Annotated in this window: 114 protein-coding genes, 1 pseudogene and 4 riboswitches (1 of these 119 cut by a window edge); of the genes and pseudogenes, 80 read left to right on the top strand and 35 right to left on the bottom strand. The window is 42.7% G+C overall.

Annotation, left to right across the window (positions count from 1 at the left end):
* Positions 1 to 70: 70 nt before the first annotated feature.
* On the bottom strand, positions 71 to 1420 hold the full coding sequence (locus tag N667_RS0104275; protein ID WP_027408435.1) for an IS1182 family transposase: 1350 nt from the start codon (positions 1418 to 1420) through the stop codon (positions 71 to 73).
* An 840-nt stretch (positions 1421 to 2260) separates the two neighbouring features.
* On the opposite strand from N667_RS0104275, the gene N667_RS0104265 reads away from it, so the two are divergent.
* On the top strand, positions 2261 to 2512 hold the full coding sequence (locus N667_RS0104265) for a hypothetical protein (protein WP_027408433.1): 252 nt from the start codon (positions 2261 to 2263) through the stop codon (positions 2510 to 2512).
* Positions 2513 to 2569: 57 nt separating this feature from the next.
* Complete coding sequence (locus N667_RS0104260) at positions 2570 to 3046, top strand: GNAT family N-acetyltransferase (protein ID WP_027408432.1); 477 nt, start codon at positions 2570 to 2572, stop codon at positions 3044 to 3046.
* A gap of 234 nt (positions 3047 to 3280) precedes the next feature.
* On the opposite strand, the gene N667_RS0104255 is transcribed toward N667_RS0104260, so the two are convergent.
* Complete coding sequence (locus N667_RS0104255) at positions 3281 to 3607, bottom strand: YrdB family protein (RefSeq protein WP_035097994.1); 327 nt, start codon at positions 3605 to 3607, stop codon at positions 3281 to 3283.
* A 725-nt stretch (positions 3608 to 4332) separates the two neighbouring features.
* Between N667_RS0104255 and N667_RS0104250 the strand changes: the two genes are divergently transcribed.
* The 3 genes from N667_RS0104250 (at position 4333) to N667_RS0104240 (ending at position 7249) form a co-directional block, all read left to right on the top strand.
* Positions 4333 to 5151, top strand: coding sequence for a DUF4405 domain-containing protein (locus N667_RS0104250; protein WP_027408430.1), 819 nt, complete (start codon positions 4333 to 4335; stop codon positions 5149 to 5151).
* Between the two features lie 602 nt (positions 5152 to 5753).
* Positions 5754 to 6926 carry an RNase A-like domain-containing protein gene (locus tag N667_RS19050; protein ID WP_051529945.1) on the top strand — a complete coding sequence of 391 codons (1173 nt, stop codon included), beginning with the start codon at positions 5754 to 5756 and terminating at the stop codon, positions 6924 to 6926.
* A 20-nt stretch (positions 6927 to 6946) separates the two neighbouring features.
* Positions 6947 to 7249 carry a contact-dependent growth inhibition system immunity protein gene (locus N667_RS0104240; protein ID WP_027408428.1) on the top strand — a complete coding sequence of 101 codons (303 nt, stop codon included), beginning with the start codon at positions 6947 to 6949 and terminating at the stop codon, positions 7247 to 7249.
* Between the two features lie 525 nt (positions 7250 to 7774).
* Here N667_RS0104240 and N667_RS0104235 read toward each other — a convergent pair.
* Positions 7775 to 8122 (bottom strand): helix-turn-helix domain-containing protein, encoded by a 348-nt coding sequence (locus tag N667_RS0104235; protein WP_027408427.1) that lies wholly within the window; start codon positions 8120 to 8122, stop codon positions 7775 to 7777.
* A 218-nt stretch (positions 8123 to 8340) separates the two neighbouring features.
* Here N667_RS0104235 and N667_RS0104230 point away from each other — a divergent pair, with 218 nt between their 5' ends.
* Genes N667_RS0104230 through N667_RS0104220 form a run of 3 tightly spaced genes read left to right on the top strand, consistent with a single transcriptional unit; the run spans position 8341 to position 12229 of the window.
* Entirely contained in the window at positions 8341 to 9354 is a 1014-nt protein-coding gene (locus N667_RS0104230; RefSeq protein WP_027408426.1) for an asparaginase, read from the top strand.
* A 1-nt stretch (position 9355) separates the two neighbouring features.
* The gene (gene aspA, locus N667_RS0104225; RefSeq protein WP_027408425.1) at positions 9356 to 10774 is read left to right on the top strand and encodes an aspartate ammonia-lyase; all 1419 of its coding nucleotides are present in this window, start codon (positions 9356 to 9358) and stop codon (positions 10772 to 10774) included.
* A 27-nt stretch (positions 10775 to 10801) separates the two neighbouring features.
* The gene (locus tag N667_RS0104220) at positions 10802 to 12229 is read left to right on the top strand and encodes an NAD-dependent malic enzyme (RefSeq protein ID WP_027408424.1); all 1428 of its coding nucleotides are present in this window, start codon (positions 10802 to 10804) and stop codon (positions 12227 to 12229) included.
* A gap of 64 nt (positions 12230 to 12293) precedes the next feature.
* On the opposite strand, the gene N667_RS0104215 is transcribed toward N667_RS0104220, so the two are convergent.
* Positions 12294 to 12665 carry a winged helix-turn-helix transcriptional regulator gene (locus tag N667_RS0104215; protein ID WP_027408423.1) on the bottom strand — a complete coding sequence of 124 codons (372 nt, stop codon included), beginning with the start codon at positions 12663 to 12665 and terminating at the stop codon, positions 12294 to 12296.
* A 167-nt stretch (positions 12666 to 12832) separates the two neighbouring features.
* On the opposite strand from N667_RS0104215, the gene N667_RS0104210 reads away from it, so the two are divergent.
* Both N667_RS0104210 and N667_RS20115 read left to right on the top strand, forming a co-directional pair.
* The gene (locus N667_RS0104210) at positions 12833 to 14050 is read left to right on the top strand and encodes an MFS transporter (RefSeq protein WP_027408422.1); all 1218 of its coding nucleotides are present in this window, start codon (positions 12833 to 12835) and stop codon (positions 14048 to 14050) included.
* 52 nt (positions 14051 to 14102) lie between these two features.
* Positions 14103 to 14228, top strand: a pseudogene (locus N667_RS20115) (aldo/keto reductase); the annotation flags it as partial.
* Between the two features lie 273 nt (positions 14229 to 14501).
* Here N667_RS20115 and N667_RS0104205 read toward each other — a convergent pair.
* The 5 genes from N667_RS0104205 to N667_RS0104185 all read right to left on the bottom strand — a co-directional run bounded on the left by N667_RS0104205 (position 14502) and on the right by N667_RS0104185 (position 18037).
* Positions 14502 to 15134 (bottom strand): response regulator, encoded by a 633-nt coding sequence (locus N667_RS0104205; protein WP_027408421.1) that lies wholly within the window; start codon positions 15132 to 15134, stop codon positions 14502 to 14504.
* Complete coding sequence (locus N667_RS0104200; protein ID WP_035097991.1) at positions 15127 to 16173, bottom strand: sensor histidine kinase; 1047 nt, start codon at positions 16171 to 16173, stop codon at positions 15127 to 15129. The genes N667_RS0104205 and N667_RS0104200 overlap by 8 nt, the downstream gene beginning before the upstream one ends.
* Positions 16170 to 16907 (bottom strand): cell wall-active antibiotics response protein LiaF, encoded by a 738-nt coding sequence (gene liaF / locus N667_RS0104195; RefSeq protein ID WP_027408419.1) that lies wholly within the window; start codon positions 16905 to 16907, stop codon positions 16170 to 16172. The genes N667_RS0104200 and liaF overlap by 4 nt, the downstream gene beginning before the upstream one ends.
* 117 nt (positions 16908 to 17024) lie before the next feature.
* Positions 17025 to 17666, bottom strand: coding sequence for a PspA/IM30 family protein (locus N667_RS0104190; protein WP_027408418.1), 642 nt, complete (start codon positions 17664 to 17666; stop codon positions 17025 to 17027).
* A gap of 20 nt (positions 17667 to 17686) precedes the next feature.
* Complete coding sequence (locus tag N667_RS0104185) at positions 17687 to 18037, bottom strand: flagellar basal body rod protein (protein WP_027408417.1); 351 nt, start codon at positions 18035 to 18037, stop codon at positions 17687 to 17689.
* Positions 18038 to 18449: 412 nt separating this feature from the next.
* Between N667_RS0104185 and N667_RS18240 the strand changes: the two genes are divergently transcribed.
* On the top strand, positions 18450 to 19961 hold the full coding sequence (locus N667_RS18240) for an HD-GYP domain-containing protein (protein ID WP_051529944.1): 1512 nt from the start codon (positions 18450 to 18452) through the stop codon (positions 19959 to 19961).
* A 415-nt stretch (positions 19962 to 20376) separates the two neighbouring features.
* Positions 20377 to 22116 carry a methyl-accepting chemotaxis protein gene (locus N667_RS0104175; protein WP_027408416.1) on the top strand — a complete coding sequence of 580 codons (1740 nt, stop codon included), beginning with the start codon at positions 20377 to 20379 and terminating at the stop codon, positions 22114 to 22116.
* A gap of 189 nt (positions 22117 to 22305) precedes the next feature.
* Here N667_RS0104175 and N667_RS0104170 read toward each other — a convergent pair whose 3' ends face one another.
* Entirely contained in the window at positions 22306 to 22842 is a 537-nt protein-coding gene (locus tag N667_RS0104170; RefSeq protein ID WP_332248959.1) for a DUF1259 domain-containing protein, read from the bottom strand.
* A gap of 480 nt (positions 22843 to 23322) precedes the next feature.
* Here N667_RS0104170 and N667_RS0104165 point away from each other — a divergent pair, with 480 nt between their 5' ends.
* The 5 genes from N667_RS0104165 (at position 23323) to menC (ending at position 27701) form a co-directional block, all read left to right on the top strand.
* The gene (locus tag N667_RS0104165; protein WP_027408414.1) at positions 23323 to 24066 is read left to right on the top strand and encodes a threonine/serine exporter family protein; all 744 of its coding nucleotides are present in this window, start codon (positions 23323 to 23325) and stop codon (positions 24064 to 24066) included.
* A gap of 11 nt (positions 24067 to 24077) precedes the next feature.
* Positions 24078 to 24506, top strand: coding sequence for a threonine/serine exporter family protein (locus tag N667_RS0104160; protein WP_035097987.1), 429 nt, complete (start codon positions 24078 to 24080; stop codon positions 24504 to 24506).
* A 94-nt stretch (positions 24507 to 24600) separates the two neighbouring features.
* A complete protein-coding gene (locus N667_RS0104155; RefSeq protein WP_027408412.1) occupies positions 24601 to 25770 on the top strand; it encodes a M20 peptidase aminoacylase family protein in 1170 nt (389 codons plus the stop codon).
* Complete coding sequence (locus N667_RS0104150; protein WP_027408411.1) at positions 25745 to 26575, top strand: GNAT family N-acetyltransferase; 831 nt, start codon at positions 25745 to 25747, stop codon at positions 26573 to 26575. The genes N667_RS0104155 and N667_RS0104150 overlap by 26 nt, the downstream gene beginning before the upstream one ends.
* Positions 26576 to 26591: 16 nt before the next feature.
* Positions 26592 to 27701 (top strand): o-succinylbenzoate synthase, encoded by a 1110-nt coding sequence (gene menC / locus N667_RS0104145; protein ID WP_027408410.1) that lies wholly within the window; start codon positions 26592 to 26594, stop codon positions 27699 to 27701.
* Positions 27702 to 27749: 48 nt separating this feature from the next.
* On the opposite strand, the gene N667_RS0104140 is transcribed toward menC, so the two are convergent.
* Positions 27750 to 29291 (bottom strand): cation acetate symporter, encoded by a 1542-nt coding sequence (locus N667_RS0104140; protein WP_027408409.1) that lies wholly within the window; start codon positions 29289 to 29291, stop codon positions 27750 to 27752.
* Positions 29291 to 29635, bottom strand: a complete 345-nt coding sequence (locus N667_RS0104135) for a DUF485 domain-containing protein (RefSeq protein WP_027408408.1) — start codon at positions 29633 to 29635, stop codon at positions 29291 to 29293. Before N667_RS0104135 ends, N667_RS0104140 begins: the two co-directional genes overlap by 1 nt.
* Before the next feature lie 389 nt (positions 29636 to 30024).
* Between N667_RS0104135 and N667_RS0104130 the strand changes: the two genes are divergently transcribed.
* Both N667_RS0104130 and N667_RS0104125 read left to right on the top strand, forming a co-directional pair.
* The gene (locus N667_RS0104130; protein WP_027408407.1) at positions 30025 to 31440 is read left to right on the top strand and encodes an amino acid permease; all 1416 of its coding nucleotides are present in this window, start codon (positions 30025 to 30027) and stop codon (positions 31438 to 31440) included.
* Positions 31441 to 31552: 112 nt separating this feature from the next.
* A complete protein-coding gene (locus N667_RS0104125) occupies positions 31553 to 32059 on the top strand; it encodes a ferritin (protein WP_027408406.1) in 507 nt (168 codons plus the stop codon).
* A 64-nt stretch (positions 32060 to 32123) separates the two neighbouring features.
* On the opposite strand, the gene N667_RS0104120 is transcribed toward N667_RS0104125, so the two are convergent.
* Both N667_RS0104120 and N667_RS0104115 read right to left on the bottom strand, forming a co-directional pair.
* A complete protein-coding gene (locus N667_RS0104120) occupies positions 32124 to 32330 on the bottom strand; it encodes an alpha/beta-type small acid-soluble spore protein (protein ID WP_027408405.1) in 207 nt (68 codons plus the stop codon).
* A 109-nt stretch (positions 32331 to 32439) separates the two neighbouring features.
* Positions 32440 to 34197, bottom strand: coding sequence for a methyl-accepting chemotaxis protein (locus N667_RS0104115; RefSeq protein WP_027408404.1), 1758 nt, complete (start codon positions 34195 to 34197; stop codon positions 32440 to 32442).
* Between the two features lie 185 nt (positions 34198 to 34382).
* Between N667_RS0104115 and N667_RS0104110 the strand changes: the two genes are divergently transcribed.
* The 7 genes from N667_RS0104110 to N667_RS0104075 all read left to right on the top strand — a co-directional run bounded on the left by N667_RS0104110 (position 34383) and on the right by N667_RS0104075 (position 43660).
* Positions 34383 to 35396, top strand: coding sequence for a LacI family DNA-binding transcriptional regulator (locus N667_RS0104110; protein ID WP_027408403.1), 1014 nt, complete (start codon positions 34383 to 34385; stop codon positions 35394 to 35396).
* A gap of 173 nt (positions 35397 to 35569) precedes the next feature.
* On the top strand, positions 35570 to 37669 hold the full coding sequence (locus N667_RS0104105; RefSeq protein ID WP_027408402.1) for an amylo-alpha-1,6-glucosidase: 2100 nt from the start codon (positions 35570 to 35572) through the stop codon (positions 37667 to 37669).
* Between the two features lie 63 nt (positions 37670 to 37732).
* Positions 37733 to 39007 (top strand): ABC transporter substrate-binding protein, encoded by a 1275-nt coding sequence (locus N667_RS0104100; protein WP_027408401.1) that lies wholly within the window; start codon positions 37733 to 37735, stop codon positions 39005 to 39007.
* A gap of 125 nt (positions 39008 to 39132) precedes the next feature.
* On the top strand, positions 39133 to 40020 hold the full coding sequence (locus N667_RS0104095; protein WP_027408400.1) for a carbohydrate ABC transporter permease: 888 nt from the start codon (positions 39133 to 39135) through the stop codon (positions 40018 to 40020).
* Positions 40021 to 40032: 12 nt separating this feature from the next.
* The gene (locus tag N667_RS0104090; RefSeq protein WP_027408399.1) at positions 40033 to 40860 is read left to right on the top strand and encodes a carbohydrate ABC transporter permease; all 828 of its coding nucleotides are present in this window, start codon (positions 40033 to 40035) and stop codon (positions 40858 to 40860) included.
* Between the two features lie 404 nt (positions 40861 to 41264).
* Complete coding sequence (locus N667_RS0104080; protein WP_027408397.1) at positions 41265 to 42527, top strand: MFS transporter; 1263 nt, start codon at positions 41265 to 41267, stop codon at positions 42525 to 42527.
* Positions 42524 to 43660, top strand: a complete 1137-nt coding sequence (locus tag N667_RS0104075) for a zinc-dependent alcohol dehydrogenase (RefSeq protein ID WP_027408396.1) — start codon at positions 42524 to 42526, stop codon at positions 43658 to 43660. The genes N667_RS0104080 and N667_RS0104075 overlap by 4 nt, the downstream gene beginning before the upstream one ends.
* A gap of 57 nt (positions 43661 to 43717) precedes the next feature.
* Here the strand turns inward: N667_RS0104075 and N667_RS0104070 are convergent, their stop codons facing one another.
* A complete protein-coding gene (locus tag N667_RS0104070; protein WP_027408395.1) occupies positions 43718 to 44062 on the bottom strand; it encodes a DUF3905 domain-containing protein in 345 nt (114 codons plus the stop codon).
* 100 nt (positions 44063 to 44162) lie between these two features.
* Between N667_RS0104070 and N667_RS20315 the strand changes: the two genes are divergently transcribed.
* From N667_RS20315 to N667_RS20310, 3 genes are read left to right on the top strand one after another with little or no spacing between them, the layout of a single operon-like run.
* On the top strand, positions 44163 to 44297 hold the full coding sequence (locus N667_RS20315; protein ID WP_269528344.1) for a hypothetical protein: 135 nt from the start codon (positions 44163 to 44165) through the stop codon (positions 44295 to 44297).
* 13 nt (positions 44298 to 44310) lie between these two features.
* A complete protein-coding gene (locus tag N667_RS19935) occupies positions 44311 to 44466 on the top strand; it encodes a hypothetical protein (RefSeq protein ID WP_027408394.1) in 156 nt (51 codons plus the stop codon).
* Positions 44463 to 44597, top strand: coding sequence for a hypothetical protein (locus N667_RS20310; RefSeq protein WP_269528343.1), 135 nt, complete (start codon positions 44463 to 44465; stop codon positions 44595 to 44597). Before N667_RS19935 ends, N667_RS20310 begins: the two co-directional genes overlap by 4 nt.
* An 8-nt stretch (positions 44598 to 44605) precedes the next feature.
* Here the strand turns inward: N667_RS20310 and N667_RS0104050 are convergent, their stop codons facing one another.
* A complete protein-coding gene (locus N667_RS0104050; protein WP_027408393.1) occupies positions 44606 to 46375 on the bottom strand; it encodes a B12-binding domain-containing radical SAM protein in 1770 nt (589 codons plus the stop codon).
* Between the two features lie 220 nt (positions 46376 to 46595).
* Here N667_RS0104050 and N667_RS0104045 point away from each other — a divergent pair, with 220 nt between their 5' ends.
* Together N667_RS0104045 and N667_RS0104040 are read left to right on the top strand one after the other, a co-directional pair.
* Positions 46596 to 48806: a PAS domain-containing sensor histidine kinase gene (locus N667_RS0104045; RefSeq protein WP_027408392.1), complete on the top strand. Its 2211-nt coding sequence runs from the start codon at positions 46596 to 46598 to the stop codon at positions 48804 to 48806.
* Between the two features lies 1 nt (position 48807).
* On the top strand, positions 48808 to 49302 hold the full coding sequence (locus N667_RS0104040; protein ID WP_027408391.1) for a methylated-DNA--[protein]-cysteine S-methyltransferase: 495 nt from the start codon (positions 48808 to 48810) through the stop codon (positions 49300 to 49302).
* 40 nt (positions 49303 to 49342) lie between these two features.
* On the opposite strand, the gene N667_RS0104035 is transcribed toward N667_RS0104040, so the two are convergent.
* From N667_RS0104035 to N667_RS0104005, 7 genes are all read right to left on the bottom strand, one after another.
* A complete protein-coding gene (locus N667_RS0104035) occupies positions 49343 to 49798 on the bottom strand; it encodes a chemotaxis protein CheX (RefSeq protein WP_027408390.1) in 456 nt (151 codons plus the stop codon).
* 85 nt (positions 49799 to 49883) lie between these two features.
* Positions 49884 to 50882 carry an ABC transporter permease gene (locus N667_RS0104030; RefSeq protein ID WP_027408389.1) on the bottom strand — a complete coding sequence of 333 codons (999 nt, stop codon included), beginning with the start codon at positions 50880 to 50882 and terminating at the stop codon, positions 49884 to 49886.
* Positions 50839 to 52374, bottom strand: coding sequence for a sugar ABC transporter ATP-binding protein (locus N667_RS0104025; protein ID WP_027408388.1), 1536 nt, complete (start codon positions 52372 to 52374; stop codon positions 50839 to 50841). Before N667_RS0104025 ends, N667_RS0104030 begins: the two co-directional genes overlap by 44 nt.
* Positions 52371 to 53501: a sugar ABC transporter substrate-binding protein gene (locus tag N667_RS0104020; RefSeq protein ID WP_027408387.1), complete on the bottom strand. Its 1131-nt coding sequence runs from the start codon at positions 53499 to 53501 to the stop codon at positions 52371 to 52373. Before N667_RS0104020 ends, N667_RS0104025 begins: the two co-directional genes overlap by 4 nt.
* Positions 53498 to 54559: an S-methyl-5-thioribose-1-phosphate isomerase gene (gene mtnA, locus N667_RS0104015; protein ID WP_027408386.1), complete on the bottom strand. Its 1062-nt coding sequence runs from the start codon at positions 54557 to 54559 to the stop codon at positions 53498 to 53500. The genes N667_RS0104020 and mtnA overlap by 4 nt, the downstream gene beginning before the upstream one ends.
* Positions 54560 to 54577: 18 nt before the next feature.
* The gene (gene mtnK / locus N667_RS0104010; protein WP_027408385.1) at positions 54578 to 55777 is read right to left on the bottom strand and encodes an S-methyl-5-thioribose kinase; all 1200 of its coding nucleotides are present in this window, start codon (positions 55775 to 55777) and stop codon (positions 54578 to 54580) included.
* Between the two features lie 72 nt (positions 55778 to 55849).
* Positions 55850 to 55957: riboswitch (SAM riboswitch) on the bottom strand.
* A 99-nt stretch (positions 55958 to 56056) separates the two neighbouring features.
* Complete coding sequence (locus N667_RS0104005; RefSeq protein WP_027408384.1) at positions 56057 to 56860, bottom strand: carbon-nitrogen family hydrolase; 804 nt, start codon at positions 56858 to 56860, stop codon at positions 56057 to 56059.
* Between the two features lie 96 nt (positions 56861 to 56956).
* Here N667_RS0104005 and N667_RS0104000 point away from each other — a divergent pair, with 96 nt between their 5' ends.
* From N667_RS0104000 to N667_RS0103965, 8 genes are all read left to right on the top strand, one after another.
* Positions 56957 to 58147 carry a pyridoxal phosphate-dependent aminotransferase gene (locus N667_RS0104000; protein ID WP_027408383.1) on the top strand — a complete coding sequence of 397 codons (1191 nt, stop codon included), beginning with the start codon at positions 56957 to 56959 and terminating at the stop codon, positions 58145 to 58147.
* Between the two features lie 84 nt (positions 58148 to 58231).
* Positions 58232 to 58339, top strand: a riboswitch (SAM riboswitch).
* 61 nt (positions 58340 to 58400) lie between these two features.
* Positions 58401 to 59639, top strand: coding sequence for a 2,3-diketo-5-methylthiopentyl-1-phosphate enolase (gene mtnW / locus N667_RS0103995; RefSeq protein ID WP_027408382.1), 1239 nt, complete (start codon positions 58401 to 58403; stop codon positions 59637 to 59639).
* Positions 59636 to 60295: a 2-hydroxy-3-keto-5-methylthiopentenyl-1-phosphate phosphatase gene (locus N667_RS0103990; protein WP_027408381.1), complete on the top strand. Its 660-nt coding sequence runs from the start codon at positions 59636 to 59638 to the stop codon at positions 60293 to 60295. The genes mtnW and N667_RS0103990 overlap by 4 nt, the downstream gene beginning before the upstream one ends.
* The gene (locus tag N667_RS0103985; RefSeq protein ID WP_027408380.1) at positions 60292 to 60921 is read left to right on the top strand and encodes a methylthioribulose 1-phosphate dehydratase; all 630 of its coding nucleotides are present in this window, start codon (positions 60292 to 60294) and stop codon (positions 60919 to 60921) included. Before N667_RS0103990 ends, N667_RS0103985 begins: the two co-directional genes overlap by 4 nt.
* 23 nt (positions 60922 to 60944) lie before the next feature.
* Positions 60945 to 61487: a 1,2-dihydroxy-3-keto-5-methylthiopentene dioxygenase gene (locus N667_RS0103980; RefSeq protein ID WP_027408379.1), complete on the top strand. Its 543-nt coding sequence runs from the start codon at positions 60945 to 60947 to the stop codon at positions 61485 to 61487.
* Between the two features lie 111 nt (positions 61488 to 61598).
* Positions 61599 to 62039, top strand: a complete 441-nt coding sequence (locus N667_RS0103975; RefSeq protein WP_027408378.1) for a MarR family winged helix-turn-helix transcriptional regulator — start codon at positions 61599 to 61601, stop codon at positions 62037 to 62039.
* Between the two features lie 135 nt (positions 62040 to 62174).
* Entirely contained in the window at positions 62175 to 62765 is a 591-nt protein-coding gene (locus N667_RS0103970) for a phosphate propanoyltransferase (RefSeq protein WP_027408377.1), read from the top strand.
* Between the two features lie 236 nt (positions 62766 to 63001).
* Positions 63002 to 63559: a hypothetical protein gene (locus tag N667_RS0103965; protein WP_027408376.1), complete on the top strand. Its 558-nt coding sequence runs from the start codon at positions 63002 to 63004 to the stop codon at positions 63557 to 63559.
* 393 nt (positions 63560 to 63952) lie between these two features.
* Here the strand turns inward: N667_RS0103965 and N667_RS18235 are convergent, their stop codons facing one another.
* Entirely contained in the window at positions 63953 to 64315 is a 363-nt protein-coding gene (locus tag N667_RS18235; protein WP_051529940.1) for a hypothetical protein, read from the bottom strand.
* Positions 64316 to 64496: 181 nt separating this feature from the next.
* On the opposite strand from N667_RS18235, the gene N667_RS0103955 reads away from it, so the two are divergent.
* Both N667_RS0103955 and N667_RS0103950 read left to right on the top strand, forming a co-directional pair.
* The gene (locus N667_RS0103955; RefSeq protein ID WP_027408375.1) at positions 64497 to 64793 is read left to right on the top strand and encodes a transposase; all 297 of its coding nucleotides are present in this window, start codon (positions 64497 to 64499) and stop codon (positions 64791 to 64793) included.
* 8 nt (positions 64794 to 64801) lie between these two features.
* Complete coding sequence (locus N667_RS0103950) at positions 64802 to 65683, top strand: IS3 family transposase (RefSeq protein ID WP_027408374.1); 882 nt, start codon at positions 64802 to 64804, stop codon at positions 65681 to 65683.
* A gap of 73 nt (positions 65684 to 65756) precedes the next feature.
* Here the strand turns inward: N667_RS0103950 and N667_RS0103945 are convergent, their stop codons facing one another.
* Complete coding sequence (locus N667_RS0103945) at positions 65757 to 67184, bottom strand: amino acid permease (RefSeq protein WP_027408373.1); 1428 nt, start codon at positions 67182 to 67184, stop codon at positions 65757 to 65759.
* An 86-nt stretch (positions 67185 to 67270) separates the two neighbouring features.
* A riboswitch (Lysine riboswitch) is annotated at positions 67271 to 67455 on the bottom strand.
* Positions 67456 to 67612: 157 nt separating this feature from the next.
* Between N667_RS0103945 and N667_RS0103940 the strand changes: the two genes are divergently transcribed.
* The 7 genes from N667_RS0103940 to paaI all read left to right on the top strand — a co-directional run bounded on the left by N667_RS0103940 (position 67613) and on the right by paaI (position 74605).
* Positions 67613 to 69307, top strand: coding sequence for a M3 family oligoendopeptidase (locus tag N667_RS0103940; RefSeq protein WP_027408372.1), 1695 nt, complete (start codon positions 67613 to 67615; stop codon positions 69305 to 69307).
* 195 nt (positions 69308 to 69502) lie between these two features.
* A complete protein-coding gene (locus tag N667_RS0103935; protein WP_027408371.1) occupies positions 69503 to 70021 on the top strand; it encodes a GNAT family N-acetyltransferase in 519 nt (172 codons plus the stop codon).
* A 157-nt stretch (positions 70022 to 70178) separates the two neighbouring features.
* On the top strand, positions 70179 to 70907 hold the full coding sequence (locus N667_RS0103930; protein WP_027408370.1) for an ABC transporter ATP-binding protein: 729 nt from the start codon (positions 70179 to 70181) through the stop codon (positions 70905 to 70907).
* Complete coding sequence (locus tag N667_RS0103925) at positions 70904 to 71932, top strand: ABC transporter permease (RefSeq protein ID WP_027408369.1); 1029 nt, start codon at positions 70904 to 70906, stop codon at positions 71930 to 71932. Before N667_RS0103930 ends, N667_RS0103925 begins: the two co-directional genes overlap by 4 nt.
* A gap of 11 nt (positions 71933 to 71943) precedes the next feature.
* Positions 71944 to 72603, top strand: a complete 660-nt coding sequence (locus N667_RS0103920; protein WP_027408368.1) for a TetR/AcrR family transcriptional regulator — start codon at positions 71944 to 71946, stop codon at positions 72601 to 72603.
* A 364-nt stretch (positions 72604 to 72967) separates the two neighbouring features.
* Entirely contained in the window at positions 72968 to 73873 is a 906-nt protein-coding gene (locus N667_RS19045; RefSeq protein ID WP_198020509.1) for a GGDEF domain-containing protein, read from the top strand.
* Positions 73874 to 74197: 324 nt separating this feature from the next.
* Positions 74198 to 74605, top strand: a complete 408-nt coding sequence (gene paaI / locus N667_RS0103910) for a hydroxyphenylacetyl-CoA thioesterase PaaI (RefSeq protein ID WP_027408367.1) — start codon at positions 74198 to 74200, stop codon at positions 74603 to 74605.
* 125 nt (positions 74606 to 74730) lie between these two features.
* Here the strand turns inward: paaI and N667_RS0103905 are convergent, their stop codons facing one another.
* A complete protein-coding gene (locus tag N667_RS0103905; RefSeq protein ID WP_027408366.1) occupies positions 74731 to 76869 on the bottom strand; it encodes an ATP-dependent Clp protease ATP-binding subunit in 2139 nt (712 codons plus the stop codon).
* Positions 76870 to 77128: 259 nt separating this feature from the next.
* Between N667_RS0103905 and N667_RS0103900 the strand changes: the two genes are divergently transcribed.
* The 9 genes from N667_RS0103900 to queF all read left to right on the top strand — a co-directional run bounded on the left by N667_RS0103900 (position 77129) and on the right by queF (position 85464).
* A complete protein-coding gene (locus tag N667_RS0103900; RefSeq protein WP_051529948.1) occupies positions 77129 to 77800 on the top strand; it encodes a FixH family protein in 672 nt (223 codons plus the stop codon).
* Positions 77801 to 77984: 184 nt separating this feature from the next.
* A complete protein-coding gene (locus N667_RS0103895; RefSeq protein ID WP_035098013.1) occupies positions 77985 to 78989 on the top strand; it encodes a membrane protein in 1005 nt (334 codons plus the stop codon).
* Positions 78990 to 79169: 180 nt separating this feature from the next.
* Entirely contained in the window at positions 79170 to 80687 is a 1518-nt protein-coding gene (locus tag N667_RS0103890) for a spore germination protein (protein ID WP_027408363.1), read from the top strand.
* Positions 80688 to 80700: 13 nt separating this feature from the next.
* Complete coding sequence (locus tag N667_RS0103885; protein WP_027408362.1) at positions 80701 to 81780, top strand: Ger(x)C family spore germination protein; 1080 nt, start codon at positions 80701 to 80703, stop codon at positions 81778 to 81780.
* A gap of 32 nt (positions 81781 to 81812) precedes the next feature.
* Positions 81813 to 82922 (top strand): GerAB/ArcD/ProY family transporter, encoded by a 1110-nt coding sequence (locus tag N667_RS0103880; RefSeq protein WP_027408361.1) that lies wholly within the window; start codon positions 81813 to 81815, stop codon positions 82920 to 82922.
* 64 nt (positions 82923 to 82986) lie between these two features.
* Positions 82987 to 83031, top strand: a riboswitch (PreQ1 riboswitch).
* Positions 83032 to 83111: 80 nt separating this feature from the next.
* Complete coding sequence (queC, locus tag N667_RS0103875) at positions 83112 to 83777, top strand: 7-cyano-7-deazaguanine synthase QueC (protein WP_027408360.1); 666 nt, start codon at positions 83112 to 83114, stop codon at positions 83775 to 83777.
* Positions 83774 to 84211: a 6-carboxytetrahydropterin synthase QueD gene (queD, locus tag N667_RS0103870; protein ID WP_027408359.1), complete on the top strand. Its 438-nt coding sequence runs from the start codon at positions 83774 to 83776 to the stop codon at positions 84209 to 84211. Before queC ends, queD begins: the two co-directional genes overlap by 4 nt.
* Complete coding sequence (gene queE, locus N667_RS0103865) at positions 84211 to 84942, top strand: 7-carboxy-7-deazaguanine synthase QueE (protein ID WP_027408358.1); 732 nt, start codon at positions 84211 to 84213, stop codon at positions 84940 to 84942. Before queD ends, queE begins: the two co-directional genes overlap by 1 nt.
* A gap of 24 nt (positions 84943 to 84966) precedes the next feature.
* Positions 84967 to 85464: a preQ(1) synthase gene (gene queF, locus N667_RS0103860; RefSeq protein WP_027408357.1), complete on the top strand. Its 498-nt coding sequence runs from the start codon at positions 84967 to 84969 to the stop codon at positions 85462 to 85464.
* 87 nt (positions 85465 to 85551) lie between these two features.
* Here the strand turns inward: queF and N667_RS19280 are convergent, their stop codons facing one another.
* Complete coding sequence (locus N667_RS19280; protein WP_084278857.1) at positions 85552 to 85728, bottom strand: YkvS family protein; 177 nt, start codon at positions 85726 to 85728, stop codon at positions 85552 to 85554.
* 178 nt (positions 85729 to 85906) lie between these two features.
* A complete protein-coding gene (locus tag N667_RS0103850; protein WP_027408356.1) occupies positions 85907 to 86494 on the bottom strand; it encodes a cell wall hydrolase in 588 nt (195 codons plus the stop codon).
* A 338-nt stretch (positions 86495 to 86832) separates the two neighbouring features.
* On the opposite strand from N667_RS0103850, the gene N667_RS0103845 reads away from it, so the two are divergent.
* Positions 86833 to 87315: a sigma-70 family RNA polymerase sigma factor gene (locus N667_RS0103845; RefSeq protein ID WP_027408355.1), complete on the top strand. Its 483-nt coding sequence runs from the start codon at positions 86833 to 86835 to the stop codon at positions 87313 to 87315.
* 27 nt (positions 87316 to 87342) lie between these two features.
* On the opposite strand, the gene N667_RS0103840 is transcribed toward N667_RS0103845, so the two are convergent.
* Positions 87343 to 87537 (bottom strand): hypothetical protein, encoded by a 195-nt coding sequence (locus N667_RS0103840; RefSeq protein WP_027408354.1) that lies wholly within the window; start codon positions 87535 to 87537, stop codon positions 87343 to 87345.
* Between the two features lie 162 nt (positions 87538 to 87699).
* Between N667_RS0103840 and N667_RS0103835 the strand changes: the two genes are divergently transcribed.
* Positions 87700 to 88179: a hypothetical protein gene (locus tag N667_RS0103835; protein ID WP_027408353.1), complete on the top strand. Its 480-nt coding sequence runs from the start codon at positions 87700 to 87702 to the stop codon at positions 88177 to 88179.
* A gap of 54 nt (positions 88180 to 88233) precedes the next feature.
* Here N667_RS0103835 and N667_RS19930 read toward each other — a convergent pair whose 3' ends face one another.
* A complete protein-coding gene (locus N667_RS19930; RefSeq protein ID WP_198020508.1) occupies positions 88234 to 88371 on the bottom strand; it encodes a hypothetical protein in 138 nt (45 codons plus the stop codon).
* Between the two features lie 165 nt (positions 88372 to 88536).
* On the opposite strand from N667_RS19930, the gene N667_RS0103825 reads away from it, so the two are divergent.
* Together N667_RS0103825 and N667_RS0103820 are read left to right on the top strand one after the other, a co-directional pair.
* Positions 88537 to 88782, top strand: a complete 246-nt coding sequence (locus N667_RS0103825; RefSeq protein WP_027408352.1) for a YueH family protein — start codon at positions 88537 to 88539, stop codon at positions 88780 to 88782.
* Positions 88783 to 88879: 97 nt separating this feature from the next.
* Positions 88880 to 90157, top strand: a complete 1278-nt coding sequence (locus N667_RS0103820) for an ATP-binding protein (RefSeq protein WP_027408351.1) — start codon at positions 88880 to 88882, stop codon at positions 90155 to 90157.
* Positions 90158 to 90248: 91 nt separating this feature from the next.
* Here the strand turns inward: N667_RS0103820 and N667_RS0103815 are convergent, their stop codons facing one another.
* Complete coding sequence (locus tag N667_RS0103815; protein WP_027408350.1) at positions 90249 to 90884, bottom strand: nitroreductase family protein; 636 nt, start codon at positions 90882 to 90884, stop codon at positions 90249 to 90251.
* Between the two features lie 203 nt (positions 90885 to 91087).
* Between N667_RS0103815 and N667_RS0103810 the strand changes: the two genes are divergently transcribed.
* The 6 genes from N667_RS0103810 to N667_RS0103785 all read left to right on the top strand — a co-directional run bounded on the left by N667_RS0103810 (position 91088) and on the right by N667_RS0103785 (position 95895).
* A complete protein-coding gene (locus N667_RS0103810; protein WP_027408349.1) occupies positions 91088 to 91306 on the top strand; it encodes a DUF1659 domain-containing protein in 219 nt (72 codons plus the stop codon).
* Between the two features lie 15 nt (positions 91307 to 91321).
* On the top strand, positions 91322 to 91540 hold the full coding sequence (locus N667_RS0103805) for a DUF2922 domain-containing protein (RefSeq protein WP_027408348.1): 219 nt from the start codon (positions 91322 to 91324) through the stop codon (positions 91538 to 91540).
* Positions 91541 to 91610: 70 nt separating this feature from the next.
* On the top strand, positions 91611 to 91751 hold the full coding sequence (locus N667_RS19275; protein ID WP_084278852.1) for a YvrJ family protein: 141 nt from the start codon (positions 91611 to 91613) through the stop codon (positions 91749 to 91751).
* A gap of 144 nt (positions 91752 to 91895) precedes the next feature.
* Complete coding sequence (locus tag N667_RS0103795) at positions 91896 to 94304, top strand: EAL domain-containing protein (RefSeq protein WP_027408347.1); 2409 nt, start codon at positions 91896 to 91898, stop codon at positions 94302 to 94304.
* 75 nt (positions 94305 to 94379) lie between these two features.
* Positions 94380 to 94637, top strand: coding sequence for a hypothetical protein (locus tag N667_RS0103790; protein WP_027408346.1), 258 nt, complete (start codon positions 94380 to 94382; stop codon positions 94635 to 94637).
* A 109-nt stretch (positions 94638 to 94746) separates the two neighbouring features.
* Complete coding sequence (locus N667_RS0103785; protein WP_027408345.1) at positions 94747 to 95895, top strand: cation:proton antiporter; 1149 nt, start codon at positions 94747 to 94749, stop codon at positions 95893 to 95895.
* A 96-nt stretch (positions 95896 to 95991) separates the two neighbouring features.
* On the opposite strand, the gene N667_RS20305 is transcribed toward N667_RS0103785, so the two are convergent.
* The 3 genes from N667_RS20305 to N667_RS0103770 all read right to left on the bottom strand — a co-directional run bounded on the left by N667_RS20305 (position 95992) and on the right by N667_RS0103770 (position 97453).
* Positions 95992 to 96120, bottom strand: coding sequence for a hypothetical protein (locus N667_RS20305; protein WP_269528342.1), 129 nt, complete (start codon positions 96118 to 96120; stop codon positions 95992 to 95994).
* Positions 96121 to 96149: 29 nt separating this feature from the next.
* A complete protein-coding gene (locus N667_RS0103775; RefSeq protein WP_035097974.1) occupies positions 96150 to 96914 on the bottom strand; it encodes an alpha/beta fold hydrolase in 765 nt (254 codons plus the stop codon).
* Positions 96915 to 97003: 89 nt separating this feature from the next.
* Entirely contained in the window at positions 97004 to 97453 is a 450-nt protein-coding gene (locus tag N667_RS0103770; protein WP_027408343.1) for a staygreen family protein, read from the bottom strand.
* A 152-nt stretch (positions 97454 to 97605) separates the two neighbouring features.
* Here N667_RS0103770 and glcT point away from each other — a divergent pair, with 152 nt between their 5' ends.
* The 4 genes from glcT to ptsP all read left to right on the top strand — a co-directional run bounded on the left by glcT (position 97606) and on the right by ptsP (position 102796).
* On the top strand, positions 97606 to 98451 hold the full coding sequence (glcT, locus tag N667_RS0103765) for a glucose PTS transporter transcription antiterminator GlcT (RefSeq protein WP_027408342.1): 846 nt from the start codon (positions 97606 to 97608) through the stop codon (positions 98449 to 98451).
* Positions 98452 to 98685: 234 nt separating this feature from the next.
* Complete coding sequence (ptsG, locus tag N667_RS0103760) at positions 98686 to 100707, top strand: glucose-specific PTS transporter subunit IIBC (protein WP_027408341.1); 2022 nt, start codon at positions 98686 to 98688, stop codon at positions 100705 to 100707.
* Between the two features lie 101 nt (positions 100708 to 100808).
* Positions 100809 to 101075, top strand: coding sequence for a phosphocarrier protein HPr (locus N667_RS0103755; protein ID WP_027408340.1), 267 nt, complete (start codon positions 100809 to 100811; stop codon positions 101073 to 101075).
* On the top strand, positions 101075 to 102796 hold the full coding sequence (ptsP, locus tag N667_RS0103750; RefSeq protein ID WP_027408339.1) for a phosphoenolpyruvate--protein phosphotransferase: 1722 nt from the start codon (positions 101075 to 101077) through the stop codon (positions 102794 to 102796). The genes N667_RS0103755 and ptsP overlap by 1 nt, the downstream gene beginning before the upstream one ends.
* 26 nt (positions 102797 to 102822) lie before the next feature.
* Here ptsP and N667_RS0103745 read toward each other — a convergent pair whose 3' ends face one another.
* A complete protein-coding gene (locus tag N667_RS0103745; RefSeq protein WP_027408338.1) occupies positions 102823 to 103488 on the bottom strand; it encodes a GNAT family N-acetyltransferase in 666 nt (221 codons plus the stop codon).
* 201 nt (positions 103489 to 103689) lie between these two features.
* Here N667_RS0103745 and N667_RS0103740 point away from each other — a divergent pair, with 201 nt between their 5' ends.
* From N667_RS0103740 to N667_RS0103695, 9 genes are all read left to right on the top strand, one after another.
* Complete coding sequence (locus tag N667_RS0103740; protein ID WP_027408337.1) at positions 103690 to 105663, top strand: methyl-accepting chemotaxis protein; 1974 nt, start codon at positions 103690 to 103692, stop codon at positions 105661 to 105663.
* Positions 105664 to 105862: 199 nt separating this feature from the next.
* The gene (locus N667_RS0103730; RefSeq protein ID WP_027408336.1) at positions 105863 to 106648 is read left to right on the top strand and encodes an SDR family oxidoreductase; all 786 of its coding nucleotides are present in this window, start codon (positions 105863 to 105865) and stop codon (positions 106646 to 106648) included.
* Positions 106649 to 106724: 76 nt separating this feature from the next.
* Entirely contained in the window at positions 106725 to 106940 is a 216-nt protein-coding gene (locus N667_RS0103725) for a TM2 domain-containing protein (RefSeq protein WP_409978168.1), read from the top strand.
* On the top strand, positions 106924 to 107853 hold the full coding sequence (locus N667_RS0103720; RefSeq protein ID WP_084278849.1) for an NAD(P)-dependent oxidoreductase: 930 nt from the start codon (positions 106924 to 106926) through the stop codon (positions 107851 to 107853). The genes N667_RS0103725 and N667_RS0103720 overlap by 17 nt, the downstream gene beginning before the upstream one ends.
* A 118-nt stretch (positions 107854 to 107971) precedes the next feature.
* A complete protein-coding gene (locus N667_RS0103715) occupies positions 107972 to 109180 on the top strand; it encodes an acyl-CoA dehydrogenase (protein ID WP_027408333.1) in 1209 nt (402 codons plus the stop codon).
* A gap of 16 nt (positions 109181 to 109196) precedes the next feature.
* On the top strand, positions 109197 to 109973 hold the full coding sequence (locus tag N667_RS0103710; RefSeq protein ID WP_027408332.1) for an SDR family oxidoreductase: 777 nt from the start codon (positions 109197 to 109199) through the stop codon (positions 109971 to 109973).
* A 20-nt stretch (positions 109974 to 109993) separates the two neighbouring features.
* The gene (locus N667_RS0103705; protein ID WP_027408331.1) at positions 109994 to 111607 is read left to right on the top strand and encodes a long-chain-fatty-acid--CoA ligase; all 1614 of its coding nucleotides are present in this window, start codon (positions 109994 to 109996) and stop codon (positions 111605 to 111607) included.
* Positions 111608 to 111705: 98 nt separating this feature from the next.
* A complete protein-coding gene (locus N667_RS0103700; RefSeq protein WP_027408330.1) occupies positions 111706 to 112269 on the top strand; it encodes a TetR/AcrR family transcriptional regulator in 564 nt (187 codons plus the stop codon).
* A gap of 151 nt (positions 112270 to 112420) precedes the next feature.
* Positions 112421 to 113310, top strand: partial view of a phosphotransferase family protein gene (locus N667_RS0103695; protein WP_027408329.1) — the 5' portion only. It continues 166 nt past the right edge of the window; the window shows 890 of its 1056 coding nt (coding positions 1-890); it begins with the start codon at positions 112421 to 112423; its stop codon lies beyond the right edge, outside the window.

The following is a 113310-nucleotide window of genomic DNA, read 5'->3' as shown; positions in this document are numbered from 1 at the left end:
AAAGTGTTGAAAAAGTATGATGTCAAGAAAAAGTTCACGGAAGACGTGAGTTTTTTCTTTTCTTTTTGCCTTACTTATGATAACTTAAGTCTATACCTTGTGATTGAAGGGATCGTAATTTGATCCACTTTTTTAGGTTTTGGATCATGGCGGTGATCCAGACCTGAATCTGTACGTATGGAACTCCGCGGTATCGTGCAAAACGAAGCCCGTGGAGTTCTTTACTTTCTGCAAAACTTCGTTCAATAGTAGCGGGACGAACCAATCGAAGGATTTGTCCTCTTTCTGATAGCCGCCGTTTTCTCATTTGTTCGTAGACCTCTTGATGAACCGAGATCCGGAGTACTCGATCTCCTTTTCCTTTCGCGGCAGGACATCCTGTACAACTGCCTTTCACGACAGGTTTGTATTCATGGTATCCGGCGCGAGTGGACGTCGAATAGGTAAACTCCACACCACAAGGGCCAACATAGACATCTTCTTTCACTCCACGGAAGTGACTGGAACGGCATTTCGGATGTTCTTTTCGATGAAAGCGAAGATAAGAAATATACGCTCCGATCCCTTTCTTTTCGAGCCCCCGTCCAAGCCGTGCGTTATAGTAGCCGGCATCTAGCACGATTTCTTCCGGCACATAGCCGATTCGTTGTTTCACCCGCTCGATTCGTTCCAACAGCACGCGATGCCCCGGCACATTCGCTGACGTAACATAGGCATCTAAAATAAAATGGTGCAGGGTTTCGACGATGCGATGATCATGAAAAGCAAACCGACCACGAGGATCATGCTTGACAGATAGTCCTGCATCTGGATCGGTAGTACTGAAAAGGACTTCTTTCCCCTCCTCTTTTGGCGGCTTGGGAGAAAGGGGTTTTTTCCCATGTTGTAAGCGCTTTTGATTCAGTAGCTGTAGCACGTCCTCGTCTTCCTTCTCCATCACCTTGACGCGTTTTCGCTTATTCGCATTCGCTTTTAGCTCGGTTTCATCCGCAGCCCACGTTTCTGGAGATAAAAATCCTTCTTTTTGAATCTGTAACAGGACACACTCGAATAAGGCTTCCCATACCTTTGGATCAACACGATGACGAAGGAACTTCGATACACTGGAGTGACAGGGGACCGAATCGTCCTTAGAAAGGCCTAAAAACCATCGATACGTGATGTGCTGTTCAATTTGTTTACAGGTGAAACGAACAGAACGAAATCCTTCGATATACTGAATGATTAAAATTTTAACAAGCATCAATGGGTCAAGCGATGGACGACCTTTGTCTTCTGAATACAACGGTTTTAGTAACGAATACACGTAGTTCCAATTCATCGTTTTGTCAATCTGAACGACTAAATGATTTTTGTCGTACATGTTTTCATAAGCTTGTCTGTTCTTTTTCAGTTCGAATTTTGAAAAAGAAAAATACATAGTTCTTCATCCCCTTCTTCATTGCTTTTCCCTAAAATTTTAACAAAAGAAAAACGATTTTGTCGTTGACAAAATCGTTTTTCAACAGTCTGTAGAGGTACACATACCTCTACTTCTCTGAATTTAGTTCACGAAGAATATATTCGAATTCTACTTGATAATCCAAACCAGTAAGATCATATAAGACCTCGTGAATCATTTGTCTATATTTTTCGGGCTTGAGATAAACTAAGTATTGATGTTTTATAAAGCATACGACATATAGAAGCGGTATTCCATATGCCAGAATAAAAAGAATTAGTACCGTCGTTATAATAGGTAATCGAAGAGGAAGACCAACGATACCCGAGCGTCGGAGTAGCCGCATGAGCATTGGCAGATATAGCTATAAAACTAAAAATGAATGTAAAAAGAAAAAGTATCATTTTCGTCTTTTTCATTTTTCTTCTCCCCCTTTTGAATGGTAGATAGTAGTTTTAGAGATATCATCCATTAAAATAGTTTCATAGCGCAGCCTCTCACCCCTTTCTATTATATAATACCAATTATGTATAAATTTTCAAATAGAATTATTGTTATATTTTTGAAAAAAATGATTATAGAAACTGGTGGGCGAAAGCAATGTGATTCATAGGAAAAATGAGACTATAATCTGTGCATGAAACGGTTCGGCTATTATGGCCTTTTAACATGTTGACCAAAAACGCTCGATGTGCGTGAGTGTGGAAACTTTGATGAATACGTGTGGGGTTATATCATTTGTCGTGATAAGAGATTAATAAATTTAGATTAGTTATGCTAAAGTTTAGATTAACAATCTGTGTTTAGAGGAGGCAGCTGATGACTTGGTTTGAAATAGTTTTTTTATCACTTATATTCGGATTCGCAAATTGGCTGAAGGATCGGAAACTCCTTTCTTTCCTAAAAGATTTTATAATGTCGTTTTTAACATTTGTTTTATTGAAGCTTGTATTTTCTCATATACCGCTCCCTGATCTTCCTAAACCTTGGCGGATGCTGTTTTTTATTAGCATTGTTGCGATTGTCACTATTGTCTTGTCATTTAAGTCATTCAAGCAGAATAAAAAGTAAACGTAATTGGTTACAGGGGAGTGAAGAAAAAACTCTCTAGTTGAGGGGGGATTTCAAATGAGATTACGTCCAGTACAAGCATCAGACTACTATGCAATATCTCCGGTCATCAATGAGTGGTGGGGTGGGCGGCAAATGGCTGATATGTTGCCAAAGCTATTTTTTGACCATTTTAGAAATACAAGTTTCATTATTGAACAAGACGGAACCATTGTTGGATTTTTGATCGGTTTTCTATCTCAAACGTATCCAGAAGAAGCATATATACACTTTGTCGGCGTTCACCCTGATTATCGGAAGCACGGCATTGGCAGACGGCTTTATGGAGAGTTTTTTGCTGCCGTCAAAAAGCACGGTCGAAGCATTGTTCGCTGCGTTACCTCGCCAGTAAACAAAGGCTCTATTGCTTTTCATACAAAAATGGGAGTTGAAATTGAAAAAAACGGGGATAAGGAAGTCGACGGCATTCCGGTATATGCAGACTATGACGGACCGAATCAAGATCGGGTGTTGTTTGTGAAAAAGTTGGATTAAGTTTAGCGCGTGGTTAGTAAATCATTTAATTAAATTCTATGCCATTTGAACAGAGGCGGAGATGATGGCTGTACCCTTAACATTTGGCACGAATGAGAAAAGAAATGCTAAAACGATTGCTGTTATGCTGTTAGTTTGTACCAATTAGCAAATAAAACTGTTAACAAAATCAGACAATGCTACTAAATAGACACATATGATTCATTAACGAGAAAAAGGAACATCATATTTGTTTTATTGATCCCAAATATACATTATAATGCGGTTTATCAAAACAAGAAACGCAAAAATCATTGCAAGGATAGGCTTTCCAGAAGCATATAAAGCAATTGCTGCTAAACCAAAAATAAATAATTCTAGTAGGATTCGCGCAAATCCACGCAATGGAATACGAGCCGAAGGGGAACCAAAAATCCCCCAGATCAATGCAATTAACAAAGGGGTGCCTATACCGAGTACTAGCTTTATGGGGAAACTTTTGTCACTTTGGAATCCCCAGTACGAAAAAGAAACGAGGGCACAAACTTCTAAAATGAAACGAAGTGCAAGGTTTAATGCCATATGAATTCCTCCTTGATATTTTAACTAAGCTTGCTTCTTGTTCTAATGGGGGATTATATGTAAGGATAGTAAAGATTTATGAACTTCTACCACCTCTGAATAAGATTTAGATAGAAGAACTTCATTTACCTCCCAAATGTAAACAAAGAATACCCTGTTGTTTCTAAAAAATTACTGAAAATAGGATGGAAAAATAAAATTTATGCAAATGATTTTCACTAAATCTTCACCATTTGCTAGTAAAGTAATAGTTGTATCTAAAAAAGAGGTTAAATATTAGAAGGGGGGAATGAAGTATTTTGATACGTGATGACAAACGGTTTATCGTTAGGAGTTACTTAAGAATTTATAGCGGCAAATCGCCAGTTAGCTCAATAACGAACAAACGATTCACAGATGCTAAAACAAAAGTCGACTGAATGAACCAAATTGCGGGTTGGTCATCCGCTATTTACAAGGTTGTAACATCACACTGAAGTAAAGATGACTGAATACACAAAAGAGAGAGGCAGTTTCAGCGGTTTCTTTAAAAGTATCAGCAGCTATCAAACACGATTAGAAAGGCAGTGGATTTCACCGTCGGAATCACACTGCTTTTCTAATAAAATCGTTCTCATCATGTTTTTTAGACATCATTAAATGCACATGTTGAACTTTACCTCGAATTTTATTTTTCTAATAATAAACGCTTCTGGGGGATCGATTTTAAGCTAGGAGGACATAGCTTGAAGAAAAATTATACAAAAATTGTACTCGATTTATTGATGGCCATCACTTTTGTGTTGCTAATGAATCCGAGAGTGATGAACGGGTTACCGTTCCATGAAGTGGCTGGTCTAGTCATTGGCGTAGCTATTCTTATTCATATCGGATTGAACTATCGCTGGGTCATCAATACGACTAAAAAGATTTTTGATCCCGCGCTCCCTAAAAAAACGCGCTTTAGTTTTCTGTTAAATATACTGTTATTAATTTCGATGGCGACCGTTATTATAACGGGGATATTGATTTCGAGAGTCGTTTTTCCAAGCCTTGCTGTTCAAGGAGGACATGCGATTCGAGAACTCCACAGTTTCTCTGCCGATGCAACGCTTGCGCTAGTCGGTCTTCATATTGGAGTACATTGGCAATGGATTATGAGCATTTGTAAAAGAGCGTTTACATCGAAGGAAGGAAAACTCCGAAAGAGAGTGGTTGCAGCAGTTGCCTTATCAATCGCTATTTTAGCGGGCGGAACTCAATGGTTTTCTGCAACGGCTACTCCAAGCATGGGAGAATTTCACCCGAAACTAATGCAGCAAAATGGGCAGCCATTTGAGAATGGAAATACAGGCGAATTGGCGAATAGGCATCAAGGGCCGCCTAACGGGGATTTTCGCGAAGGAGATTTTGACGGCAGAGGGCGAAAAGAAGGACATGGCGGCAGCAGAAATCCGTTTCTTGTTGTTCTGAACTACTTTGCCATTTGGGCGGCCATCATCATTCCGACTTATTATCTGGAAAAGCGAATTTTAAGGAATAAACGAAACCAAATGTTTCATTAAGCAAATCGTAATAAAAAAATTCAGGATGAGGAGGGCCAAACCTCCTCATTTTTATATATTCATGTTTCCTTTCCCGTTCTTAAGCGCGGTACAGATGAAGAAAGTTCATAATTCAGGTGATGGGTTATAAGTGTAGCGTATCCAACTAATATGTGATGATTCAAAATGATAAATTGATATAAAGTGTATAATTTGGTTCAATTTCCCTGTTAGGAAAATGAACGTTTTCTATTTATTTTTTCGATGGCACTTGCTTATTTAGACAATCATGGATCATCAGTCCTAGTGTATAAAGTGAATATTAAAACGAATTTTGTATTATATCTCCGTGTAAAAATTAAGGAAATATAACTAATAAATTAGTCGGAAAAACAGTAATAAAATCATAATTTATACTTATTTTACTTATGTTACCATTTTGGTGAAGCCTAAATTGAGGAGTGAATCAATATGCCGCGCGTGCAAAGCATGTCGCACAACGTGCTGTATAAACGGGAATCTAAGAACTTGTGGATCGTAGAGCCGCCTTTCAATCAGAAAGTCTATCAAACTAGTTGGAATATTGTTCGTATTTGTCAAAAGATAAGGGAGATGCACTGACGATGATCCGACTAAAGCCTGATGAGTTGGAAACGATCGCAAAACACGTTCCTGATGCCGAAGACGCTTGTGAGCGGGCGCGAACGACGCTGTCGTGGGAACTTTCTTCTCTTGCCATGGACCTCCCCGGCGTCAGCACGCCAGCGATCAAAGCGTTGCGGGATGAACTCGTTCATTGGTTACAGCGTTATGAGGACAAACTAAACGAAGCTGAAGAGCTGTTGTATCGAACGGCTGCGGCGATGCGCCAAGCGGATCAAACGCTTGCTGACAACATGAAAGAATTCGGCTTGGAGCTTCTCGGATGGTATGACGTGCAACGAGTGTTCGGCGAGTACGACCCGATTACTGGGGAGCGCCTTTCTTTAGGAGATCGCTTGCTGGCAGGCGGGATGCTGTTACTATCGGTTGTCCCTCCCGCTAAAGGAGTGGGCATGGCAGGAAAAACAGCGATTACAGGGGTTAGGGCGATGGATGTCGCATCAGCCCTTGCCAAAGTGAGTCGTGTCGTGCGTTATGATAAAATAAAGGGAATCTTCGACACTATTTACCGCCAAGTGGTCAATTCCCCTCTTTCGGAAACGGCACGCTTGTTTAAGAAGAAATGGGAAGATCTAGTCGCAAGCATCTCTCCGGTTTTACTGCAACCAGCATATGCTGGAGTTGGTCCAACGTCTAGAATATGGATGAATGAAGCGAAAGATGCATCTCTCCATATGATTAAGAAAGCCAAAAGTAAGGTGATTGATAAGGGGACGAGTAATGTTAAACCTAAAGATTTTAGTCCTCTAGCTCCCGGCGGAGGATTAGCAGCACATGAGGCAAGGGGAGGACATCTAATTGCCAGACATGTTGGGAAGACCGATGCCGAGTTATTACAGCGCTTAAAAGATAACCCTAAAATAACAGGAGCATCGACTTTCAAAGATAGGGCTACAGCTGAAAAAGTTGCTAGCGAAGTTTTAAACGATCCAAATAACCAAAAAATTATCCAAGCATGGTTAAGCAATCCAAAAGCTAAATCGACTTTGGTTCTGCCCTATCAAGGTACAGAAATTATTGGACGCGGAGTACAAAGAGGTTCTACGACAGTTGAATATATGACGAATGCTAAGATAGTATTAAAAAAGGATGGGGCAGGGAATTTCATTTTAACTGGTTATCCAACTAAATAACGGAATGGAGGGTAAGATGCTTGTTAGTCAAAAATAATCCGGAAGATCCAGTTTTTCAGTTCCTGGCTGGAACTTTTCATCAAGACATAGATTCGCCTGAGGAGGCATTACAAGAATTGTTGACGGAAGAAAGTAAGGAATATCTTGAATCTGCTATCGTATTTTTAATGGAATTCATTAATAGCGAGTATTCAGATGATGAGAAGAATGAATACATTCAACACTGTGCAGACGGATTGTATTTTCCTGCCCTTGGACTGACTCCAATCCAATGGCTAAAAAGTGTAGTAGAACAATTAAAAGAAGCTGTAAAAGCAAAATAGGTAGTAAATTCTTAAGGGCCTTGACTGAGTGAAAACTCTTTCAAGGTTTCTTTTTTACTAGCAATCGAAATTATCATGGAAAGTGATACAAAAAGTGAAACAATCGACGGGGGAGAAGCAATTGACAAATTAACAATGATTTTACTAGGAAAACTTGCAGTCTAGCAGTTAAAAGTGTTAAAAACCTTGAGTGGCTATATGCTTTTCAAGGTCTTTTTATTTGATTGAGATCTATATAGCGGAAAGCATCTCGTCTGTTCCATGGCAACTGTCATATGTCGGAGTTGGCCCGGCGTCCCGAATGCGGATGAATAACGAAAAGCGGAGTCAAAGCCACAACATAGAACATGATTGAAAAGACTGGGGGATGAGATGGGTTAGTAGGGCGACTGGGAGACAAACGGTTAAAAATAAAAAAATTATTTTACTCATATTGATAGCATTGATAATCAAAGTAATGACTAGAAATAAAACAAAAAAGACTGTCACAAAAGGTCATTTATTGACCTTTCGAGACAGCCTTTTTTATCCTGCTTCCATTCCGCGTTTGACGCGGATGAACGCAATCATTTGGTTGATGTCCTCTTGTGTTAGCAGTTTGCCGTCGATTGTAAGATGAAGGTTTGATAAATCTGCTTCAGTTAATTCGATCACTTTCGATTCACGTTTTTCTGGATCATCCACTGCTCCTAACAAGTAGTCGGTCGATGTCCCGAATAACTGTGCGAGTTCTCTCACTGCCTCTAGCGAAGGCTGGCGGTAGCCTGATTCGTACCCTGCGTATGTGCTTTTGGCAATGTCAAGCTGATCTGCGATATATTGCAATGACCATTTTTTCTTTTTCCTCAGTTCTGATAGCCGTTTTGATATCATCGGCCTGCTCTCCCCCTTTATTCCTCTCACCATAAAAATGTTCGCGAAATGAATAAAAACTCTTGTTATTTTCATGATAAATGAATATAATTGAAGCGTAGGTTCGCAGAACGCGAACAACTTAATTATAATGTACACTAAATGGGCCATAAAATACAACAGGTTATTCATAAATTATCTTTTCGCACCATTATCGCTTTTTCACAGGGGTGTCAACGATGAAAAACATTCTATTATTAGCGACAGGCGGCACAATTGCTTCCGTAAAGGGAGAAGAAGGGCTCACGCCGGCATTAACGGCTGAAGAGCTGACAAGCTACGTACCAAAACATAGCCGAAATTATCGCTTAGACAGCCAAATATTGATGAACATCGACAGCACAAACATGCAGCCGGAGTATTGGGTAAAAATTGCCGAAGCGATTTATGAAAACTATCATCGCTACGATGGTTTTGTGATTACGCACGGGACCGATACGATGGCCTATACGGCTTCGGCACTATCGTATATGCTGCAAAATTTAGACAAGCCTGTCGTTCTTACAGGTTCACAAGTTCCGATCGGCTTTGCAAGAACGGACGCGAAAAAAAATATGTCGGATGCAGTTCGATTTGCTTGCGAGGAAGTCGGGGGTGTCTTTATCGTATTTGATGGAAGGGTTATTCTTGGGACAAGGGCAGTCAAAATGAGGACAAAAAGCTACGACGCTTTTGAAAGCATCAACCATCCGTATGTTGCCTACATCCATCAAAACGAAATTGACTACCAATACGAGATTTGCACAGACAAAAAACAAGAGTTAAAGTTTGAACCTTCTCTTTGTCCGGATGTGTTTCTCTTAAAACTTCATCCCGGTACAAAGCCGGAAGTGTTTGATTATATTAAACATCTTTACCGCGGAGTTATTATTGAAAGCTTTGGCAATGGCGGTGTGCCGTTTCAAGAGAGAAATTTGCTTCCGAAAATTAAGGAGCTTATTGATGCCCAAATGGCCGTAGTGATTACGACTCAATGCCTAGAAGAAGGGGAAGATTTAACACTATACGAAGTAGGACGGAAAGTCGCACAAAACACCGTCATTCTATCTGGAGATATGAACACGGAGGCTATTGTGCCGAAGTTAATGTGGGTGTTAGGGAAAACGGATCATCTGCTTGAAATCAAAAAAATCATGGAAACACCGATTGCGGGAGATATTACGCCAAAATTTGATGAAAGCTGGGATTTATAAAATGACCAAAACAAAGGCAGTACGAATGGAAAAAGACTTTCTTGGGGAAAAGGAAATTCCAGAGCATGTATACTATGGTATTCAAACGATGCGCGCGGTAGAAAATTTTCCGATTACCGGGTATCGAATCCATCCATCTTTAATTGAAGCAATGGCGATGGTGAAAATGGCCGCGGCACAAGCCAATATGGAAGTTGGGCAGCTCAACCCGCGAATTGGACAAGCAATTGCCGCAGCTGCACAAGAAATTATCAACGGAAAATGGCATGATCAATTTATAGTGGACCCGATTCAGGGCGGGGCCGGAACGTCGATTAATATGAACACGAATGAAGTCATCGCCAATCGGGCGCTTGAATTACTAGGGGAGCGAAAAGGAAACTATCAAGTGATCAGCCCGAACAATCACGTCAACATGTCGCAGTCGACAAACGACGCTTTTCCAACCGCCATTCATATCGCTGTATTAAAAATGCTTGAGAAGCTGCTTGCGACGATGGAGGGCATGCATGCGGTATTTGCGGATAAAGCGCTGCAGTTTGATCACGTGATTAAAATGGGACGCACCCATTTACAAGACGCGGTCCCGATTCGTCTCGGCCAAGAATTTGAAGCCTATCGCCGCGTCTTGGCGCGGGACATAAAAAGAATAGAGCAATCGCGCCAGCATTTATACGAAGTCAATATGGGAGCAACGGCGGTAGGAACAGGGCTGAACGCGGATCCGCGTTATATTGATATTGTAATTAAGCATTTATCACAGATTAGCGGTTTTCCGCTAGCGCGTGTTGAGCATCTAGTTGATGGAACGCAAAATACGGATGCTTACACAGAAGTGTCGGCTGCATTAAAAGTATGCATGATTAACATGTCAAAAATTGCAAACGATCTTCGCCTGATGGCATCAGGACCAAGAACAGGTCTGAATGAAATTACATTGCCAGCCCGGCAACCGGGTTCGTCCATCATGCCTGGCAAAGTAAATCCGGTCATGGCAGAGGTGATCAACCAAGTGGCTTTTCAAGTCATTGGGAACGATCACACCATTTGTTTGGCATCCGAAGCCGGACAGCTCGAACTAAATGTAATGGAGCCAGTGCTCGTATTTAATTTGCTTCAATCAATCCATATTATGGATAATGCATTTCGTGTATTTACGGATTACTGTCTAGCAGGAATTGAAGCAAACGAAGCGAAATTAAAAGAGAATGTGGAAAAAAGTGTCGGAGTCATTACGGCCGTGAACCCGTACATTGGCTACGAAACAGCTTCAAGCATTGCGCGTGAAGCATACGTTACAGGCAAGTCGGTCCGTGAGCTGTGCTTGTCGCGTCGTTTACTGACGGAGCAACAGTTAAACGAAATACTTGACCCTTATGCGATGACTCGTCCTGGAATTGCAGGGCAAAGCAATTATTAAAAAATTTTAAAAGAGAGGCAGATACATATGTCAATACCAAGTGGAGCAAGTATGCATATTACCATTCGTCTTCAGTTTGCGAAAAATTTAGTGTCTTTCGGTGATATCGCTACGGCGATCGGCCAAGCTGGCGGCGATATGGTGGGAATTGACGTTATTTCATCAAGCAAAACACATACGGTGCGCGATATTACCGTGAGCGTATTTGACACGAAGCATTCCGATCTTATTATCGATACATTGAAAAAAATACACGGCGTCAAAGTGATTAACGTATCGGATCGTACGTTCCTTATGCACATTGGCGGAAAAATCGAGATGAAATCAAAAATGCCGATTAAAACGCGCGATGACCTGTCGCGCGTGTACACTCCGGGAGTGGCTCGCGTATGTACAGCGATTGCCGAAGACCCTAATAAAGCGTATTCGTTAACGATTAAACGCAATACGGTCGCGGTTGTTTCCGACGGAACAGCGGTGTTGGGCTTAGGGGATATTGGGCCATACGCCGCCATGCCGGTGATGGAAGGAAAGGCAATGCTGTTTAAACAATTAGCCGACGTCGATGCTTTTCCGATTTGTTTGGATACAAAGGATACGGAAGAAATTATTCAAATTGTTAAAGCGATTGCCCCAGCGTTTGGCGGCATTAACTTAGAGGACATTTCCGCACCGCGCTGCTTTGAAATTGAAGAGAGATTAAAGCAAGAGCTAGACATTCCGGTATTCCATGATGACCAACACGGAACAGCGGTCGTCTTGCTGGCGGGGCTTTTAAACGCGTTAAAGATCGTTGATAAAAAGATTGAAGATATTAAAGTCGTATTAACAGGGATTGGAGCAGCAGGAATCGCGTGTACGAAAATTTTGCTTGCTGCGGGTGTCAAAAATATTATTGGTGTTGACCGCCATGGTGCCATCCATCGCGGTGTCGAATATGACAACCCATATTGGAACGAATACGCCGAGTTAACAAACCCAGAAAACGTAAGCGGTACGCTTTCGGATGTCATTAAAGGGGCCGATGTCTTTATTGGGGTATCAGCACCGGGAATTTTGACAGTGGAAGATGTGAAGAAGATGGCGAATGACCCAATTGTTTTCGCGATGGCCAACCCGGTTCCAGAAATTGACCCAGAGCTGGCGGAACCGCATGTTCGCGTCATGGCGACAGGGCGTTCCGATTATCCGAACCAAATTAACAACGTGCTTTGCTTCCCAGGCATCTTCCGCGGCGCTCTTGATTGCCGTGCGATTGAGATTAACGAAGAGATGAAAATTGCAGCGGCGCAAGCGATCGCTTCTGTTGTGACGGACGAAGAATTAAGCGAATCATACATTATCCCGAGCGTGTTCAACAGCAAAGTCGCAGAACGAGTGCGCGAAGCGGTCATTAAAGCAGCATATCGAACAGGAGTGGCCCGCAAAGAGGATATTATGTTTAAGGCTGAATAAAAAACAACGTCGAAGTCCCGTTGGCTAGGGCTTCGACGTTTTTAGTTATCTTAAATAAAGAAAGTTATTTTAATTTTTCATTTAGAATGCTTTCCTCTAAAACTGAAAATTTATCCCCATATACTTTGACGATATGCTTTTCTCCCCATCCGCATAAAGAATCTAAAATTTCTTTTAAACTCCACCCGTACTCACTTAGTTCGTACTCCACTTTCGGGGGAACTTGATTATAAACAATCCGATTAATAATCCCATCTTCCTCCAGCTCTCGCAATTGCTGCGTTAGCATTTTTTGAGTGATTCCTGGCATCAAACGCTTCAATTCACTAGTGCGTTTTTTGCCGTGCGTAAGGTGGCAAAGAATAACACATTTCCATTTTCCACCTATTACTTCTAGTGTCGCTTCAATGGGAATATTATACTTCTTTTTTTGCATGTTCTTCCTCCTCTTCGATAGTTACTAAAAAGTATCTATAGCACTTTGAAGTATCTATGGCACTTTAAAGTACGTACTTTTTTTAATGACTTATATGTTCCATAATAACATTTGCCAGCTGGCTTTCACTATATTTTTTTACAACCAAGCAATGAGGAGGAAGGGCAATGAACGAAGGTAAACGAAATACATTAGCATTGATCGCATTAGCTGTGAGCGCCTTTGCGATCGGGACGACAGAATTTATTAGTGTAGGGTTACTGCCGCTCATTTCGCGCGACTTGCACGTTTCTGTTTCTATCGCCGGGCTGACGGTTTCCTTATACGCTTTAGGGGTTACTTTCGGTGCTCCTATTCTTACGTCTTTAACGTCCAGTATGTCACGCAAAGCTTTGTTGCTTTGGATTATGGTTGTCTTTATCATCGGCAACAGCATTGCAGCTAGCGCCGATAGTATAACTGTTTTGCTTGTGGCTCGTGTGCTGTCCGCATTTTCACATGGTGTATTTATGTCGATCGGGTCAACCATCGCAGCAAGTTTAGTAGCGGAACACCGGCGAGCTAGCGCGATTTCCATTATGTTTTCCGGCCTGACGGTCGCTACCATCACAGGAGTGCCGTTCGGTACATTTATCGGGCAGCAATTTGGCTGGAGGTTTGCATTTCTTTTTATTGTTGCCGTGGGAGTTATTGCGTTTATTGCCAACAGCATTCTCGTTCCAGCGAATTTGCGAGAGGGTGCCCGCACTACATTTCGCGACCAGTTTAAGTTAATCACTAATGGTCGTTTGTTACTGTTGTTCATTATTACAGCTTTAGGATACGGAGGCACTTTTGTTACTTTTACGTACTTATCTCCGCTTCTTCAGAACATCACGGGATTTAGTGAAAAAACTGTTGCAGTGATTTTGCTCGTTTATGGAGTGGCGATTGCGATCGGTAATGTAGCGGGAGGAAAATTATCTAATCAAAATCCGATTAGCGCTTTATTTTATATGTTCATTGTGCAAGCTATTGTGCTTTTTATTTTAACATTTACAGCTCCGTTGAAGGTGGCTGGGCTTATTACCATCGTTTTAATGGGACTGCTTGGCTTTATGAACGCGCCAGGATTGCAAGTATATGTAGTAATGCTTGCCGAGCGTTTTGTGCCGAGCGCGGTCGATGTTGCTTCTGCCATTAATATTGCAGCATTTAATGCAGGAATTGCGATCGGATCTTATATCGGCGGCATCGTCACCGATTCGATCGGACTGATTCATACGCCATGGGCCGGAGCATTAATGGTTCTTGGTGCCGTTATTTTAACGGGTTGGAGCCGAGCTCTTGAACTGAAAGAACAGAAAAAAAGCAATGCAGGGCATATCTCTTGCCTTAATTCCTAAAAAATATAAAAGTTGCTAAGCGAAATGCTAGTCGAAAAGGGAGGAATATGGAATAATAGTGAAAAATTTACAGGATGCAACTACTTTACGTAACGGCGTGAAAATACCATAGTTCGGTATTGGAGTATTTCAAGTAGAAGAAGGGCCTGAATTGGTGAACGCGGTAAAAACAGCGATTCAACAAACATGGTTACCGCTAAGCGAAGTGTAGGTGGGGGAGGTCCATAGAAGCCTCGTTTTGCAAATAAAGAGCAGCTCTCCCCTATATGCAGGCATAGCGATTTTTCTAAAAATCTGCATGTCAGGGGAGTTTTTCAAAAAAGTAGGCAACTCATGTGACAGCAAGTTTTTAGTTGAATTGTCTTTCCAATATTGCAAGAGGTATCGAACTATTATATTTCAAATAAAAATCCCGCACAGTCGATGGGCGGGGGGGGGAAACATGCTATTGTCATTTTACAAGCGAATGCTTAAACGCGTAAATGACCGCTTGCGTCCGGTCTTGCACTTCGAGTTTGGCGAGAATGTTGCTGACGTGAACTTTCACTGTTTTTAATGAAATGAACAGAGCATCGGCGATTTCCTGATTTGTTTTTCCTTGCGCCATCAACAGCAAAATTTCCATTTCGCGGTTCGTCAATTGTTCATGAGGAAGGGATGCTTCTTTTTGTCGCATTTTTTGCATCATTTTTCCCGTCACTTCCGGCTCAAGCACGGACTGTCCATGAAAGGTAGCGCGGATGGCATTGGCGATTTCGCTCGCTTTTGAAGTTTTTAGCATGTAACTTGCCGCCCCTGCTTCTAGTGCGGGATACACTTTGTCATCATCTAAAAAGCTTGTGACGATGATAATTTTTGCTTCCGGCCAGGAAGATATAATTTCTTTCGTCGCCTCGATGCCATCGATTTGCGGCATGACGAGATCCATTAAAATAATGTCGGGCCGAAGCTTGAGCGCGAGCTCCACTCCTTTTTTTCCATCTTCCGCTTCCCCGACCACTTCGATGTCCGGCTGTGCGGATAAATAAGCAGAAACCCCGATTCTGACCATTTCGTGGTCATCGATCAACAATACTTTAATCATTCTTGTTCTCCTCCAACGCGACCATTGGTACTTTTACTTCCAATCTCGTTCCTTTATTTTTTAAGCTGACAATTTTCAGCGTGCCACCGATTTCGGCAGCGCGTTCATACATATTTTGCAAACCGTATGATCCGCTTTTTGAATAGTTGACATCAAAACCGATTCCATCATCAATGACTCGTAAAATAATGAAATCGTCCCGCTTGATCAGCAATACTTCCAACGTGGTTGCTTTCGCGTGGCGAAGGGTGTTAGAAACCGATTCTTGCAGAATGCGGAATAAATGATCTTCCACTCCTTTATCTAGCGGAGCGTCTTCAATTTTCCATTTAATTTGTATCGGCACTTTTTGTGATAGTTCCAGTAACAGCTCTTTTATTCCTTCTTGCAGCGATTTTCCTTTTAGTGGGACAGGGCGCAAATGGAGAAGCAGCGCTCTCATTTCAAGCTGCGACTGTTGAATCATTTGTTCGACCATCTTCAGTTGTTTCGTTTCACGGTCATCGGATAAAGGCTTGTTTTCCATTACTGCCGACATCATCATCGAAGCAGCAAACAGCTGCTGGCTGACGGAGTCATGCAATTCTCGGGCGAGACGATGCCGCTCTTGTGAAATAATTTCTTCGATCAATGTTTCTTGGTGTTCCGCTTTTTCAGTCGCAAGTTTTTGCGACCGTTTCGTCTGCTCGATCCATAATTTATGAATTTTTTGGATTCGTCCCCAAATTTCCTGAAGATCTTCAGGCGGATGTCCCGCTTCTAATTCGGTGATCGTTCCTTGCTCGATTTGCTGGAGGGCGCGAGCAATTGTTTGTATCTCGCTTTTCCAAAAGATGTTCGAAATAACACCGAATATCGTTCCAACAAGGATGCTGATCGTAGGGGCAAATACGATGAATGGCACATTGAGCACTTTTCTTTCCCATAACGCCGACCAGCTTTCTAGCGGAAAAGCAGCGAAAAAAGAAATAGACAAAAGCACAAAAAGTGTAACGGACAGCAACATCGACACGATTAATTGCCTCTGCACCATGCTCATATGCGTTTCACCTCTAGGTTGCCGATGATCATCGAGGTGATAATTTTTAATTTTTGTTCGGCGTTTTCATAAGAAGGGGTTTGATAAATGAGCGTTTGATTAAAAATTTGTTCTTTTTCTCGCTCAAATACATGGGCCGCTCCCACGACTGCAGAATGTGCGAGACTGACTTCTATCTCGTATGGAACTAAAATTTGTACATTTCCAATCCAGCCGCGCACAAAAACGACCGCCTCTCCTTTTGGAAGAACAGTGTAGCTTAAATCAATAATCGCATCTCCGATTCCTGTCTGTATATTAATATCATTCCACTCATAAGCATGTTCAGGCGTTTTTTGTTTTCCGAACAACAAATTGCAAAATAACGGTTTTTGCTCTAGCACTTCCCCTTGTGCCGCCGGCGAATCGCTATCACGGACTTCAGGACGAACGATAGAAGGGTTCCGCTTCGATTGGAAAAATTGAATAATCACATAAAGTAGGATGGCTATTAAGAAAAACCTTATTGTCATCATTGAAAAAATATTGAAAAGTAAGTGGATCACGCCGATCCAAAATAGAACTTTTCCAGCTTTGCGATTCCATTTTTTTCTTCCTATATATATGAATCCAGTCGACAAAATAATGGAGAAGATGATTCCTTTGTTAAAAAAGGAGATTTCGATGGCCAAAAGAAGGATGCCAATTAAGATGGTCCAGCTTATATAGTCTGTCTTTTTACGCTGGTCAAGCATGGGCCCACCACCTTTATTTGAAAAAATTCTCTTAAAGAATATTGTGTGTAAAAAAGAGAAAAAGGCGCAGATATCTACGCCCTTTAGCATACCACGTTTTTGCCAGACTGTCCCTTATTATTTTTCTGGAAGGGATTCCTCGGATGCAAGCTGTTTTTCCAGCTGAGCGATGCGGGCATCGATTGTGTTTCGATAGTATGCTGAGACCACCTGTTGTTCTAAACGTTCTAAGTATGATTCGATTTCTTTAAAGGTTGAGTATGCAGCCGTTGTACCGGTATTTTCAAGAACATGATTGATGCGATAGTGGGCGTGTGCCATATTTTCGCGACCCATTAACTCCATTCTTCGAATGTGCATATCCTTTAATTTATGTTTCATTTCCTCATATTTTTTTTCAAGTTCCACTAAATCACGGCCTGCTTTGTCGTACGATTCTTTTAATTGCAATGCCCGCTGTTCATATTGTGCCTGTTCTTGCACAGCAAATTCATACAATTCTTGCTCTCCTGCTCTCGAAGCGATTTCCGCCTGTTTTTTGCGTTTTTCTGCTAAATGGCTTGCATGATGGTATTCACGTAAAAATTCTTCCTTTAATAAGTGCTGGCGTTCGACGAGTTTACGAACTTTTTCGGTTTCTTGTTCGCACTGGCGCAAGTATTGATTCAACATCGCAATTGGATTTTTCTTTTCTTTTTCATCGAGCAGCTCGTGAAGATCAGCCGCAATGACATTTTTAATCCGTGTAAATAAACTCATGTTTCATCCGCTCCTTGTTATTAATAATTTTTTTGTAATTCATTCCACTGTTTTTCGAAGTTCGCAAATGGGTCTTCTTGTTTTGTGATCGTTTCTGTTGGTTCGTTCCATTTCTTATACACAACATACAAAACATAGGCGGCCGCAATGGCAGCAATGGCCGGCATGTTGGCTGCGCTCACCGACAGGGCGATAAGTCCAACGATTGCCCACATAACTTTTCGGACCGCAGATGGTGCTTTCAAAAATTTCTTGAACGCATAGTACAAAATGACGAGGCTGATCGCTAAACCGACTAGTGATCCTGCATTGGCCAACAGTACGATACTTGCGATTCCTCCCGCTATGAGTAGCCCGATTTTTTTTAACATGTTTCAATTCCTCCTTTCTTGTCTTTAATGTTAGCCTTCATACGTTATTTCCATAATGATCCTCAGTTATATTTTCGTATACGACTTGAGGCGTATTATGAAACTCTCCCACCTACTCTTTGTTAAGAGGTGGGAGACTTCTCGGTGGATATGTAAAAATAAAAGATAAATGGATATTAATTATTATTTTTTAAGATATTTGGAGAAGGAATTTGCCCTGTCCATGTAACGGTGTTTCTATTTTTAGAACACCGAATTTCTTTGTAAATTAACGGGAGAGTTTGGTGGAACGGAGGGGACTATGGATATGTCCCCGCTTTTATTCACCGCCGTAAATGGTAAACAAAACTTCTTTCTAAGTTTGCCTATTAATTGATATAATATAAAAAAATAGGAAAGGGGGCTGACAGGCATGTCCATATATAAAAAAGCGTTGATTCGCCTTTTCAAAAACTATGTAGTTGGTTCGACAGTGGCGGTTGTCGGGGTCGGAAGCCCGCTTATGGCGATGTCATTAAACATCAGTTTACGAGATTTGCGTCTATTATTTTTGATTCAGTTTTTTTCCTTTATGATTATGCTCGCTGTCGAATATAAAACATTTCAACGAGATATGTCCCCGATTCGAACGCTATTTTCCTCCTTTGACCGGAATGAACAGCACTTTTATTTGGCTCTCGTTCAAGCGAAGCGTTTTCCACTGCTTGCGGTCCGGCGCATCTTTATCCCGCATTTCCTCGGCCTGTCAGTCCCAGCGGTTGTTATGACGGCATCTTTGATTTATAAAGGACTTCTGCACATTCCCTACGCCTACATATTATACGCATGGCTTGGCGCGTTTTTGGTCACAAGCCTTCATGCGGTGCTTGAGTTTTTTCTCACCATTCAGACTATGAAGCCGCTTATTCGTGAAATTATTCGCATCGGAAGACGGAAAGGGTGGTCCGATGCGGTGGAAGCGACGAATGTTGTCTATGTGCCTATTAAAGTGCAACTGCAATTAAGTGTGCTGTTCATTGGGACGTTTCCGATTATACTTTTTGTTTTAGCGAGCCAGGTAAAAACGACGCTCACCGTGACCGATTTTGGCTGGGTCTTTGTCGTCTTGTGCCTGTCCGTTGCTTTCTCTTTATTTGCGGCGCAAGTGTTATCGAAGGAAATTGAAAGCCCGATTCGAGATCTCCACCAAAGCATGAGAAAAGTGCAGAAGGAAACGTTTGAAACTATTTGCGAGAACATTTATATTGACGAATTTTCCGAATTAACGAACGGGTTTAATCATATGGTGAAATCGATTTTGCGGCGGGAAGAGAAAAATCAACAGTTGCTTGACAGCTTTATCACGGTGATGACAACTGCCTTAGATGCCAGAGATACATACACGGCTGGGCATTCGCTTCGTGTGGCTACCTATTCATTAGAAATCGGAAAACGCCTCCGTCTTCCGGAGGAACAGCTGCAAAAGCTATATAAATCGGCTATTCTGCATGATATCGGAAAAATTGGCATTCCTGATGCGATCTTATTAAAAGAAGGGCGATTAACAGATGAGGAGTTTGCCTGGATTAAAAGGCATCCTGTGCTCGGTGAAACAATTTTGCGGCAAGTGCAGCCGATCGAAGAAATTGAGGATTTGCTGCCCGGTATTCGTTCGCACCATGAGCGAATCGACGGAAACGGTTATCCTGATGGATTAAAGGGAGAAGCAATCCCGTTGTTTGGCAGAATTATCGCCGTTGCCGATGCGTTTGATGCGATGACATCCGATCGTCCGTATCGAAAAGGGATGAGTGTTGAAAAAGCGCTCGCCATTTTGCAAGAGGGAAAAGGGACGCAATGGGATACGGAAATGGTGAACCACTTTATCGATTATTTGAAAGATGAGCCGTCCTTCTCGGTTGTTTATCCAGAGCGGGTTGGTTGAATAACGGATCGCGGCCGCAAACGGGTTGCCATCGATTAAAGTCATTTTTTGTGCTAACAGGTGAAAGAATTTTAGCTAGCTGGCCATGGTCAATCGTTCCATAAAAATTTGATTTATTTAGCGGATTATATAGAGAGGTGTCCATCTGAAATCAAAGCGAACAACGTCATTCGTTGTTCGCTTTTTGTTAAAGAGGCAATTGCACAATAAAGGTAGTACCTTGTTCGGGAGTGCTCTTTACATCAATTGTGCCATTATGGGCTAATATAAATTGGGTAGTTTTTCTCGTATACCGGGACTGATAATGCAAAATTTATAGAATAGTTGAAATTACGATTGGTACTATCCAACCATCTTCTGTATTTGCTATGATGAGAAAGTCATAATGCAGTTATATATAGAAAGGGATGTAGCAATGCGACAGACAAGAAGTAGTTTAACAACTCGTCTTTCTTTGATCATTATTATCATTTTTTCTTTGCTGACAATTGCCAACATACTCGTGTCGTCCTATATTGTGGAACGTACATCGAAACGAACGATTGGCAGCTACGGGGTTGAGCAAGCAAAGAATGTGGCGAGTATGCTTGATGTATCGAAATACGAATTATTTTTACAAAACCCAATCGAGAACGATACGTATTGGGCGTTAAGAGAGCAACTCAATGACATTCGTGAAAAAATTGGCGCGTTATACGTATATACGTTAAGCGTTAAGGGAGATAAGCTTTCTATTATGATTGATGGACAGCCTCCTCATTCAGATGTGGCATCGGCAATTGGCGATGCTACATCGACTACAACGATAAATGACATTGACGGGGCATTAAAGGGGGAGGGCGATTATACTGACATCGTTCACGATAAACAGTATGGAGACTACCTATCTGCATTTGCCCCGATTGTTCATGATGGGAGAGTTATTGGGGTTCTTGGAATTGATTTGCCAGCCAAAAAGGTTAATGAAACAGCCGCGATAGTACAAGAACAAATTCGTCTGCCGTTTCTTTTGGGCTCTATCCTTTTGACTATATTGGTAAGTGGAGGAGCTTTCCTATACTTACGCCGCCGTTTCCGTCCTCTCGCGGTTTTAACCGTTGCATCGGAACAGATGGCAGAGGGGCAGCTTACAGAAGCGAAAAGTAAAATCGCTGAGCTTGTAGATAAAGGAAACGACGAACTGGCCACACTTGTTCGCTCGTTCGGCGCGATGGTCAACCAAATGGCTTTTCTTCTTGAAAAAATCAAACATAGCAACGATTTGATGCTGCAAGCGTCTAATGAATTACAGTCGCAAGCTTCTTTTACTGAACAACAAAACGAGAAAATGGTTGAAACTGCAGTTGCCGTTAATTCCTATTCGGAGCAACAGCTTAAAAGTATGGAAGAATCTAATAGGGCGATTCAGGAGATGGCGGCAGGAATTCATCGCATCGCTGAATCTTCCTCGATGCTGGCTCAATCGTCTGAAGAGATGCATCGAGATGTTCAAACAGGGTATGATCACGTCGATCGAGCGATGAAACAAACGGAAAATATGTATGCGAAGATTCAAGAGACGGCGGAATATATTCAACAGTTGGAGAAAGGGACGGAGCAAATCAGCAACATTCTCGATGTCATTCGCGGCATTTCCGAACAAACGAATCTTCTTGCGTTGAATGCAAGTATTGAGGCCGCAAGAGCGGGAGAAAGCGGCCGCGGATTTGCGGTTGTCGCTAACGAAGTAAGAAAGCTAGCAGAACATTCGAAAGCCTCTGTCGATATGATCGCAGATATTATTGCTCGCTTCCGAATAACGACTGAACAAGCGGTTCGCAAAATGAACGAAGGGGAACATGAAGCGAGTGTAGGTCGCGATATGGTTGAAAACATTCGCTCTATTTTTGAAAGCATTGTGGCCAATGTCCAGCAAAATACAGGCGAGGTGCAAGAACTGTCCGCCATTACGGAGCAGATGTCGGCAGGAACGGAACAAATTGCAGCGGCGGTAGATCATACATTGTCCGCGGCCCAAGAAGTGGGCAGCTCGATCAACGATATGGTCCAATCAGTGGAACATCAAGGACAGTTCGCGAAGCGATTAGGGGAAATGGCGCGTCGCATTTGCGAAACATCAGATGAATTGAACGAAGTTGTCAACAAGTTTCGTTGATGAATAGACACTTGGATCGGCCGGTTGTAATATTCCTACTCGAATAATAGATTAACGTGCAGTTAGATCGATGACGAAACAGCCTCAACTCAACATTTCTGTTTGGATTGGGGCTGTTTCTATTTTCTGTTAAACAAGAATACAAAAAACCATTTGTGACATTGCAAAATATCACAAATGGTTTCTTCTTTAGAAAATTCCAACTTCCTTCGCTGCTTCTATGCTGTTTCTTGCAAACTCAAACGGATCTCCGACATTCTCCCAATGCATATACATTAAACGCGGTTCATCAAAAAGCCAATGGTTGTGGATAGCCGTAACTGTAATTCCTCTTTCCCGTAGTGCAGATAGGAATGGATTGATTTCTTTTTGAAGAATAACCGTTTCACCTAGATTAAGGGTTTGCCCCCCTCTATTGTTTTCAAATGAAAGAGCAAACGGAAGCGCTAGCGGCGAATGGGTAGGGCGACCTAAAATAGTTGCATTGATATCTCTAAGCCGCTGAACAACACAGGCAGGGGACGACGTAATAACCATACCTCCGATAATATCGGCAAGCTGTTGACACGTAGACGTACTTATTCCCTCAACTGCATCATGTGTATGCTCCATATGGTGTTCCGATTTTGTTTCGTGTTCGGTGCTAATTACAAAATTTACATTACGACGATGCGAATGTCTGAACAACATTTGATTCCCGTCTTTATCGAATTCTTTTCCGCTCACTTACAACACCTCTTTATTACATTTTCATTACACAACTTATTCGTGGAACTTGGCTATGAAATAGACTAATATCCTATTAAAAACACCTATTTTGTAGCTTCACAGAGAAAATTAACGCAGTGCTCGTTAAGCAAGAAATGTGTTAATTAGTCACAAACAGATGTGATTGTCATGACAATGCAGAGGGGAAAAGTTATAAAGGGATAAGGTACGATGGAAGGCGAAACATATGTAATTATTTTTTAGTTTTTAATCAAAGCGAGGATATAACTTCAAGAGTTGAAGTTGTCTGGCAACGCTCTTTATTGTGGAACAAGGAAGACAGCAGAGGCAATAGAACGAAATTTACAAGTTCAATCAATAGCAAGAAATTTTCGAACTGCACTGCTCCAACGGGGACTGAACAGGGACGTGCGGTTGTCGAAATGGTTTTTTTTCGGTAATATCTCAGTAGAGTCTAGCTAATTGAGGAGTTGTTCTATGGAGAGAACGAATGAAGTCGCCGATGTTTGTTTGTTGGCGGGAAAAATTATGCTGCAAAGCGGTGCGGAAACGTATCGAGTCGAGGATACGATGATGCGCATCGCTGCTTCGTTTGGCATGCCGCATTCTCATAGTTATGTGACGCCGACGGGAATTATTTTTTCGATTGACGGTTTAGGGCCGACGAAGCTGATTCGCATTGCAGAACGATCGACCGATTTGCAGAAGGTAGCGCTAGTCAACGGCATTTCCCGAAAAATAAGTGAAGGGGCGCTAGAGCTCGAAGAAGCGTATGAGATGTTAAAAAAACTGGAAAAGGAGCATCTCGCTTACCCCATTTCGGTGCAAGTAGCGGCGGCTGCGGTAGCGAGCGGCTGCTTTGTCATTATGTTTCAAGGAAGATGGATTGATTTTTGGCCTGCCTTTATTTCCGGCGGAATCGGATTTTATGGGTTACACTATATGCACCGCCTTGTGAAAATTAAATTTTTTGCAGAGTTTTTCGCATCGTTTCTTGCGGGAGTTGTAGCGGTGTTGCTTGTTGCTGTCGGGCTGGGGAGGAGCCTTGACAATATTATTATCGGATCGGTAATGCCGCTTGTGCCTGGAATGTTAATTACAAATGCCGTCCGCGATTTAATGGCAGGGCATTTAGTGGCGGGATTGTCGAAAGGAGCGGAGGCGTTTTTAACCGCCTTTGCGATTGGCACAGGTATTGCTGTTATTTTGGCCATGTATTAGGGGAGAATGAAATGATTATTGAACAGCTTGTTACAAGTTGGATCGCTTCGGCGGCGTTCGGGCTAATTTTTAACGTACCAAAAAAGCTGTTAAGTCATTGCGGAATCGTTGGAATGATTGGCTGGATCATTTATGTGTTGCTTGTTAAAGGACGTGTTGATTCTGTTTTTGCCACGTTTGCTGCCGCCTTTTTTGTGGCGGTTTTAAGTCAGCTGTTAGCAAGAGTATACAAAACGCCGATGACGATTTTTAGCGTTTCCGGAATTATTCCGCTCGTTCCAGGGGGGCTTGCATATGAAGCGATGCGTCATGTTGTGATGAACGATTATAACATGGCGATTCAATTCGCAGCGAAAGCTTTTATGATTTCGGGAGCGATTGCAATCGGAATCGTTTTTGCCGAAGTGGCGAACCAGATTGTTAAAATACGAATTTCATAATTATACAAGATTTTTTGTAAATATTATTGAAACATTTTTTTGCATATTATAATATGTTTAACAATAGTTGACGAAGACAGCGGGGAGAGGAAACATGAAAAACGCAATTGCGAGTATACAGCAAGAAGTATTTGAAGTGTTTGATCATCTTCATCAACATCCAGAAATTAGTTGGGAGGAATTTAAAACAACCGAGTTTTTAAAACAGCAATTGATACAAGAGGGATATCGAGTTCAGACGTTCTCAGACTGCACAGGAGTCGTTGGTGAAATAGGAAACGGTTCTTTTACAGTAGCTTTGCGTGCGGATATGGATGCGCTTTGGCAGGAGGTAAACGGAACATGGCGAGCGAACCATGCGTGCGGGCACGATGCGCATATGACCATGGTATTAGGAGTCGTAAAGCTATTTAATCGCATGGGGTATCGTCCGCCTGGAAAGTTGAAAATTTTGTTTCAACCGGCTGAAGAAAAAGGAGCAGGAGCGCTGAAAATGCTCGAAAAGGGAGTAGTTGATGACGTCGATTTTTTATATGGCGTTCACTTACGGCCGATCCAAGAGTTAAGAAGCGGGTATGCGTCTCCTGCGATTTTGCACGGTGCCGCTCAATTGATTGAGGGAGAGATAAAAGGAATCGCAGCGCATGCGGCGCGGCCTCATTTAGGCATCAATGCGATTGAAGTAGGAAGCGCTCTTGTGCAAGAGTTAAGCAAAATCCACATTGATCCACAAGTGCCCGCTTCCATTAAAATGACCCGTTTCCACGCCGGGGAGAAAAGCGCGAATATTATCCCGGATTATGCTACGTTTACCCTCGATTTGCGCGCGCAAACGAACGAAGTGATGGGGGAATTGGTTGAACAGTTGCACAATGTAACAAAGGGAGTTTCTTTCATTTACGGAGCGGATATCCACCTCCATCAAGGGGTACGTATTGTAGCTGCGCAAGTGAATGAAGAGGCACAACAAATAATGGAACGGGCGATCGTGGCGGCCATTGGCAAAGAAAAATGCGCTCCTCCAGTCGTAACATCAGGGGGAGAAGATTTTCATTTTTATTCTGTTACGAAACCCGAACTAAAAACAACCATGCTCGGTCTTGGCTGTGATTTAACGCCGGGGCTTCACCATCCGGAGATGACGTTTCGCCGCGAGGATTTGCTGATCGGCATCGAAATATTAGCAAGAACTGTCATCGAGACGTTTAATAACGCACAGCAGCAGGGGGAGAAAAACGTTGAACATTTCGCTAAGAACAATTGATACGGTTGAAGAACTGCAAAAAATGGCACAGCTAGAACAGAACGTATGGAAATCGAATCCCACGCCGCTTCATCAAACATTGACAGCAGCCAAAAACGGCGGAATTGTCATCGGTGCATACGTCGAGGAGCGGATGATTGGGTTTGTCTATAGCTTTCCGGGTTATAAAAATGGGCAAGTATATTTATGTTCACATATGCTAGGAATCGACGAGTCGTTTCGCAATCGCGGAATCGGCTATATATTAAAAATGAAACAAGCGGAAGAGGCGAAAAAGCTCGGGTATGAAACAATTCGTTGGACATATGATCCGCTTGAAAGCAGAAACGGCTATTTGAATATTGTTAAGCTTGGTGCGATTTGTTCGGAATATATCGAGAATTGCTACGGCGAAATGAACGACGCGCTCAACCATCGTTTGCCGTCAGATCGCTTTAATGTAGAGTGGAAAATCGGAAGCGATTATTTAGAGGAAAGAAAGCAAATTTTTTCAAACATTCATCGATCGGAAGAGGCGGAAGTGCTTCATTGGAAAATAAGGGAAGATGGCGAGCCGGAAGCGTTTTTTTCTAGTGACGGTTGGCAATCACTTTTGAAGCAGCGAATGGTATTTGTTCCGGTCCCTCTTCATTTTCAACGGCTAAAAGAGAAAGATCACCAACTGGCATTAGATTGGCGGCATAAAACGCGCGAGGTGTTTGTGAAATTGTTTCGAGAAGGCTGGGCCGTCGTTCATGCGATTCGAAACGAGAGCGAACCCGTTCAATATTATGTGCTGATCAAACGCGACAAACTGCCTTTATAACAAAGGGGGATCATTTATGAACATTAAGCAGGTTGTTTTGCGCCATTTAGAGATGGAGTTAAAAGCGCCGTTTGCGACAAGTTTTGGGTCGTTCCAAACAAAGGAATTTATTTTAGTAGAAGTCATTGATGAAGACGGGGCATCAGGCTGGGGAGAATCGGTCGCTTTTCATTCTCCATGGTATAATGAGGAAACAGTGAAAACGAACTGGCACATGATGGAGGATTTTTTATTGCCGCTTCTGTTCCAAGCGCCAATTGAGCACCCGAATGAGTTGCGAAGACGCTTCTCGCACATTCGGAAAAATAACATGGCTAAATCAGCCATTGAAGGGGCCGTGTGGGATCTGTTCGCTAAGAAAAACAACATGCCGTTAAGCGAGGCGCTTGGTGGTAAAAAGAAACAAATCGAAGTTGGTATTAGCATTGGCATTCAAAAGAGTGTTGATGATTTGCTGCGAATGGTGGAGCGATATGTTAATGAGGGGTATCGGCGCATTAAAGTGAAAATCAAACCAGGATGGGATGTCGATGTTGTTCGCGAACTTCGCCGGCATTTTCCGGATGTTCCGCTCATGGCGGATGCAAATTCTGCTTATTCATTAGAAGATGCGGAGCATTTGAAGGCGCTTGACGAATTTCAGCTTATGATGATTGAGCAGCCGCTTGCCGCCGATGATATCGTAGACCATGCTACGCTGCAATCGCAGCTTCAAACACCGATCTGTTTAGATGAAAGCATTCATTCGTATGAAGATGCAAGAAAAGCGATCCAGCTGGGAAGCTGCCAAATCATTAATATTAAAATTGGCCGTGTCGGCGGATTGTCTGAAGCAAAGCTGATTCATGATTTATGTCAAAAACATAACATCCTTGTCTGGTGCGGTGGAATGTTAGAATCGGGAGTGGGACGGGCCCACAACATTGCTCTGACGACATTGGAAAACTTTGTGTTGCCAGGGGATACGGCCGCTTCTTCATATTATTGGGAGCGAGACATTATTGATCCGGAAGTAACTGTGGAGAATGGAATGATTACAGTTCCTGAAAACAGCGGAATTGGCTATGAAGTAAATCGCCGCCAAGTAGACCGCTATACTACTTTTGCCAAAGTGTATCGAGCATAGTCGAATGCAAAGGATAACCCCCGCTCGCCGAAACGAGCGGGGGTATTTTCAATGCGTGAAATCCCGAATCCCTGTATTTGCTTTGACAAGAATTTCATCAAATTTCTTATCATCCTGCTTTTTCGAAGAGAGAAGTGTGCCAAGGACGGCGGCGATAAAACCAAGCGGAATGGATACGATTCCCGGGTTGGCAAGTTTAAAAATCGGTTCGCCAACAAGAATCGCCACTCCCGGCTCTGGCGCCCATACGTTTGGACTGATTGCGACAAGTACTAGGGAGCTGATCAGGCCTACGAGCATTCCTGTAATGGCTCCTGCTGTATTAAAGCGCTTCCAAAAGATTGTTAACAAAATAATCGGTAGGTTGGCGCTAGCCGCAACGGCGAATGCTAGCGATACAAGGAACGCTACGTTCATTTTTTGAGCAAACAGTGCCAAAAGAATGGACAAGATGGCGACACCTACTGAAGCCCAACGCGCAGCCAACATTTGTTCTTTTTCGGTGGCCTGGCCTTGCCGGACAATATGATTATAAAAATCATGGGCAAATGCGGAGGCAGCCGATAGCACAAGCCCAGCTACAACGGCTAGAATCGTTGCAAAGGCAACTGCGGAAACGAAAGCGAATAAGAAATCTCCGCCTAACGCTTCAGCTAATAAAGGAGCGGCCATATTTCCAGCTGGATTGGCGGCGACGATTTTATCATAGCCTACAAAAGCAGCGGCACCGAAGCCTAAGAAGATTGTCATAACGTAGAATAAACCGATAATCCATGTAGCGTATACAACTGATTTTCGAGCGGTTGGTGCGTCTTTTACGGTAAAGAAGCGGATGAGGATGTGTGGAAGTCCTGCTGTACCTAGAATAAGTGCTAAGTTCAACGAGATTGTATCAAGTGGGTTTTTAAATTTGTTTCCGGGATTCAGAAATGACTCACCTAATGGGGTAGCTGTTTTGACTTCGTTAAACATTTTAACGATGCTGAAATCAAATTTGGCGAATACGATGAGTGAGATAATAAAGGTACCTGCCATCAATAAAACTGCTTTAACGATTTGGACCCAGCTTGTCGCTGTCATCCCGCCAAACACGACGTAAACGGTCATGAGAATGCCGACGATAAGAACGGCATAAACGTAATCGATACCTAGTAAAAGCTTAATAAGTCCGCCTGCTCCAACGAGTTGTGCAATCATGTAGAAAATAGAAATAGAAATGGTGTTAAGCGCTGCTACTCCTCGAACCTTTTTATCATCGAACCTCGCTGCAATCATATCCGCCATCGTATATTTGCCCAAGTTACGAAGAGGCTCTGCGACAATATAGAGCACCACGAGATAAGCGACGAGAAAACCAATGCTGTAGAAAAATCCATCGAATCCTGTTAAAGCGATCATTCCAGCAATTCCTAAAAACGAGGCGGCTGACATATAATCTCCGGCAATCGCCCATCCGTTTTGCCATCCTGTAAGCGCGCTGTCCGCTGTATAAAACTCGCTTGTCGTCTTTGTGCGCTTTGAAGCAAAGTAAGTAATCAAGAGCGTCAATGCAACGATCACTAAAAATAAAGAAAATGCCAAACCGTGCATTACACGTTGCCTCCTTCCTTCGCTTCTTGCCTAATCTGTTCAACCATTTCGTCAAAGCGAGCAGCGCGTTTTGAATATAGCATGCAAAGCGTCCAGGTCATAATGAATTGCGCAAAAGCGAATACCCAAGCCCAACTAACGGAACCGATCGCAGGTGTATTTAACACTTTTGAGTACGATGTTAAAATCGGCAGAGCGAAATAAAAGGCTAAAAAGAATAAAGAAAACGGCAAAATAAATCGGCGTTTTTCACGCATCAGCTGCTGAAATGAAGACGATTGAACCACTTCGCTGTAATTAATGGAAGCGCTTGGCGGTTCAGAAGAGAATTGTTTCATTTCCATAGCTTCTCCTCCTTAAAATCGATTAATTGTGTTAAAAAATGTAGCGTTAATTCCATAATCCCCCCTATTTCCTAATAGTTCATAAATTTCTCATGAATTTATTATATATTTATCAGAAAAGTTTGTAAATTACGAAATCAGTAAATTTCATTATTTTGGCAGGCTATTTATTAGAAAAATGTTAAATACTATTGAACGATAATAAAAAACCCAACTAAAACAACTGAAAATAAATTCGATTATGAATATTATGAATTTTTAGAACTTTATTCAGAAAGTAATCGACGTTTTTTTTATTTTTGAACTTTACAAAAATTATTGAATAGTATACAATGTTACACGTGTACTCATGCAAAATTCTACAAAAAACGACAAGGAGAGACACAGAAATGAGTTTATTCCGAAAAAAACCTATTGATGTCCTCCTGAAAGAAGCAGGAGAGAAAGGTGCAGGGTTGAAGAAAGATCTAGGCGCGTTCGATTTAACGATGCTTGGGATCGGGGCGATTATCGGTACAGGTATTTTCGTCTTGACTGGGGTTGCTGCTGCAGAGCATGCAGGTCCTGCGCTTGTAATTTCTTTCATTCTTTCGGGGCTCGCTTGCGTATTCGCGGCACTTTGTTATGCGGAATTCGCATCGACTGTTCCGGTATCTGGAAGTGCTTACACTTACAGTTATGCGGCGTTCGGCGAATTGATCGCATGGATTTTAGGATGGGACTTAATTCTTGAGTACGGGGTAGCATCCTCGGCCGTAGCTGCAGGATGGTCCGGCTATTTCCAAGGGCTACTGGCTGGTTTCGGGATTGAACTTCCGAAAGCGCTAACAAGCGCGTATGATCCAGCAAAAGGAACATATGTTGACTTACCAGCAATTTTCATTGTCCTTTTAATTGTGTTCTTATTAACACGTGGTGTTAAAAAGTCGGCACGCTTTAACTCAATTATGGTTATTATTAAAACCGCTGTCGTATTATTGTTCCTTGCTGTAGGGGTATGGTACGTAAAACCAGACAACTGGACTCCGTTCATGCCGTTTGGTTTTTCGGGCGTAGCAACTGGTGCAGCAACAGTATTCTTCGCTTACATCGGTTTCGACGCAGTTTCTACAGCAGCGGAGGAAGTAAAAAATCCACAGCGCAATATGCCAATCGGAATCATCGCTTCGTTGTTAATTTGTACAGTATTATACATCGCAGTATCGCTTGTATTAACGGGTATCGTTCCTTATAATCAATTAGGCGTGAAAAACCCTGTGGCATTCGCTTTAAGCTACATCCATCAAGATTGGGTTGCTGGTTTCATCTCTTTAGGAGCGATTGCAGGTATTACAACAGTATTGCTTGTTATGATGTACGGACAAACTCGTCTATTCTATGCGATTAGCCGTGACGGATTATTGCCAAAAGTATTTAAGCGTGTAAGCCCTGTAAGACAAGTTCCATATGTGAACACATGGGTAACTGGTGTATTAGTGGCGTTCTTTGCAGGGGTTGTGCCGTTAAATAAACTAGCTGAATTGACAAACATCGGAACATTGTTCGCTTTCATTACTGTTTCGATCGGTGTAATGATCCTACGCAAAACACAACCAGATTTGCAACGCGCGTTCAAAACTCCATTAGTGCCATTGGTGCCAATATTAGCAGTTGTATTCTGCGGCTACTTAGTACTTCAATTACCAGCAACAACTTGGATTGGCTTCGTTTCATGGCTATTAGTTGGTCTCGTGATTTATTTTGCATACGGACGCAGACATAGTACATTAAACGACCAATCACAAGCGAACGAAAAAGTAAGCTAATGCAAAAAGGCCTTTGTCCTAAGCGGCAAAGGCCTTTTTCATCAAAGTATGGGACATTGAGTTTTTTGTTATAATAAGCATGTCGTTAATGAGTGAGTCGAGGTGATAAAAGATGCTTAGTGACAAATTATTACAAGGATTAAATGAGCAAATGAATTTTGAATTTTTTTCCGCTCACGCTTATATGGCTATGGCGGCATATTGTTCGGCGGAGAGCTTAGATGGATTCGCTAACTTCTTCCTTGTTCAAGCGGAAGAAGAGCGTTTCCATGCGATGAAATTTTATAACTTTATGAATGCTTTAGGGGCGCGTGCCATTATTACCGGCTTTGAGTCGCCAAATAACGAGTTTACTTCCGTGCTGGATTGCTTTGAAAAAGCGCTGATTCAAGAAAAAGAAGTCACGAAACGAATTTATCGTTTGTCCGATATTGCATGGGATGAGCGGGAGCATGCGACAATCAACTTTTTGAAATGGTTTATTGACGAGCAAGTCGAGGAAGAAGCGATGTTCGATAGCATTATTCAAAAGTTAAGACGCATTCAAAATGACAATAATGCGCTCTTTATGCTTGACAGCGAATTTGCTAAACGAACTTTTACGCCGGAGGAACAGTAATAGCAGTAATCAGTAATAAAGAGGCTGTTTCGAAACGAACAGCCTCGCATCTTATGGATCCATGTTATTCAGTTGTTCTTAATGATCCGGCAAGCTGGCTTTGTGCTTGCGCCACTAAACGCTTAGTAATTTCACCGCCGACTGAACCATTCGAGCGGGAGGCGGTATCAGAACCAAGTTGTACACCAAATTCTTGAGCGATTTCGTATTTTATTTGATCAAGTGCCTGTTCGATTCCAGGTACAAGTAGTTTGTTGCTGCTTCTTGCCATGTTTTTTCCCTCCTAATGTATTTAAATGGTCTTGCAATGTTAGTATGTGGTGAGGGACATAATTTATAATGGCAATTACAGAAGAGCCGTCAAGTTTTTGGTAGGAAAACTAAACGAAAAATCGGGCAATCGATTGCTTTAAGTGATCTGCGGTGTCCGATAATTCGTACGAAGAAGCTAAAAGTTCCTGCATCGTTGCATTTTGTTCTTCGGTGGCAGCTGCCACTTGTTCGACATTTTGGGCTACTATTTTCGAAACATGGATAATGTCTTTCGCTGTCTGTGCCATTATGTCCATTTTTTGATTGACACCCAATACCGCTTGGCGGACCGTGTCGCTTTCCGCTTTCACATTCCATATAGAATTATATACATCGTTAAAAATTGTTCCGAGATGTCTGATGATGTGCCCGCCTCGTTCGACCGCTTCCGTGCTTTCAATCATTGCTTGCACTGCGCGCCTCGTTTCGTTTTGCGAGAGATGAAGCAGATCACGAATGTTTCCGGCCGCAGAAGCTGTTTGCTCGGCAAGCTTTCGGACTTCGGCCGCGACGACGCCAAATCCCTTGCCGGCTTCTCCTGCCCGCGCTGCTTCAATCGCAGCGTTTAAGGCAAGCAAATTTGTCTGTTCGGAAATTGCTGTAATAAAACCAACGATTTGCTGAATTTCGCCTGATTTTTCGTTTAATATTTGAATGATATTGGACAGATGATTGACTCTTTCATCAATAACCTTCATTTGTCTAATGGTTTCCTTCACAAACTCTGCCCCTTGCTGCGCTTGTTCAGTAGCTTTAACGATCACTTCGACCGTTTCCTCGATACGGTCAGTGACATTCGTCAACTCGGTTGAGATGAGATGAACAGCTTCATTTGTCCGTTTGGATGCGCTAACTTGTTCATCAGCGCCAGCGGATACGTGCAAAATGGCTTGAGTAATTTGCTCAGTTGTTTTCGTTGTCGCTTCTGTGTTACGCCGCAGCGTTTGCGCCATTTCGTTGACGTGCTCGGCGGATGTTTGAATTTGTTCAATAGAATGTTGCAAATCATCGGCAAGATCGTTCATTGCTTGGGTAATTTGCCCGACTTCATCTGCTCTCTTTGTGTTCATTCGTTCCACTTTTAAATTCCCATTTGCTAGCTGCCTGCATACACGAACCGCTTCGTGGAGCGACCTGCTCGTTCTTTTGCTTACCGCCGTTAACGAAATTACTGACAACGCAATAGCGGAAAGAACGGTCATGAACATCCACACCATATATTGTTTCGTTTTTTTGTTTATTTCTGTGACAAGCTTGTCCCGTTCATTCATGATAATATCTCTTAACTGTTCAAGCTTTTCAGCGCTCACGTCGCGAATCACTTCCGCCTTATTTTGAAAGCTGATCACTTGGAAAATGTCCATTTGTTCACCGCGGTTGCGATTTGTTAAAACGGATGGCTGAATGTCTTTATAAAGCATTGTATTCAATTGGCCGTCTACTGAGATGGTCGCGTTGTAAATGCTTTTTTCTTCTTCTGTCTTCATAGCCGGCCGCAGTGTTTTTATTTTTTCATTAAACAGCTTTGTCTGTTTCTCGTATTGCTTTAACGTTTCAGGGCGCGGATTGGTCATATAATCGGTAATGAGGATGTATTTTTGTTTGAATAGTGAAGAAATTTCTGTAATTAAAATCGCTTGATCGCTTTTTTCTTCGACTTCTTTTACAACCCCCATCATATTATTTACCAATAAACTGATAAAAATGAAAACGCTAACAAAAAGCAAGGTGGAAAAACTGAAAACGATTCCATATTTTCGGCCGATTGTCATGGCGCGATGATTTTTTGGCTTTTTTAAAAACGGAAGATATTTGTTTTGGCTCAAGAAAAAAGTCCTCCTTCCTCTTTTTTCATAAAATTATAGCATGGAGAAAGCGAAGAGGGGAGATGGATAGACGAAAAATTCAGACTTTTATTTTAAACTTGTCGTCATTTTTTTATTGCAATCGGTTTCGAGTTAGGATAAAATGCAAATCAGAAAGCGATCCGAAACGTTTTGGAGGAATAGATGTGACAACGATTAAAGACATCGCAAAAGCTGCTGGAGTATCGATTACTACTGTTTCAAGAGCACTGAACGGCTACTCAGATGTCAATGAAAAGACAAGGCAAAAAATCATTGAGATCGCCAAGCAATTGAATTATAGCCCTAATACGCTGGCGCGAGGACTTGTGATGAATAAATCCAAAACGATTGGTTTGCTTGTTTCTGGATTAACGCGGGAAAGTGCAAAAGATAATTTTACGTTTGAGGTATTAGCTGGCGTTAACCAGTATGTAAGCGAAGTAGATTATGACATGGTTTTATTCAGTACGACATCGACGAAACAGCGCGAAAAAACATATACTCAGTTATGCCGAGAACGGCGTGTAGACGGGGCGATTTTGCAAGGGATCCGCGTGGATGATCCGTATTTGCAGGAAGTGGTTGAGAGCGATATTCCGTGCGTTCTTATCGATATTCCGATCAAATCGGAAACGGTCGGATATGTGACAACTGATAACGTGCTTGGCGCAAAAAAAGCGGCTCAGCATTTGCTGGCATTAGGCCATCGCCATATTGCGATGGTGAACGGTTACGAATATGCTTTTGTAAGTGAACAAAGATTCAAAGGATTTCGCGAAGCGCTGCTTGAAGCAGGAATTTTCTTGAATGAACAGTGGGTTGTAAATGGAGCGTTTCAAGAGGAAAAGGCAGAGCGGGAAGCGCTTCGATTATTGCAACAGCATCCTGAAATTACAGCGTTTTTTTGCGCGAGCGATTTGATGGCATTAGGCGTGATGAAAGCGGCGAAAAAGCTAGGGAAGCGCATACCGGAGGAAATAGCGGTTATTGGATATGACGATATTATTTTGGCTTCTTATGCGACGCCTCCGCTGTCAACGATTGCGCAAAATAAATTTGCGATGGGATATGAAGCGGCGAAATTGCTCATTGAAATGTTAGAAGGAAAAGCTCACTCGCATGTGAAAATTTTAGAAACAGAATTAAAAATAAGAGAGTCTACCGTTAAAAACCAATAATACAACATTGGTTTTTAACTTGCTTCAAACCGAAAACGTTTTGGAAAAAATTTTTTATAGCTTTTCCAAAACGTTTTCGGGCCAGAAAAAATTTTTGACATAAATCCGAAACGTTTTGGAGGATGGTGTTTAACGAATTCCAACGTTTAAGCGGACGGGCAGGAGGAACTGGAATGGATTATAGGGTCATTAAAGAAAACGATTTGTTTTTATTAACTGATAAGAAGGGGAATATTCCCGAAAACCACTCGTATGGATTAGGGTTATATACAAAAGACACGCGCTTTTTGAGCAAGTTTGATTTGCGCATTAACGGTGAAGAACCAACTTTATTGTCTTCTGACGCTGCGGAAAATTATGTCGCCACGATTTTATTGACAAATCCACATATGGAAAAGGATGGAGAAGTGATTTTATGGCGCGAATCGGTAGAGATTGAAAGAAAGCGCTTTATTTATAAAGGAGTACTTTATGAAATTATCAAACTAAAAAACTATTATCCTAAATCAGTGCAGTTTGATTTAAGTGTGCATATGGATGTGGATTTTGCCGACATGTTTGTTGTGCGCGGCTTCCAAACAGGAAAGCTTGGGAAGCGGACAGGGCAGACGACTGGAGAACGTTCCCTCACTTTTCATTACGAAGGGGAAGATCAGCTCAAGCGAGCGACGAAAGTGGTGTGGGATCGGCAGGAAAAAGCCGTTTTTGCTCATGGGGAAATCGTTTTTCGTTTCTCCCTCGAGCACGGAGAAGAAGAAACGTTAACGCTCATCGTCCAGCCGCAAGCTGAACAAGAAGTGATAAAAGAAATTACCGCCCCAAGTGAGGCGCTAAAACTTCTAAAAGATTCTTATCAGCAATGGGAACATAACATTACAGATGTCACTACCGATTATCAACCGCTTCAACGTCTTGTTGACCGAGGCATTGACGATTTACGAGTGCTGTTGACTGATTTAGGGCACGGTCCGTTTCCTGTTGCCGGACTCCCGTGGTTTGGGGTGCCATTTGGGCGCGACAGCTTAATCGCGGCGCTGCAAATGCTCGCCTTCAATCCGCAAATCGCTAAAGGAACGCTGTTAACGATGGCGAGTTATCAAGGGAAGCACCTCGATCCGTGGCGAGATGAACAACCGGGAAAAATTATGCATGAAATTCGTTTTGGGGAATTAGCAAATACGAATCAAATTCCGTTTACTCCATACTATGGCACGATAGATGCAACACCATTATTTTTAGTTTTATTAACGGAGTATGTCAAATGGACCGGGGATTTCAACCTAGTTCATCAATTGAAAGAAAATATTGATGCAGCGTTAACATGGATTGATAAATACGGCGACCGTGATGGTGATCTATTTGTTGAATACCACCAGGAGTCAAGTAAAGGTATTGCTAATCAAGGCTGGAAGGACTCCGGCGATTCGATTATCCACCGGAATGGCGAATATGCAAAATCGCCAATTGCGCTTGCGGAAGTACAGGGATATGTGTATCAAGCAAAAATGGGGCTAGCCGATATTTTTGAACAATTGAATGAAGAGAATCGCGCGGTTGAACTTCGTAGACAGGCACAGGCGTTAAAAGAAAAATTCGATAAGCAATTTTGGATGGAGGATGTAAAGTTTTATGCGATTGCATTGGACGAGATGAAACAACAAGTCGGAACCATTACGTCAAATCCAGGGCATGTGCTGTTTTCGGAAATGCTCGATCAGGAAAAAGCGGAGGCCACCATTCAAATGTTGCTTTCGCCAAAGATGTTTTCAGGTTACGGAATTCGGACGATGGGAGAGGGAGAAGCGGGGTATAATCCAATGAGCTATCACGACGGAAGCGTATGGCCCCATGATAACAGCATGATTTTATTAGGACTGAGTAAATTAGGGAAACAACATGAGGCGAATGTTGTCATGGAAGGGTTGATCGAAGCGGCAGGGCACTTTGAGTATGATCGTTTGCCGGAGTTGTTTTGCGGTTACAGCCGTTCGATGGGCAAACCGGTGAAATATCCGGTTGCTTGTTCGCCGCAGGCTTGGGCAGCGGGTGCACCGCTTGTTTTTATTCAAGCTTTGCTTGGATTATTTCCAAACAGTTTGAAAAAGGAGATTCGTTTATCGCCGACATTGCTTGAGGCTATGAATTTTTTGAAAGTAGAAAACATTGCCATTGGAGATGGGCGCTTATCTGTGACTGTCATGCGCGAACAAGACGAAATTAAAGTGCATATTCACGAAAATACGACAGGGTATGCTGTTAAAATCGTTTCCTAACAAGGAAGGGTTCTTCTCTTCCTTGAACTATACAAATCATTTACGAGAAGGGAGCTATGCGAAATGAAATTGAAAAAATGGGTAGCAGCGGCTGGTGTCACTTCTATGTTGTTTGGAAGCGCTTTAGCAGGTTGTAGCAACGGAGAGGAAAAAACGGCAGGCAAGGCAAATGAGGGGGCAAAAGATGAAAAGGTAGAAGTAACGCTTGCGGGCTGGGGAGGAAACCCGACAGAGCAAAAATTGTTACAACAAACATTAGATGAATTTGAAAAGAAGCATCCGAACATTAAAGTAAAATATGAAGTGATTTCAGATCAATATATGGATGTTATCAAGACGCGCTTGGTTGGCGGCGAAGGCCCGGATGTGTTTTACCTTGACGCTTTTGAAGCGCCTGCTTTAATTAAAACAGGAGTATTAGAGCCGTTAGATCATTATGTAACAGACGATTTTGATATCAACGATTTTGAAAAGCCGCTCTTGGATGCGTTCAAAGGGGAGGACGGAAAAATTTATGGATTCCCGAAAGACTATTCAACGCTCGCTCTATTCTACAACAAAAAGATGTTCCAAGAAGCAGGTTTAGAAGTGCCAAAAACGTGGGATGAGTTGCGCGAAGCAGCGAAAAAATTGACAAAAGGCAAAAAAGTGTACGGCTTTGGAGTGGCGCCGGAGCTAGCACGCCTTTACTACATTGCTGAATCGAAGGGTGGCAAGGTTGTAACGGACAATAAAGCAAGTTTTGCAGATCCAAAAGTAGTAGAAGCACTTCAGCCGATTGTTGATATGCACCTGAAAGATAAATCAGCCGCTCAACCAAGTGAAGTTGGCGCCGGCTGGGGCGGCGAGATGTTTGGCCAAGGCAAAGCGGCGATGGTCATTGAAGGAAACTGGGCGATTCCGTTCTTAAAGGATACGTTTCCGAATTTAGAATACGGCACAGCAGAAGTGCCAACGATTGATGGAAAGAAAGCAACGATGGCGTATACAGTCGCCTATGTGATGAATAAACAATCGAAGAAAAAGAAAGCCGCCTGGGAATTGATTTCATTTTTAACAGGAAAAGAAGGAATGAAAATCTGGACTAGCAAAGGGCTAGCTCTGCCAACACGCAAATCGGTGGCAGCCGAATTAGGCTTTGACAAAGATGAGCTTCGCGGACCAATTGTTGCTGGTGCTTCCTATGCGACTGTATGGCAGAATGGAACGAACCTTCCTACGATTACAAACAACTTTAATAACCAGTTTGTCAGCGCCTTTTTAGGGCAACGTTCGCTTGCCGATGCTTTGAAGGAAGCGCAAGAAACTGCCAACAAAGAAATTGAAGGGAATAAATAATCAAGCTGCTGATAGAAGGATTTCCTTCTATCAGCCTCTTTCATAATTGGGAGCCTTCTCATCAATATATTTTTCGCTAGAAAAAGGGGCTACTTAATGGATTCTCTTGCAAGGAGAGGAATGACATGAGGAAAAAAATCTGGCGCGAAGCTGGTGCGAGTTATTTATTGCTTTCACCAACGCTGTTCGTTTTACTTCTTTTTATCATTGGTCCGATTTTATTTGCTGTTTTTCTTGCGTTCCATAAAGTGCAATTGCTCGGAACAGCGACGTTTGAATTTGTTGGTTTAGACAACTTTAAGCGGATTGCGGGGGATTTGCGAGCTAAGATTGCGCTGTGGAATACGATCAAGTATGTGGCCATTGTGGTGCCTTGTCAAACCATTTTGGCGCTCGTGCTAGCTGCCACATTGAATGCCGGACTAAAAGGTCAAAAATGGTTCCGAATTATTTATTTTTTACCAACCCTTACGTCTTCTGCGGTATTAACTCTTATTTTTATGTGGATGTACAATGAGAACGGCTTGATTAATCATTTGTTAGAGATGTTTGGATTGCCGACATACAATTGGATCGGTGATCCGAAAATGGCGCTTAATGCCATTATGATGATGAACATTTGGTCGACCGCGCCGTTTTATATGGTTATTTATTTGGCGGCCTTGCAGGACATTCCCGATTCGCTTTATGAAGCTGCTGAGCTTGATGGGGCCAACTCAGTACAAAAATTTTGGTATGTTACGGTGCCATACTTGCGTCCTGTTACGTCATTTGTTGTTGTAATGGGCTTGATTGGCACGTTCCAACTGTTTGATCAATCGTACATTTTTTCGGGCGGATCAGGAGGACCGAACAACTCTACATTAACGGTCGTGCTTCTCATTTACCAATATGCATTTAAAACGCTTGGAACGATGGGGTATGCGGCCGCTTTGGCGGTTGCCTTAGCAATTATTATTTTAGTGGCGACGCTGCTTCAGCGAAAATTTTCAAAAGAAGAGTCTCTCTATTAAGGAGGCGGGCTAATGAAGAACAAACTAGCAATCGGAAAAGCGCTTCTATATGTGCTTCTTGTGCTGTATGCTGTCGTTACAATGATTCCGTTTTTATGGGCGCTATCATCCTCGTTTAAAACGCTTGAGGAAATTGTCAGCGGGACGATTTCATTTATTCCGAAGCATTTTACGCTCGATAACTATAAACAAATTTTTATTGAACAAAAAATGTTTCCGCGCTGGCTGCTCAATAGTGTGTTCATTGCGGTTACAGTGACAGTGTTAAACTTGTTGTTTAACTCGATGGCGGGATATGCGCTTGCACGTTTGCAGTTCCCAGGTAAAAAGCCATTATTTATTATCATCTTAGCGGTGCTGATGATCCCGGTTCAAGTGACGATGATTCCGAATTATTTAATTTTGAAGCAGCTTGGCTGGCTGAATTCTTACCAAGGGATGATCGTGCCAACGATGGTTAACGCTACATTTATTTTTATGATGCGGCAATTTTTTATCAATTTTCCAAAAGAATTGGAGGAAGCGGCGGCATTGGATGGCCTTAGCCGCATCGGCACTTTTTTCCGCATTGTGCTGCCGCTTGCTCGTCCAGCGCTCGCGGCGCAGGCCATTTTTGTATTTATGGCTTCATGGAATGATTTTATGCGTCCGCTCATCATTCTTTCTGATCCAGAACTCTTTACGTTGCCGCTCGGCCTAAACAGCTTTAAAGGCCAATATATTAGCTATTGGAACTATATTATGGCGGCGTCGATGGTATTTACTCTGCCTGTTTTAATCATCTATGCCTTTTTCAACCGTTATTTTATTAAAGGGATATCGTTTACTGGAGGAAAATAATAAGAATCAAGCTGGTCTTGTGAAAGTCGAATTTCCCAGAACAGCGTATAGAGGTACTATACGTTGCATATGAGAAGTTTGACGGGCTCGACCAGCCTTTTTATTTATTGAAAAAATTTACAGAATGTCGTTAAGGTTGAAGGAAATGCTAATAAACGCAACGTTTGATCTTCAACAAATGAGATATATGTCACAAGGAGTCGTTTGCGCCATTTGTCTGGTTAAAAAAGGTACAAAGGAGATGAGGGATGCGTTCTATGCACTTGAGGGCGGCAGTGATGCAGAAAATCGTGTTCTCTTTGAATGGTCGAGACCGAAACTCGTTTGCTAAAAAAGTATAGAGTCATACAGGTGCAATTTTCTAGCGCAGACTTATTTACATTAATTTAAGGTAGGAATGGTATATGGAATGGATAGAGCAGTTATCTCAACACAATAGCGTCAATAAGGAATGTCACGGTTTGAAGAACAAAAAATGGGCAATTGTGTCGCTTGCGTCTATCCCTCTAGTGATGACACTTGGTAATTCGATGCTCATCCCTGTTTTGCCAACGATGGAAAAGAAGTTAAATATTTCTTCCTTTCAATCGAGCATGATTATTACCGTCTATTCCATTGTCGCAATCGTTTTAATTCCGCTAGCAGGGTATTTAAGTGACCGTATCGGTAGAAAAAAGGTGATTATTCCAAGTTTAATTTTGTCAGCAATCGGCGGACTTATTTCTGGATGGGCGGCATGGAAGATGAGCGACCCATACACTTTTATTTTAATTGGACGAGCGCTTCAAGGTGTGGGGGCAGCGGGAGCCGCTCCGATCGTCTTGCCTTTAGTTGGTGACATGTATAAAAATGAGCGGGAAGTGAGCAGCTGTTTAGGGATTATTGAAACGGCTAATACATTCGGCAAAGTGCTTAGCCCAATTTTCGGAGCATTGCTGGCCGGGGTTATTTGGTTTATGCCCTTTTTTGCTTTCCCAGTTTTTTGTTTAGTTTCCATTGCTCTCATGTTATTTTTTATTAAAGCGCCTTCTAGTGATCAGGAAGCGGTGCCGCTAAAGCAATTCGTCCATGAGGTAAAGCAAATTTTCCAGCGCGAGGGACGATGGCTTTACGTCATTTTCATCATTGGCGGAATTTTAATGTTTGTTTTGTTCGGTGTCTTGTTTTTTTTATCGAGCATGTTAGAAGATAAACATCATCTAGATGGCATTAAAAAAGGGTTTGCCCTTGCTCTTCCGCTCGGGGCGCTCTGTCTTGCTTCATTCATTACCGGCAAGAAGATTGAAAAAAATAAAATATTAATGAAATGGCTGACGTTTGCTGGAGTGTGCTTGCTGGCTGGAGCGATATTTTTACTAAGCTTTTTTGAAAACATTTGGATACAATTAGCGATTTTCTTTTTTAGCGGAATCGGCATTGGTGTTGCGCTGCCATGTCTAGATGCGCTTATTACCGAAGGAATTGAAAAAAAAGAAAGAGGCACGATTACTTCCATTTACAGCTCGATGCGTTTCATCGGTGTGGCGCTAGGGCCGCCCATTATCGCTTTGTTAATGAAAAAATCCACTGATATGATGTTTTATTTGTTAGTCGGCTTATGTTTATTAGGGAGTGTCGTGATTTTAAAAGGCATCAAACCGTCAAAGGAAGGAGTTGATACAGCATGAAGGCTGTCACCTATCAAGGGATCAAAGATGTTGAAGTGAAAAATGTCCCTGATCCGTCTATCGTAAAAGATGACGATATTATTGTCAAAATTACAAGTACAGCAATTTGTGGCTCCGATTTGCATCTTATTCATGGAATGATCCCCAATATGCCCCATGACTTTATTATGGGCCACGAACCGATGGGAATTGTCGAAGAAGTCGGGCCAGGGGTAACGAAGGTTAAAAAAGGCGATCGCGTGATTATTCCTTTTACAATTGCTTGCGGCCAATGCTGGTATTGTCAGCATGGATTGGAAAGCCAGTGTGACGAGTCGAATTTGAACGGAGAAACAGGAGGGTTTTTCGGATATTCCGAAACGTTTGGCGGCTATGCAGGGGGACAGGCGGAATATTTACGGGTTCCGTTTGCTAATTTTACGCCGTTTGTCGTCCCTGAAGATTGTGAACTCGAGGACGAAAAACTGCTATTTTTATCCGATATTGTTCCAACGGCGTTTTGGGGCGTTGATGAAGCGGGTGTGAAAGACGGAGATACGGTTGTTATACTTGGGTGCGGACCAGTCGGACTGCTTGCGCAAAAATTTGCTTGGCTTAAAGGGGCTAAGCGCGTCATTGCCGTCGATTATATCGATTACCGATTAGAACATGCCAAAAACGTCAATCAAGTAGAAACGCTCGATTTCACTCAATATGAAAATGTGGGGGAGTATATAAAGGAAATTACCGACGGCGGAGCCGATGTCGTAATTGATTGTGTCGGGTTGGACGGAAAAAAAACAGCGCTTGAAATGATCGGTTCCGCGTTAAAGCTGCACGGCGGGGCGATGGGGGCAATTGTGATCGCTACACAGGCGGTGCGAAAAGGCGGAACGATCCAGCTTGTCGGGGTTTATGGCTCGCGCTATAATCAATTCCCGCTCGGCGATTTATTCTCCCGCAACATTACGTTAAAGATGGGACAAGCGCCGGTCATCCATTATATACCACAATTATACCAATGGATTGTTGAAGGGAAATTCGACCCAACCGATATCATTACGCATCGCCTTCCTTTAGAAGACGCTGCGCATGCATACGAAATATTTGATGAAAAGAAAGACGGCTGTATTAAAGTGGTGTTAAAGCCTTAGAATAAAAGGGATCGATCCAATTTGGGTCGATCCCTCCTCGCTGTTACGTGGAGAAAATTAATCGCGGCCATAGCTTACGTCAATGCTTGGATGCATAAACGGCGCCCCCTGCGGCCGCTTTTTCGCTTCTAATAGTTCGCGGTTTTCTGATGTATTCCAGCCAATATCGTTGGTCGGATGCACCCATTCGTCTCCAGCCATCACGCTCGGATCGGTTTCCTCGCTCCATTGATTGAGCGGCGAATTAGGTGAATTGTATTTGCTATCGCCGATCACCACCCCATATTTATTCACGAAAGGCGGCTGCATCTTGATCCCTGTGCCTTTAAAGGAAGGGGCATCAATTTGATGCGGTTGGGTTTCGTCTAAAATCGGCGAGTCCATTTGATTTGTTTGATCCATATTTATCACCTCACTCATAGTGTGATCGGATTAAAGGGCGATTATGAATAAAACGCACTGTTTTTACGAAAAGTAAAAAAAACAAAAAAGGGGGATGCATGTGGCAAATAATCATTTTCCTGTTGCTGATTTGAAGCACCAGTCTCTTGAGAAATTGCAGCAGCTTGAAAAAACGCTGCGGGAAGAAACAGGAGAAGAAATCGTGCTAATTGCTTATAGCCATAAGAAAAAATAATGGAGGAACAAACATGAAGCGAAAAGTCAAATACAATGCTGCAAAAAACAATAACAAAACCCCGACAGAAAGTTTGCCAGAATCAGAAGTGATCGCACAATATGCAAGCGATGAAGAGATGATTCGCGGCGCGAACCGCAACTCGAAAAAAGGGATGCAAGGGGAATGAGAAATAAGAAAACAAATGACCGCAAAAGCAATTTCCGGGAAGAATTTTCATTTGAGACGGGAGATTTTAATGCCCATCAGCTCTTGTCACTAGCGGAAGAAACGAAAAAGAAGAACAAAAAGAAAAAGTAGGGAGATCCCTACTTTTTTAAGGTGCTTGAAAATTGGATAAGCGGAGCAGAGAAAATGGATGTGCGCAGTTCAATCGGATCAAAATGGGCGATCATCGCCGTCGGCGCGTAGCGCACTTCTTTCGTTTTCATATAATGCCCGATATCGATCGGAACCACTTCTATAATCGTGTGTTTAAACAATTCTTTTTCATCTAAATGAAGGGAAGCAAATGCCACTCCTAATACATTTGGCTCCTCAAGAATAGAACGATAAACGGCTGCCCGCAATTCTTTATCGGTCTTTTCTTCCCACCAAGGTTTTCGCGGTTTATGTTTTTGGTTGCGCAAATAGTCGTATTTCATCAACGCCTCGGCAACAGCTAAATCAACTAATGAATTCGTTTGTAAAAACTGATACAGGCGGCGGAATAAATCTTCGAGTTGATGGCCGATCCGTCCCCATCCTTGTTCGTCCCAATAAGTCCCAAATTCTTGAAAGAAATCAAACGGTGTCGGGAATACATGTGTCACTAAATACTCGATAGTTTCATCCATACGGTGAGCATTCCAGTATTTTTCCAATACATCCTCAACTTGCTTAATACGCATGATTTCTTCAAATGAAAGGACGTTATTTTTTAGCACTTCATACGGGGCGTGATCCATGAACACATACCCGTATTCCGGAGCTCGCAAGCGAAGACCGGTGCCGCGAAGCATTTTTAAAAACCCGAGCTGCAATTCCTCCGGGCGAAGGGCGAACACATCATTGAACGTTTTGCGAAACGAAGTGTAATCTTCCTCTGGCAGCCCAGCGATTAAATCGAGATGTTGCGCGATTTTTCCTCCCTCTTTAACCATCGTCACTGTGCGGGTGAGTTTGGCAAAATTTTGTTTGCGCATCACAAGCTTGTTCACTTCGTCATTTGTCGACTGAACGCCAATTTCGAAGCGGAACAGTCCAGGCGGCGCTTCTTTATTTAAAAACTCAATGACTTCCGGCCGCATAATGTCAGCTGTAATTTCAAATTGAAACACCGTGCCGGGCACATGTTCTTCGATCAGAAATTGAAACATGTCCATCGCGTAGCTGCGGCTAATATTAAACGTGCGATCGACAAATTTGATCGTTTTCGCCCCATGTTTCATTAAATAGCGAATATCTTCTTTGATCTTTTCCCGATCGAAGTAGCGAACGCCGACTTCAATGGATGATAGGCAAAATTGACAGCTGAATGGGCATCCTCGGCTTGTTTCAATGTAGGTGACCCGTTTTGATAGATGTGGGATGTCTTCCGGGAAACGGAACGGTGATGGCATATTGGCCAGATTGATTTTATTTCGCTGCGGGTTGATGACGATCCGGTCGTCTTGGCGAAAGGCGAGTCCATGCACCGAGTTAAAATCGCGCTCCCCGTGCATTTGGAACAAAAATTGTTTAAACGTTTCCTCTCCTTCTCCTATGACGATAAAATCAAATTCCGGCACATTCTCAAGCCAGTCGCGTACATCATAAGAAACTTCCGGTCCCCCGACAACGATCATAATATTCGGGTTGATTTTTTTGAGCATCTTGACAACTTTAATCGTTTCTTCAATATTCCAAATGTAACAGCTGAAGCCGACGATATCCGGTTTTTTACGGTAAAGATCTGTTACCACATTCATAGCCGGATCCTTGATTGTATATTCAGCGATATGAACGTCGAATTCCGGCTGAGCGTACGCTTTTAAGTAACGGATCGCTAAATTTGTATGAATATATTTTGCGTTCAATGTCGCACAAATGATGTTCATTGGAAAAACTCCTTCAATCATATCTATTTGAATGAGCATTAAAACAATTATGCAATAGGAAAACAACAGTTTAATATATCATAGTTTTGTCAAAATATAAATGGAAAAAACGGTCGATTGGCAGGAAATTTTTTCGAAGTATGTAGGAGGAGTCCTATTTTTTATAGAGAATATATAAAAAATTGAGATGTTGTGGCAGGGGGAAGGAGAGGTGAGAGAAGTGAACAACGACCTTTCTCATCGAGGGGAACAAGATTTAATTATAGATGTAAAGTCATTAGAAGAAGAAAATAAGAGATTAAAAGAACAGTTAAGCGGATACTCCATTATTTTTGAAAGGTCGCTAGACGCGATTGTCATATTTAATAAAGAAGGTCGATTTGTTGAAGTGAACGAGGCAGCATGCCAGCTTTTTGAAATGGAAAAAAAGGAGTTAATCGGGCAGCCATTTACTTTATTTCTTGAATTGGTTCCGCCGGATATTCTAGCGTTCCAGCAATCTATGTTACATAAATTCGGTTCGTTTAGTGACGAGCTATTGCTTAAGTTGATGAATGGAAAAATTAAACATATTGAATTTTCGATGAAAAAGGATGCATTTAGCCAATTTGATTTGGCCATCATGCGGGATATCTCGTCGCGGAAGGCGCTCGAGCGGGAACGGATTATCAATGAGTTTTTATTTAAAGACGTATTTAATCGGGCAGTAGACAGCATCATCATTTTTGATGAATTCGGGAGATTTATCGATGTCAACCCGGCTTTTTGCGCGAGTTTAAATCTAGAAAAAGCGAAGCTATTGAACCTATCGTTTCAACAATTTGTTGCCCAAGAGTGTAAAGACGATTTTGTACAGCTTCTTACCGAACTCAAGGAAAAGGGGACGGCAAAGGGAGAGCTGTCATTTGTCCGATTTGATGGTACGGTGAAAATGTTTGAGCTGACTATGACATCGAATGTATATAGCGGTTTTTACATGGCGATTATGCGAGATGTTACAGAAAAGAAAAACATGGAAATCAAATTACAAAAAAGCGAAGAACGGTTTCGAGCGATGTTTGAACAAGCACACGAAGCCATTCTTATTTGGAATGATTATGGACACATTGTTAATGCGAATCCCGCTGCTAGCCGCACCTTTGAATTGCCCCTTAATCTGCTTGTGAGAAGAAACTTGCTTGATTTCATTGATCATAATGACGAAAAAGTATGCCATGTGTTTCAGCAATTTCGGAAAACGGGCGAAATCCGTGATGAGCTTACTTTCCATATGCCGAACGGTGAAGACAAACAGCTAGAATTCACGATGAAACAAGGGGTTATCGATGGATATCATTTAGCCATTTTCCGCAATGTCACTGAACGAAGAAAGATGGAAAAGGAATTGCAGGAGAGCGAACAAAAGTTCCGTAGCATCTTTGACCATTCGATGAATGGAATTGTGTTATGGGGAGACGAATACCGCATTTTAGATGTGAATCCAATTGCTTGCGAAATTTTTCAAGCGACAAAACAGCAATTGCTTAATAAACCTTTTGTCAACTGGGTTCCTGAAAAAGAGCAAAAATTGTTTTACAAATTGATTAAACAATGTGAACAATTAGGCAATGCGTATGCAGAGATGACAATTGTCACAAAAGAGGGCGAGCAAAAAATTATTGAAATTTCTCTGAAAAAAGACATTATTCCGAACGTCGGGATGATGATGCTTCGTGATATTACGGAGAAAAAAGAGTTAGAATGGCAATTGCGCAAATCCGATACGCTTAATGTAGTAGGCGAGTTGGCGGCGGGAATTGCCCATGAAATTCGCAACCCGATGACGGCTTTAAAAGGATTTATTCAGTTGCTGCAGGGCAGCATTAGCGAAGATTATTCCATGTATTTTAATGTCATTATGTCAGAGCTTAAGCGGATCGAGTCGATTATTACCGAATTCCTTGTTCTTGCCAAGCCGCAGGCTGTTCAATACCAGCAAAACGATGTGTGTAAAATTATGAAGGACACGATTGACTTGATCAGTGCGCAGGCGATGATGCACAATGTGCAAATTATTGCTGATTTCGAAGAGCATATACCGTTTATTTATTGTGAGCCGAATCAGTTAAAGCAAGTATTTATTAACATCTTAAAAAATGCAATTGAAGTGATGCCAAAAGGCGGAGAAGTCCATGTGCGCATCCAAAACATCGATTTGCATTTTATTCGTATTTCCGTAACGGACCAAGGCTGCGGAATTCCGCAAGACAAAATAAAAAAGCTTGGCGAGCCTTTCTATACGACAAAAGAGCGGGGAACTGGACTAGGGTTAATGGTTAGTTATAAAATTATTGAAGAACATCAAGGAAGAATTAATGTTGAAAGTGAAGTGGGCGTCGGAACGACGTTTCATATTACGCTGCCGATTGAGCGCGTGGAAAAAGAGGGGTAGCATGAAACGAGAGTACAATATTTATAAATCAAAGCAACTTGGAACGATTTATATCGTTTCCGATGGAGAAGCGATTGTAAATGTCGAACTTTTTGAAGATGGCTGGGAAAAGCTGCATGAACAATATGAAATGGTAAAAAGCGAATCTTCTTTACTTCAAGAGGCGTTGCATCAGTTTGATGAATATTTTTGCGGAAAGCGGAAGCAGTTTCAATTGCCTTTAAAATGGAAGGGAACGCCTTTTCAAGAAAAGGTATGGACAGCTCTTTGTGACATTCCTTATGGAAAGACAGTGAGCTATAGCGAAATCGCGGAAAAAATCGGCCATCCAAAAGCGGTAAGGGCGGTCGGTCAAGCCAATCGAGCGAACGAACTGGCGATTATCGTCCCGTGTCATCGGGTCATCGGGAAAAACCGCGCATTAACTGGCTACGCCGGCCAGCGAACAGATGTGAAGGAAGCATTATTGCAAATGGAATCCAAATACGTAAACTAATAGAAAAACTAGAAGCGTAAATTGCTTCTAGTTTTTCTATTCATTGATTATGCAGCGTGACAATAACGTTTAACGTTCCTTTCGTTTCAATATTAGCGGGAACAACGATCGCTTTTTGGAATCCTTTGACGCTTGCTTCCCCGATAAGAAGTGTAGGCGGGGTAATATCCATTGTCATTTGTTGACCGGATGCATGGGTAACCAATTGTCCAGCAATCATATTTCCGAGTTCGCATGTGAATGATTCAAGCATTTCTCCTTCGAGTGTCATTCCATACATCATCTGGCTAATTTGCGCAAAAAGGTCATTTGTTCCTGCAAGCACGAGTTGCCCGTGAACTTGTCCAGTAATCCCAATGAGCACGGATAAAGACGAACGAATCGAATTTGAATTATATAACGTTGGCTTTTCAATCTCAATCCCTGCAGGAATGACTGTTTTAATTGAATGAATTGCACTATTTAATAGATGAGTGAGCGTTGCTGCTGCCGTCATTGGTCTGTTCCCCCGTTCATAAGACAAATGCTCTAGTAATTTCATCATATCATAAATTTTCTGATAAGCCGATGGGGAAACTTTCCTATTTCTTTTGTACATGAGACAATGCTAGTGCCCCTACTAAAATCGCTCCTTTAATAATATCTTGCGCATAGTACGGAACGTTCATCATAGTCAATCCATTTAGAAGAACACCGATTAAAATCGACCCAAATAGTGTGCCGATGACGTTTGGCTTCCCTGCGCCGAAGACGGAAAAACCGATATACGCAGCCGCTACTCCATCCATTAAAAATGATGCCCCTGCGGACACTTGGCCTGTTCCGATGCGAGAAGCAAGGACGATGCCGCCAAGCGCGGCAAAAAAGCCGCTTATGATATATGCGTAAGTGCGGTAGCGGTTGACAGGAATTCCTGCGAGGCGAGCAGCTTCCCGGTTTTCCCCGGTCATGTAAAATAGGCGTCCGGGCTTTGTATAGGTCAAAAATAAATGAGTAAAAGCAACCACAAGCAACATCAGCAAAACTGAAAACGGAATGCCTCCTATTTCTCCTTGGCCGATAAATAGGAACGATGGGATAAACTTACCCGGTGCCGTTCCGCCGTCAGGAAGCGGCATATCGTTGTAGATCGAAAACCCTTTCGTATAAGTGAGTTGAATTCCGTTTACTGCATACATCGTCGCTAGCGTCGCAAGCAAATCAGGAAGTTTGAGCTTAATAATGAGCAACGAGTTTAAAAGACCGATCGCTACTCCTAGTAAAAGCGGGACAAGGAGAGTTACGAAAATTTCTTGTCGATACAAAACAAGAGCTGCCGCGCTTGCGATTGTTGCCAGACTCACGGTCGAACCAACCGATAAGTCAAATCCATCGACGATGAGCGAGAAGGTAATGCCAATTGCCACAAGCGTCACGATGGAAATGGAACGCAAAATATCACCAAAGTTTTCGTATGTTAAAAAACGGTCCAGCGTTAAGCTAAAATAGATAATGACAACAAAAATTGCGAGCAACGTCCCGTGTTTATATAAAAAATTAAGAGGAGACCGCTTCACGGGCGAGAGCATTGTTTGAGCCATTTTCGCCACCTCCGCTGCTATAATAGATAAGTTGTTCATATGTTGTTGTTTCCGCCGCGAAACGTCGGATGAGCCGTCCGTTCGCCATGACGTAAATCGTATCCGCAATGTCAAGCAGTTCTTGAAATTCGCTTGTCATGTACAGCACCGCTTTTCCTTTATCGGCGAGGGAACGGATAATAGAAAATACTTCGGTTTTTGCATTAATATCAATCCCTTTTGTCGGCTCGTCGAAAATAAACACATCTCCGTTTGTGTGGAGCCATTTACCGATGACGACTTTCTGCTGATTGCCGCCGCTTAAATGTTGAACGATCGCATGCGGAAAAGGAGGATGAATGCGTAGCGTTTCGATGAGTTGCTGGGCGACTTCTTCTTCTTTTTTCCTTAAAATCCATTGCCATTTTGCTAACAAGGGCAATAAGCGGACGGTTAAATTAGTACGGACTGTTTCACGTAAAAACAATCCTTGTTTTCGTCTCTCTTCTGGAATAAAGCAAATCCCCGCAGCGATTGCTTCCTGTGGAGAGGAAAATGTATACCGTTTGCCATGAATGAACCATTCACCTGACGTTTTCGTAGCGGCCAAAATGCTTTCCGCAAACTCGGTTTTTCCGGCTCCAGCCAATCCGGCAATTCCGACGATTTCTCCCTTACGTATTTGTAGATCCACGGTCGTATTGGTTTTTGCGATGTGCAATTGCTTCACTTCAAAAGCTACTTCGTCGCTGTACGCGCGCTTGGCCTTTTCGTTTCGCTCGTAAGAACGTCCGATCATATGACTGATCATGTCTTCGATGGAGAGTTGTGCGGCATTTCCAGAATGAACGACTATTCCATCGCGTAAAATCGTCACCCGATCGCAAATTTCTTTCACTTCCTTAAGCTTGTGAGAAATATAGATGAACGACACGCCTTGAGCTTTTAATTGTTTAATAATTTGAAAAAGGCGTTTTGTTTCCACTTCGCTTAACGCAGCGGTCGGTTCATCTAAAATGATGTAACGGGCGGAAGAAGATAGTACTTTCGCTAGCACGATCAGTTGTTTTTCATGCAACGTGCATGTTTGAATTGGCTTATGAAGCGGAAGCGATAATCCGACTTGCTCTAGCAGCTTCTCCGCCTGCTGCTTTTGTTGTTTTCTTGATAAGAGCGGTTGCCGTTTCGCGTTGACGATATCATCAGCTACAATGTTTTCATATACGGGTAATGAAGGAAAAAGAGCTGTATCGACTTCTTGAACAACGAGCCCGATGCCTGCTTTTTTGGCATCGGCCGGGGAAGAAAAGCGATAATCGGCCCCATCAATCGTAATCGTCCCTTCGTTGGCGGACAGATCGCCGGCTAAAATTTTCATTAAAGTGCTCTTTCCCGCCCCATTCATTCCTAAAAGGGCGTGAACCTCCCCTTTTTGCACATGAAAGTTCACGCCTTTTAACACAGGAACATTGCCAAACGACTTATAAATACTTTTCATAAAAAGGCCGCTCATTTCGTTTTCCCCTGTTCTTCGAGCGTTTTCATCCAAGGAGAAATCGCCACGTTTGACTGGCCCCAGCCGGCAATATACTCATGAAGAGATTTCATGGAAATTTGCTTGTTAGGCAAATCGGCTTGTTTAACTAAATGCGGCTCAAGGGAATAAATATTCGGTGTTTTCTCGCCGGCTATTTTTTGATAGGCAAACCGCACTTGCACGCGGCCGACTTCGGCTGGATCGGTGGCGGTCGTTGCCACCCACGGGCTGTTTGGTTGCTGCATCATTTGCAAGTCTTCATCGCTTAAATCGATGCCATATACTTTAATTTCATTGCGTCCGGCTTGTTGAATAGCGCGCGTGGCCCCTTTAGCGAATTCATCCCACGTTGCAAACACTGCATCGATATCGCCTTTATTTGGATATTTTTTAAGAATCGCTTCCATTTGCGTTTGTGTGTCTAATGCTGTATTGGCGCTGGCGGTTCCGAATTTAGCCACTTCTTTAATGTTTGGATAGCGCTTTTTAAAGGCGTCATAAATAACGTGGCGCCGCTCCATCGGGGTAAAGCCGCCGACCCAAATGGTAACGATGTTTCCTTCTCCATTCAAATCTTCGGCTAATGTTTTCAATGTTTTCCAAGCGAGGCTATAGTCGTCTTGGTCGATGACGGTAACGCCCGGGATGTTTAAATCGTTATCAAATGCGACGACAGGAATGCCTTTGGCGACTGCTTTTTCTACAGGGCCTTTTAACGCATCGGCCCGCCCGTGATCTAAAAGAATGGCATCGACATTTTGCGTAATCGCTGTTTCAACGTAGGAGGCCATTTTTGTTAAATCGTTGTCTGCGTTGTAAATTTGCACGTCTCCGCCAAATTTTTGCACTTGTTCCTTCACGCCAGAAATATATTGCGACGAGAAGGTGCCGATCGACATTTGCATAATGGCCGCGATTTTGATCGGCTTTTTTAGTTTTTCTGGGATGGCGGTCTGTTCCGACGATGTGTTGACTGCTGTTGTTTTCTTTGTGCTTTCTTGTTTCGCCGGCTTTGAACTCATCGCGTCTTGCTCGTTCGTGCATCCCGTAACTATAGTGCCGAATATGAAGCCGGCGAACAAAAATGATTTTACTCGTTTCATTGATGTGCTTCCTCCTTAAACAGTGTCGATAATGTCGTGCTGTAATTGCCGCGTATGATGCCCTTTTCTGTGATAATCGCCGTAATGAGTTCGTGAGGTGTAACGTCAAAGGCAGGGTTATAGACGTTCACACCTTCAGGAGCAACACGTATGCCAGCGAAATGGGTCACTTCTTCCGGGGCGCGTTCCTCAATCGGGATGTCTTCTCCCGTTTTTGTCGTCAAATCAATCGTTGAAAGAGGGGCTGCCACATAAAACGGAATACCGAACGCTCGAGCGAGCAGCGCGAGGCCGAATGTGCCGATTTTATTGGCCGTATCACCGTTTGCGGCGATGCGGTCAGCGCCGACGATGACGGCGCTAATCTGTTTTGTTTGCATCGTTTGCGCAGCCATATTGTCGGTAATCAGCGTGACATCGATCCCCGCTTGCAATAGCTCCCAAGCGGTCAGTCTCGCACCTTGCAAAACTGGTCGCGTCTCTAGAGCGTAGACATGAAGATGGATTCCTTTCTCCTTCGCTAAATAAAAGGGAGCAAGCGCCGTTCCGTAGCGGGCCGTTGCAATCGATCCCGCATTGCAAATCGTTAAAATGCGGTCCCTATTTTGAAAGAGGGAAAGCGCATGTTCCCCGATGGAACGGCAAGTGCTTTCATCCTCGATTTGAATGCAAATCGCTTCGTGAACGAGCACGGTTTTGGCTTCGTTGACGGAAGAAGCGTGCGCCACGCTTGCGACAAGCCGGTCAAGCGCCCAAAATAGGTTGACAGCGGTTGGTCGTGCGCTTGCCAAGTAATCTCGATCTTTTTGCAGCAAGGTGCGAAACTCTTCGATCGAGCTAGTTTGATAGCTTTGTGCGGCCAACGCAAGGCCATATGCAGCTGTGATTCCGATGGCTGGAGCGCCGCGAACTTTCAAGGTAGCAATGGCGTCCCGTACATCAGAAATTTCCCTTAATTCCAAATATTCAGTCGTTAAAGGGAGCTTTTGTTGGTTTAAAATCGTAATATGTGTATCGTTCCATTCGACTGATCGCGGAATGGAAAATGACTGAGCCATATAATTTCTTCCTTTCGTTTAGTGAGTTGTTACGAATGTCTGTAGGAAAAGGGAACGGATCTCGCCCACATTGTTAAGGGATTGGCGCTGCAAAATGAGCCGTCTTCCTAACTCAAGGGCGCGTTGTTTAGCATGAAGACGTCTATTTTTGTCTTCGATTCCATCGAGATCGGCCACGTGCGCTAAGCCAATCGTGCGACGAATGACTTCGCAGCCGGCAAAACCGATGGCGTCAACGAACGTTTGGCGCAGCACTTCCTCAAGCAGCCCTTTCGTTTTCGCATACGGTTCGACGTTGTGCTGTTCCCAAAGGGCGGAGAACACGTCGGCAAATACGTTCCATGTTTTCTCAACATGAGCAAGTAACGGCTCTTGTTCTTGTTCTGGTCGGGACAACGCATTAAGGAGAAGGTTCGCAAAAAATTGACCAATATCAAATCCGAACGGTCCGTAAAAGGCAAACTCCGGGTCGATTACTTTTGTTTCTGTGTCGCTTGCAAAAATGCTTCCCGTATGTAAGTCGCCATGAATGAGCGCATCGCCTTCTGTTAAGAACTTTCTTTTCAACTTGGCCACTTCAAGGTGAAGGGCATCGTCCGCCCAAAGCGTTTCCACATCGCTTCGGAGTTCGTCTTCAAAATTGTTCGTTTCGTGATCAAAGAACGGATCGGTAAAGACGAGATCTTCAGTAATTTTGCATAATTCAGGATTGACAAAGCTTTGTGAAAGCTGTTTTTTCTGTTGCTGATTCATGCCGAAATCGGACGTATAAAACAATGTTTTGGCAATAAATTCGCCAATATGCTCCGAAAGAAGCGGATAGACTTTTCCTTCGATCAACCCTTTGCGGACAATTTGCAAGCGTGATAAATCCTCCATGACGGTAATGGCAAGCGATTCATCGGAATAGTATACTTTTGGCACATATTGCGGAACATAGCTGGCAAAAGTGCGCAATGCGTTGCTTTCAATGACGGCGCGCTTTAAGGTGAGCGGCCAGCTTTCTCCAACGACTTTGGCGTATGGCAGCGCTTGCTTAATAATAACGCCCTTTCTTGTTTGTTGATCGACCACATGAAAGACGAGATTCAAATTTCCATCGCCGATCTCTCGGCACGCTAATGGGGTGCCTTCCGGAAATAGTCCTAACCGGATCGCTAGGGAAATCGCTCCGCTTTCTGTGAGCGGCTCATATACAGATGGTTTTGAAATCGTCATCGTCAATACCCTCCTTTGTCAAATAAAAAACCTCTTTCGCTTTTCGAAAGAGGTTTGAAGTTCGCTTCGCACCTCTTATCTCTCAGCGTGCTGCTGCAAGAATTAGCACCGTGCTTAACGATCGTTAAGTCGGTTGCCGGGCTTCATTGGGCTCGTCCCTCCACCTGCTCTTGATAAGAGTGTTTTAGATTATTAGAATGTTTCAAACAATAAAAAAGTTTGTTCAATTCGCTTGATTCGAATCATACATGGCATTGGTTTGTTTTGTCAACTATTTTTTTAAAAATTTTTTTCAACCCCGTTGTAATATTCCGGACGGCGATCTTGGAAAATCGGAATTTGTTTCCGCACTTCACCTACTTTTTCTAAGTGAATTTCTGCCATTAAAGCGCCTGTGTTTTCATCGGCTTCAGCGATGATGTCGCCCCATGGGTCGATCACCATCGAATGGCCGGCAAATTCGTTATTCGGGTCTTTTCCAGCGCGGTTGCATGCTACGACGTAGCACTGGTTTTCGATCGCCCGCGCCTGCAAAAGCGTACGCCAATGCTGGAGGCGAGGGAGCGGCCACTGTGCGACGACAAACAAAATTTCCGCTCCTTGCGCCGTATGGATGCGAATCCATTCTGGAAAACGAATATCATAGCAAATCATGCCGGCACATAGCGCTTGCTCTAGCGTAAATAGGCCGCTTGATTGGCCGGACTGCAAATAAAGATGTTCATCCATGAGCTGAAAGAGATGAAGTTTGCTATATTCTCCGACGAGGTCTCCGTTTCGATTGACGACGTACATCGTATTGGTGACGCCTGCGCTTGTTTTTTTAGCGATCGAGCCTGCGACAATGTTCACGCGATGCAAGCGAGCCAGTTCACGAACGAATGCTTTTGTGTCCGCTCCTTCTTCATCGGCGATGTCATCGAGGCGCTTCAAGTCATAGCCCGTCGTCCACAGTTCCGGAAGCACGATGACATCCGCCTTTTCTTGGGCCGCTTTCACGATTTCTTGTTGCACCCGGCGCTTATTTTCAGCAGGATTTCCGAAAGCGATATCGAGTTGAAGGCACGCGATTTTTAATGCCATAATTGTTCACCTCAAAAAAATTTACTTTACAATTTAATTTTTACGATATATGATGTTTGACTAGAATTTCAAGAATTTTTTGAGAAGGTGAAGCAGTTGAAATCATTTGTGCAATCAGAATTGTTAGCAGGCCTTCCGAAGCAGTTTTTTGCTTCGCTTGTGGAGAAAGTGGGAAAAGTCGTTGCCCAAGGACATGATGTCATTAACCTCGGCCAAGGAAATCCTGATCAGCCGACGCCGCCGCATATCGTCGCAGCGCTGCAAAAAGCGGCGGCGAATCCGCAATATCATAAGTACTCGCCGTTTCGCGGCTATTCGTTTTTGAAAGAAGCGGTGGCGGCTTTTTATAAGCGGGAGTACGGAGTTACGGTCGATCCGGAAAAAGAAGTGGCCATTTTATTCGGCGGAAAAGCGGGACTTGTGGAAATTCCTCAATGTTTGTTGAATCCGGGAGATGTCGTACTTGTGCCGGATCCGGGATATCCGGATTATTGGTCAGGGGTGGCGCTTGCGCGGGCACAAATGGCGATGATGCCGCTTCGCGCTGCGAACAGCTTTCTCCCTGACTATGAGGAGTTGGCGGAAGAAGATGTTAAAAAAGCCAAGCTCATGTTTTTAAACTATCCAAACAATCCAACAGGTGCGGTGGCCACGAAAGCATTTTTTGCTGAAACGGTGTCGTTTGCCGCAAAGCACGGGATTTGTGTTGTTCACGATTTTGCCTACGGGGCGATTGGATTTGACGGCCAGAAGCCGGTCAGTTTTTTGCAGGCGGAAGGAGCAAAAGAAGTCGGAATTGAAATTTATACGTTTTCCAAGACTTATAATATGGCGGGATGGCGTGTGGCCTTTGCTGTCGGCAATGCGAGTGTGATTGAGGCGATTCATTTGCTGCAAGATCATTTATACGTCAGTTTATTTGGTGCCATTCAGGAAGCGGCGGCGGTAGCGCTTTTGGAATCGCAACAATGTGTGCACGAGCTTGTCGCGCTGTATGAGTCGCGGCGCAACACGTTGATTCAAGCGTTGCGCAACATGGGCTGGGATGTAACGCCGCCGGCCGGTTCATTTTTTGCGTGGCTGCCGGTGCCAAACGGCTGGTCGTCCGAGCAATTTGCTGATCTATTGCTCGAGGAGGCGCGGGTCGTTGTCGCACCCGGCATCGGTTTTGGCGAGCACGGCGAAGGGTATGTGCGCGCAGGGCTCCTAACAAGTGAAGAACGTTTGCGAGAAGCAGCATCGCGCATGGCGAAACTCAATTTGTTTTCACATGCTGCAAAAAAATGATTGACATCACGAAACATTCCTGTCATAATTCAAATTAAATTTTGCCAAAATGAAAATTTTTGAAAAATGAATAGATTGCTAGCATTCTTATCAAGAGCAGGCGGAGGGACGAGCCCAATGAAGCCCGGCAACCGACTTAACCATGGTTAAGCACGGTGCTAATTCTTGCAGCGATATGCTGAGAGATAAGAAGAGCGGAACGAAACGCCTCTTCTTGTGAAGAGGCTTTTTTCATGGATTGGAGGAACGCACAATGAGCCAAGTAATCGCGACGTATTTGCTTCATGATGAGAAAGAGTTGGAGAAAAAAGCGGAAGGCATCGCCCTCGGTTTGACGGTCGGCTCATGGACGAACTTGCCGCTTTTAGAACAGGAACAGCTGCGCAAGCATAAAGGAACGGTCGTGAGCGTTACACATCTTGAAGAGGATGAACGCGTCAATGAATATTTCGGGAAACGCCTAAAGCGCGGACTTGTCAAGATTGCGTATCCAAGCGCCAATTTTAGCGCCGACCTTCCAGCGATTTTGACGACGGTTTTTGGGAAGCTGTCGCTCGACGGTACGATTAAGCTCGTTGATTTGGAGTTTTCCGATGAGCTGAAGCGCCAGTTTCCTGGTCCGCGTTTCGGAATTAAAGGGATTCGCAACAAGCTTGGAGTATACGATCGTCCGCTTATTATGAGCATTTTCAAAGGGGTGATCGGGCGCGATGTCGATTATTTGTCCAAACAGCTGAGGGAACAAGCGCTTGGCGGCGTTGATCTCGTCAAAGATGATGAAATTTTGTTTGAGAGCGAGTTAGCACCGTTTGAAAAACGAATTATTGCCGGAAAAAACGTATTGCGGCAAGTGTACGAAGAAACAGGGCATAAAACGTTATATGCCGTCAACTTATCTGGCAAAACATTTGAGTTAAAAGAAAAGGCAAAGCGGGCGGTTGAACTTGGGGCTGATGTCTTGCTGTTTAACGTGTTTGCTTATGGCCTCGACGTTTTGCAAGGGTTGCGTGAAGATGAAGATATTCGAATTCCGATTATGGCACACCCAGCTTTCAGCGGCGCACTGACGCCGTCGGAGTTTTACGGGGTGAGCAATCCGCTGTTGCTTGGAAAGCTTGTTCGCATGGCAGGTGCTGATTTTTCACTCTTCCCGTCGCCGTATGGAAGCGTGGCGCTGCCGAAAGAAGAAACGCTCGGCATTGCGAAAGAGCTTACGAAAGAAGATGAGTTTCTCGCTACGTTCCCGGTGCCGTCGGCGGGCATTCATCCGGGACTTGTGCCGCTGCTTGTTCATGATTTCGGCCATGACAGCATCATTAACGCGGGCGGCGGTGTGCACGGGCATCCGGACGGCGCAGCAGGCGGTGGAAAAGCGTTTCGTGCTGCACTTGACGCGGCGCTAGTGGGACGAACGCTTCATGAAGCGGCGAGAGAAAGCGAGCCGCTGCAAAAAGCGCTTGCTTTATGGGGCGCACACGAGGTGAAAGCATGAGAAAACCGGTCATTTTTTGCGATTTTGATGGAACTATTACTAATAGCGACAATATTATTTCGATTATGAAGCAGTTTGCTCCGCCGGAATGGGAGAGCATCAAAGATGATGTATTAGCGCAACGATGCTCGGTGCAGGAAGGCGTCGGAGCGATGTTTTCGCTTCTTCCTTCGAGCTTAAAAGAAGAGATTACGAGTTTTATTTTGCGCACAGCCCGCATCCGTGACGGCTTTCGCGAGTTTGTCGCTTTTACGAAAGATCGCGGCATTCCGCTTTATGTGACAAGCGGCGGAATCGATTTTTTCGTCTATCCGCTTTTAGAGGGGTTCGTTGAAAAGGAATCCATTTTCTGCAACGGCTCCGATTTCACAGGTGAAACGATTCGCATTACATGGCCGCATTCATGTGATGAACATTGCCAGAACGGCTGCGGCTGCTGCAAGCCGTCGCTTTTGCGGAAGCTGGCAGCACAAGATGCCACGAAAATTGTGATCGGCGACTCAATTACGGATTTGGCGGCCGCCCGGCTTGCTGATCACGTTATCGCCCGCGATTTTCTTTTGGAGAAGTGTAAGGAATTACGCCTTTCTCATACACCGTTTACAACATTTTTTGATGTCATCGCCTTTTTCGAGCAAATGGAGGTGAAATCGTGAGCGTTCAAAGAACAAAATGGGCTGAGCTCGCCAGCGTGAAAGCGGAGCTGGCGGAACGCGATTGGTTTTTTGCGACAAGCGGCAATTTATCAATTAAAGTGACAGATGATCCGCTCACTTTTTTAGTCACCGCAAGCGGAAAAGATAAGCGAAAACAAACGGATGAAGATTTCCTTCTTGTCGACGCTTTAGGCCGACCAGCGGAACAAACGCATTTAAAGCCGTCGGCGGAAACGCTTTTGCATGTGGAAATTTATAGTAAAACGAACGCAGGATGTGTGCTTCACGTCCATACGATCGACAATAACGTCATCTCCGAGTTATACGGAGATGACGGAGAAATTGTGTTTACCCGCCAAGAAATTATTAAAGCATTTGGATTGTGGGAAGAAGATGCGGTTTTCCGTGTTCCGATTATTCCGAATCATGCGCATATTCCGACTCTTGCCGCTGAATTTTCCCAGCATGTAAAAGGGGATGCGGGAGCGGTTCTCATCCGCAGCCACGGCATTACCGTTTGGGGACGAGATGCGTTTGAAGCGAAAAAGTTTTTAGAAGCGTGCGAGTTTTTATTTAGCTATCATGTCAAGCTATCGCTATTAAAGAATAGCAAAGTATTCATTTAAATAAACGTATGGAGGGATGTACAATGGCGGTCATTAAAATTAGAAACACAGGTGAATGGATCAAAGGGCATGAGAATGTAGGAAGCTTTTTGGAGAAGCAAGGCGTTCTGTATGAACACTGGGATATTAACAAACTGCCAAATCATTTAAAAGAAAAGTTTGTTTTGAGTGACGAAGAAAAAGAGGAAATTTTAACGGCCTTTAAAGACGATATTGAAGATTTAGCGGCAAGAAGAGGATATAAAGCGTGGGATGTTGTCGCTTTATCAGATGCGACTCCGAATTTAGAGGAATTATTGAAGAAATTTGAACAAGTGCACATTCATACGGAAGATGAAGTGCGCGCCATTGTCGCTGGCCACGGCATTTTCATTATTAAAGGCGACGAACAAACAGGATATTTTGAAGTGCAGCTTGAAGCGGGCGATGTCATTTCCGTGCCAGAAGGGAATCCGCATTTCTTTACATTAATGGAGGACCGTCAAGTCGTCGCTGTCCGCTTGTTCATTGATCCGTCAGGCTGGGTAGCCCATCCTTATGAGGAGAAAGAAGAAGTAACTAAATAGAAGGGGAATTTTTCAGTTAAGCTATAAGCAGATTGGCAGCGCTTCATTGACAAACATTGCATTTTCCGCTACAATGGCTTCGAATTCGACGGATAAAGGATTTGATGAGAAGTGGCGGAAAGAGAGGAAATTTTACAATCGTTAAAATTGTTTATCGTATTGTCAAGAGCGTATCGCGCTGTCAATGATCAAGTGAATAAATCGATCCAATCGTTTGGCGTCAATCCGACGGAATTTGCGGTGCTGGAGTTGCTTTATCATAAAGGCGATCAGCCTTTGCAGCAAATCGGCGAGAAGATTTTGCTTGCGAGCGGCAGCATCACCTATGTTGTTGATAAGTTGGAACAAAAAGGGCTGATCGTTCGCAAGGCGTGCGAAAAAGATCGCCGCGTCACATACGCGTCCATTACTGATAAAGGAAAAACGTTCATTGAGGACGTGTTTCCGCGCCACGAGCAAACGATTCATGAAACGCTTGCCGGGTTGACAGCCGAGGAAAAGGAGCAAGCGATTGTGCTATTAAAAAAATTAGGATACGGTGCGAAAAAGTAGTAAGTACGGATAGCGAAAGCGCCAGCGGACGAAAAATCAGTCCGCTGGCGTTTTTTCGTTTACATTATGAATAGAACATGGGCAATTAGCTTATTCTTTTTGGGTAAACTACAAAAAGAAAGGAGGAGTGCAATCATGAAAATTCCAGTAGGCGTATCCAATCGCCATATTCATTTATCGCAGGAACATTTGCAGCACTTATTTGGCGAGGGAGCGGAGTTAACGGTGCTAAAGCCGCTGTCGCAGCCGGGGCAGTTTGCCGCAAAAGAAACAGTGACTGTCGAAGGGCCAAAAGGAAAAATCGAGAATGTTCGTATTTTAGGGCCAGCTCGTTCGATGACGCAGCTTGAAATTTCGAAAACAGACAGCTATAAGCTTGGAGTCCAGCCTCCTGTTCGTTTATCGGGAGATATTGAGGGAACTCCCGGGATTACGATTCACGGGCCAAAAGGAACGGTCACAGTGGATCAAGGAGTGATTATTGCGAAGCGCCATATTCATATGACCCCAAAGGATGCAGAAGCATTCGGCGTTAAAGACAAACAAGTTGTGAAAGTGAAAACTACAGGGGAACGCGCGCTCATTTTTGACGAAGTGGTTGTTCGTGTTCATGAGAACTTCGCGCTTGATATGCACATTGATACCGATGAAGCGAACGCAGCCGGATTGAAGACAGGGGATTATGTGGAGATTTTAGAAGTAAAAGAAATGGCGCATAATATCTAAAAGGGTTCTTTAAATGAAAAACGTTGATCTATCGAAAGGGGCGTCCAATAGCTAAAAAGTCAACTTATTGGACAGCCTTTTTATTTTGCATTGAAGCCATGTTGGGTAGGGACTGATATTTTAAATTGAGGTTTCTCATTATTTAAGTAAAATTATCAATGAGTAAGCAAATTTTGTTGGCTTTAAAAAAATTAAGCAGCTTTTATCGGCTGATTAGGAGGTGCGGAGGGAATTTGATGGCTATAACATTGGCGGTGATTATAGGTTGCGCGGTGGCAGGAATTTTTCTCTGGAAGAAGCGGCGCGCTCTATCGCTTATTTTGCTAAGTCCGTTGTTGCTCGTATTTGCGTTTTTGGGATATGTTTCCTATCATTCTGTCTATCATACAACACCAGATTCTCTACGATTGACTGTTCATAAAGAAAATAATAAATATGTTGTGGATGGGGAATGGAAAGATCGTTTAGATTTGTATCGATTTCCTTCTGATTTTCTCGTATTTTATGTCCCTACCAATCAGCAAATTCTGAATGTGACAAGGGAACAGAATAAAGATTATCAACATATGGATCTAAAATTTTTACATACTGCTATAGCCCGATGGCTTGAAACCCAGCTTCATCGAAAAGAAAAGCCGCAAATTTTTGATATTGAAACGAAACAGCGATTTCAGTTCTCATTTGTTCTTCCTGACAACGTGCAGCCAACCGATGTGAAATTATATTATATCCATGCGAGAGAAGAGCCGATGGAGGCATTGGAATATTGGAGAAAGAAGGTAGAGCTAGAATAAGAATGTTTGATTCATTTGTGAAAAAACGATCGACATAAACGTTTGAGCGTTTTTTATATAGCGGGAAACGGGCTTAAATGTTCGTGGATAAGCTTCCATTCGCCACTTTCGTTTTTGATGATAATATTCGACGCTCTACCGCTATCCGATACAAATTTTCTTTAGTGATAACCCTCCTATTTAATATGTATACATACAAGCCGCGCTATGTTCATTAACCGCCATCCATTGAACGTCATGCATGTTTGATCGGAAAGCTAAAAAACAGCCTGTTCGTGCAGAGTTTTTACATTATTGAAATTGTGTGTATGTATTGATAGCTTCGATGTATTGTTCCAGCGCTTTTTGATTATCCACGATCTCCCTCCTAATGGCGGCAAAAATGTGAACGAGTTAGCGGCTCTGACTTTGATCAGGTGAAGGGTTCGCTTCCTTGTTTGTGAATACTGGCGGAACCTTGATGATCCCTAGCAATAAAAACACCATGCTTATTGCCCATAACACGCCGGCGGTTCCGAGGCGCCACGAAATTTCTTCGGAAGCCATCAGATGGTTCACGTCAAACATAATTGCTTCCAGCGTTTTCACGACCGCCGAACTGAAAAAGATGAAATAAGCGAGAATGAATCCATAGACGATTCTTAATGGCTTTCTTGCTCTGGAAAGAAAAAGGCGAAATACGATAATGAACGATATTCCCATTACGAGCGAAAAGCCGCCTATTAACATTCCCAGCGTTTCTTGCTCCATAGGCATCGGTTTCACTCCTTAAAGAAAGATTATATGTGCGTATTTTAACATAAAAATCCATAAATGTTCTAAATATCAAAAATTAAATTGATTAATAAAAAAGGATGCCCTTATTTGATATGATCCCCTTATAGTAGACAGAAAAAAGAAAGTCCACTACTCTGTTTACTATGGAGGGGATTTTTCTATGGGAAAAATACGAAAAACATATGATGTCAAGTTTAAAAAGAAAGCAGTGGATTTATATTTTAAAGAAGGCATGGGCTACAAAACAGTGGCTAGAGAATTAGGAATTGCTCATGCCATGGTACGTCGATGGGTGAAACACTATGAACAGGAAGGCATACAAGGTCTAGAAGAAAAACGAGGAAAGGCCAAAGGACCAGGCAAAGGAAGACCAAGAACTCGTCCCGAAGATCCTGAGACGAAAATCAGGCGTCTTGAGGCGGAAGTCGTGATGCTAAAAAAGCTCTTAAAGATGTGAAAGGGGGAATGGAAGCCGTACCTGCTGACAAGAAATTCGCCATCATTCAAGAAATGGCTGGGGGTCATGGTTCGATTCAACGATTATGTGAGATGGCAGGTGTATCTCGAAGCGGATACTACAAGTGGGTCAAACGACAGGAGCGCCCTTCTCAGAAGCAAGTAGAAGACGAGCATCTAAAGAAAAAAATCGAGAAGTGCCATCAAGAACGAAAAGGCATCTATGGGTATCGGAGAGTCCAAGTCTGGCTGAAGCGGAAATACAAGCTAAGTATCAACCATAAACGAGTACAACGGCTGATGAGGGAGATGGGAATTCGGGCCGTGATTCGGAAGAAACGGTCTTATTATGGAAAGAAAGAACCTTATGTGATTTCGGATAACCATCTAAACAGAGAGTTCCACGCGTCCAAACCAAACGAGAAGTGGGTGACAGATATCACGTATTTAATCTTTAATGGGCAAACGCTCTATTTGTCCGCCATTAAAGACCTATACAACCATGAAATCGTGGCCTATCACATCAGCCGAAGAAATGACATCAAACTCGTGATCGACACGCTCAAAAAGGCTATAAAAAAACGGAATGTCAATGGACTCCTCCTACATAGTGATCAAGGATTCCAATATACATCCCGTCAATACAACCAACTACTAAAAAGATACAATATAAAGGCCAGTATGTCCAGAAAAGGAAACTGCTTGGACAATGCCTGCATGGAAAACTTTTTTAGCCATTTCAAGGCAGAGTGCTTCCATCTGTACTCGTTTCGCGCAGCCGAAGAGGTGAAGGAGGCTGTACACCAATATATTCGTTTTTATAACCACGAACGTTTCCAAAAGAAATTAAACAACCTGAGCCCTTATGAATATAGGACTCAGGCTGCTTAAATGTGCTTTTTTATTCCTGTCTACTTGACAGGGGTCACTTCAATTGAGGACATCCTTTTCTTGTTCGTATCCATTAAGCCGACATTTTTTCATCGACGTGCTCTTCTTTTGTTACGGCTTTTTTCACAAGCGGATAAAAAATGATGCCGCTTGCGAGCAACGCAACGCCAAGCATAAATGTTTTCATGTCGGACGTTCCCGCAATAATGACCCAAATTGAATAAATGGTTGCTAGCGCCGCAATGATGCCGTCAACAATTCTTGCTTTTGCCTCGTTCTCATACGTTTCTCCTGTCCATGTCAGTTTTAACTGGAACACAGAGGCGATAAAATAAGGAACGAGGTAGGCAAGCGTCGCGATGTAAATGACAAAATCGAATGCGTCCGACATCGATTTTGAAATGGTTGAGAAAATAAAAATTTGCGCTAATCCGTTTGACAAAATTAAAGAGAATTTTGGCATTCCTTTGTTGTTTTCCTTTAAAAACGATGGGATAAACAATCCCTGTTTTGCAGCTTGGTATGGAACTTCAGCGCTTAACAACACCCAACCAAGCGTCGAACCTAAAAGGCTGACGAGCCCGAGTCCCGCAAGAACATATCCGCCGCTTGGGCCTAAAATCGTTTGAATTGCGTCAACAAGCGGTTTTTCCGACTGAATCAATTGTTTTTGCGGCAATAAGCCCATAACAAGCACACTAATTCCAATATAAATAGCTAAAGCAATGAGTAGACCAAGAATCGTTGCGCGCTTCACATCGGCTTGCTTGCGCGCTCGAGAAGCGAACACAATCGCCGATTCAACTCCGACGAACGCCCATAATGTCGCAACTGCCGCATTGTTAATTTGGCCAAACAGACTGATCGAATGCCCTGCCTCATCGTAGCGCGGAGCCACGACAGAACCAATATTGCTTTTGTCAAACGCAAACAAACTAATGGCAATGAATAAAAAGAAGCCAAGCACTTTAGCGGCAGTGGCGACGAAATTTAATCTTCCTGCACCTTCGATTCCACGCAAAATAATAAAATGCATGCCCCATAATAAAATAGTACAAACGATGAATGTGAGCAAATTCCCGAGTTTAATAGATGCGGAGCCCACCGTAAACAGCGTTTGCTTGCTTGTTAAAACAGGGAAGAACGTCGATAAGTAACTCGCAAATGTAGTAATAATCGCCACGTTTCCCGCAAAATTTCCAATCCAATAGCCCCATGAAGACATAAATCCAGATAAAATGGATGTATTAGACCCTTTTGTAAACAATTCTTTCGCGTAAATTTGCGGCCCTCCATTTAACTCGGGCTTGCGAATCGCTAGATTGCCGAAGACAAGCGCCGTCATGAGCACGCCGCCCCCTGTTAATAACCATGCTAGAATGACTCCGAGGGGGCTTGCTGCTTCCGCTAACGAGCGAGGAAGCATAAAAATTCCTGACCCGACCATATTTCCAACCACAAGGGCGGTAAGCACCCAGAGACCTAATTTATGTTGTTGCAATCTTGTAGACTCCCTTCAGTTAATTTTTACAAAAAAAATACACCCCTAAGTTTTCAACGGGTGCACAGAACATCCGCATCTAACTTAATGTTGATAGCTCTCCATCGCCTTTTTATAAAGCGATGACAGTCCTGCCCCTGTTCGGGTGCAGTCCCAGCTTGTGCCGCCAGAGCACGCCACAAACTTCGGCAACGAATCCTTTCGTTTGAATTCATTGGCTCTCTGCGCCTCATTCAAGCTACTTTTATTCGTTGCAACCTCTATTCCATCTAAGTTGATGAGAAGAAAAATTATTCAAATGCCTTGATAATCATACACAATTCGACATTGTTCGTCAATAACCTTTTGTTTTTACGAAAAAGGAATTTGTAGCAAGGAAATGGAATATAATCTAAAGTTGGGAAATTTGAAAAAAGGAAGGGATTCATTTGAAATTCTCGGAATTTCGTTATGAACGGCCAAATATGGAGCAATTACAAGCATCGTTTCGCGCCGCCCTGCAAACTTTTCAGCAGGCGAAGCATGTTGAAGAGCAGCATGAGGCGATGCAGCAAATCAATGCGCTTCGCAACGAATTTAGCACGATGGCGCAAGTGTGCCATATCCGCCACACGATTGATACGAACGATGAGTTTTATAAGCAGGAGCAAGATTTTTTCGATGAAGTCGAGCCGCTTGTCAAAGGGTTGGTCAACGAATATTATCAAGCGCTTGTCGATTCTCCGTTTCGTTCGGAGCTTGAACAACGTTGGGGAAAGCAGCTGTTTGCATTGGCGGAAACAGAATTAAAGACATTTTCGCCAGACATTGTAGAGGAATTGCAGCTTGAAAATAAACTCACGAGCGAATATACGAAACTAGTGGCTTCCGCTAAAATATGGTTCGAAGGAGAAGAGCGGACGCTGGCGCAGCTTCAACCGTTTGCGGAATCGCCTGACCGTAAGATGCGCAAGCGGGCAAATGAGGCGCGGTTTGCGTTTTTCAAGCAGCACGAAGAAAAGTTCGATGACATTTACGACCAGCTTGTCAAAGTGCGCACAAGCATGGCCAAAAAACTGGGATTTAACAACTTTGTTGAACTTGGGTATGCAAGGTTGGGACGGACCGATTACAATGCGGAGATGGTGGCGAAATTCCGCGATCAAGTGCACCAATATATCGTTCCGCTTGCCGAGAAATTGTATGAACGTCAACGCGAACGAATTGGCGTCGAGAAACTAAAATATTACGATGAGGCATTTTCATTTCCAACCGGAAACCCGACACCAAAAGGGGATGCCGCTTGGATTATTGCTAATGGCAAAAAAATGTATGAGGAGCTGTCGCCGGAGACGGGCGAGTTTTTCCGATTTATGATCGACAACGAACTGATGGATCTTGTGGCGAAAAAGGGAAAAGCAAGCGGAGGCTATTGTACATATATTGAACGTTTCAAAGCGCCGTTTATTTTCTCCAACTTTACTGGCACATCTGGCGATATCGATGTCCTTACTCATGAAGCCGGCCATGCGTTTCAAGTGTACGAAAGCCGGCATTACGAAATTCCAGAGTACAATTGGCCGACGCTCGAAGCATGTGAAATTCATTCAATGAGCATGGAATTTTTCACATGGCCATGGATGGAGCTGTTTTTTAAGGAAGATACGGAAAAATACAAGTTTCAACATTTAAGCTCAGCATTGCTGTTTTTGCCGTACGGAGTGGCGGTCGATGAATTCCAGCACTTCGTCTATGAAAATCCGGAGGCAACCCCGGAAGAACGAAAGGGAATGTGGCGGGCAATCGAGCGGAAATACATGCCGACAAGAGATTACGACGGCAACGATTATTTAGAGCGCGGCGGCTTTTGGCAGCGGCAAGGGCACATTTATACAACCGCGTTTTATTATATTGACTATACGCTTGCGCAAATTTGCGCGTTCCAATTTTGGAAGCGTTCAAGAGAAAATTATAAAGAAGCGTGGAACGACTATTTAGCGCTTTGCCGCGAGGGCGGAAGCAAGTCATTTACCGAACTTGTGCAAGTGGCTCATTTAATATCGCCATTTGAAGATGGCTGCGTTCAGTCGGTTGTTGAAGAAATTGAGCAATGGTTGAACAGCGTGGACGACAAGCAGCTGTGAAAAATGGGAGGATGTCCTAAAAGGAAACGGACATCCTTTATATATGCCCAAAATTAGCTATTGTTTTCGTTTGAGAGCTGACCACTTTTTTTTCTATAGAGGATAGGAAGCGATCGTTGCAGGGTTTCTTCCTTTTTTGTTGAATTCAGTAGAAAGAAGAAGGGAACATGATATGAAGAAAAGGAGCGAAAGATGATGAACATTCGCAAAGCCACGCTCGAAGATGCCAAAGCGATCGCGAGCGTCCATGTGGAAAGCTGGAAAACGACCTACAAAGGAATCGTGCCAAGTGCATATTTACAGGAACTGAAGGTGGCAGAAAAGGAAGAACTATGGAAACGCATCTTGCAGCAAGACCATCACCATATTTTTGTTGCGGAGGAGTACGGGACGGTGTGCGGCTTTATTTCCGGCGGGAACAATCGCGTAAAAGAAGGAACGCTTGCAGAGTATGAAGGAGAGCTGTACGCCATTTATTTACTAAAAGAGGCGCAACGAAAAGGCTATGGAAAAAAACTTGTGAGTGCGTTCATCAAAGATTTGTGGAACGATGGAATTCGCTCGTTGATCGTTTGGGTGCTCAACGACAACCCTTCGAAACATTTTTACGAACGTTTAGGCGCAGCGGTTGTCGGGGAAGAGACGATTGAAATCGGCGGCAAAGCACTAAAAGAAATATGCTACGGATGGAAGGAACTTGAACAGCTATTGTAGCAGAGGAGAGGTTGTTTTCAGCAGTGGGGTTCAGCGGTCGAAAATAAAGCCTCTAAAAATTTTTTGAATAAATGAGTGATTACTCACTTCAAATTTGTTTTAGTTTGTCGTATATTATAAGTGAGTAATCACTCATAAATAGATTGGAGGAAATCATATGCCTGAGAGCATGTGCATTCACGTTGAGCATGTATCGAGAAGTTTTGGAAAAAAGAAAGTGATCGATGATGTGACGCTTGAGGTAGGCAGGGGAGAAATTTTTGGGTTGCTTGGTCCATCGGGAGCGGGAAAGACGACATTAGTTAAAATGATGGCCGGAATTGATGAGGCAACAACCGGAACGATTTATGTGCTCAATACGAAAATGCCGAGTTTACAGACGATGCAGCGCATTGGCTTCATGGCGCAATCTGATGCGTTATATGGGGAGCTGACGGCGCTTGAAAATTTGCAGTTTTTCGCAGCGATTTACGGACTAAAAGGAAAAAAACAAAAACAGCGCATCGAAGAAGTAGCCGAACTCGTTAATTTAACCGAGCATCTCCGAAAGCCGGTGCACAATTATTCCGGCGGAATGAAGCGACGCTTATCTCTTGCGGCTTCGTTGCTTCATGAACCGGACGTATTGATTTTAGATGAGCCAACGGTAGGGATCGATCCGGTGCTTCGCCAATCGATATGGCAAGAACTTGAACGGGTTCGCCAGCAAGGAACGACAATTGTCGTGACGACTCACGTCATGGATGAAGCGGAGAAATGCCAAAGGCTGGCGATGATTCGCAATGGGCGCCTGATTGCTGTAGGCAGTCCAGCCGAACTAAAAGCAAAAACCAACTCCCAAACGATTGAGCAAGCATTTTTATATTTTGGAGGTGCGAAACTATGAGAGTACGCGCCATCGTTGTGCGGATTATACGCCAATTTTTTCGCGACAAACGGACGCTTGGACTGATGATTTTTGCTCCGATGTTTGTTTTGTTTTTAATGCATTTAGTATTCAACGGAGAAGAATATAAGCCAGCGATTGGAGTCAACCAAGATGTACCGAATGTTGTTGTGGAAGCATTAGAGAAAAGTAAAGCCGATGTAAAACAAGTGACGAGAGAAAAGGCGAAGGATCAATTACATGAACAGCGACTCGATGCCTTTTTGGAAATGGACGGACGGATACCGAAATTGACGCTTGAAGGCAGCGATCCGACCGCCAACAAAGCGGTGCTTATGTCAGTGCAACAAGCGTTTCAATCATTAGCGCCGCAGAAAGAGACGCTCAAATTAAAAACGACGTACTTGCACGGTTCTGAAGATATGAAGTTATTTGATAACTTTGGCCCTGTGCTCATCGGATTTTTTATTTTCTTTTTTGTCTTTTTGATTGCGGGTGTTTCTTTTTTACGTGAACGAACCAATGGAACGCTTGAGCGGCTGTTGGCGACCCCGCTTCAACGCTGGGAAATTGTGGCCGGATATGTGATCGGCTTCGGTATTTTTACGACGTTTCAAGCGAGTTTAATTTCATGGTTTGCGATTGATATCCTTGATATGATGATGGAAGGCTCATTTTTATATGTGCTGCTCATTACCTTTTTACTAGCGATGACAGCGTTAACATTAGGAACATTATTGTCGGCGTTTGCCCATAACGAACTACAAATGATCCAATTTATTCCATTAGTCATCGTGCCGCAAATTTTCTTTTCCGGGTTGTTTAATTTAGAAACAATGGCGCCATGGCTCCGTTCAGTAAGCGTTATCATGCCGTTGACGTACGGGGCGGATGCACTAAGAGAGATTATGATCCGCGGGAACGGCTGGAGCGACATCGCCTTTGATGTATATATTTTGCTTGGCTTCTCTTTATTGTTTATGATATTAAATGTAATAGCACTAAAGAAATATCGAAGACTGTAAGGAGCACAAAAATGAACGAGCACCAATGGCTACAAGAGCTCTTAAAAGTAAACAATGAAGAAGTAAAGTTAAGCGACAAGCAGGCGAAAATTTTAGAAGCGGCGATTGAAATGTTTGCTGAAAAAGGGTATGCAGCAACATCAACAAGCGAAATTGCTAAGCGTGCGGGAGTAGCCGAAGGAACAATTTTTCGCCATTATAAAACAAAGAAAGATTTGCTGTTAGCGATCGTCACTCCGACGATCACGAAAGTCGTCGCCCCATTTTTGGCGAAGGAATTTGTAAAGGAAGTATTTGAACATCAATATAAGAGCTATGAAGACTTTATTCGTGCGCTGATGAAAAATCGCTTTGAGTTCGTCAAAAAGCATTTGCCGCTCATTAGAATTTTTTGGCAAGAAACGGCGTTTCATGCGGAGATTAAAGAGCAAATTCAAGCGGTATTTATGCAAAACGTCTATGAAAAGTTTAAGCGCATTATCGAATATTTTCAGGCAAAAGGTGAGATTGTCGAGCTGCCGGCAAACGCGATTATTCGTATGACTATTACAACGATTGTCGGCTTTTTATTGACACGTTTTCTCGTCTTGCCTGACGGGCAGTGGGATGATGAGTTGGAGATGGAGCGAACGATTCGATTTCTTATGGACGGATTAGCGAAACGAGACTGACCTTTTGGAATCAGTCTCGTTTTTTTGACAGCAAAGATGTTGAAATTTTGCTTATTGAAGCGATAGAGAAAAAATGTGTGATTGAATATTTTTAATGTAGAAAAAAGTATAAAATTTTGGTATTATATGGTGTTGTAATGCTAGAATCATACTGAAAATCGAAAAGGAAATGAAGTGTATGGGGAAATTTAAGGGTTACAAAATGGAGTGGTTTTTCTCTTTTGTCAGGTGGATTTTATTGTGCATATGTGCCGCTTTATTTTCGGTTCCGGCCATTCAGTCCTTTTTTCATTTAAAAAAAGATTCGGTATTTGTTCTATTTATGTTTAGCTTATGTTGCGTACTAATAATGCAGTATACCTTCTTGAAAACTACAACAGGCCGAAGCCGCATAGCAAAGTTTATTTATCCCATCGGAGTTGGCCTTGATTTTCTCGTATTAGTGTGGCTGCTTATGATGACGGGAGGAACAAACAGCCCGTTTGTTCCAATGACATATTTAGTGGTTATGCATGCCGCATTTTATTGGGGGATGCCGGGCGCTATTGTGGCCACCACCGGCTTTGTTGCAAGTTTTATCGCCATGCTTTTGCAAAAGGAGCAGCCGGTCTCTATTCATTTCCTATCGCATATTGGATGCCTCACCGTTGTCGGTTTATTTGGAGGTTTTATTGTTTCACGAGAGAGAAAGCATTTCTATGAAAAAATGACGCTAAAAAAGCAGTTAAGGGTTGATTATTTAACAGGATTATACAATCAACGGTTTTTTCATGAATCACTCCGGCGCATTTTGCACAAAACAGAGCCTTATACACTTGTATTAGCGGACATCGATCATTTTAAGCTTATTAACGACCAATATGGCCATGTAATCGGAGACCTTGTATTAAAAGAAATTAGTAAAATTCTTGCCGAGTGTGTAGGACGGGAAAAGGGCAAAGCTTTTCGCTGCGGAGGGGAAGAGTTTGCTTTTCTATTCCCTGGTGTTAATCATCAATGTGCTAAGCGAGTAATCGAAGCCATTTATAATGAATTGTCGAGAACGACATTTGGGGACAAAGCTCTCAAAGTAACGATGAGTTTTGGTGTTGCGAGCCGGGAAATCGGGGAAAAAGAGAATGAATGGCTCGAGCGGGCGGACCTTTTGTTATATAAAGCAAAAAACATGGGCAGAAACCGCGCGATTTTCGATGACCAATCGATTTTGGTTAATGCAGCTGCATCTAAAAGAATGGACATGTATAACACACAAACGAAAATTACTAGTTAAATAATGAATCTATCATGAATGTGATAAAAACAAGCAGTTGTCAAAATATTTCGCCTCGTTACTCTAGCTATTTACCTTACGGAGAAAGGATCGTTGCACTTATTCATGCGTGTTCGACTATAAAAGCGAAAACCATGATGCTGTCCACCCTTTGGAACTATTACTGTATTATATGAATTTCAAAGAGGGTGGGGTTTTTTTATATTTTTTACGCAAGTTCGCTCAGTGTTACAATGCGTTTTATTTTCATGAGATCCGTGAATCTTGCTATTATCTTTATACTGCTTTCTGTTGAAACACTACAATAGGATGGTGAATAATTTTATGAAAGAACTAATTGAAAGAATGAAGAAGGACCCGTTTGCGCAATATTTAGGAATCTCCATTGATGAGGTTAAAGAAGGGTACGCCAAAGTGTCAATGGAAGTCAAGGAGCATTTGCTTAATTTTCACGGAAGTACAAACGGCGGGGCGATTTTTTCTTTGGCGGATGTAGCTTTTGCATGTGCTAGCAACTCTCATAACCAAGTTGCTGTCGGCATCACTATGACGATGCACTATATGAAAGCTAGCTTCGCAGGTGAAAAGCTAATGGCGATTGCGCAGGAAGAGACCCAACCGCACCGTCTCGGCTTATATCGAATTACCGTTGTGAATGAAAAGGAAGAATTAATTGCGCTTGCCGAAGGAATGGTGTATCGAAAGAAAGAGCCGTTTGTTTCAGGTGTGTAACAGTACATACTTCCTTAAAACGAACACATATTCATCGAGAAATTTCCTCTTTCTAAACGGACTGTATAAATAAAAATAGGTTATAGACAGAGGTCTATAACCTATCATCAACCTAAAAGGGTATTTTATTTGCGGAGAGATTGAGCGACAATCTCTCCATTTTTTATATCTATGTGAATGTGTGTGACATCTTCTGTTTCGTCAAGGAGCACATCGGCGATTTGATCCTCAACATGTTCTTGAATTGCCCGGCGAAGCGGTCGGGCGCCAAATGCCGGATGGCATCCGATTTCTGCGAGTTTTTCCTTCGCCTCTTGCGACACTTCGAGTTGGATTCCCTCTTCTTTTAGTGTTGCTTGGATTTCGGCAAGCATTAGTTCAACAATTTGCAGCATATGCTCTTTTTCAAGTGGTTTAAATTCAATAATCGCATCGAAGCGGTTTAAAAATTCCGGTTTGAAATAAGAGTTTAACGAATCGATTATGCTTGTCCGAGCACCCGCTTCTTTTCCGAAACCGACGGTAATTTTTTTATCAGTTGCCCCTGCATTGCTTGTCATAATAATGACCGTATCTTTGAAGCTGACAGTGCGCCCTTGGCTGTCCGTTAAACGGCCGTCCTCTAAAATTTGCAAGAATATGTGCTGCACATCTGGATGCGCCTTTTCAATTTCATCGAGCAAGATGATGCTGTAAGGATTGCGGCGCACTTTCTCCGTCAATTGTCCTGCTTCTTCATGGCCGATGTAGCCAGGAGGCGAACCGATTAATTTCGCGACCGAGTGTTTTTCCATATATTCGCTCATGTCTAAACGAATCATCGCATCTTTAGAGCCGAATAATTCTTCGGCGAGCGTTTTTGTCAATTCGGTTTTACCGACACCGGTTGGTCCGACAAATAGGAATGAGCCAATTGGGCGGTTTTTCGCTTTTAATCCTGCTCGGCTGCGGCGGATTGCTTTGGCTACTTTTTTAACCGCCTCGTCTTGGCCAATCACTTTTCTTGCTAAATTTTCTTCGAGCATTTTCATTTTCGTTTTTTCGTTTGCTTGAAGTTTGCCGACAGGAATACCTGTTTTTTCTTCAACTAACCGCTGAATGTCAAGAGCGTCTATAATTGGCGTTTCTTGCGTCTGGCTGTTTTGCAGCTGCTTTTCTAATTTGAGTTCTTCATCACGCAATTTCGCTGCTAGCTCATAATTTTCTCCTTTAGCTGCTTGTTCTTTTTCTTTGGCCAATTGAGCAAGGCGTTCTTGAATTTGTTTTTCATCTGTCGGTGTAATCCGCAAGTTTGCTTTTGAACCAGCCTCATCTAGCAAATCAATCGCTTTATCCGGCAAGAAGCGGTCTTGAATATAGCGCTGCGATAAAGCGACACAAGCGTTAATCGCCTCATCTGTATATTTTACTTGATGGAATTGTTCATATTTTGCTTGAATCCCTTTCAAAATGTTAATGGCCTGTTCAAGCGTCGGTTCATGGACGATGACAGGTTGAAAACGCCGTTCAAGTGCGGCATCTTTTTCAATTTGTCGGTATTCTTTTAACGTTGTTGCACCGACGACTTGCAGTTCACCGCGTGCGAGTGCCGGTTTTAAAATGTTGCCCGCGTCCATCGAGCCTTCCGCAGAACCCGCGCCGACAAGCAAATGAATTTCGTCAATGAAAAGAATAACGTTTTTGCGGCGCTGCAGTTCGGCAATCAATTGTTTCATGCGCTCTTCAAATTGTCCGCGAATGCCGGTGTTGGCAACAAGAGAAGCCACATCGAGCAAATATACTTCTTTGTTCAACAGCTTAGCCGGAACTTGTCCTTCAACGATTTTCAAAGCAAGTCCTTCAACGATAGCTGTTTTACCAACTCCTGGTTCCCCAATTAACACAGGATTGTTTTTGTTGCGGCGATTTAAAATCTCGATGACACGTTCAATTTCTTTGTCTCGGCCAATGACAGGATCAATAAGTCCCGCTTTGGCGAGCTGCGTTAAGTTGCGTCCAAATTGATCAAGGAAGCCGCCGCCGTGTTGTGACTGTTTTATTGATTCAGCAGAAGATGATGTAAAATCTATATCTGAATTTGGAGAAAGGAAATGATTGAAAGGGAATGTTGAAAAATCTCCAAATCCTAAATTCATTGGCATTTCAAGTTCTTGTTTTTGTTTCTCATAACATTTATGGCAAAGTCGTAATTGTTTTTTCTTATTATTAAATTGTAAATTAACAAAAACGGTTGCATTCTGTTGTTGGCACATTTCACACATCATGAAGTCCAACCTCCTTTTGTTTGACTTTGACTATCTTTGACTTTTGTTTTTATTATAATTTGACCTTTTTTGACTTTCAAGTAGTTTTTTGAAATTTTTTGTGGGAAACGTGAAATGTTTTTGAAAAAAGTGTGAACAATGGCTTGTAGTAGGGAGAAGGTATGCTATATTGAAACGTGAGGAAAGAAAGAGGGGAGAAAAGACAGTGAAGAGAAGCACATTTGTTTCAGTCTTTGTTATTATTATAGTCATCCTAGCTATGATGAACGGTTGCGCTCAAACAACAAAAGAGCCGGATAAGCCGGCGATTCTCAATGTAAAAATAGATGTAAAATCGCCGATTGCGCTCCAGAAAAAGACGGAAATTGCCTGTATTGTCACATACGGCAAGGAAAAAGTAACGAATGCAGATGAAGTAAAATTTGAAATTTGGAAGCAAGGGAACGGACAGCATGAAATGTTGCAAGCAAAACATAAAGGAAACGGAAAATATGCGGTTGAAAAAATATTTACAGAGCCAGGAACGTATTCTATTGTGGCCCATGTAACGGCACATAACATGCATAATATGCCAAAAACCGATGTTGTAGTTGGCCAACCGTCTGAACAGGCTGAAAGCGGTGAACATCATGAAGACCACGATGACAGCTTGACCGTCAATCTTCATGAACACATATATGAAGCAGGGAAACCGGCGGAGCTAGCCGCCCGTATTACTCACGATGGCAAGCCGCTTGTAAATGTATCTGTTCATTTTGAGATATGGAAGGAAAATGCCGAGAAACACGAATTTATCGATGCGCATGAAAACGCTAATGGAGAATATAGCGCGACGGCAACATTTAAAGAAAAAGGTACTTATTTTGTAAAAGTGCATGTAGAATCAAAGCAGTTGCACGAACATAAAGTAGAACAAGTGACTGTTCGATGAACCTTCCACATCTACATTTCATTTAGAGGTGGGAGACTTCTCGGTGAATGTGTTAAAAAGGATGTCTCGTCGACATCCTTTTTTCTTATTTGTCTTCGTCTTTCTTTGCCGATTCCTTCATATATATACATCAATAGAAGGACAAGAAGGATGAGGTGTAGAAAAGGTGTCCAAAAAATGGTCGATGGCTTGGCAAATCGCAGCGGTATATGTTGGAACGGTTGTCGGTGCTGGATTTGCCACAGGAAAAGAGATTGTCGAGTTTTTTACGCAATACGGGGTGTTCGGAACGATCGGCGTTTTTATAAGCGGAGGATTGTTTGCGTGGAGCGGTGCGCGTATGATGATGATGGCGCGAGCATTGCGCGCTTCTTCGTACAAGCAGTTAAATGATTATTTGTTTGGGAAAACGGCAAGTTCAATGATTACAATCATCATGACAATTATGATAGTAGGAGTGACATCGGTAATGTTATCAGGCGCTGGGGCGCTTTTTGAGGAACAGCTTGGCCTTTCAAAACAAGTGGGCATAGCGTTTACTATATGCCTCGTCTTCGCTGTGATGCTTTATGATGTGAAAGGGCTGTTTGCGGTAAATGTATTAATTGTCCCGATGATGTTATTGTTTAGTTTTTTTCTTTTTGGAAAGCTCATGCTCGGAGAAAAATGGTGCAATATTTCATTTTTTCCTCACTATTCATGGCGTGCTTTTTTCTCTCCGTTTTCCTACACAGCCTTTAATTTAGCGATGGCGCAAACCGTTCTTGTTCCATTGGCCGTTGAGGCTGAAGATGAACAAGCGGTGAGGTGGGGGGCTTGGCTTGGCGGCATATTGCTCACTCTTATTTTGTTAAGCAGTCATATCATCTTACTTTCGTTTCCGCATGTTTTGCGCTACGATATTCCGATGGCCAAAATTGTTCAAACGTTTTTTGCTTATTTTTACTGGTTGTATCTTCTTGTGATTTACGGAGAAATTTTTACATCTATCGTGGGTGGGGTATTCGGTTTAAAACGGCAATTTCGCACATTTGGTTCACTTTTTTTTCTAATCGTACTGTTTGTTATTTTGTATCTGATCAGCCTATTTCGCTACGGTTCACTCTTATCATTTTTATATCCAATTTTTGGGTATATAAGCCTTTTGTTTCTTCTTTTGCTAATGTGCCGGAAAATACCTCGATTGTAAGGCATTTGTCACTATATGACAAATGCTTTGCTATTTTGAAGACGAGTGCTTGTAAGTAGTCGGGAGAGGCTCATCCCAAAACTTGTGTCTATAAATAGGGGGAATTGTAATAATGCATAAAATAAGGAAAGGGAGGAAAACTAGCTAATAAACGAACGAGCGCTTGAGGGGATTTACGAAATGTCCATTTTTTCATTGTTGTTTAAAAGTAATAAGCCAAAACAGGAAACGAAAACATTACAACAATTGTTAGACATGTTAAAGCAATCAAGCGATTTTGCCAATGTGCAAATTCAAACTGGCAACTATCACGTTTCTATTTTTTATTTCGATTCATTGGTCGATCCGAAACTTTTGCAGCAGCAAGTCCTTTGTCATCTGCAACAGGAATTGCCGAAATATACGTCTTTTTCGATCGAGAATTTACAGCAAATTATTCCGATACAACGAATTGAAGTGACTCAAGATGTGGCAACGATCGAAACAAAACTGCTCAAAGGGTTTGCTATGATTCGATTTGCGGATATTCCCGACTGCTGCGCACTCGTCAACCTAGCGAGCGAAAACTTGGGGTTGCGGCAAAACAATGAATCAGAAAATGAATTTAGTGTCGTCGGTCCGAAAGTAGGATTTGTTGAAAACATTGGTACGAACTTGCATTTACTGCGGCGGCAAATTGTGACACCAAATTTAATTTTCCGTGAACTAACATTGGGCACAGTGTCAAGAACTAAAATCGTCATTGCTTATATTGAAGGAGTTGTAAATGAACAGACGCTTGAAACAGTTCTCCAGCGGGTTAGTGAAATTGAGTTTGACATTGTATTTGACGCATCTTTGCTTGATCAATTATTAGCGGACAACTCTTCTTCACCGTTTCCCCCATTTGTATCTACCGAACGGGTTGACAAGGCAATATATGCATTGGTTGAGGGACAAGTCGCGATTTTTGCTGACGGATCTCCATACGTGATTACCGGTCCTTCTACATTGTTTGACTTTTTTACATCGCCGGAAGATTATTATTTGCCGTGGATTCTCGGTTCATTTTTTCGCATGATCCGCATGTTTGGCGTTATGTTTTCAGTTTTGGCGTCGCCCATTTATGTTGCTGTATTGACGTATCATTATGAAATGATTCCGAAAGATTTGCTTGGGCCCATTATTTTTTCGCGCTCTAATGTTCCGTTTCCTCCAATATTAGAAGTGCTATTTCTAGAAATTACGATCGAATTATTGCGGGAAGCTGGTGCACGCTTGCCGACTAAAGTAGCGCAAACTCTCGGTATCGTTGGCGGTATTGTCATCGGGCAGGCTTCTGTTGAAGCGGCGCTTACAAGCAATATTTTGCTCATTATTGTGGCGCTAGGTGCGCTTGCCTCTTTTACGACTCCGATTTATAAAATGTCGAATACGATTCGTTTTATTCGCTTTCCCATTATTCTATTTGCCGGATTTTGGGGTGGGCTCGGTATTGCTTTTGCTATTTGTTTGCTTTTAATCCATTTAGGCAAACTTCAGTCGTTCGGCAATCCATACCTAGTGCCATTATATCCGTTTCGCGCGAAAGATTTTGCGGACAGTCTCATTCGTTCTCCTTACCAGATGACAGTAAAGCGTCCAAGCTACTTGCGCCCTCGCTTGCTCTGGCGATATAACCCGAAGAAAGCGAAACAGAAAAAAGATATTGATGAGTAAGAGAGGAGATAGTATGAAACGGGCTCTCTATTTCATTTTAGTAGTTACATTTATGCTTGCTGGATGCAAAAGCTCCCGTATCGTCGATCAAGTGCAAATTATTCATGCAATGGGATACGATTGGAAGAAAGGAAAATATGTTGGCACGGCCATTTATCCAACGTTTAGACAAGGCCCGATGACAAAACCGGATATTTTAACGACGGAGTCATCGACCACGTACGATTTAATCCCGCGTCTTTCCTCGAAATCGGCGCTGCCAATCGAGGAAGGACAACTTCGCTTAGTGTTGTTTGGGAAGTCTTTTGCTAAAAAAGGCATTACGGAAATTGTTCATAGTTTAGCGAGAAACAACAAGGTTGGGATGCGTTTGCAACTAGCGGTCGCGAAAGGGGATGCGGAGCGATTGCTGCGCATTACAGCAGAAACGACGTTGAGCGATACGCTTTATTTATCCAATCTCATTGAACAAAATATTCGCGAAATGAACTTGCCCAATACGAACTTGCACATTTTTTTATACAACTATTTCGGGAAAGGGCGCGATCCGTTTTTGCCTTATTTAGAAAAAAAGGGGAATTTCGTAAAACTAGAAGGATTGGCGCTTTTTAAAGACGGAAATTATGTTGGACGAATTGATTTGCGCCAGTCGTTTCTCGTGAAGCTGCTACTCGATGAAACGAAGAATGGTGTCTACCAAATACCAATTTCCAAAAATAAAAAAAAGGGACGCGTATTGCTAGAGAATTTGTTTGCAACATCTCAATATTCATTGAGAAGAGGAAGAGAACCTATTATCGATATCCATCTTCGCATTCGCGCTTCTATTCGCGATTATCCAACGTGGCTTGATTTGCCCAACAAGAAGGAATTCCAGCTTGTCCGCAAACAAATGGAAAAACATTTAAATAAGGATATTACCGCGCTTATTTCCCTTTTTCAAAAAAAAGGAGTCGATCCGCTTGGGATCGGGGATTTTGTTCGCAGTCATACAAGGCATTGGGACGAAAAATCATTTTATAAGGGATACAGGCATTTACAAATTCGGCCGCACGTAAACGTTGACATTATTCAGACGGGGATTGGCGAATAGTTGAGGCCCGAAAGTGTGGAGGGACATTATGTATGAAGCAAGGGAATCGTGAACGGTTTTTAGTGTCACCGTTTTTTGTATTTTTTACCATTCACGGTGCACAACTAGGAGTGGGAGTTCTTAGTTTTCAACGCCGTCTCAATGAAATAGTGGGGCATGATGGTTGGATCAGTATCATTATTGCCGGATTGGCCGTACATGTTCTCATATGGATGGTGTACAAAATTTTTCAGGCATCTGGCGAAGGCAAAGACATCGTTCGGGTGAATATAGAGTGTTTTGGAAAATGGATCGGGAATCTGTTAAATGCTGGACTGCTTGTTTATTTTCTTTCATTTGCGCTTGTAGTTTTGCGAACGTATATTGAAATTATTCAAGTGTGGGTATTCCCATTGATGGGAACTTGGCAATTTAGCTTGATATTTTTATTGTTAACATATTACACGGTATCTGGCGGATTCCGTATTGTCGTCGGTTTATGTGTTTGGGGATTTATCGTTCCGCTTTTGACTATTTTTCCGATGCTGTTTTTTTCACTTGAGTATGCCCATTATCGAAATTTCTTGCCGGTATTTGACCATTCCATTGTTGATATTTTAAAGGGAGCAAAAGGGGTGACGTTTGAGTACCTTGGTTTTGAGATGATTTTGATGTATTATTCATTTGTGAAAAACGCCCCGCAGTCGCAACGATGGGCACAGTGGGGAACCGCTTTTACAACGTTGCTTTATTTAATAGTGATTTTTATCTCGACAGTTTTTTATAATGAGGAGCAAATTAAACATGTTATATGGCCGACATTGACACTCGCCAAAATTCCGGAAATTCCGTTTATTGAACGGGTCGAGTATATTATTATTTCTACTTACGTGTTTGTTATTTTCCCGATTATTTGTTTAGCGGTCTGGGCGGTAACCGGCGGATTAAAACAAATGACTTCATTGAAACAACGCAAATCCCTTCCAATTATTTTGGCTATATTATTTGCTGCTTCTCTTTTCTTTAACAAACGTGAAGAAATCGCTTTGCTCGATCAAATCGTGTCAACGACGGGTTTTTACGTTTTGATTATCTATATTCCAAGTCTTTACGTATTTGTGTCAGTAAAAAAACGATTTCAATCTAAAGCTAGTATGCAATGAAGAAGTGTGGTATAGTATTGGTGGAAAACATGATAGAAGAAATCTGCGCTGCTATCTTGGTTGCGCAGGAGAGGTTCTAGAACAACCCTCTATAAAAAACTAGGGAAGGCTATATCCTTAGGAGGGGGTATGGCTTTTTTGTTTTAGAACGCTCTTTCTTCTTGAAAAAAAGAAAGGAGAGCGCAAACAATGAAAACAGAAAAAGCGGTTGTTGTGTTCAGCGGCGGCCAAGACAGCACGACATGTTTGTTTTGGGCGCTCAAACATTTCGCCGAGGTTGAAGCGATTACGTTTGATTATAATCAGCGCCATCGCCTAGAGATCGACGTTGCTTCATCGATCGCAAAGGAACTTGGCATCGAGCATACGGTGCTTGATATGTCGCTGTTGAACCAATTAGCCCCAAATGCGTTAACAAGAAGCGATATAGCGATTGAACATAAAGAAGGAGAGCTTCCGTCCACATTTGTTGATGGCCGGAATTTGTTGTTTTTATCGTTTGCGGCAGTGCTTGCCAAACAAAAGGGAGCGCGCCATCTAGTGACAGGCGTTTGCGAAACCGATTTTAGCGGTTATCCGGATTGTCGCGATATATTTATTAAATCGCTCAATGTGACGCTAAACCTAGCGATGGATTATCAATTTGTGATCCATACTCCGCTCATGTGGCTTAACAAAGCAGAAACATGGAAATTGGCTGACGAGCTAGGGGCGTTAGAGTTTGTCCGAACAAAGACATTGACTTGTTATAACGGCATCATCGCGGATGGCTGTGGTGAATGCCCGGCATGTATCCTTCGAAAGCGGGGATTAGAACAATATTTGCGTGAAAAGGCAGAGGTGACCGGGCGATGATGCACCAGCTTTATCCGCAAGTATGGCACAATTACCGCTATGAACTAAATAAAGATATGCACATTGCCGCAGCCCATTTTATTCCGCATGAGAGAGCAGGCAAATGTGCAAATGTTCATGGGCACACATATGTTGTTAACATTACAGTAGCCGGTGATGAACTTGATGACACAGGATTTTTAGTCAACTTTCAAAAGTTGAAGGAAATCGTTCACGGCAAGCTCGACCATACGCTATTAAATGATCATCATGACTGGTTTGATGCCGAAAACAGCGACCATTTTCCAACGACAGAAGTGGTGGCACGAAAAATATATGAAGCGGTACAAGAATACTTAGATGCTTTACCGCACAAGCCGAAATGTTTGCAAGTGTTTGTGCGCGAGACGCCGACCAGCTATGTAGTCTACCGGCCGAAAGCGGGGGAACAATAATGAGCAAAACGATTCCTGTGCTTGAAATTTTCGGTCCGACCATTCAGGGAGAGGGAATGGTGATCGGACAAAAGACGATGTTTGTTCGTACCGCTGGTTGCGATTATTCATGCCGTTGGTGCGATTCGGCGTTTACATGGGATGGAACAGCAAAAGAAGAGATTCAGCAAATGACGGCAGAAGAAGTCTGGAATCGTCTTGCGGAACTCGGCGGCGACCGTTTTAATCATGTGACCATTTCCGGCGGCAACCCTGCTTTATTAAAATCGCTTGATGAACTCGTGCAACTATTAAAAATAAAAGGAATTCGCATAGCGCTAGAAACGCAAGGGAGCCGTTGGCAGGATTGGTTTTATGACATCGATGATTTAACAATATCGCCAAAGCCGCCGAGTTCGGGAATGGATACGAATTTTACTATATTGGATGAAATTATTAAAAAATTAACGGATAAAGGTCGGATGTCCAACATTAGTTTAAAAGTTGTTGTTTTTGACGACGAGGATTTTGAATATGCGAAAAATATTCATGAGCGTTATCCGGCTGTCCCTTTTTATTTGCAAGTTGGCAATGATGATGTGTCCGAAACAGATGATTTGACATTGCGCGTAAAGCTGCTTAATCAATTGGAATGGCTCGTCGAAAAAGTAGTGCACACACCGGAAATGAATGACGTCCGCGTGCTCCCGCAATTGCATGCGCTTTTATGGGGCAACAAACGCGGGGTTTAATAAAAATCGAAAGGAGAAATCAAGATGGCAGGAAGAAAAGATGAAGAATTGCAAGGGGTGACGCTCCTTGGCAACCAAGGAACAAAATATTTATTTGAATATAGTCCGGAAATATTAGAGGTATTTGACAATAAGCATCCAGACCGCGATTATTTTGTGAAGTTTAATTGTCCAGAGTTCACAAGCCTATGTCCTAAAACGAACCAACCTGACTTCGCAACGATTTATATCAGCTACATCCCGGACAAAAAATGCGTCGAAAGTAAATCGCTCAAGCTGTATTTGTTCAGCTTCCGCAATCACGGCGACTTCCATGAAGACTGCGTGAACATTATTATGAACGATTTAATTAAAGTAATGGAACCGCGCTACATCGAAGTATGGGGTAAGTTTACACCGCGCGGCGGCATTTCGATTGACCCATACTGCAACTGGGGACGGCCGGGAACAAAGTACGAAAAGATGGCGGAATATCGCCTGATGAACCACGATTTATATCCAGAGAAAGTTGACAATCGGTAATAAACTCCCTCCTCGAATAATTGAGGAGGTTTTGTTTCGAAAAAGTCCAAAATTGATAAAACACCGACCGCTACCCGCGGTCGGTGTTTATTTAATGATTTTATAGTTCTTGTGATTCACTACGGTTCGTTCTTGCAAATCGAGTTCTTTATAGTTTTCCATATATGTTAAATCAACGATGACAGAGTTTTCGTTGACTTTTTCGACAATGCCACGCAATCCGTTTTTAAATTCGATAATATTGCCCACTTCCGCTTTTTGCATATGCATTCTCCTTTTCAATCTTCTTTGTTATAGTTTGCCTCATTTTCTTTTATAAGTAAAGTGTCCTTTGTTCCTAATTTTTCAGAAAACATGAAAGGACGGCCTATAGCCGTCCGAGTTGGCAAAATCGCTTGATCGACATGTGCCAATAAATATCGAATATCCAACTATAGTTGTTTTATTTCGCAAACACATGGTTGCCGATGACAACAGTTACTTGTTTCGAGCGCAGCCAATTGCTTTTCGCCGTTTTTGGATTATAGAAAAATAATGAGCCTGATCCTAAACCGCGGAAAGCAAGGGCTTCTTCAACGGCCCGATATGATTCACGGTCAGCGCGTTCACGAATGGTTCCGTTTTGAACAGGAGTAAACGCGTAATGGCCGCCAGAGCGCTCATAAATGACTCCTTTAATCGTCTTTGGAAAATCAGGATGTGCAAGACGATTTAGTACAACGGTAGCGACCGCCACTTTTCCAGCAAAAGATTCTCCTTTTGCTTCAGCGTGAACGAGGCGGGCTAATAAGTCTTTGTCGCTTGCCGAAATAGTCGGTGGAATGCGCAGCCTTTCCCCCGGAAATAACCGATCGTTTTGTTTATTATTCAGCTTTTTTAGCTGTATTAACGGTACGCCATATTTTTTAGAGATTGTCCATAGCGTTTCTCCTTTTTGCACTGTATGCGTTGTTTGGGCGTTAGCATCTTTTGCAAATAACAATGCAGACAAGCATGCTGCTGCTAAAGCGAGATGTTTAAGCTTTTTCATAAATTTCCCTCCTTTTCGTCCGCTCGCTACTAGACTAACAAGGATTTATATTTGAATCATTATCTAAATGTTGGAAAATGCCTCTATCTATTGATATAACAGCACTAATCATTACACTGGAAAGTTTTTCATTGTTGTTGAAAATGTAATAAATTAGAAATTTTTGTGCAAATCATAACGCAAACTCCCTATTTCTATACCAATTTTTCTCTTTTTTTAGATAAATTGTTTGCCTTTTTCTTCATTTGGCTATTCGACGATGATGTTTTTGTTCGCTTATTGTAATAGTACCGCGGAATCTACAAAAGCGCGCTTTTGAGAAAGGATTTATGGGGAGAATGCAGCCGTTCGAGCGATTAGAAGAAACGTATCGCCCGATGATCGTCAGTATTATGAAAAAGCTCCATGTAACAAAGGAATGGGATGAATATTACCAAATTGGTTTAATTGCATTATGGGAAGCATCAAAGCAATTTCAAGAGGAGAAAGGAAGTTTTTCGTCTTTTGCTTATAAAAAAATATATTGGTCGATGACTTCCTACTTGCGTAAACAATGCCGAGGAAAAAAGAATGAATGTTCACTTACAGAGAGCATTGCGAATACGATCCCTGATGGTCGAAAGAGCGATTATGATGATGGTTTGTTAGAGGCACTATTACAGCCATTAACGGAGCGGCAAAAGAAGTGGGTAATTGGGTATATCGTGGAGAATAAATCGTTAAAAACCATTGCTGAAGAAGAGGGAGTAACAGTGGAAGTCGTGAAAAATTGGAGGGTGACCGCATTAAAAAAATTGCGCAAACAGACATGGTTGCAGTAATCTCCCTCCGATCAAAAGCGGAGGGAGTTAATTTCTTGGTTTCTCTAAATAATGATAAATGACATGTCCACCGTGCTGAGCTACGCCGCGAAAATGCTTAAAATCGCTCCGTTTTACGAGGACAGATCGAAAGAGGAGAAAGTCCTCTTTTTTCACAAGCAGTTCTGAAATTTTTCCATCGCGCAAGTCATCAAGCAATTTGGTGGCTAATGTCTCGTCCATATCGCTCACCTCCATGGTTCTATTGTAGCGCAGTTGAAGTTGATTGAGGAGGATAAACACCCATTTTCTTTTAGGGCAAACACCCTTTGCTTGTTTGTTCATACAATATGGTGGGTATGTGTCATAGACCATACCTAATTATGAGACGAAAGGGCGAGGACAATGAATGATTGGAATCCATATATGAACTATTCCAATTTTTCTCGAGACAATTATGATGTGGATGATGTAATACGGAATGATAACAATGCGCCAGCACTGCCAGCGATGCCGGCGACACAAGCAATGCCGGCTGCACCAACGATGCCTGTCCCACAGGTAATGCCAACGACATATACGTATGTTCCTTCGTGTGGTTGTTCACCAATGCCAATGTATGGAGAAGTTTCACCTTGGGCAGGAGAAACAACATACCCAATGGCTACTATGGGAGGCGAAAGCCTAGGAATGATGCCGCCTATGGGAACGTCACCAATAACAAGTATGCCGATCATGTCTGGGGCACCAACAATGGGAATGCCAATTCCGATGGGAAGTACAATGGCAGGTGTGCCTTCTCCGATGGGAACAACGATATCCGGCCCAAGTTATTACGGAATGCCTGGATATACCGTTCCACAAGGATATTACCCATACCGGTAAAAGGCAAAAGACCGCAGCTTTTATTTCTGCGGTCTTTTTGACAGTTGTTACAGTCTATTTATTCATTGATTCGATAATTCCTTCAATGAGACTAATATCATTCGTTACTAAAAAGGCAGGAAGCAAAACAAGGATGATTAAAACCGTCGCGTAAGATGCAACTGTGTTTTTTAAAATTTTACTCATTCGCATCTATATCACTTCCTTTTGCTTTTTTATATTGTTACACTTTTGTTATGATTAGTCAATATTTTCTGAATTTTTTTATATTGAATGGTAAAAAATTAGTATTTGAACGTTTTTTATCCTTTTGGTAAAATGAAAATGCAGTTTTATTATGGTTAGAGGGGTAGCAGTGTGAAAATACGGAAAGCCAATGTGTTAGACGAGCGGACAACAACGAATGTCTACATTTATGAAAACAAAAAGGAAGAATATATCGTTGTTGCCATTCCTGACATTGAATGGTCGTTTTTAATTCGCTACGAAGAAGAAACAGCACTATTGAGAGAGAAATTATCTGCATCGCTTGCCAAAACAGCATCTTTAGCGCAAGCAGATCAATTGGCAGAGAAGCTTTTATATTGGGTTCGTGAAATGTAAATAATACATTTGTACCGCAGAGCAAAGCAGGGCGGTGGAGCTTCATAGCTTCGCCGCTTTTACATTATGTTTAACACGTTAGGGGTTCGATGGAAAAGTGTTGACAAAACAGAAAGCAATTGTTGTGTATGTTCTATTTAGTATCGGTTGGATTATTGTGACGGATCTGTTAATGGAATTGTTTCATCTTGAGCATTTTACAAAAATTATTGTGAGCATGGGGAAAGGCGGAATTTTTGTTGTTTTATCTGCTGTGTTCCTTTATCAAATGCTGAAAAAAACGGAACAATTAAGAAAAACGGTAGAAGAAGAACAGCAATTGTCTACACTTATTAACTCGATGCCTGATTTTGTCTGTTTTAAAGATCATAAAGGTCGCTGGCTGCGCGTAAACGATTTTGGCCGAAAACTGTACCATCTAGAGGATGTGGATTATTTCGGCAAGACCGACCTCGATCTTGGCGAAATCGTTCCATTTTTTAAAGAAACGTTCGAACATTGCGTCAAAACAGATGAGGAAGCCTGGGAAAAAAGAGAAATGACCAGGGCAGAAGAATCGTTTATGACACCAAGCGGCGAAATCAAAACGTTTGATGTAATCAAAGTTCCTCTTTTCGGTGAATGTGGCGAACGAAAAGGGATATTAACGATTGGTCGCGACATCACACAGCAAAAATTGGCAGAAACGTTATTGTTAAAAAAAGAGAAGTTATCAGTGCTTGGCGAACTAGCGGCAGGGATTGCTCATGAAATTAGAAACCCGTTGACGTCGATTAAAGGATTTATGCAAGTGATGAGAGAGACAAAAACAACCAATGATTGGTATATAGGGATTGTGCTCAATGAATTAGAAAGAATCGATCAGATTGTAAGCGAATTGCTTGTGCTCGCAAAGCCACAAAGTCAATGTTATAAACCTTTTCCGCTGAGCGATGCGATTAATTATGTCGTTCATTTAATTATTCATGAGGCCACATTGAATAATGTCGATATTTCGATTGACGGCGATGCTTCTGATGCATTGATTTATGGAGATAAAAACCAAATTATTCAAGTGTTTATCAATATTATGAAAAATGCCATTGAAGCGATGCCAAAAGGAGGACGACTCCATGTGCGGGCGTGGAAAACAGAAGACCGCGTCCATGTGTCTCTTGCTGATACTGGCATCGGAATTTCGCAAGAACGTCTTGCAAAAATTGGAGAACCATTTTTTACGCTAAAAGAAAAGGGAATGGGTCTAGGTTTGACGACAAGCATGAAGATTATTCAAGAGCATAAAGGGACATTTGAGATTGAAAGCGAACTTGGAAAAGGAACGACGGTTTATTTGTCGTTACCGATGTATAAACAGGCGGAAGAGGCTGATCGTTAAAGAGCAGCCTCTTTTTTGTTGATAGTAGGAAAAATTAGAGCATGCGACAACTGGGGATATTGGGATAAATGGAGGTGCCGCTGCTTCTTTTTTATTTTTCTACCCATGTAGTTGTTGATTCAACCGGAAGTCGGAGTGAGTTGTGGGCAGGCGCAATGCTTTTTCCAACTGTAATAAGCATAACCGGAACATAGCGTTTCGGAATTTGAAATTCCTCCATTAATTTTTCGGCATTAAATCCGCCAATTGGGCATGTACCGAAACCTTTTGCAGTTGCTGCAAGCATGAGTTGCATCGCCGCTAAGGAGGCGTTGATTAGCGCGGCATCTCTTGCATACTGTTTATTCTCATACGCGCCGACAATCTGTTGAGCCAATGTTTCTTTGATTTCTCGTGTCATATGCCCAGCTTGTACTAATGGATCGTATACAGCATCTGTATTGCGATTTGCCTCAAGATCCCCTAAAACGACAACAACCGCCGAAGCGTCAACAATTTGTTGTTGATTATAGGCGATTGGAAGAAGGCGTTGTTGTGCCTCTTTTCCATGAATGACAAGAAAGTGCCAATGCTGTAAATTCCAAGCGGAGGGTGCTTTGCCAGCGATTTCGAGAATTTCCTCTAATTCCTCTTTGCTAATTGAAAAATTTGGATCATATTTTCGAATCGATTGCCGCTCGTTAACAACTGCTACAAAATCTTTTACAAAGCTTTCTTGAGCTGTCATGTTTATTCCCTCCTAAATAAAGATGAAAGTTAATATTAAATATAAACAAACTAACTTTAAGTAAGTTTATTAAACATTCCTATCATAAAGTTACTTTTGTCCTTTGTCAAACATTTTACTCGAGTGTTTTGAAAAAATTTTTTAGGGCTATCTATCCTTTTTCTAGCAACGTGCGATAGTAAAGGTGAAAGGAGGTGAAGGAAATGGCACAAGCGATTACACAACAATCCCAGCTTCGCTTAGTACTTCAGGCAGGTGTAGATGAAACAGGGAAGCCGATTTATAAGCGCAAAAGTTTTAACAATGTCAAAGTAACAGCCACTTCGGAACAACTATTTACTGTCGCGCAAGCGCTAGCCTCATTGCAAACACACCCACTTGTACAAATCGAACGAAATGATTTGCATTTTATTACAAATTGATAGGGGGAAAGAGAAATGGAGAAATCGTTAGAGCTAGAGTTTGTGAATGAACAAGGAAAGGCTGTAAGAATTGTTATTGATAATCCGATTGAGCCGGTAAACGCACAGCACGTATCTTCGGTAATGGATACTATCATTGCGGCCAATATTTTCACTTCAAATGGCGGCGACTTTGTAGGAAAACAAGGAGCTAGATTATTACAACGAGATGTGGCGGAAGTTTCATTAACATAGCAGACAATGGCCAGTTCGGCAACCGAACTGGCTGTTTTAAAAAAGAGTAAAACGGGATGGAGTGACGGAATTGGAAACCTACTTATCGCTAATTTCAGATGTCGGATTTCCAGCAGTTATTACGTTTTATTTACTTTATCGAATCGAGGCAAAATTAGATGGCATCATTGAATCAATCGAGCGGTTACCTCAACAATTATTAAAAAATTGAAATGCCTCATACAGAAAATCCTTATCCTTTTTGTATAAAGGGATAAGGATTTTTTATTGAATAATATTAAACTGCTTAATTTTTTGCCGAAATATATAGTAAGAGGGGATTGTCACGTGAGATCAACATAAAGGAATGGAGAAGATGAAAAGCAATCAATTTGTTCAGAAGTTGTTGGCAGATGAACAATTATTATTTACAGTAATGGATCAATTGTTTGATATCGTTTTTCTAATGAAAGTAGAAGAAGGACCTCGTTTTCGTTACGTGCATGTAAGCCCTAAAGCGCTTCATTTAGCAAGTTTGGTAGAAGAAGACATGGGGAAATGTATCGATGACATTTATCCAAAAGACATTTCTGACCATTTAAATACAAAATATCGAAAAGTAGTAGAGACGAAACGGATTATTACGTATCGCGATCAAATGAATATCGAGGGTGAATACCGCATTGCTGAATCGACGCTTATTCCGATTGTTGATCAGACGGGAGCGATTGTATATATCCTTTCATTTACGCGTGATATTACGGAAATAATGCGGAAAGAAGAGCAATTCGAAGAAATTAATCAGCTTTTTCATTCGCTGCTTACCCATTCGCATGATGCGTTTATTATGTTCGATCTTGAGGGGCGTATTTTGCGCGTCAACCGTGAATTTGAGCGGCTGTTTGGCTGGAAGGAAGAGGAGCTTCTTTCGAAATCGATCATGCAGTTTGCGCCTAAATATCGCTCCAAATGGTTAAGAGGATTAAGAAAGCTTAGTGCTGGAGAAAGTTTGACGGTCGTTCGGCTAGCGCTCGCTGATAAAAATGGTGCAAAGGTATATGTATCGGCCAACATTACCCCATTATTTGATAAAAACGGTAATGTCATTGCGGGGTTATCAATTATTAGAAACTTAACGGATTTAATTGAAGTACAGGAACGATTGAAACAAAGCGAAGAACTGTATCGGAGAGTAGTAGAATTTTTCCCGGATATGGTGGTCATTCAAGTAAACGGGGTTGTAACATATATGAATCCAGCCGGGCTAGAAATGGTCAAAGCCAAGTATATAGGTGAAGTAGAAGGAAAACAGCTAAGCAGCTTTCTTAGAAAAATAGATAAAGACGAATGGGTTGTCATATCGCTAGATGGCAAAACAAAAGAAGTAAAAGTATTTGAAATGACCGTCCCGTATGATGAACAGAAAGCGAAGTTTCTTGTCATTCGCGATTTGTCGGAGCAAAGAAGCAAAGAACAAGAAATCGCCTTTATGGCACAGTATGACTCGCTTACAGGGCTTGCTAACCGAAATTATTTGTGCGAAAAATTAAATGAGTTTCTTTTTTCATATAAAGGAGTTGCTGTTATATTAATCGATATTCATCGATTTAAATTTATTAACGATTTTCTTGGATACTCAAATGGTGATGAATTGCTGCGGCAGGTGGCAAGACGTTTAAAAACGATTCAGTCTGAACGGATATTCTTGGCGCGAATTAGTGAAGACGAATTTGTGATCGCCTGCGTTTATGAAGAAAAGGAAGAGCTTAAGCAAATGCTTTGCGAGCTTAACGCTTACTTGCAAGAACCTTATTTTATTGCCGGTGAAAAGCTCAACATTACGATTAATATGGGGGTGAGTTACGCCACAGACGCTAATTTGTTGTCAGTTGAAACACTGCTTGGCAGCGCTCATAAAGCAGTGTATTATGCAAAAATGAACGGACCGGGCCGCATTGTTGAATATCAATCGCATATGCGTGACATTTTCACTAAAAAAATACGATTGGAAAACGATTTGCAACAGGCGATCGAAAATGGTGAACTTTTTCTGTATTATCAGCCAAAGATTAATGTTCGCAATGGAACAATCAGTGTGGAAGCATTAATTCGTTGGAAGCATCCCCAGCTTGGCATGGTTAGTCCAGCTGAATTTATTCCGATTGCCGAGGAAACGAACAGAATCGATGAAATTGGAAAGTGGGTGTTGCGACAAGCATGTCGCGATTTGAAAACGTTCCGACAAATGGGATTCCTCGATTTGAAAATGGCCATTAATTTATCGGCACGTCAATTTTTGAATAAGGAACTAGAACAGAATGTGCGCAATATTTTCGAAGAAGAAAACGTAGATCCATCTTCTTTCGTGTTCGAAATTACTGAGACGGCCATCATGAAAGATCCGGCAGAAGTCACCGGGGTTTTAAAGAAATTTAAAAACTTGGGAATTGCTATCGCTATTGATGATTTTGGAGTAAGTTACTCATCTTTGAATTATTTAAACCGTTTTCCAGTTGATGCAGTTAAAATTGATCGTTCCTTCATCCGCAATATTAGTGAAAATCGAAAAGGTGAAGAAATTGTTGAGGCGATTATTTTACTTGCCCATAAATTGAATTTGTTTGTTACGGCGGAAGGCGTCGAAACTGCGGAACAGGTTCGTTTTCTCCTCGAAAAAGGCTGCGAAGAATTACAAGGCTATTATTTTGGCCCTCCTATTCCGTTTGAACAACTTCCGAAAACGTTGACGAAATTACAACGATTAATTGGGCAATGGAACAAATGATAATTACTATGTTGCCGCTTGTACTATTTTTTCGATCCGTGCATATCATGGAGAGGAAAAAGGGGGAGAGCGGAAATGAGCGATTATCGTTCCGATGTTTTTTATATTCAGCAAAAAGCGAACGAGGTGCTGCGATTGCTCTTAAAAGATGGTGTGATGTATGATACTGCACAGCTTAAATGTGCGACAGAACAACTAGCACGAGCAATCTATGATTTGACTGTGATTTCTGCAATAGAAAAAGTAGATGCAGAAACAACGCTTCAAGCGACGAAAGCAAAAATGCACATTGTCTGCAATTTATTAGAAAAAGCGAAAGCTGCGCACTCTTAACAGAGAAGGCATGTACAAGTGTTGTGCCTTCTTTTTTATTTAAAGCGAAACTTTTGGGATATGCTATTCGTAAATATGGCGGCGAGAAAAGTTTAAAGGAGAGTGAGGAATGTTTATTTTACAGCTAGCCGCTATTTTGTTTGCCTCAAAGTTGGCGGGGGATGTAAGCGTGCGGCTTGGCCAGCCGGCAGTGCTCGGAAAATTGCTTATTGGTATTATTCTTGGCCCGACAGTGCTAGGGATTGTCAACGATACAGAATTTTTAAAGGAAGTAAGCCAAATCGGCGTTATTTTACTGATGTTTATTGCGGGGCTTGAAACAGATATCGAACAGTTGAAGCGGACGGGAAAAGCAGCTTCATTTGTGGGAGTATTAGGAATTATCGTGCCTTTATGCCTTGGGTATATAGCGGGAGTTATGATCGGTTTGACGCCTATAAAGGCGATTTTTTTAGGGCTTTTACTGTCGGCGACAAGCGTCAGTATTTCCGTGCAGGCGTTAAAAGAGATGAATCAGCTTAAATCTAAAGAAGGCTCGGCGATTTTAGGTGCTGCTGTTATCGACGATATTCTCGTTATTATTGGGCTGGCATTTTTAATGAGCTTAACGGGCGGCGATGTTCAAATCGACGCTGTTATTATGAAAAAGATTGCATTTTTTGCTGTGGCCATTTTGTTAGCTTGGAAGGCCGTTCCTTTTATGTTGCGCTTGTTTGCGCCGCTCCGAGTAGATGAAGCGGTGATCTCCGCAGGGTTAATCGTTTGTTTTGCATTTGCTTACTTCGCTGAGGCGGCTGGGGTTGCTGCCATTATTGGGGCATATATAGCTGGGGTCGCGATTAGTTTCACAAATTATAAAGAAGAAATTTTCCATAAAGTTGAGACGATTAGCTATTCTATTTTTGTTCCCGTCTTTTTTACATCGATTGGGGTTGCAGCCGAGCTTTCCGATGTCAGCCAACATATTGGACTCATTATCGGTTTAAGTGTACTGGCGATTTTGACAAAATTAGTAGGTGCCGCGCTTGGCGCGAAACTGGCAGGATTTGAGTGGAGAAGCTCTATTGCTGTTGGAGCTGGAATGGTTTCACGCGGTGAAGTAGCGCTTATTATTGCGGGTATCGGCCTTGAAGCGAAATTGTTGACATCAGACTTATTCGCCGCTCTTGTGGCTGTAGTGCTTGTGACGACCATTGTCACTCCGCCTTTGTTAAAAGTCTTTTTTAAAGAGAGTCAAGCATTAGGCCGGCATTCATGAGCCGGCCCTTTGTTTAGCATATTCACAAGGAAGCCTCCTACATGTAAATGGAATACAGGTAGGGGAGGTTCATTAATTGCCATTTCCGTTTCTATATTAGGAACGGTTTTTCTTTGCTTGTTTTGCTGTATCTACACTATCTTGAGCCATTTCAGCTTCCGCTTTAGAAACGGTTGGATTGGCTACTTCTTGACTTACCTTGTTCTGTCTTCCTTTTTTAGCCATGCCACTTCCTCCTTATCATCATAATGTTTTTACGATAAAAAGTATGCCTTTAAAATAGCATTTAATTCATCATCGTGCCTTGTCGGAATTTGATGACGCGCCTTGTCAATATAGACGACACGCATATGGGGAAGCCGCTCCTTAAAGATTGACTCATAAGAATGCACGTAATGATCGCGGGCGCCGTATATCAAGAGAACAGGTGCATTTAAATTTGCTAAGCGTTCTGTGCAGCAATAGTGTAGGCCTGCCTGATACATGTGAAATAAATCATTTTGATTGACAAGACGCACATATTGCTCAATCGCTTTTTTCTCTGCGCGAGTTTTTCCATGGGCGGCTCCTAATACTTTCGCAAGCAGCGAAATCGCTCCGTTTTTTGCTGTATAAATACCGAGCAAGAATTCCAAATACAACAGAGGTGTGCAGACTTCGGAAAAACCGCCGATTAACACGATAGCCTCTACATGCTCTGGATAACGGAGCGCGAACTCTTGTGCAATGGACCCACCGTTTGAATAACCACACACAATGACTCGATCAATTTTTAGAAAATCAAGCAATCGATCAATGTCTTCGGCTAATAAAGGAATGGTAATCGTTTTGTTCGACGGGCTGCTTTTTCCGTTGCCACGCATATCATATGTGATGACGCGAAAATGAGAGGCGAGCACCCTTTGGTTTTGAAAAACGATGCTTCCCATTCCTGGAGGGTGGATAAATAAAAGAGGTTTGCCATTGCCCTCATCTGTATAATATAGGCGTATATCTTGTTCTATTGTCGCATATGGCATGACCGAACCCCCATTCATAAAACGTTGCTTTCATTAGTATGGATAAGATGTGTGGACAATATGATTTATATCTTTTAGAAAGAACATGTTTATTTGTACATATAAGGGGATCCGTAAGATTCGGTGATATTTAAATGGGGATATTCCGACGTAAAATGAACGAGAATCGGGCTAAAATCTAAGGAGGGATACGTCTGAAAAAATTGCCGATCACCGTAACGAATCGCCTCAAGAGCAAGCGGCAGCTCTTTTTCGAACATCTTTTTTCGTTGTTGACTTGCTTCTTGACTAATGTTTGCGTTCCCAACGTACACATAGACGAATAAAATAAGGGTTTGTTTCACTGTCTTCCATTCCGCCAATACCTCGTCGCGCATTTTGCTGAGACGTTCTACAGCAAACGCTCGACCAATATGCAAATAAAGATCACCTGTTGCATCGGAATGAGTCAGCGTATATTTTCTCCCAATAGCGGGGGTGTAAAGGCTTGTTTCGTCTCCCCATTGTATGTGAAGTTTCTCGGGTTTTAGTTGATTCATCATGTAAGTCTCCTTTTCGGTGTTTTTCTATAATGTATGTCTTCATAGTGGAAAAAGCTTCTTTCTTCAGCAAAGTCGATTATTGACGAACAGAAAATCGTTGCGTAAGATGATAGTATTGTAAACGTCTAAATCAAAGGAGCTGGGCTTTGGTGGAAAAGTCCTTTCGGATTGAAAAAATACTAAACAACAACGTGCTTGTTGCTTCTCATCCTGAATATGACGAGGTTGTTTTGCTCGGCAAAGGGATCGGATTTGGCCGAAAAAAAGGAGATGTGATCGAGCAAAGTGCGGTTGAGAAGTGGTTTATTTTAAAAAATGAGCGGGAGCAAGAGCAGTATAAAAAGCTGTTACCGCAACTTGATGAGGAATTTGTCGGTGTCATGAACGAAGTGATGCAGCATATTAAAAACCGCGTGCATATGCCGCTTAATGAGCATATTCATGTTGCGTTAACAGACCATATTTCTTTTGCGATCAAACGGATTGAGCAAGGGCTTGATTTAAAAAATCCATTTTTGATGGAGACGAAAAGCTTGTATCCCCTCGAATATGGAATTGCGAAAGAAGTTGTTGAGATGCTAAATGAAAAGCTGCATGTTGAACTTCCGAAGGGAGAAATAGGGTTTATTGCTTTGCATATTCATAGCGGTATTTCGGAGCAAAGCCTTTCAGAAGTCAACAAATATTCACAGTTAATTGCTACACTAGTATCCGTCGTCGAGGAACAATTCGATATGGCTATTGATCGCGAAAGCATTTATTATTTACGATTTATCCAACATTTGCGCTATGCGATTGAACGGGTGAAAAAAGGTGAGCGTGTCGAGGAGCCTAAAAAATTGTCGAAAATCTTGAAAGAAGAGTACCCGCTATGTTACAATGTTGCATGGAAGCTAATAAAAATCATGCAGCAAACGTTGCAAATGCCTGTTGATGAGGCAGAAGCAGTTTATTTGACGATGCATTTGCAAAGGCTTGCAAAAAAAAGCGAATAGAGGTCTTCATCTTTACGTGTTACTGATTCGATCAGGCATGAGTAAAGGAAGGCAAAATGGGACAGGCAATAGGAGAAGTGATTCTTTCTCTATTGCTGTCGGCGTTCTATTTTGTTCTTTCTTTGCTCATGCCTTTTTGTTTTCTTGTTTGCAAATGCTTACAATTGTCAAATATCTGATCATGCTTAGAAAAACGTTTGTTGTCTAATTTATGAAATGAAGGGGGATTTAGCAATGAAAAAAGCGTTTGGCACATTGCAAAAAGTTGGTAAAGCGCTCATGCTTCCAGTTGCAATTTTGCCAGCCGCCGGTATTTTGCTTGCTTTTGGTAACGCTTTACAAAATCCGGCGTTGACGGATAAAATTCCGGCATTAAAAGCGGATTGGGTTGTTCTCGTTGCTAAAGTAATGGAACAATCTGGAGGAACGGTATTTGATAACCTTTCGCTTCTTTTTGCAGTGGGAGTAGCGATCGGATTGGCTGGTGGTGAAGGAGTTGCCGGTCTTGCCGCCATTGTCGGCTACTTAATTATGAATAAAACGATGAGCGTCATTTTGGGCGTTTCTGCCGAACAAATTGGCAAAGACCCGTCGTTTGCGAACATTTTAGGGATTCCAACGCTGCAAACAGGAGTATTTGGCGGTATTATCGTCGGTATTTTAGCGGCGTACATGTACAATAAATATTACAATATTGAATTGCCGCAATACTTAGGGTTCTTTGCTGGGAAGCGGTTCGTGCCGATTGTCACAGCGGCGTCTGCCGTTGTTTTAGGAATTGTCATGACGTGGATATGGCCGCCTGTGCAGCAAGGGTTGAACGCATTCTCTCATAACATGATTGACGCAAATAAAACGCTTGCGGCGTTTATTTTCGGGGTTATTGAACGTGCGTTAATTCCGTTTGGATTGCACCATATTTTCTATTCGCCATTCTGGTATGAGTTCGGCGAATATGTCAATAAAGCAGGACAAGTGGTTCATGGCGATCAAAAAATCTTCTTTGCGCAGTTGAAAGATGGCGTTCCGTTCACAGCAGGAACGTTTATGACAGGGAAATTCCCGTTTATGATGTTTGGTCTTCCAGCCGCAGCGCTTGCTATTTATCACGAAGCGCGTCCTGAGAATAAAAAAGTCGTGGCGGGGATCATGGCTTCTGCGGCTTTAACATCCTTTTTAACAGGGATTACAGAACCAATTGAGTTTTCGTTCTTGTTCGTGGCACCAGCTTTATTTGCGATTCATACGATTTTCGCCGGGTTATCTTTTATGATCATGCACATATTAAACGTGAAAATCGGTATGACCTTCTCAGGCGGAGTTATTGACTACTTATTGTTTGGGGTATTGCCAAACCGAACAGCATGGTGGCTCGTGATTCCAGTAGGGCTTGTATTTGCCGTTATTTACTATTTTGGGTTCCGGTTTGCGATCCGCAAATGGAATTTAGCGACTCCAGGGCGCGAAAAAGTGTCGGAAGAAGCACCTGTTCAAGCGACAGACACGAGCGATCTTCCGTATGAAATTTTAACGGCGCTTGGCGGAAAAGAAAATATCGCTCATTTAGATGCATGTATCACGCGTTTGCGCGTATCGGTTAACGATATCAAACATGTAGATAAAGAGCGCTTGAAGGCGTTAGGCGCAGCCGGCGTGCTTGAAGTTGGAAACAACATTCAAGCGATTTTTGGTCCGAAGTCTGACACGTTAAAAGGACAAATTAAAGACATTATGGAAGGGCGCGTACCAGCGCGAGTAAAAAAAGAAGAGACAAAGATAGCGAGCGTGCAAGTAGAAGCAGGAGCGGAAGAGATCGTTGCTCCGCTCTCAGGCGAATTGCTTCCACTTTCCGAAGTACCTGATCAAGTATTTTCGCAAAAAATGATGGGCGATGGCTTTGCGATCATGCCGGAGGATGGAACGGTCGTTTCGCCAGTAGACGGAACAATCGTGAATGTTTTCCCGACGAAGCATGCGATCGGCATTGAATCGAAAAACGGAAGAGAAATTTTAATTCACTTCGGCATCGATACTGTAAAACTAAACGGGGAAGGTTTTGAAGCGCTCGTTTCTCAAGGAGACGAAGTAAAACAAGGACAACCGATATTGAAAGTAGATTTGGAATATGTAAAAGAACATGCCCCTTCTGTTATTACGCCAATTATTTTTACAAACTTGAAAGCTAGTGAAACTGTCCAAATAGACAAACAAGGTGCTGTAACGAAGGGCGAAAACAATATTGTTACGATTCGCTAACCATTTGCGTTTCCTTATGTTATAAATGGATTTTTATTGAATAAAGATGCAACTATTTGTTATGATGACAAAAAAATATACTATAAAGGAGATTGATGGAAATGATGGAGAAAGTTTTTAAAGTGACTGCTGACTCTGGCATTCATGCCCGCCCAGCAACATTGCTTGTACAAGCCGCAAGCAAATTCAACAGCGATATCAATTTAGAGTACAACGGAAAAACAGTAAACTTAAAATCGATTATGGGGGTTATGTCGTTAGGAGTTCCAAAAGATGCTGAAATTAAAATCACAGCTGAAGGAGCGGATGCAGCAGAAGCGTTAGCGGCTTTAACAGAAACATTGGCTAAAGAAGGTCTTGCTCAATAATGTCTAAATTTATTCAAGGTATTGCTGCATCGAGCGGTATCGCCATCGCTAAGGCGTACCGCTTAGAAACTCCTAATTTTTCAATCGAAAAAAAAGCAATTGCTGCCCCTGAAGCGGAGATCGAGCGATTTCTTGCTGCTGTTGACAAAGCAAAAGGCGAGCTCGAGAAAATTAGAGAGCACGCTTTACAGGAGTTAGGAGAAGATAAAGCTGCGATTTTTTCAGCGCACCTTCTTGTGTTGAGTGATCCTGAACTATTAAACCCTGTCAAAGATAAAATTCAAGCGGAACAAGTCAATGCAGAATACGCATTAAATGAAACGGCATCAATGTTTGTTGCAATGTTTGAATCGATGGATAACGAATACATGAAAGAACGAGCAGCTGATATTCGCGATGTCACGAAGCGGGTGCTTGCCCATTTGTTAGGTATAGCGATTTCCAATCCGAGTCTCATTTCAGAAGAAGTGATAGTGATTGCTGAAGATTTAACACCGTCTGACACAGCCCAACTAAATCGGCAATTCGTCAAAGGGTTTGCCACTGATATCGGCGGACGGACATCGCATTCAGCCATTATGGCGCGTTCGTTGGAAATTCCAGCGGTTGTTGGAACGAAATCGGCGACTGCGGAAATTCGAAATGGAGATATGGTGATTATTGACGGATTGGATGGTCAAGTAGTAGTGAACCCGTCAGAAGAAGTATTAGAACAATATATGGAAAAGCGTAGTCGCTTTGAGGCGCAAAAAGCGGAATGGGCGAAGCTTGTTCATGAACAAACGACAACGAAGGACGGGCACCATGTAGAACTTGCGGCCAATATCGGCACCCCTGAGGATGTAAAAGGTGTGCTGGCAAATGGAGCTGAAGGCATCGGCTTATATCGGACAGAGTTCTTGTATATGGGCCGTTCGGATTTGCCAACAGAAGAGGAGCAATTCGAAGCTTATAAAACTGTATTAGAGCGCATGGAAGGAAAGCCGGTCGTTGTGCGCACGCTCGATATTGGCGGCGATAAGGAACTTCCATATTTAGAGCTGCCAAAAGAAATGAACCCGTTCTTAGGGTTCCGTGCGATTCGTCTCTGCCTTGAAATGCAAGACATGTTTCGCACACAGCTTCGCGCTCTATTGCGTGCAAGCGTGTATGGGAATTTGAAAATTATGTTTCCGATGATTGCCACGCTTGATGAGTTTCGACAAGCAAAAGCGATCCTTTTAGAGGAAAAAGCGAAGCTGCAAAATGAAAATGTGCCAGTAGCGGAAAACATTGAGATCGGGATGATGGTCGAAATTCCGGCAGCTGCAGTACTTGCTGACCAATTCGCGAAAGAAGTCGATTTCTTTAGCATTGGCACGAATGATTTAATCCAGTATACAATGGCGGCTGACCGTATGAACGAGCGGGTTTCGTACCTTTATCAGCCATATAATCCAGCGATTTTGCGCCTTATTCATAGCGTCATTGAAGCGGCACATAAGGAAGGAAAATGGGCGGGAATGTGCGGTGAAATGGCAGGCGATGAGTTAGCGATTCCAATTCTGCTTGGTCTGGGACTCGATGAGTTTAGCATGAGCGCCACTTCTATTTTGCGTGCGCGTGCACAAGTGAAAAAACTTTCAAAGGAAGAGACTGCTAGTTTTAAAGAAACGATTTTATCGATGGACACAGCGGAAGAAGTAGTCGCTTTCGTCAAAAAAACATTTCATATTAACTAACAATAAGCGGTGGGCATTCCCACCGCTTATTGTTTAAACGGATTTTTCCATTCCATTAGAACAGCATAATTTAACGACTCTTCATCTTCTAAATAATTCTCCACTATTTGTAAAGGAGTACGACCGCAATGAAGCAAAAATGTAATCACTGGATCTTTTAATTCACCAGTTAGTATTTTTTGTAAATATTCAACGGCCGATAGTTCTTTAGCGTAGCGGTGATAGCCGGGCATTCTCCCTCCGCCAAGCAAACGGTCAAGGTTCAAACGAACAACAGTTTCATACATGGATTGCATGAGCCATTTGCCAAGTCCTAATTTTCGGTAAGCAGGAGATACGCAAATATCAACGACATAAAGCGTATTCCCATTCGGATCGTGATTTCTAATATAGCCGCTGTCTGTGATTTCTTCCCACGTATGTGCGGGATGCGTCGGATCGAAATGGACAAGCAGCCCGGTCATCGATCCAACGATTCGACCGTCGATTTCCACACAAAGAGCCCCGTCTGGAAATAGAGAAATATGATTCGTCAGTTGTTGTTCGTTCCACCATAGTTCAGATGGAAACGGAGGAGGGAAACTTTCTTGCTGAATGCGGATTAAATCTTCAAAATCTTCAGATGTATAATTGCGTATGATCGCTTTTTTCGGAATGTCTTCATTAAATACGTACAATTCTTTCCGATACATAAATGTGCATCACCTCGCAATCTATTAATTTTAAATCATACATATAATAGAGCGCATTAAGCAAGAAAAAAATTTTTTTCCACGAATCTCCTTCCGGTTAAGAATATGCTCCTATAGACGTTCGTTCCAACGAGCTTTATAATGGAAATAACGGTTCGACAAAAAAATATGAATTTTGACAAAAGGGGGATCAATGAAGCAGTGTTCAAAACATTACGAACGAAACTTATTGTCTTAATGGCGCTACTAATGATTATTTCTTTAGCCGCTACACAAATTGTTGGAGTTGTAGAAACAAAACAGATGATTCAAAAAGACGTCAGCAGTCGCGGACATTCTCTTGTCGAACAGTTAATCAACGACATCCAATCAAGCTTTAGCAGCGAAGAACATAGCTTGATGCAATTTAGTGAATCGCCAACGATCATTCAAATGGCGAAGAACAATCAAACTTGGCCTACTGTAGATAAAGAATTTCAAACATTTTTAAAAATCCATAAAAACACCCAATTAATCTATATCGGGACTGCGACTAAAAAGATGTATACAGCTCCGAAAGTAGATTTGCCTGCAGGGTATGATCCAACGTCCCGTCCTTGGTATCAAAAGGCGACAGAAAACCCAAATGAGGTTATTTGGACGGATCCATACCTTGATGCCGTCACGGGCAAATATATTGTGACACTTGCGAAAGCGATAACAAATGGCACTGACACCATCGGAGTAGTCGCAGTGGACTTGTCGCTAGATTCGGTAACAAAAATCGTGAATGGAATGGATGTTGGATACCACGGTTATCCATTTTTGTTTGACCAAACGGGTATCGCCATCGTTCATCCGCAATACAAAGGAAAAAATATGTCTAATAATCCCGCTGTGAAATATATGCTTAAGCGGGAAAACGGAGTTTATGAATATACGCTAGATGGCGAAAAAAGAATCCTCTATTTTACGACGATTCCGAAACTAGGTTGGAAAGTTGGAGCAGTTTACAAAGAAAAAGACTTATTTGCTGTCAGCAACTCGATTGCCAACCAGATGTTAATTATTACAATTTTGGCTGTGCTTATCGGAATTATAGTTATTTATTTTATGGCGGGTTCCATTGTCAAGCCGGTTGTTTATCTGCAAGGACAGCTAGAGAAAGTAGCCAATGGTGATTTAACCGTTCAAGTACGGACGAAGGCGAAAGATGAAATCGGTCAATTAGCGAACCATTTTAATCATATGGTCCAAGAAATGCGAGCCCTTATTCTTCAAGTAAACGAATCGGTTGGTGAACTGGCAGCGTCTGCCGATCACTTGAGCGCTGTTTCTGAAGAAACAATGACTTCAAGCGAACAAGTGGCGACAGCGATTAACGACATTGCCAAAGGAACATCGGAGCAGGCGAGCGATTTAGATACGATTAATGAACGCACGACAATGTTGTCAAAACAAATCGAGACGGTTGCCCAATCGGCGTCCGCAATGCAAACGCTGTCAAGTGAAACGAAAGAAGCAAGCTATCATGGCTTAGAGAAGCTAAATGAACTTCAGCTCAAATCGAATGAGGCGAAGGAAGAACTGCAAGCTGTAGAAAAAGTGATGGATGATCTTGTTGAAAAAATGAAAAAAATCGATGAAGTCATCCAAACAATTACGGCCATTTCGGCGCAAACGAACTTGCTAGCGCTGAATGCAAGCATTGAAGCGGCAAGAGCGGGTGAACATGGCAAAGGATTTGCGGTTGTTGCCGAGGAAGTTCGTAAGCTAGCAGAACAGTCTTCGCAAGCGACAGAATTGATTCGCCAAACGATTGCCACAATCCAGCAGCAAGCGGATTTAGCGATGCAAGCTGTAGAGCGTTCGAAAAACATGAACGAAGAACAACAACAGGCGGTTCATACGACAGGAGACTCGTTCATGAAGATTTCTACCATGATGGAAGAGTTAACAACATCCATTTCGAATATTACGAATGAAGTAAAACGAATGAATGAAAGCAAAGACCAAGTAGTTGAAGCGATGCAAAATATTTCAGCCATTGCTCAACAAGCAGCAGCATCTGCGGAAGAAGTGGCTGCCTCAGCTGATGATCAGCTGCAAGCGCTCAGCACGGTTACAGAATCTGCTGAAACATTAAGTGATATGGGCCGACAATTAAAACAATTAATCGAAAAATTTGATGTGTAGCAAGAAAAGTGCACGGATAAAACCGTGCACTTTTTGTATAGTTGGGGATCGTGTCGAATGACGCTTCGTTCTGCCTTGCGTATCTTTGTTTTGGAAGTTAAACAAGCCAAACGGAAGCTTTTATTGATATCGCTCCTAAGAAGGAAAATTGCAGACTATGTCGAATGTTATACGCAAAAATAAGAGGAGGATGAGCAAAATGGAACTTCAATTGGCTGGAAAAACGGCACTTGTTGTGGCATCAAGCCAAGGGCTTGGCAAAGCGATTGCCCAACAACTTGTGTTAGAAGGGGTAAACGTTATGATTACGAGCCGAAACGAAGAGAAGCTCAAAGAGGTAGAGCAAGAACTACGTTCGTTACATAAGGGGAATGTTGCTTATGTTCAAGCGGATGTTACAAAGCAAGAAGATATCGAGCGTCTCGTTGAAAAAACAGTGGAGACATATGGAACTATTGATTTGCTTGTGAACAACGCAGGCGGCCCGCCGGCGGGAACATTTGAAACGATTACAGATGAAGAATGGTATAAGGCGTTTGAGCTGAATTTATTAAGCTACGTTCGTATTATTCGTACAGCGCTGCCATATTTAAAGCGAAACGGCGGGAAAATTGTCAACATCGCCTCATCATCGATCAAAGAGCCAATTCCAGGGCTGCTTTTATCCAATACGTTCCGCACGGGGATCGTGGGGCTGACCAAGACGCTTGCTACAGAGTTTGCCCAATATAACATTTTAATTAATACAGTGGCGCCTGGACGAATTGCTACTGAACGTGTAGCCTTTTTAGATCAAATTAATGCGGAGAAATTCGGCATTACGAAGGAAGAAATGGAAGCCCGTATGAAAAGCACGATCCCTCTCGGCCGTTACGGAACGCCGGAAGAGTTTGCGAAAGTGGTAACATTCCTTCTTTCTGGGGCCAATTCATATATGACGGGTCAATCGTTTATAGTTGACGGAGGCATGGTCAAAGCGATTTAGCTTTCAAGGTGCTACCTCCCTTCTCGGCTGAATATATATGAACTATTCACCATTGCTGAGAAAGGGAGTGGCAGCATTGAAAAGTAAGATAGTCGCGGGAATTTTGGCGATTTTACTAGGCGGGCTCGGCATTCATAAATTTTATTTAGGGAAGCTTGGTCAAGGAGTTCTTTATTTACTATTTTCATGGACGGGAATTCCAAGCATTATTGGGTTCATCGAAGGCATTGTTTATCTTTTGAAATCGGATGAGGAATTCAATCAAAAATACAATTATGCTTCCGAAGATTAGACCTTGGCCTCAAGCCAAGGCTTTTTTGATAAAAGGAGGATTAGCGTTGAAAACAATTGGTTTTATCGGTCTTGGCGTAATGGGAAAAAGCATGGCGCATAACTTACTGAAAGCAGGGTATCCTCTCGTTGTGCATACGCGCACGAAAATAAAAGCAACAGAACTGCTTGAGGAAGGAGCGGTCTGGAAGGAGACGATTGCCGAACTAGCCCAGGAAGCGGATGTTATTATTACGATGGTCGGCTATCCTCAAGATGTAGAGGATGTATATTTTAGAGAAAATGGTTTGCTCGAACATGTAAAAGAAGGGGCATACTTAATTGACATGACGACATCTCCTCCATCGCTTGCCGAAAAAATTTATAAAGAAGCAAAAAAGAAAAACGTGTTTGCACTCGATGCTCCTGTCTCTGGAGGGGACATCGGCGCAAAAGAAGGGCGGCTTGCCATCATGGTCGGAGGGGATGAAGCGGCGTTTCAGGAATGCAAACCAATTTTTGAAGTATTAGGAACGAACATCGTCTTTCAAGGAAAAGCAGGAGCAGGGCAACATGCGAAAATGTGCAACCAAATTGCTATTGCCACTAATATGATCGGTGTTTGCGAAGCGCTTGCGTATGCGAAGCAGTCAGGACTTGATCCGTGGAAGGTGCTTGAAAGCATTTCACAGGGGGCTGCCGGAAGCTGGTCGCTTAACAACTTAGCACCACGTATGCTCAAAGGAAATTTTGAGCCAGGATTTTATGTGAAACATTTTATTAAAGATATGAAAATTGCATTAGCGGAAGCGGAAGGAATGAACCTGCTGCTGCCAGGCTTGTCTTTGGCAAAACAAATGTATGAAGAACTTGCGGCCGAAGGGGAAGAAAATAGCGGCACACAGGCGCTGTATAAGCGGTACGAACAAATTTAAAAGCATCGTTGCCAAACGATGCTTTTTTATATTTTTCTAAATATTGAATATTTTTAAAAATATAGTATAGTAGAAATAAGGTTACATACTAACCGGTTAGTAAAAAGGAGGGGGATGGATGGAATTTTTATATTCTTCGAAGGTGCAGCAGTTGTTAAAAAGATTGCAAGCTTTTATGGAAGAGTACATTTATCCGAATGAACGAATATACGAGCAGCAGCTTAATGAGCAAAAGACGCGGTGGTCTGCCGTTCCGCCCATTATCGAACAGTTAAAGGAAAAAGCGAAAAAAGAAGGGCTCTGGAATTTATTTTTGCCGGATGAGGAGTATGGTGCGGGGCTTTCCAACTTCGAATATGCACCGCTTTGCGAAATGATGGGGCGCTCCCTGATCGCCCCGGAGGTGTTTAACTGCAGTGCGCCGGATACGGGGAATATGGAAGTGCTTGTCCGCTATGGGACAGAAGAGCAAAAAAAACGTTGGCTCGTCCCCCTTTTAAACGGTGAGATTCGCTCCTGCTTTTCGATGACCGAGCCGGATGTTGCTTCGAGCGATGCGACGAATATTCGAGCAAGCATTATACGCGATGGTGATGAATATGTTATTACCGGACGAAAATGGTGGTCGTCCGGCGCAGGCGATCCGCGGTGTCGAGTGGCGATTGTTATGGGAAAAACGAATCCGGACGCCCCTAAGCACGAGCAACAGTCGATGATTATCGTTCCGCTGGATACGAAAGGTGTGAAGATCGAGCGGATGCTCCCGGTGTTTGGATACGACCATGCCCCGCACGGCCATGCGGAAATTACATACGACCATGTTCGTGTGCCGAAAGAAAATATCATTTGGGGGGAAGGAAAAGGGTTTGCCATTGCCCAAGGAAGGCTTGGCCCGGGAAGAATTCATCATTGCATGCGCCTCATTGGAGCGGCAGAGCGGGCATTGGAGCTCATGTGCAAGCGGGTCAAAAAGCGTGTAGCGTTTGGAAAAACGCTTGCTGAACAGGGCGTTGTCCAAGATTGGATCGCTCGATCAAGAGTAGAAATCGAGCAAGCGCGACTTTTGACATTAAAGGCGGCCTATATGATGGATACGGTCGGCAATAAAGCAGCGAAGGCAGAAATCTCTATGATTAAAGTCGTTGCTCCGAATGTGGCGTTAAAGGTCATTGACCGGGCTATTCAGGCGTTTGGAGCCGCAGGGGTAAGCGATGATTTTCCGCTCGCTGCACATTGGGCGAACGCTAGAACGTTAAGGCTCGCTGATGGACCTGACGAAGTGCATAAGGGGCAAATCGCAAAATGGGAATTGCAAAAATACGAGTAGGAAGCGAGGGATGATGATGCATGTGCTCGATTTGTTCAAGCTGAACGGAAAAACGGCGATTGTTACAGGCGGCGGCCGCGGGTTAGGCGAGCAAATGGCCATTGCCTTAGCGGAGGCAGGAGCGAATGTTGTCATCTGCTCACGGAAGCTAGAAGCATGCGAGGAAGTGAAACAAAAATTAGAAGCGCTCGGAGCACGTTCGCTTGCCTTGCGCTGCGATGTTACGAACAGTGACGATGTGCACGCTCTCGTGGAAAAGACAATGGATGCATTTGGGCGAATCGATATTTTAGTGAACAATAGCGGAGCGACATGGGGGGTACCGGTGGAGGAGATGCCGCTTGAAGCATGGCAAAAGGTGATGAACGTCAATGTAACAGGTACATTTTTAATGAGTCAGGCAGTCGGAAAGATTATGATGAAACAGCGCAGCGGAAAAATTATCAACATCGCCTCTGTTGCGGGGCTTGGCGGCACGAATCCAACGGTCATGAACACGATCGCCTACAATACAAGCAAAGGGGCGGTGATTACATTTACGAAAGATTTGGCGGTAAAATGGGGAGAATACGGCATTTGCGTCAATGCCATCGCTCCAGGTTTTTTCCCTACAAAAATGTCTAAAGTGGTCATTGAGCGCGGAGAGAAGCAAATTTTAAGCAATACGCCGCTCAAACGTTTCGGTGGAGAGAATGATTTGAAAGGAGCGGTGTTATTTTTGGCATCTAGCGCTTCCGACTTTGTAACGGGGTCGTTGCTTGTCGTTGATGGCGGAGCACATGCCTATTGTTAAGGATTAGAGGAGGGAAAAAAATGAGTGGAAAGAAAGCGTTTACACTGTATCCGAGCCATATTGCCTCCGAGTTTGCTATTCCGGACATTACGTTATGTGACATTTTAATGGACCGCGCTAAACAGTACAATAGTCACATAGCTCTTTCATTCTACAATAAAGAAATCACTTATAAAGAACTAGCTTATATGGTGGAAAAATTGGCTGCCAATTTACAAAATCTAGGGATACAGAAGGGAGATCGTGTAGCGATTATGCTCCCGAACTGCCCGCAATATGTCATTTCTTATTATGCCATTTTGCGCATCGGAGCCATTGTCACTCAAGTCAATCCAATGCTTGTAGAAAGAGAATTGACCTATTTATTGCAAGATTCAGGCGCAGAAACGATCATCATTTATGATGCGCTCTATCCGCGCTTAAAGGCGGTGCAAAGCAATACAGCTGTTAAACGTGCCATTGTTGTCAGCCTTCAGCCGTCTGCTGCTTCTTTTGAACAGGATATTGCATTTGATCAATTTCTCACGCAAGGCGATGGGCAAGTGCGACCGGTACCCGTCGATCCAGCACATGACATTGCTGTATTGCAATACACAGGCGGAACGACAGGGCGTTCGAAAGGAGCGATGTTGACGCATCGGAACTTAGTGGCCAACGTCATGCAATGCGCCGAATTTTTCAAAGACACGATTCAATACGGAGCCGAGCGATACTTAACGGTGATTCCGCTGTTTCACGTATTTGCCATGACATCAGGAATGAACTTGGCGATTTATGTGGGCGCCACCAATATTTTATTGCCGCGTTTTGACTTAAAAGAAGTGCTTGAGACGATTAAAGAGAAAAAGCCAACTACCTTTCCCGGTGTACCGACAATGTATGTAGCGATTACCAACACGCCGAACGTCGAACAATATGGCATTGAAAGCATTAAAATGTGCAACAGCGGCAGCGCGCCGATGCCGGTCGAATTAATGCGGGAGTTCGAGCGAAAGACAGGAGCGGTTGTATTAGAAGGATACGGGCTTTCGGAAGCGTCTCCAGTGACGCATTGCAATCCACCGTTTGCGGAGCGAAAACCGGGAACTATCGGCATCGGGATGCCGATGACAGAGTATAAAGTGGTTGATGTGGCAACAGGCACAGAAGAAGTGAAACCGGGAGAGATGGGGGAACTCGTCATTCGCGGACCGCAAGTGATGAAAGGGTATTGGAATATGCCGGAAGAAACGGCGGCTGCACTTAGGGATGGATGGTTGTATACAGGAGATTTAGCGACGATGGATGAGCAAGGATATGTGACGATTGTGGACCGGAAAAAAGATATGATTATCGCAAGCGGCTACAACGTGTATCCAAGGGAAGTGGAAGAAGTACTTTACGAATACCACGCGGTAAAGGAAGCGGTGGTCATTGGTGTGCCAGATGAATATCGCGGGGAAACAGTGAAGGCGATTGTCGTGTTAAAAGACGGAAAAACAGCGAGCGAAGAAGAAATTATCGACTATTGCCGTCAAAATTTAGCATCTTATAAAGTACCGCGTCTTGTAGAATTTCGTCAGGAACTTCCGAAAACGAATGTTGGGAAAATTTTGCGGCGCGTTCTCCGGGAGGAAGCAGCCCAATCCAAATAAGGGAGCAAGCGCTCTTCCGCAGTCTCCTATACTCCTTCGTTATCAATAGATTGTATGATATAATGTCGGGAAGAAGCAAGGTAGAAAGGTGGAAGAGCGTGAAAGAAAAAATTATCGACATCAGCATGACGCTGTTTGAGCAAAAAGGATTTAGCGATACGTCGATTCAAGATATTGTAGATGCATTGGGGGTTACGAAAGGAACGTTTTATTACTATTTTAAAAGCAAAGAAGAATTATTAATGGATATTCATCTTCGTTATATTGAAGGATTGCTAGAAAAACAAAAGGAAATTGCCGAAGATCGATCGAAAACAGCCAAAGAAAAGTTGTTTGACATCGTTTACATGCTCATTCACAACATTGAAAAACAAGGCCGGCAGGCGCGCATTTTCTTTCGTGAAATGAGGCACTTAAGCGAAGAGCATTTGCACAACATTAAAGAAAAACGCGATCAATTCCGTTATGGCGTACAGGCTCTCATCGAGCAGGGAATGGCAGAAGGAGAGTTTCGCGAAGATTTAATTCCCAAAATTGCGACGCTGACCATTTTGGGGGCAGCCAATTGGAGCTATCAATGGTTTAAGCCGGATGGTGATTACAGCGATGCGGAAGTAGCCAGACAAATGGTAAGAATTTTATTGTCGGGCATTGAAAAATAGCGACAGTTCGGCTGCTTCCGCGCAGCTAACATTTTTATCATAGATAAGCGAGAAGACCCCCGCTTCAAGGAGGAACGCGAATAGGCGGGAGAGGTTCAAATACTAACCGGTCAGTAAAAATCTAGTTCAGCAATAAAGGGGGGCAAAAGGAATGGGAGCGATCATTCCTGTGCGCAAAGGGGAAGAGCTGCCCGTTGAAAGATTACTTGGTTTTTTACGAAAAGCGATACATGATCTGCCGGAAGGAATTGTACATGTTCAGCAGTTTTCAGCCGGTCACTCCAATTTAACATATTTGATTTCTATCGGTGAGTGGGAGGCGGTGCTCAGACGTCCGCCGCTTGGTCCGGTTGCCCCAAAAGCGCATGATATGAAGAGAGAGTGCACGTGGCTTACAGAAATTCATCCATTGTTTCCACTCGCACCGAAACCGCTTTTATTTTGCAATGATGAATCGATTATCGGAAGCCCATTTTTTTTAATGGAACGAAGAAAGGGAATGGTGCTTGACACTGAGTTTCCATCGCATATCGAACCAACGGAAGAAATCGGGCGTCGCATTTCGGAAACGATGGTCGAGACGCTTGTACAATTGCATCAATTAGATTATAAACAGACGCGCTTAGTCGAAATGGTGAAGCCGGATGGGTTTATGGAGCGGCAGGTGCACGGCTGGATTCAGCGATATAAACGCGCGAAAACAGATGAGATTCAAGAAGCAGAAACTTTAGTGAATTGGCTTATAAGCCACATTCCCCAAAAAAGCGAAGCGACCATTATTCATTACGATTATAAGCTAAATAATGCATTATTTGCCGAAGATGACTTGACGAAAATGATTGGCTTGTTCGATTGGGAAATGGCGACCGTTGGCGATCCGCTTGCGGATCTAGCGGTTGCGATGAGCTATTGGATTGAAGACGACGATCCGCCTCTATTAAAAAATGGGTTTGGCAAACCGCCAGTGACTGTATGCCCAGGTTTTTATTCCCGCAAGGAGTTCATCGAAGCGTACGCAGAAAAAAGCGGGCGTGATGTTTC

The sequence above is a fragment of the Anoxybacillus tepidamans PS2 genome (assembly GCF_000620165.1).
GTDB classification, from domain to species: Bacteria; Bacillota; Bacilli; order Bacillales; family Anoxybacillaceae; genus Anoxybacteroides; species Anoxybacteroides tepidamans_A.
The sequence above is the reverse complement of the archived record's forward strand: the minus strand, read 5'-3'. Positions and strand labels throughout refer to the sequence as shown.

Coding starts and splice junctions, on each gene's coding strand:
- N667_RS0104275 (WP_027408435.1), bottom strand. CDS start 1,420: ATGTATTTTTCTTTTTCAAAATTCGAACTGAAAAAGAACAGACAAGCT.
- N667_RS0104265 (WP_027408433.1), top strand. CDS start 2,261: ATGACTTGGTTTGAAATAGTTTTTTTATCACTTATATTCGGATTCGCA.
- N667_RS0104260 (WP_027408432.1), top strand. CDS start 2,570: ATGAGATTACGTCCAGTACAAGCATCAGACTACTATGCAATATCTCCG.
- N667_RS0104255 (WP_035097994.1), bottom strand. CDS start 3,607: ATGGCATTAAACCTTGCACTTCGTTTCATTTTAGAAGTTTGTGCCCTC.
- N667_RS19050 (WP_051529945.1), top strand. CDS start 5,754: ATGATCCGACTAAAGCCTGATGAGTTGGAAACGATCGCAAAACACGTT.
- N667_RS0104235 (WP_027408427.1), bottom strand. CDS start 8,122: ATGATATCAAAACGGCTATCAGAACTGAGGAAAAAGAAAAAATGGTCA.
- N667_RS0104230 (WP_027408426.1), top strand. CDS start 8,341: ATGAAAAACATTCTATTATTAGCGACAGGCGGCACAATTGCTTCCGTA.
- aspA (WP_027408425.1), top strand. CDS start 9,356: ATGACCAAAACAAAGGCAGTACGAATGGAAAAAGACTTTCTTGGGGAA.
- N667_RS0104220 (WP_027408424.1), top strand. CDS start 10,802: ATGTCAATACCAAGTGGAGCAAGTATGCATATTACCATTCGTCTTCAG.
- N667_RS0104215 (WP_027408423.1), bottom strand. CDS start 12,665: ATGCAAAAAAAGAAGTATAATATTCCCATTGAAGCGACACTAGAAGTA.
- N667_RS0104210 (WP_027408422.1), top strand. CDS start 12,833: ATGAACGAAGGTAAACGAAATACATTAGCATTGATCGCATTAGCTGTG.
- N667_RS0104205 (WP_027408421.1), bottom strand. CDS start 15,134: ATGATTAAAGTATTGTTGATCGATGACCACGAAATGGTCAGAATCGGG.
- N667_RS0104200 (WP_035097991.1), bottom strand. CDS start 16,173: ATGAGCATGGTGCAGAGGCAATTAATCGTGTCGATGTTGCTGTCCGTT.
- liaF (WP_027408419.1), bottom strand. CDS start 16,907: ATGCTTGACCAGCGTAAAAAGACAGACTATATAAGCTGGACCATCTTA.
- N667_RS0104190 (WP_027408418.1), bottom strand. CDS start 17,666: ATGAGTTTATTTACACGGATTAAAAATGTCATTGCGGCTGATCTTCAC.
- N667_RS0104185 (WP_027408417.1), bottom strand. CDS start 18,037: ATGTTAAAAAAAATCGGGCTACTCATAGCGGGAGGAATCGCAAGTATC.
- N667_RS18240 (WP_051529944.1), top strand. CDS start 18,450: ATGTCCATATATAAAAAAGCGTTGATTCGCCTTTTCAAAAACTATGTA.
- N667_RS0104175 (WP_027408416.1), top strand. CDS start 20,377: ATGCGACAGACAAGAAGTAGTTTAACAACTCGTCTTTCTTTGATCATT.
- N667_RS0104165 (WP_027408414.1), top strand. CDS start 23,323: ATGGAGAGAACGAATGAAGTCGCCGATGTTTGTTTGTTGGCGGGAAAA.
- N667_RS0104160 (WP_035097987.1), top strand. CDS start 24,078: ATGATTATTGAACAGCTTGTTACAAGTTGGATCGCTTCGGCGGCGTTC.
- N667_RS0104155 (WP_027408412.1), top strand. CDS start 24,601: ATGAAAAACGCAATTGCGAGTATACAGCAAGAAGTATTTGAAGTGTTT.
- menC (WP_027408410.1), top strand. CDS start 26,592: ATGAACATTAAGCAGGTTGTTTTGCGCCATTTAGAGATGGAGTTAAAA.
- N667_RS0104140 (WP_027408409.1), bottom strand. CDS start 29,291: ATGCACGGTTTGGCATTTTCTTTATTTTTAGTGATCGTTGCATTGACG.
- N667_RS0104135 (WP_027408408.1), bottom strand. CDS start 29,635: ATGGAAATGAAACAATTCTCTTCTGAACCGCCAAGCGCTTCCATTAAT.
- N667_RS0104130 (WP_027408407.1), top strand. CDS start 30,025: ATGAGTTTATTCCGAAAAAAACCTATTGATGTCCTCCTGAAAGAAGCA.
- N667_RS0104125 (WP_027408406.1), top strand. CDS start 31,553: ATGCTTAGTGACAAATTATTACAAGGATTAAATGAGCAAATGAATTTT.
- N667_RS0104120 (WP_027408405.1), bottom strand. CDS start 32,330: ATGGCAAGAAGCAGCAACAAACTACTTGTACCTGGAATCGAACAGGCA.
- N667_RS0104105 (WP_027408402.1), top strand. CDS start 35,570: ATGGATTATAGGGTCATTAAAGAAAACGATTTGTTTTTATTAACTGAT.
- N667_RS0104100 (WP_027408401.1), top strand. CDS start 37,733: ATGAAATTGAAAAAATGGGTAGCAGCGGCTGGTGTCACTTCTATGTTG.
- N667_RS0104095 (WP_027408400.1), top strand. CDS start 39,133: ATGAGGAAAAAAATCTGGCGCGAAGCTGGTGCGAGTTATTTATTGCTT.
- N667_RS0104090 (WP_027408399.1), top strand. CDS start 40,033: ATGAAGAACAAACTAGCAATCGGAAAAGCGCTTCTATATGTGCTTCTT.
- N667_RS0104080 (WP_027408397.1), top strand. CDS start 41,265: ATGGAATGGATAGAGCAGTTATCTCAACACAATAGCGTCAATAAGGAA.
- N667_RS0104075 (WP_027408396.1), top strand. CDS start 42,524: ATGAAGGCTGTCACCTATCAAGGGATCAAAGATGTTGAAGTGAAAAAT.
- N667_RS0104070 (WP_027408395.1), bottom strand. CDS start 44,062: ATGGATCAAACAAATCAAATGGACTCGCCGATTTTAGACGAAACCCAA.
- N667_RS19935 (WP_027408394.1), top strand. CDS start 44,311: ATGAAGCGAAAAGTCAAATACAATGCTGCAAAAAACAATAACAAAACC.
- N667_RS20310 (WP_269528343.1), top strand. CDS start 44,463: ATGAGAAATAAGAAAACAAATGACCGCAAAAGCAATTTCCGGGAAGAA.
- N667_RS0104050 (WP_027408393.1), bottom strand. CDS start 46,375: ATGAACATCATTTGTGCGACATTGAACGCAAAATATATTCATACAAAT.
- N667_RS0104040 (WP_027408391.1), top strand. CDS start 48,808: ATGAAACGAGAGTACAATATTTATAAATCAAAGCAACTTGGAACGATT.
- N667_RS0104035 (WP_027408390.1), bottom strand. CDS start 49,798: ATGACGGCAGCAGCAACGCTCACTCATCTATTAAATAGTGCAATTCAT.
- N667_RS0104030 (WP_027408389.1), bottom strand. CDS start 50,882: ATGGCTCAAACAATGCTCTCGCCCGTGAAGCGGTCTCCTCTTAATTTT.
- N667_RS0104025 (WP_027408388.1), bottom strand. CDS start 52,374: ATGAGCGGCCTTTTTATGAAAAGTATTTATAAGTCGTTTGGCAATGTT.
- N667_RS0104020 (WP_027408387.1), bottom strand. CDS start 53,501: ATGAAACGAGTAAAATCATTTTTGTTCGCCGGCTTCATATTCGGCACT.
- mtnA (WP_027408386.1), bottom strand. CDS start 54,559: ATGGCTCAGTCATTTTCCATTCCGCGATCAGTCGAATGGAACGATACA.
- mtnK (WP_027408385.1), bottom strand. CDS start 55,777: ATGACGATTTCAAAACCATCTGTATATGAGCCGCTCACAGAAAGCGGA.
- N667_RS0104005 (WP_027408384.1), bottom strand. CDS start 56,860: ATGGCATTAAAAATCGCGTGCCTTCAACTCGATATCGCTTTCGGAAAT.
- mtnW (WP_027408382.1), top strand. CDS start 58,401: ATGAGCCAAGTAATCGCGACGTATTTGCTTCATGATGAGAAAGAGTTG.
- N667_RS0103990 (WP_027408381.1), top strand. CDS start 59,636: ATGAGAAAACCGGTCATTTTTTGCGATTTTGATGGAACTATTACTAAT.
- N667_RS0103980 (WP_027408379.1), top strand. CDS start 60,945: ATGGCGGTCATTAAAATTAGAAACACAGGTGAATGGATCAAAGGGCAT.
- N667_RS0103970 (WP_027408377.1), top strand. CDS start 62,175: ATGAAAATTCCAGTAGGCGTATCCAATCGCCATATTCATTTATCGCAG.
- N667_RS0103965 (WP_027408376.1), top strand. CDS start 63,002: ATGGCTATAACATTGGCGGTGATTATAGGTTGCGCGGTGGCAGGAATT.
- N667_RS18235 (WP_051529940.1), bottom strand. CDS start 64,315: ATGCCTATGGAGCAAGAAACGCTGGGAATGTTAATAGGCGGCTTTTCG.
- N667_RS0103955 (WP_027408375.1), top strand. CDS start 64,497: ATGGGAAAAATACGAAAAACATATGATGTCAAGTTTAAAAAGAAAGCA.
- N667_RS0103950 (WP_027408374.1), top strand. CDS start 64,802: ATGGAAGCCGTACCTGCTGACAAGAAATTCGCCATCATTCAAGAAATG.
- N667_RS0103935 (WP_027408371.1), top strand. CDS start 69,503: ATGAACATTCGCAAAGCCACGCTCGAAGATGCCAAAGCGATCGCGAGC.
- N667_RS0103930 (WP_027408370.1), top strand. CDS start 70,179: ATGCCTGAGAGCATGTGCATTCACGTTGAGCATGTATCGAGAAGTTTT.
- N667_RS0103925 (WP_027408369.1), top strand. CDS start 70,904: ATGAGAGTACGCGCCATCGTTGTGCGGATTATACGCCAATTTTTTCGC.
- N667_RS0103920 (WP_027408368.1), top strand. CDS start 71,944: ATGAACGAGCACCAATGGCTACAAGAGCTCTTAAAAGTAAACAATGAA.
- paaI (WP_027408367.1), top strand. CDS start 74,198: ATGAAAGAACTAATTGAAAGAATGAAGAAGGACCCGTTTGCGCAATAT.
- N667_RS0103905 (WP_027408366.1), bottom strand. CDS start 76,869: ATGATGTGTGAAATGTGCCAACAACAGAATGCAACCGTTTTTGTTAAT.
- N667_RS0103900 (WP_051529948.1), top strand. CDS start 77,129: ATGATGAACGGTTGCGCTCAAACAACAAAAGAGCCGGATAAGCCGGCG.
- N667_RS0103895 (WP_035098013.1), top strand. CDS start 77,985: ATGGCTTGGCAAATCGCAGCGGTATATGTTGGAACGGTTGTCGGTGCT.
- N667_RS0103890 (WP_027408363.1), top strand. CDS start 79,170: ATGTCCATTTTTTCATTGTTGTTTAAAAGTAATAAGCCAAAACAGGAA.
- N667_RS0103885 (WP_027408362.1), top strand. CDS start 80,701: ATGAAACGGGCTCTCTATTTCATTTTAGTAGTTACATTTATGCTTGCT.
- N667_RS0103880 (WP_027408361.1), top strand. CDS start 81,813: ATGAAGCAAGGGAATCGTGAACGGTTTTTAGTGTCACCGTTTTTTGTA.
- queC (WP_027408360.1), top strand. CDS start 83,112: ATGAAAACAGAAAAAGCGGTTGTTGTGTTCAGCGGCGGCCAAGACAGC.
- queD (WP_027408359.1), top strand. CDS start 83,774: ATGATGCACCAGCTTTATCCGCAAGTATGGCACAATTACCGCTATGAA.
- queE (WP_027408358.1), top strand. CDS start 84,211: ATGAGCAAAACGATTCCTGTGCTTGAAATTTTCGGTCCGACCATTCAG.
- queF (WP_027408357.1), top strand. CDS start 84,967: ATGGCAGGAAGAAAAGATGAAGAATTGCAAGGGGTGACGCTCCTTGGC.
- N667_RS19280 (WP_084278857.1), bottom strand. CDS start 85,728: ATGCAAAAAGCGGAAGTGGGCAATATTATCGAATTTAAAAACGGATTG.
- N667_RS0103850 (WP_027408356.1), bottom strand. CDS start 86,494: ATGAAAAAGCTTAAACATCTCGCTTTAGCAGCAGCATGCTTGTCTGCA.
- N667_RS0103845 (WP_027408355.1), top strand. CDS start 86,833: ATGCAGCCGTTCGAGCGATTAGAAGAAACGTATCGCCCGATGATCGTC.
- N667_RS0103840 (WP_027408354.1), bottom strand. CDS start 87,537: ATGGACGAGACATTAGCCACCAAATTGCTTGATGACTTGCGCGATGGA.
- N667_RS0103835 (WP_027408353.1), top strand. CDS start 87,700: ATGAATGATTGGAATCCATATATGAACTATTCCAATTTTTCTCGAGAC.
- N667_RS19930 (WP_198020508.1), bottom strand. CDS start 88,371: ATGCGAATGAGTAAAATTTTAAAAAACACAGTTGCATCTTACGCGACG.
- N667_RS0103815 (WP_027408350.1), bottom strand. CDS start 90,884: ATGACAGCTCAAGAAAGCTTTGTAAAAGATTTTGTAGCAGTTGTTAAC.
- N667_RS0103810 (WP_027408349.1), top strand. CDS start 91,088: ATGGCACAAGCGATTACACAACAATCCCAGCTTCGCTTAGTACTTCAG.
- N667_RS0103805 (WP_027408348.1), top strand. CDS start 91,322: ATGGAGAAATCGTTAGAGCTAGAGTTTGTGAATGAACAAGGAAAGGCT.
- N667_RS0103795 (WP_027408347.1), top strand. CDS start 91,896: ATGAAAAGCAATCAATTTGTTCAGAAGTTGTTGGCAGATGAACAATTA.
- N667_RS0103790 (WP_027408346.1), top strand. CDS start 94,380: ATGAGCGATTATCGTTCCGATGTTTTTTATATTCAGCAAAAAGCGAAC.
- N667_RS0103785 (WP_027408345.1), top strand. CDS start 94,747: ATGTTTATTTTACAGCTAGCCGCTATTTTGTTTGCCTCAAAGTTGGCG.
- N667_RS20305 (WP_269528342.1), bottom strand. CDS start 96,120: ATGGCTAAAAAAGGAAGACAGAACAAGGTAAGTCAAGAAGTAGCCAAT.
- N667_RS0103775 (WP_035097974.1), bottom strand. CDS start 96,914: ATGCCATATGCGACAATAGAACAAGATATACGCCTATATTATACAGAT.
- N667_RS0103770 (WP_027408343.1), bottom strand. CDS start 97,453: ATGAATCAACTAAAACCCGAGAAACTTCACATACAATGGGGAGACGAA.
- ptsG (WP_027408341.1), top strand. CDS start 98,686: ATGAAAAAAGCGTTTGGCACATTGCAAAAAGTTGGTAAAGCGCTCATG.
- N667_RS0103755 (WP_027408340.1), top strand. CDS start 100,809: ATGATGGAGAAAGTTTTTAAAGTGACTGCTGACTCTGGCATTCATGCC.
- ptsP (WP_027408339.1), top strand. CDS start 101,075: ATGTCTAAATTTATTCAAGGTATTGCTGCATCGAGCGGTATCGCCATC.
- N667_RS0103745 (WP_027408338.1), bottom strand. CDS start 103,488: ATGTATCGGAAAGAATTGTACGTATTTAATGAAGACATTCCGAAAAAA.
- N667_RS0103730 (WP_027408336.1), top strand. CDS start 105,863: ATGGAACTTCAATTGGCTGGAAAAACGGCACTTGTTGTGGCATCAAGC.
- N667_RS0103720 (WP_084278849.1), top strand. CDS start 106,924: ATGCTTCCGAAGATTAGACCTTGGCCTCAAGCCAAGGCTTTTTTGATA.
- N667_RS0103715 (WP_027408333.1), top strand. CDS start 107,972: ATGGAATTTTTATATTCTTCGAAGGTGCAGCAGTTGTTAAAAAGATTG.
- N667_RS0103710 (WP_027408332.1), top strand. CDS start 109,197: ATGCATGTGCTCGATTTGTTCAAGCTGAACGGAAAAACGGCGATTGTT.
- N667_RS0103705 (WP_027408331.1), top strand. CDS start 109,994: ATGAGTGGAAAGAAAGCGTTTACACTGTATCCGAGCCATATTGCCTCC.